94 protein-coding genes and 1 pseudogene are annotated in these 112,592 nt (G+C 60.4%); 45 read left to right on the forward strand and 50 right to left on the reverse strand.

Features of this window, described 5'->3' with window-relative positions:
• Positions 1 to 152: 152 nt before the first annotated feature.
• The 4 genes from FBX99_RS21060 to FBX99_RS21075 all read right to left on the reverse strand — a co-directional run bounded on the left by FBX99_RS21060 (position 153) and on the right by FBX99_RS21075 (position 3,319).
• Positions 153 to 686, reverse strand: coding sequence for a hypothetical protein (locus FBX99_RS21060; protein WP_144929048.1), 534 nt, complete (start codon positions 684 to 686; stop codon positions 153 to 155).
• Entirely contained in the window at positions 683 to 1,978 is a 1,296-nt protein-coding gene (locus FBX99_RS21065) for a PAAR domain-containing protein (RefSeq protein ID WP_145132769.1), read from the reverse strand. The genes FBX99_RS21060 and FBX99_RS21065 overlap by 4 nt, the downstream gene beginning before the upstream one ends.
• 27 nt (positions 1,979 to 2,005) lie before the next feature.
• Positions 2,006 to 2,440 (reverse strand): DcrB-related protein, encoded by a 435-nt coding sequence (locus FBX99_RS21070; RefSeq protein ID WP_144929044.1) that lies wholly within the window; start codon positions 2,438 to 2,440, stop codon positions 2,006 to 2,008.
• Positions 2,441 to 2,602: 162 nt separating this feature from the next.
• A complete protein-coding gene (locus FBX99_RS21075; protein ID WP_144929042.1) occupies positions 2,603 to 3,319 on the reverse strand; it encodes a class I SAM-dependent methyltransferase in 717 nt (238 codons plus the stop codon).
• 176 nt (positions 3,320 to 3,495) lie between these two features.
• Here FBX99_RS21075 and FBX99_RS21080 point away from each other — a divergent pair, with 176 nt between their 5' ends.
• Positions 3,496 to 3,858: a hypothetical protein gene (locus tag FBX99_RS21080; RefSeq protein WP_144929113.1), complete on the forward strand. Its 363-nt coding sequence runs from the start codon at positions 3,496 to 3,498 to the stop codon at positions 3,856 to 3,858.
• A gap of 123 nt (positions 3,859 to 3,981) precedes the next feature.
• Here FBX99_RS21080 and FBX99_RS21085 read toward each other — a convergent pair whose 3' ends face one another.
• The 3 genes from FBX99_RS21085 to FBX99_RS21095 form a co-directional block, all read right to left on the reverse strand.
• Positions 3,982 to 4,257, reverse strand: a complete 276-nt coding sequence (locus FBX99_RS21085; protein ID WP_144929040.1) for an HU family DNA-binding protein — start codon at positions 4,255 to 4,257, stop codon at positions 3,982 to 3,984.
• A 192-nt stretch (positions 4,258 to 4,449) separates the two neighbouring features.
• A complete protein-coding gene (locus tag FBX99_RS21090; RefSeq protein ID WP_145132771.1) occupies positions 4,450 to 5,598 on the reverse strand; it encodes an NAD(P)/FAD-dependent oxidoreductase in 1,149 nt (382 codons plus the stop codon).
• Between the two features lie 33 nt (positions 5,599 to 5,631).
• Positions 5,632 to 5,799, reverse strand: coding sequence for a rubredoxin (locus tag FBX99_RS21095; RefSeq protein ID WP_144929036.1), 168 nt, complete (start codon positions 5,797 to 5,799; stop codon positions 5,632 to 5,634).
• A 174-nt stretch (positions 5,800 to 5,973) separates the two neighbouring features.
• Here FBX99_RS21095 and FBX99_RS21100 point away from each other — a divergent pair, with 174 nt between their 5' ends.
• Together FBX99_RS21100 and ubiA are read left to right on the forward strand one after the other, a co-directional pair.
• On the forward strand, positions 5,974 to 6,537 hold the full coding sequence (locus FBX99_RS21100; RefSeq protein ID WP_144929034.1) for a chorismate lyase: 564 nt from the start codon (positions 5,974 to 5,976) through the stop codon (positions 6,535 to 6,537).
• Positions 6,537 to 7,427 carry a 4-hydroxybenzoate octaprenyltransferase gene (ubiA, locus tag FBX99_RS21105; RefSeq protein WP_144929032.1) on the forward strand — a complete coding sequence of 297 codons (891 nt, stop codon included), beginning with the start codon at positions 6,537 to 6,539 and terminating at the stop codon, positions 7,425 to 7,427. The genes FBX99_RS21100 and ubiA overlap by 1 nt, the downstream gene beginning before the upstream one ends.
• Before the next feature lie 70 nt (positions 7,428 to 7,497).
• On the opposite strand, the gene FBX99_RS21110 is transcribed toward ubiA, so the two are convergent.
• Positions 7,498 to 7,887: a hypothetical protein gene (locus FBX99_RS21110; RefSeq protein ID WP_144929030.1), complete on the reverse strand. Its 390-nt coding sequence runs from the start codon at positions 7,885 to 7,887 to the stop codon at positions 7,498 to 7,500.
• A gap of 152 nt (positions 7,888 to 8,039) precedes the next feature.
• Here FBX99_RS21110 and phoB point away from each other — a divergent pair, with 152 nt between their 5' ends.
• From phoB to FBX99_RS21125, 3 genes are all read left to right on the forward strand, one after another.
• On the forward strand, positions 8,040 to 8,729 hold the full coding sequence (gene phoB, locus FBX99_RS21115) for a phosphate regulon transcriptional regulator PhoB (protein WP_003177195.1): 690 nt from the start codon (positions 8,040 to 8,042) through the stop codon (positions 8,727 to 8,729).
• A gap of 112 nt (positions 8,730 to 8,841) precedes the next feature.
• Positions 8,842 to 10,164, forward strand: coding sequence for a phosphate regulon sensor histidine kinase PhoR (phoR, locus tag FBX99_RS21120; protein WP_145132773.1), 1,323 nt, complete (start codon positions 8,842 to 8,844; stop codon positions 10,162 to 10,164).
• A gap of 124 nt (positions 10,165 to 10,288) precedes the next feature.
• Positions 10,289 to 11,629, forward strand: coding sequence for a hemolysin family protein (locus FBX99_RS21125; protein WP_144929026.1), 1,341 nt, complete (start codon positions 10,289 to 10,291; stop codon positions 11,627 to 11,629).
• A gap of 141 nt (positions 11,630 to 11,770) precedes the next feature.
• Here the strand turns inward: FBX99_RS21125 and FBX99_RS21130 are convergent, their stop codons facing one another.
• The 8 genes from FBX99_RS21130 to FBX99_RS21170 all read right to left on the reverse strand — a co-directional run bounded on the left by FBX99_RS21130 (position 11,771) and on the right by FBX99_RS21170 (position 22,539).
• Entirely contained in the window at positions 11,771 to 12,667 is an 897-nt protein-coding gene (locus tag FBX99_RS21130) for a M23 family metallopeptidase (protein WP_145132775.1), read from the reverse strand.
• 226 nt (positions 12,668 to 12,893) lie between these two features.
• Positions 12,894 to 13,841: a response regulator gene (locus FBX99_RS21135; protein WP_144929022.1), complete on the reverse strand. Its 948-nt coding sequence runs from the start codon at positions 13,839 to 13,841 to the stop codon at positions 12,894 to 12,896.
• Between the two features lie 167 nt (positions 13,842 to 14,008).
• Positions 14,009 to 14,770 (reverse strand): phosphate signaling complex protein PhoU, encoded by a 762-nt coding sequence (gene phoU / locus FBX99_RS21140; RefSeq protein ID WP_144929020.1) that lies wholly within the window; start codon positions 14,768 to 14,770, stop codon positions 14,009 to 14,011.
• Positions 14,771 to 14,881: 111 nt separating this feature from the next.
• A complete protein-coding gene (gene pstB / locus FBX99_RS21145) occupies positions 14,882 to 15,715 on the reverse strand; it encodes a phosphate ABC transporter ATP-binding protein PstB (RefSeq protein WP_047703856.1) in 834 nt (277 codons plus the stop codon).
• Between the two features lie 93 nt (positions 15,716 to 15,808).
• Positions 15,809 to 17,479 (reverse strand): phosphate ABC transporter permease PstA, encoded by a 1,671-nt coding sequence (gene pstA, locus FBX99_RS21150; RefSeq protein ID WP_144929018.1) that lies wholly within the window; start codon positions 17,477 to 17,479, stop codon positions 15,809 to 15,811.
• A 15-nt stretch (positions 17,480 to 17,494) separates the two neighbouring features.
• Positions 17,495 to 19,528: an ABC transporter permease subunit gene (locus tag FBX99_RS21155; RefSeq protein WP_178112025.1), complete on the reverse strand. Its 2,034-nt coding sequence runs from the start codon at positions 19,526 to 19,528 to the stop codon at positions 17,495 to 17,497.
• 472 nt (positions 19,529 to 20,000) lie between these two features.
• Positions 20,001 to 20,999 (reverse strand): phosphate ABC transporter substrate-binding protein PstS, encoded by a 999-nt coding sequence (locus FBX99_RS21165; RefSeq protein ID WP_144929014.1) that lies wholly within the window; start codon positions 20,997 to 20,999, stop codon positions 20,001 to 20,003.
• A gap of 241 nt (positions 21,000 to 21,240) precedes the next feature.
• Entirely contained in the window at positions 21,241 to 22,539 is a 1,299-nt protein-coding gene (locus FBX99_RS21170; RefSeq protein ID WP_144929012.1) for an MFS transporter, read from the reverse strand.
• A gap of 384 nt (positions 22,540 to 22,923) precedes the next feature.
• Here FBX99_RS21170 and FBX99_RS21175 point away from each other — a divergent pair, with 384 nt between their 5' ends.
• Positions 22,924 to 23,328, forward strand: coding sequence for an acyl-CoA thioesterase (locus FBX99_RS21175; protein ID WP_024777863.1), 405 nt, complete (start codon positions 22,924 to 22,926; stop codon positions 23,326 to 23,328).
• 57 nt (positions 23,329 to 23,385) lie between these two features.
• The gene (locus tag FBX99_RS21180) at positions 23,386 to 24,285 is read left to right on the forward strand and encodes a D-hexose-6-phosphate mutarotase (protein WP_144929010.1); all 900 of its coding nucleotides are present in this window, start codon (positions 23,386 to 23,388) and stop codon (positions 24,283 to 24,285) included.
• Between the two features lie 134 nt (positions 24,286 to 24,419).
• On the opposite strand, the gene FBX99_RS21185 is transcribed toward FBX99_RS21180, so the two are convergent.
• The 5 genes from FBX99_RS21185 to FBX99_RS21205 form a co-directional block, all read right to left on the reverse strand.
• Positions 24,420 to 24,956, reverse strand: a complete 537-nt coding sequence (locus FBX99_RS21185) for a DUF3299 domain-containing protein (RefSeq protein WP_144929008.1) — start codon at positions 24,954 to 24,956, stop codon at positions 24,420 to 24,422.
• Between the two features lie 88 nt (positions 24,957 to 25,044).
• Positions 25,045 to 25,290 carry a GlsB/YeaQ/YmgE family stress response membrane protein gene (locus tag FBX99_RS21190; protein ID WP_003187057.1) on the reverse strand — a complete coding sequence of 82 codons (246 nt, stop codon included), beginning with the start codon at positions 25,288 to 25,290 and terminating at the stop codon, positions 25,045 to 25,047.
• A 100-nt stretch (positions 25,291 to 25,390) separates the two neighbouring features.
• Complete coding sequence (locus FBX99_RS21195; RefSeq protein ID WP_144929006.1) at positions 25,391 to 26,476, reverse strand: 5-(carboxyamino)imidazole ribonucleotide synthase; 1,086 nt, start codon at positions 26,474 to 26,476, stop codon at positions 25,391 to 25,393.
• Between the two features lie 12 nt (positions 26,477 to 26,488).
• A complete protein-coding gene (gene purE / locus FBX99_RS21200; protein ID WP_003196369.1) occupies positions 26,489 to 26,980 on the reverse strand; it encodes a 5-(carboxyamino)imidazole ribonucleotide mutase in 492 nt (163 codons plus the stop codon).
• 435 nt (positions 26,981 to 27,415) lie between these two features.
• A complete protein-coding gene (locus FBX99_RS21205; RefSeq protein WP_144929004.1) occupies positions 27,416 to 28,333 on the reverse strand; it encodes a LysR substrate-binding domain-containing protein in 918 nt (305 codons plus the stop codon).
• A gap of 181 nt (positions 28,334 to 28,514) precedes the next feature.
• Between FBX99_RS21205 and aspA the strand changes: the two genes are divergently transcribed.
• The 13 genes from aspA (at position 28,515) to FBX99_RS21270 (ending at position 47,763) form a co-directional block, all read left to right on the forward strand.
• Positions 28,515 to 29,939, forward strand: a complete 1,425-nt coding sequence (gene aspA, locus FBX99_RS21210; RefSeq protein WP_047704176.1) for an aspartate ammonia-lyase — start codon at positions 28,515 to 28,517, stop codon at positions 29,937 to 29,939.
• A gap of 447 nt (positions 29,940 to 30,386) precedes the next feature.
• Positions 30,387 to 31,835: a sodium:alanine symporter family protein gene (locus FBX99_RS21215; protein ID WP_144929002.1), complete on the forward strand. Its 1,449-nt coding sequence runs from the start codon at positions 30,387 to 30,389 to the stop codon at positions 31,833 to 31,835.
• A 131-nt stretch (positions 31,836 to 31,966) separates the two neighbouring features.
• Positions 31,967 to 32,971: an asparaginase gene (locus FBX99_RS21220; protein WP_145132778.1), complete on the forward strand. Its 1,005-nt coding sequence runs from the start codon at positions 31,967 to 31,969 to the stop codon at positions 32,969 to 32,971.
• A 123-nt stretch (positions 32,972 to 33,094) separates the two neighbouring features.
• On the forward strand, positions 33,095 to 34,087 hold the full coding sequence (locus FBX99_RS21225) for an AraC family transcriptional regulator (RefSeq protein WP_144928998.1): 993 nt from the start codon (positions 33,095 to 33,097) through the stop codon (positions 34,085 to 34,087).
• 228 nt (positions 34,088 to 34,315) lie between these two features.
• On the forward strand, positions 34,316 to 34,903 hold the full coding sequence (locus FBX99_RS21230) for a TetR/AcrR family transcriptional regulator (protein WP_144928996.1): 588 nt from the start codon (positions 34,316 to 34,318) through the stop codon (positions 34,901 to 34,903).
• A gap of 26 nt (positions 34,904 to 34,929) precedes the next feature.
• On the forward strand, positions 34,930 to 35,229 hold the full coding sequence (locus tag FBX99_RS21235) for a YciI family protein (RefSeq protein ID WP_144928994.1): 300 nt from the start codon (positions 34,930 to 34,932) through the stop codon (positions 35,227 to 35,229).
• A 4-nt stretch (positions 35,230 to 35,233) separates the two neighbouring features.
• Positions 35,234 to 35,839 (forward strand): DNA-3-methyladenine glycosylase I, encoded by a 606-nt coding sequence (locus FBX99_RS21240; protein WP_144928992.1) that lies wholly within the window; start codon positions 35,234 to 35,236, stop codon positions 35,837 to 35,839.
• Positions 35,840 to 36,293: 454 nt separating this feature from the next.
• Positions 36,294 to 36,656, forward strand: a complete 363-nt coding sequence (locus tag FBX99_RS21245; RefSeq protein ID WP_144928990.1) for a DUF6124 family protein — start codon at positions 36,294 to 36,296, stop codon at positions 36,654 to 36,656.
• A 242-nt stretch (positions 36,657 to 36,898) separates the two neighbouring features.
• Entirely contained in the window at positions 36,899 to 37,882 is a 984-nt protein-coding gene (locus FBX99_RS21250; protein ID WP_144928988.1) for an AAA family ATPase, read from the forward strand.
• A gap of 188 nt (positions 37,883 to 38,070) precedes the next feature.
• Positions 38,071 to 40,398 (forward strand): S8 family peptidase, encoded by a 2,328-nt coding sequence (locus tag FBX99_RS21255; protein WP_144928986.1) that lies wholly within the window; start codon positions 38,071 to 38,073, stop codon positions 40,396 to 40,398.
• A gap of 351 nt (positions 40,399 to 40,749) precedes the next feature.
• Entirely contained in the window at positions 40,750 to 41,781 is a 1,032-nt protein-coding gene (locus FBX99_RS21260; protein ID WP_144928984.1) for a histone deacetylase family protein, read from the forward strand.
• 10 nt (positions 41,782 to 41,791) lie between these two features.
• Positions 41,792 to 42,892, forward strand: a complete 1,101-nt coding sequence (locus FBX99_RS21265) for a polyamine ABC transporter substrate-binding protein (RefSeq protein ID WP_145132780.1) — start codon at positions 41,792 to 41,794, stop codon at positions 42,890 to 42,892.
• Positions 42,893 to 43,152: 260 nt separating this feature from the next.
• Complete coding sequence (locus tag FBX99_RS21270) at positions 43,153 to 47,763, forward strand: dermonecrotic toxin domain-containing protein (protein WP_145132781.1); 4,611 nt, start codon at positions 43,153 to 43,155, stop codon at positions 47,761 to 47,763.
• 40 nt (positions 47,764 to 47,803) lie between these two features.
• On the opposite strand, the gene FBX99_RS21275 is transcribed toward FBX99_RS21270, so the two are convergent.
• Entirely contained in the window at positions 47,804 to 49,429 is a 1,626-nt protein-coding gene (locus FBX99_RS21275; protein ID WP_145132783.1) for a PLP-dependent aminotransferase family protein, read from the reverse strand.
• 100 nt (positions 49,430 to 49,529) lie between these two features.
• On the opposite strand from FBX99_RS21275, the gene FBX99_RS21280 reads away from it, so the two are divergent.
• Genes FBX99_RS21280 through FBX99_RS21290 form a run of 3 tightly spaced genes read left to right on the forward strand, consistent with a single transcriptional unit; the run spans position 49,530 to position 51,305 of the window.
• Positions 49,530 to 50,171 (forward strand): FMN-binding negative transcriptional regulator, encoded by a 642-nt coding sequence (locus FBX99_RS21280; protein ID WP_145132785.1) that lies wholly within the window; start codon positions 49,530 to 49,532, stop codon positions 50,169 to 50,171.
• A 2-nt stretch (positions 50,172 to 50,173) separates the two neighbouring features.
• The gene (locus tag FBX99_RS21285; RefSeq protein WP_145132787.1) at positions 50,174 to 50,620 is read left to right on the forward strand and encodes a GNAT family N-acetyltransferase; all 447 of its coding nucleotides are present in this window, start codon (positions 50,174 to 50,176) and stop codon (positions 50,618 to 50,620) included.
• A 10-nt stretch (positions 50,621 to 50,630) separates the two neighbouring features.
• Positions 50,631 to 51,305, forward strand: a complete 675-nt coding sequence (locus tag FBX99_RS21290) for a GNAT family N-acetyltransferase (RefSeq protein WP_145132789.1) — start codon at positions 50,631 to 50,633, stop codon at positions 51,303 to 51,305.
• 61 nt (positions 51,306 to 51,366) lie between these two features.
• Here the strand turns inward: FBX99_RS21290 and FBX99_RS29275 are convergent, their stop codons facing one another.
• Positions 51,367 to 56,319, reverse strand: coding sequence for an OTU domain-containing protein (locus FBX99_RS29275; RefSeq protein ID WP_256664107.1), 4,953 nt, complete (start codon positions 56,317 to 56,319; stop codon positions 51,367 to 51,369).
• Between the two features lie 233 nt (positions 56,320 to 56,552).
• Positions 56,553 to 57,452 (reverse strand): homocysteine S-methyltransferase family protein, encoded by a 900-nt coding sequence (locus FBX99_RS21300; RefSeq protein ID WP_145132791.1) that lies wholly within the window; start codon positions 57,450 to 57,452, stop codon positions 56,553 to 56,555.
• Positions 57,453 to 57,565: 113 nt separating this feature from the next.
• On the opposite strand from FBX99_RS21300, the gene FBX99_RS21305 reads away from it, so the two are divergent.
• The 3 genes from FBX99_RS21305 (at position 57,566) to FBX99_RS21315 (ending at position 61,600) form a co-directional block, all read left to right on the forward strand.
• The gene (locus tag FBX99_RS21305; protein WP_145132793.1) at positions 57,566 to 58,387 is read left to right on the forward strand and encodes an ABC transporter substrate-binding protein; all 822 of its coding nucleotides are present in this window, start codon (positions 57,566 to 57,568) and stop codon (positions 58,385 to 58,387) included.
• Positions 58,384 to 59,220 (forward strand): amino acid ABC transporter permease, encoded by an 837-nt coding sequence (locus FBX99_RS21310; protein ID WP_145132795.1) that lies wholly within the window; start codon positions 58,384 to 58,386, stop codon positions 59,218 to 59,220. The genes FBX99_RS21305 and FBX99_RS21310 overlap by 4 nt, the downstream gene beginning before the upstream one ends.
• A 208-nt stretch (positions 59,221 to 59,428) precedes the next feature.
• A complete protein-coding gene (locus tag FBX99_RS21315; protein WP_145132797.1) occupies positions 59,429 to 61,600 on the forward strand; it encodes an autotransporter domain-containing protein in 2,172 nt (723 codons plus the stop codon).
• A 191-nt stretch (positions 61,601 to 61,791) separates the two neighbouring features.
• On the opposite strand, the gene oadA is transcribed toward FBX99_RS21315, so the two are convergent.
• The gene (gene oadA / locus FBX99_RS21320; protein ID WP_144928961.1) at positions 61,792 to 63,600 is read right to left on the reverse strand and encodes a sodium-extruding oxaloacetate decarboxylase subunit alpha; all 1,809 of its coding nucleotides are present in this window, start codon (positions 63,598 to 63,600) and stop codon (positions 61,792 to 61,794) included.
• A 100-nt stretch (positions 63,601 to 63,700) separates the two neighbouring features.
• On the reverse strand, positions 63,701 to 65,116 hold the full coding sequence (locus tag FBX99_RS21325; protein WP_024777837.1) for an acetyl-CoA carboxylase biotin carboxylase subunit: 1,416 nt from the start codon (positions 65,114 to 65,116) through the stop codon (positions 63,701 to 63,703).
• Between the two features lie 187 nt (positions 65,117 to 65,303).
• Here FBX99_RS21325 and FBX99_RS21330 point away from each other — a divergent pair, with 187 nt between their 5' ends.
• Entirely contained in the window at positions 65,304 to 66,266 is a 963-nt protein-coding gene (locus FBX99_RS21330) for a LysR family transcriptional regulator (RefSeq protein WP_144928959.1), read from the forward strand.
• Here FBX99_RS21330 and FBX99_RS21335 read toward each other — a convergent pair.
• The 3 genes from FBX99_RS21335 to FBX99_RS21345 all read right to left on the reverse strand — a co-directional run bounded on the left by FBX99_RS21335 (position 66,208) and on the right by FBX99_RS21345 (position 70,438).
• Positions 66,208 to 66,417 (reverse strand): PA3496 family putative envelope integrity protein, encoded by a 210-nt coding sequence (locus FBX99_RS21335; RefSeq protein WP_145132799.1) that lies wholly within the window; start codon positions 66,415 to 66,417, stop codon positions 66,208 to 66,210. The two genes, FBX99_RS21330 and FBX99_RS21335, sit on opposite strands and share 59 nt — an antisense overlap.
• A 140-nt stretch (positions 66,418 to 66,557) precedes the next feature.
• Positions 66,558 to 67,424: a transcriptional regulator HexR gene (hexR, locus tag FBX99_RS21340; RefSeq protein WP_003187110.1), complete on the reverse strand. Its 867-nt coding sequence runs from the start codon at positions 67,422 to 67,424 to the stop codon at positions 66,558 to 66,560.
• Between the two features lie 140 nt (positions 67,425 to 67,564).
• Positions 67,565 to 70,438: a bifunctional diguanylate cyclase/phosphodiesterase gene (locus tag FBX99_RS21345; RefSeq protein WP_144928957.1), complete on the reverse strand. Its 2,874-nt coding sequence runs from the start codon at positions 70,436 to 70,438 to the stop codon at positions 67,565 to 67,567.
• A 254-nt stretch (positions 70,439 to 70,692) separates the two neighbouring features.
• Here FBX99_RS21345 and uvrD point away from each other — a divergent pair, with 254 nt between their 5' ends.
• From uvrD to FBX99_RS21360, 3 genes are all read left to right on the forward strand, one after another.
• On the forward strand, positions 70,693 to 72,876 hold the full coding sequence (uvrD, locus tag FBX99_RS21350) for a DNA helicase II (RefSeq protein ID WP_144928955.1): 2,184 nt from the start codon (positions 70,693 to 70,695) through the stop codon (positions 72,874 to 72,876).
• Between the two features lie 307 nt (positions 72,877 to 73,183).
• The gene (locus FBX99_RS21355; RefSeq protein WP_144928953.1) at positions 73,184 to 74,059 is read left to right on the forward strand and encodes a Tim44 domain-containing protein; all 876 of its coding nucleotides are present in this window, start codon (positions 73,184 to 73,186) and stop codon (positions 74,057 to 74,059) included.
• A gap of 140 nt (positions 74,060 to 74,199) precedes the next feature.
• Positions 74,200 to 74,607: an SMI1/KNR4 family protein gene (locus FBX99_RS21360; RefSeq protein WP_047703885.1), complete on the forward strand. Its 408-nt coding sequence runs from the start codon at positions 74,200 to 74,202 to the stop codon at positions 74,605 to 74,607.
• A gap of 13 nt (positions 74,608 to 74,620) precedes the next feature.
• Here the strand turns inward: FBX99_RS21360 and FBX99_RS21365 are convergent, their stop codons facing one another.
• On the reverse strand, positions 74,621 to 76,384 hold the full coding sequence (locus FBX99_RS21365) for a cation:proton antiporter (RefSeq protein ID WP_145132801.1): 1,764 nt from the start codon (positions 76,382 to 76,384) through the stop codon (positions 74,621 to 74,623).
• Between the two features lie 278 nt (positions 76,385 to 76,662).
• Between FBX99_RS21365 and FBX99_RS21370 the strand changes: the two genes are divergently transcribed.
• Complete coding sequence (locus tag FBX99_RS21370) at positions 76,663 to 77,148, forward strand: acyl-CoA thioesterase (RefSeq protein ID WP_144930962.1); 486 nt, start codon at positions 76,663 to 76,665, stop codon at positions 77,146 to 77,148.
• A 130-nt stretch (positions 77,149 to 77,278) separates the two neighbouring features.
• Here FBX99_RS21370 and pdxY read toward each other — a convergent pair whose 3' ends face one another.
• On the reverse strand, positions 77,279 to 78,151 hold the full coding sequence (gene pdxY, locus FBX99_RS21375; RefSeq protein WP_144930963.1) for a pyridoxal kinase PdxY: 873 nt from the start codon (positions 78,149 to 78,151) through the stop codon (positions 77,279 to 77,281).
• 119 nt (positions 78,152 to 78,270) lie between these two features.
• Here pdxY and FBX99_RS21380 point away from each other — a divergent pair, with 119 nt between their 5' ends.
• The gene (locus tag FBX99_RS21380; protein ID WP_144930965.1) at positions 78,271 to 78,693 is read left to right on the forward strand and encodes a DUF3301 domain-containing protein; all 423 of its coding nucleotides are present in this window, start codon (positions 78,271 to 78,273) and stop codon (positions 78,691 to 78,693) included.
• A gap of 12 nt (positions 78,694 to 78,705) precedes the next feature.
• Here FBX99_RS21380 and FBX99_RS21385 read toward each other — a convergent pair whose 3' ends face one another.
• Positions 78,706 to 79,671 carry a GTP-binding protein gene (locus FBX99_RS21385; protein ID WP_145132803.1) on the reverse strand — a complete coding sequence of 322 codons (966 nt, stop codon included), beginning with the start codon at positions 79,669 to 79,671 and terminating at the stop codon, positions 78,706 to 78,708.
• Positions 79,672 to 79,699: 28 nt separating this feature from the next.
• On the opposite strand from FBX99_RS21385, the gene FBX99_RS21390 reads away from it, so the two are divergent.
• Positions 79,700 to 80,053 carry an NADH:ubiquinone oxidoreductase gene (locus FBX99_RS21390; protein WP_145132805.1) on the forward strand — a complete coding sequence of 118 codons (354 nt, stop codon included), beginning with the start codon at positions 79,700 to 79,702 and terminating at the stop codon, positions 80,051 to 80,053.
• Positions 80,054 to 80,055: 2 nt separating this feature from the next.
• Here the strand turns inward: FBX99_RS21390 and FBX99_RS21395 are convergent, their stop codons facing one another.
• Both FBX99_RS21395 and zigA read right to left on the reverse strand, forming a co-directional pair.
• Positions 80,056 to 80,706 (reverse strand): DUF1826 domain-containing protein, encoded by a 651-nt coding sequence (locus FBX99_RS21395; RefSeq protein WP_145132833.1) that lies wholly within the window; start codon positions 80,704 to 80,706, stop codon positions 80,056 to 80,058.
• Positions 80,706 to 81,914 (reverse strand): zinc metallochaperone GTPase ZigA, encoded by a 1,209-nt coding sequence (gene zigA / locus FBX99_RS21400; protein ID WP_144930971.1) that lies wholly within the window; start codon positions 81,912 to 81,914, stop codon positions 80,706 to 80,708. Before zigA ends, FBX99_RS21395 begins: the two co-directional genes overlap by 1 nt.
• A gap of 149 nt (positions 81,915 to 82,063) precedes the next feature.
• Between zigA and FBX99_RS21405 the strand changes: the two genes are divergently transcribed.
• From FBX99_RS21405 to FBX99_RS21425, 5 genes are all read left to right on the forward strand, one after another.
• The gene (locus tag FBX99_RS21405) at positions 82,064 to 82,453 is read left to right on the forward strand and encodes a glutamine synthetase (RefSeq protein ID WP_144930972.1); all 390 of its coding nucleotides are present in this window, start codon (positions 82,064 to 82,066) and stop codon (positions 82,451 to 82,453) included.
• A 115-nt stretch (positions 82,454 to 82,568) separates the two neighbouring features.
• Positions 82,569 to 83,465, forward strand: a complete 897-nt coding sequence (gene folE2 / locus FBX99_RS21410) for a GTP cyclohydrolase FolE2 (RefSeq protein ID WP_144930974.1) — start codon at positions 82,569 to 82,571, stop codon at positions 83,463 to 83,465.
• Entirely contained in the window at positions 83,462 to 84,130 is a 669-nt protein-coding gene (locus FBX99_RS21415) for a metal ABC transporter ATP-binding protein (RefSeq protein ID WP_145132806.1), read from the forward strand. The genes folE2 and FBX99_RS21415 overlap by 4 nt, the downstream gene beginning before the upstream one ends.
• On the forward strand, positions 84,130 to 84,996 hold the full coding sequence (locus FBX99_RS21420) for a metal ABC transporter permease (RefSeq protein WP_145132808.1): 867 nt from the start codon (positions 84,130 to 84,132) through the stop codon (positions 84,994 to 84,996). Before FBX99_RS21415 ends, FBX99_RS21420 begins: the two co-directional genes overlap by 1 nt.
• An 11-nt stretch (positions 84,997 to 85,007) precedes the next feature.
• On the forward strand, positions 85,008 to 85,883 hold the full coding sequence (locus FBX99_RS21425; protein ID WP_144930980.1) for a metal ABC transporter substrate-binding protein: 876 nt from the start codon (positions 85,008 to 85,010) through the stop codon (positions 85,881 to 85,883).
• 24 nt (positions 85,884 to 85,907) lie between these two features.
• Here FBX99_RS21425 and FBX99_RS21430 read toward each other — a convergent pair whose 3' ends face one another.
• A complete protein-coding gene (locus tag FBX99_RS21430) occupies positions 85,908 to 86,429 on the reverse strand; it encodes a DUF3617 domain-containing protein (RefSeq protein ID WP_145132810.1) in 522 nt (173 codons plus the stop codon).
• Between the two features lie 140 nt (positions 86,430 to 86,569).
• On the opposite strand from FBX99_RS21430, the gene cls reads away from it, so the two are divergent.
• Positions 86,570 to 88,009 carry a cardiolipin synthase gene (cls, locus tag FBX99_RS21435; protein WP_144930984.1) on the forward strand — a complete coding sequence of 480 codons (1,440 nt, stop codon included), beginning with the start codon at positions 86,570 to 86,572 and terminating at the stop codon, positions 88,007 to 88,009.
• Here the strand turns inward: cls and cfaB are convergent.
• The 9 genes from cfaB to FBX99_RS21480 form a co-directional block, all read right to left on the reverse strand.
• The gene (cfaB, locus tag FBX99_RS21440; protein WP_145132812.1) at positions 88,006 to 89,193 is read right to left on the reverse strand and encodes a C17 cyclopropane fatty acid synthase CfaB; all 1,188 of its coding nucleotides are present in this window, start codon (positions 89,191 to 89,193) and stop codon (positions 88,006 to 88,008) included. The genes cls and cfaB overlap by 4 nt on opposite strands.
• A gap of 173 nt (positions 89,194 to 89,366) precedes the next feature.
• On the reverse strand, positions 89,367 to 91,274 hold the full coding sequence (locus tag FBX99_RS21445) for a heavy metal translocating P-type ATPase (RefSeq protein WP_145132814.1): 1,908 nt from the start codon (positions 91,272 to 91,274) through the stop codon (positions 89,367 to 89,369).
• On the reverse strand, positions 91,271 to 92,323 hold the full coding sequence (hflK, locus tag FBX99_RS21450) for a protease modulator HflK (RefSeq protein ID WP_145132816.1): 1,053 nt from the start codon (positions 92,321 to 92,323) through the stop codon (positions 91,271 to 91,273). The genes FBX99_RS21445 and hflK overlap by 4 nt, the downstream gene beginning before the upstream one ends.
• Positions 92,320 to 93,360 (reverse strand): protease modulator HflC, encoded by a 1,041-nt coding sequence (hflC, locus tag FBX99_RS21455; RefSeq protein ID WP_145132818.1) that lies wholly within the window; start codon positions 93,358 to 93,360, stop codon positions 92,320 to 92,322. The genes hflK and hflC overlap by 4 nt, the downstream gene beginning before the upstream one ends.
• Positions 93,357 to 95,318, reverse strand: coding sequence for a protease modulator HflK (locus tag FBX99_RS21460; RefSeq protein WP_145132820.1), 1,962 nt, complete (start codon positions 95,316 to 95,318; stop codon positions 93,357 to 93,359). The genes hflC and FBX99_RS21460 overlap by 4 nt, the downstream gene beginning before the upstream one ends.
• A 202-nt stretch (positions 95,319 to 95,520) precedes the next feature.
• On the reverse strand, positions 95,521 to 97,683 hold the full coding sequence (locus FBX99_RS21465) for a hypothetical protein (protein WP_145132822.1): 2,163 nt from the start codon (positions 97,681 to 97,683) through the stop codon (positions 95,521 to 95,523).
• Positions 97,670 to 98,863, reverse strand: coding sequence for a DUF3142 domain-containing protein (locus FBX99_RS21470; RefSeq protein ID WP_145132823.1), 1,194 nt, complete (start codon positions 98,861 to 98,863; stop codon positions 97,670 to 97,672). Before FBX99_RS21470 ends, FBX99_RS21465 begins: the two co-directional genes overlap by 14 nt.
• Positions 98,864 to 99,015: 152 nt before the next feature.
• Positions 99,016 to 99,642: a glutathione S-transferase family protein gene (locus tag FBX99_RS21475; protein ID WP_145132825.1), complete on the reverse strand. Its 627-nt coding sequence runs from the start codon at positions 99,640 to 99,642 to the stop codon at positions 99,016 to 99,018.
• A 125-nt stretch (positions 99,643 to 99,767) separates the two neighbouring features.
• Positions 99,768 to 100,670 (reverse strand): LysR family transcriptional regulator, encoded by a 903-nt coding sequence (locus FBX99_RS21480; RefSeq protein ID WP_144931001.1) that lies wholly within the window; start codon positions 100,668 to 100,670, stop codon positions 99,768 to 99,770.
• A gap of 224 nt (positions 100,671 to 100,894) precedes the next feature.
• Here FBX99_RS21480 and FBX99_RS21485 point away from each other — a divergent pair, with 224 nt between their 5' ends.
• Positions 100,895 to 103,117: an LTA synthase family protein gene (locus FBX99_RS21485; protein WP_178112019.1), complete on the forward strand. Its 2,223-nt coding sequence runs from the start codon at positions 100,895 to 100,897 to the stop codon at positions 103,115 to 103,117.
• A 102-nt stretch (positions 103,118 to 103,219) separates the two neighbouring features.
• Here the strand turns inward: FBX99_RS21485 and FBX99_RS21490 are convergent, their stop codons facing one another.
• From FBX99_RS21490 to FBX99_RS21510, 5 genes are all read right to left on the reverse strand, one after another.
• A complete protein-coding gene (locus FBX99_RS21490) occupies positions 103,220 to 103,963 on the reverse strand; it encodes a hypothetical protein (RefSeq protein ID WP_144931003.1) in 744 nt (247 codons plus the stop codon).
• A 154-nt stretch (positions 103,964 to 104,117) separates the two neighbouring features.
• Positions 104,118 to 104,714 (reverse strand): GDP-mannose pyrophosphatase NudK, encoded by a 597-nt coding sequence (nudK, locus tag FBX99_RS21495; protein ID WP_144931005.1) that lies wholly within the window; start codon positions 104,712 to 104,714, stop codon positions 104,118 to 104,120.
• Between the two features lie 64 nt (positions 104,715 to 104,778).
• Positions 104,779 to 105,612, reverse strand: coding sequence for an ammonia-dependent NAD(+) synthetase (gene nadE, locus FBX99_RS21500; protein WP_144931007.1), 834 nt, complete (start codon positions 105,610 to 105,612; stop codon positions 104,779 to 104,781).
• Between the two features lies 1 nt (position 105,613).
• Positions 105,614 to 106,843: a nicotinate phosphoribosyltransferase gene (pncB, locus tag FBX99_RS21505; protein WP_145132827.1), complete on the reverse strand. Its 1,230-nt coding sequence runs from the start codon at positions 106,841 to 106,843 to the stop codon at positions 105,614 to 105,616.
• A gap of 9 nt (positions 106,844 to 106,852) precedes the next feature.
• The gene (locus tag FBX99_RS21510; RefSeq protein WP_144931011.1) at positions 106,853 to 107,500 is read right to left on the reverse strand and encodes a nicotinamidase; all 648 of its coding nucleotides are present in this window, start codon (positions 107,498 to 107,500) and stop codon (positions 106,853 to 106,855) included.
• 183 nt (positions 107,501 to 107,683) lie between these two features.
• Between FBX99_RS21510 and FBX99_RS21515 the strand changes: the two genes are divergently transcribed.
• The 4 genes and pseudogenes from FBX99_RS21515 (at position 107,684) to FBX99_RS29660 (ending at position 110,999) form a co-directional block, all read left to right on the forward strand.
• On the forward strand, positions 107,684 to 108,241 hold the full coding sequence (locus tag FBX99_RS21515) for an adenylyltransferase/cytidyltransferase family protein (RefSeq protein ID WP_144931013.1): 558 nt from the start codon (positions 107,684 to 107,686) through the stop codon (positions 108,239 to 108,241).
• Positions 108,231 to 108,938: an NUDIX hydrolase gene (locus tag FBX99_RS21520; protein WP_145132829.1), complete on the forward strand. Its 708-nt coding sequence runs from the start codon at positions 108,231 to 108,233 to the stop codon at positions 108,936 to 108,938. Before FBX99_RS21515 ends, FBX99_RS21520 begins: the two co-directional genes overlap by 11 nt.
• A 183-nt stretch (positions 108,939 to 109,121) precedes the next feature.
• A pseudogene (locus tag FBX99_RS29655) lies at positions 109,122 to 110,141 on the forward strand (cache domain-containing protein); the annotation flags it as partial.
• Positions 110,115 to 110,999: a methyl-accepting chemotaxis protein gene (locus FBX99_RS29660; RefSeq protein WP_371921437.1), complete on the forward strand. Its 885-nt coding sequence runs from the start codon at positions 110,115 to 110,117 to the stop codon at positions 110,997 to 110,999. The pseudogene FBX99_RS29655 and the gene FBX99_RS29660, both read left to right, overlap by 27 nt.
• Before the next feature lie 821 nt (positions 111,000 to 111,820).
• Here the strand turns inward: FBX99_RS29660 and FBX99_RS21530 are convergent.
• Positions 111,821 to 112,592: hypothetical protein (locus FBX99_RS21530; RefSeq protein WP_218570872.1), on the reverse strand; the 772-nt coding region annotated here is incomplete at its 5' end.

Raw genomic sequence — 112,592 nt, forward strand, 5'->3', positions numbered from 1 at the left:
CGGGTGTAGGTCTTTCGCTCTTGCATGGATCCTCCTGATGGGGCGAATCATATCGCCCTTAAGAGGTGTCCGGGATCATTAAGCCAGTTCAGCTTCGCTCCCATAGGTTTTTGCACCGTTTCCCTCACCGACTGGCATCAGGACCAGCCCCGTCAGATGTTGGCCGGCACGAAATCCGGGCCGCCCAGTTTGTCGCGCACCGTCACCGCCGAGCGCATCAACGGCGTCCACATGCCGTCCGGGCTGTTCCACGCCGCGCCCGCCCAGCGGGTATCGGCCACCAGCTCGGCCTTGTACCGTTCCAGCAGGCGCTTGAGAGCAACGGCGACGCTCCCCATGTCCACGTCAAACAGATCGCCATAGGGGCCTTGCGGCTGCTTGCGCTGTTTATCCTGGCAGAAACGGTAATACCAGACCCAGTCATGGGCGATGTAGATCGCCCGCGTGCGGTCCGGGTACGTCGCCAGCATCGTCAGCAGTGCCGAGACGAAGCGCATGGGAAAGCTGGCATCGTGGGTCTGGCGCCAGTACGGCATGATCAACTGATCGAACGCCGCCACCACGTTCTGCGGCTCGTCGTTATCGCTCTTGGCTTCGAGAAAGTAGAACGGCTCGCCCACCAGGAACTTGTCCAGATCGTTATTGGCCAACGCCAGCAACAGCACGTTGTCGTGTGGATTACTCATTGGATTCTCACTACGTCTCGGGTGGTCATCAACGTGTTGATGTCGTTGCCGTGGGCGATGGGCACGTTGTCCAGCACCGCTTCGCGCATGCCGCCCGGATGGGTCAGGCCGCCCGGCCGCCACAGCGAGTTCACCCCGCCTTCGTTACCGGTGGGCATCAGTACCTTGGGGTTGTCCAGGTTCATCATGTAGATGTCCTTGCCGACCAGCGATCCCGGATCGTAACCCAAGGCCGACTCCAGTACCGACACGTCGCCGGTTTTCTTGTATTCGGCGACCACGGCATTCAGGTCGGATTTTGCCATGACGAACTTGTTCGGGTTGAACGAGCCGTATTTGGGGTTGGCGATATCGTCCGCGGTGAACAGGAAACTCCCGCCCTCTTCCTCGAATGTCTTGAGGTGCTTATCGACATAGGGCCCTTCCAGATAATCCCGCGGCGGCGGTCGGCTGCCCTTGGGAATCGCCATGATATCGGCTTCGGTCACGCCCGCCTTGTAGGCCGCTGCGCGCGGTGTCGGGGCCGCGCCGAGGCGGGCCATTTTCGGCCCCAGGCCCAGCAGCGCCATGCCGGCAATGCCTTGGAGCAAATCGCGATAACCGGGGCCGAGGCGGTCGCCCAACTGACCCAACAACGCCATGCCCCCCATCATCGCGCCACCGATCACCACGAACCCGGCGAAGGCCGCCGCACCAGCCATCGCCGCCAGTACCGCAGCGGCGCCCATGGCGACCATGCCCAAGGCTTCCAGCCCTGTGTGCAGCCAGCCTTCGATATCGAGGACAAAGGCGACCGCAACCGTCGGCCCACCAATAAACGTGTTGGGGCTGCCGCTCTTGATGTGCGCACCGCAAACCATCTTGCTCTGCAACCGCGCCGCCGGCCTGCCGTTGATGAAAACCGTTGCGCTGCCTTCGGCGATCAGCACCGGGAATGGCCAGATCGGGTGATTCATCGGCAAACCCGAACACGAGGACGACACGTCTGCCCCCGCACGCATCGCGTTGCGGTTGTTGATCTGGACGTTGAGGCTGCCCATGATCAACACCCCCGTGGTCGGCTCGGGCAGGTTGAAGAGGGTGTTCAGGCCCTTGAGGATCTGGAACATCGACAGACCGCCCGCCGCAATCGAACCGGCCATGATCGCCAGCGCCACGCCGCCGGTCGCCACGGTGGCCGCGACCACCGCCGCACCGATCAACGCGCCGGCAACGGCCCCAGCCACCATCGCGGCGACACCAAAACCGTGGGCAATTTCATCGCCAAGGCGCGCAGCGGCCAGCATGTCCATTGGAGTTATCGTCTTCGCGCGGGGTAATCAGGCAGTCTGTGGACGCAGCTTGAGCGAGTGCATGGCCATCTTCCACGCCGGCTCGTGGTGCACGAGATCGTTCGGGGTGGTGGTCAGCGTCGTGATCAACCCCACGGGCTGGCGGTCGATGAACACCTGGCGCAGCATCAGTTCCCGACCTTCACGTTGCCAGCTGTAATCGAGCAACACCGCCCCATGGCCATGGAGCGCGAAATCCCAGCGCTTGATCAGGTTGAAGCCAGGTAGCTGCTGCTCGGCGCTTGCCAGTTGCGCGGCCACGTAGTCGCTGAACGGCGTATCGCCCCGGCCCGGGTCGCGGCTGATGACGAAACTGGCTTCCCTGGCCGTTCCGACGGCGGGCAGCTTGAAGATATTGATGCTCTGGTCCTGCCAACGGTCGGGAATGTCGAGGTCGGCTTCTTGGAGGCGATAGAGCGGCATGATTCGGGTTGTTTCCAGGCAAGGGAGTGGCGGAGTCAGCGGCAGATCTTCAAGCAATAGATTGTAACAATCAAGGCATCGGGAGGAGCCGTTTACGGGGCCATGACACCCGTCTCATTTCTCCCTCCCACAGCCTCCCTGGTCACCCATCTACCTGGCTTTTCAAGCCGTCTTGCACGTCAACCAGGCGCTCCAGAAAAGACTGCTGAAGAAGCGGGTAGCATCGCCGAATCCGGACTCCTGCAACAACGTCATGACAGCTGCCTCGGAATGCGGAGGGTCGGCACCTTCAAGGATCTTGCCGAGCTTGACCTTCACTTCATCCGGACTTGCGCCGTGCTGCCGCCAGCGTTGTCCCCAGGCCGCCAGCAGCAACGGCTGGCTGGCATAAGCGTATTGGTTCCCCGCCACGACCAGCGGAGCCCCCGGCTTCAAATGGGCCCGGATGGAGCGAAAGATCTGCCGCTTGGCCTCATCGCCATCGAGGTGATGGAACACGCCGATCAGGGTGGCGGCATCGTAGGACTCGTCCGCTGCCAGGTCCTGGACCTGACCAAGATGCAGGCATGTTCTTTCGAGCAAGCCGTTCGCCTCCAGCTGTTGCCTGGCGGCCTCCAGCATCGGCGCGGACGGGTCGACGGCAGTGAAGCGCCAACCTGGCTCCAACGCTGCCATTGCAATGATCTCCTGAGCCGTGCCGCCAGCGCCCACGACCAGGATGTTCGCCGAACCTGTCTGATCGAGGCTTGCCGCCAGCATGCAGGCGGCCAAGTCCTGGCAGGCGTCATACCCGGCCAACGCGATACGGCTTTGTCGGCCGTATTCATTGGCTCGGCAGGCATCGAATTTTGTAGCTGAGGGAAGTGAGGATGATTTCAAGGCGGTTCTCCTATGTCCTTGAACCAAGCTACGTCACCGGTTGAGATAATAAAAATTCATTAATTTCATGCGCCGCATTCCCATCAGGAATGGCGAACTCAATTCGAATTGAGTTGGGCGTCAGGGTAAGCTTCCCTCCAGCCCCCACGAGTTGCACAACCATGACCAACCAGGCGATGCGCCGTGCGCTATTGGCTTTGATTTTCCCGATGATGTGCGCGCCCGTGCACGCGGCAACGTGGCAGATCTGCCGCCTGGAGCTGCGCATCATCGAGGTGGTGAGGCAACCGTATCCACAGCTCCAGGCCCAGGTCCTGGAAGTAAGCCGTAAATCACCTGCGACCGAATGTCCGGAGGAAGGCTCGAGCCTCACGTTCACGCCGGAAACGCCCGATTACCAAGCCACACTACCCCGCAAGCAATGGCCTGGGAGGGGGCAGTCAGTGCGTGTCGACTACCGGTACCTGGATGGCATTTGCAAGGGCGATGGCAATAATTACCCGTGCCGCATCAGGCACTACCCGGTGGTGGGTCGCTAGACCGCTATCGCGAGCAGGCTCTGCACCACCGAAAAAAACCATAAAAAAAGGGCACCCGACTCCCTCGTCATGCCCTTTTTTCGTTGTCGCTTCATCCCCTCTGCCCGAGGGGGCCCACAGCAATTATTGGTTAACGCTGTCCTTCAACATCTTGCCCGGCTTGAAAGCGACCGTGTTGCTGGCCTTGATTTTCACCGGCTCACCGGTTTGTGGGTTCTTGCCGGTGCGGGCGCCACGGTGGCGTTGCAGGAAAGTGCCGAAGCCAACCAGGGTGACGCTGTCCTTGCGGTGCAGGGCGCCGGTGATTTCTTCCAGGACGGCGTTGAGGACGCGGTTGGCTTGTTCTTTGGTGAGGTCCGCTTTTTCCGCGATGGCGGCAGCGAGTTCTGGTTTACGCATGAATGAAGCCCCTTTGACGGTTTTTTTGTTGTTATGTCTGGACTGTTCTCTTGGGAAACAGCCTCTAAGGCACCGCAGGCTCTACACTGCGGCAGACGGGAGTGAGGATGGCACGGGCCCGGACACGACGCCAGTGTCCGCGCGACCTTTGTGGCATCAAAAGCATGGCTTTTGCGACAGAACCCCCAGTATTTACGCCAGCAAGGGCGGAAGTTCCTTGTTCAGGGCCAGTTTCTCCATCACCGCTGTGCCTGTCAGGGCATAGCCCAGCAAGTTGCCTTCGGCGTCGCGGCACAACGCCTTGATGTCGGAGCCCTGCCCCTCGACGCTCCAGGCACCTTCACGGCCCCGTGGCGGCGGCGATACGACCAACGGGCATACCGGTGTCTTTACGGTAATCGGCATCGGACCGTAGCCGACAGCGGTCGGATTGCCCGCCAGGGTCTGGGCCAGGGCGCGGGCGCAGCTCATCAGCGGCATCACGTACAACAGGTTCAAGCCATCGACCTCGGCGCAGTCGCCCAGGGCATAGATGTTGGCGTGGGATGTTTTCAACTGGCGGTCGACCACCACGCCCCGATTGACCATCAGGCCGGCGGCGGCCGCCAGGTCGATACGCGGACGCAGGCCGATGGCCGAGACCACCAGGTCGCAGGCGATCACCTGGCCGTCGGACAGGTGCGCCTCCAATCCATCGGCCGCCCGCTGCAGGCGGTTGAGTACCGGTCCCAGGTGGAAGCGCGCACCCAGGCTTTCCAGTCCAGCCTGCACCGCAACGGCGGCGGCCGGGTGCAGCAGCGTCGGCATGACCTGCTCGCAGGGCGCCACCAGTTGCACCTCGTAACCGCCGAGGATCAGGTCGTTGGCGAATTCACAACCGATCAGCCCGGCACCCAGCAACAGCACCCGGCGCTTGCCGGCAGCCGCGGCGCGAAAGCGCGCGTAGTCTTCCAGGTCGTTGATGGGGAAGATCAGGTCTGCCGCGTCACCCTGCACCGGTACGCGTACGGTTTCGGCGCCCCAGGCCAGGACCAGGTCGCGATAGTTCAGCGCTTCTTCGCCGATCCACAAGCGCTTGTGTCCCGGATCGATGCCGCTGATGCGGGTATGGGTGCGCACTTCGGCCTTCAACTGCTCGGCCATGGCCCCGGGCTCGGCCATGCTCAGGCCGTCGGCGTCCTTGTTCTTGCCAAAGCCGGTGGACAGCATCGGCTTGGAGTAGGAGCGGCCGTCGTCCGCGGTAATCAGCAGCAGCGGGGTTTCGCTATCAAGCTTGCGAAACTCCCGGGCCAGGTTGTAGCCGGCCAGGCCGGTACCGACGATGACGACAGGTGCGCTCATGTTGCTCTCCATGTAAAAAACAGTGGGAAACGATCAGCTGATATCGATCATTTCGAAATCCATTTTGCCGACACCGCAATCCGGGCATAGCCAATCGTCTGGAACGTCCTCCCAGCGGGTGCCAGGCGCGATGCCATCGTCAGGCCAGCCGTCAGCTTCGTTGTAGATCAGGCCACAGACGATACATTGCCACTTCTTCATTCCAATACTTCCTCAAGATGTCAGGCCTTGCCGGGATTTTCCGGCTCAGGGCCGTTTTGTACTGATCGCTTGCGGCAGATGCAAGCATGATCGGCCGGCTGCAGGCCGGGCCAGTCAAAACCCGCGTCCGACATGGTAAGCTCGCGGCCTCATTTGCTGCCATTCAAGACCTCTGTGCCGCATACAAATTCGATATTTCCTACACTTCAATGGTTGCCCCAGCACCTGCTGTCGCCCCGTCCCGATGCTGGTGTACTCGACTGGCTGTTCGACGAAGGTTCCCTGACCCGGCGCCTCACGCACCTGTCGGACGGACATTTCAGCGTGGCACCGTTGTTCGAGGGCTGGCAGCCATTGCGCGATGACGAGTGTGCCGCGCTGGACCTGGCCCCAGGCAGCGAAGGCTGGGTGCGCGAGGTGTATCTGCATGGCCATGGCGAGCCTTGGGTGTTCGCCCGCAGCGTGGCGGCCCGCAGTGCATTGCAGGGCGATGGGTTGCAGATGGACGGGCTGGGCAGCCGTTCCTTGGGGGAGCTGTTGTTCTGCGACCAGGCCTTCCAGCGCGGCCCCATCGAGGTATGCCATTATCCCGAGCAGTGGCTGCCGCGCGACGCGCGCGCCGCTGAGTTGTGGGGCCGGCGCTCGCGTTTCGATCGCGGGGCGTTGAGTGTGCTGGTCGCGGAAATCTTCCTGCCGCGCCTGTGGAGCGTCGCCCGTGCCTATTCGGAGACTTACTGATGTACCTGCAACTGCTCAAGTCCTTGAACCGCCTCAACCCACGAGCCTGGGACTTCGTGCAATTGACCCGCATGGACAAGCCCATCGGCATTTATCTGTTGCTGTGGCCGACCCTGTGGGCACTGTGGATCGCCGGTAACGGCTCGCCGTCGCTGGCCAACATCGTGATTTTCGTCCTCGGCGTGACCCTGACCCGCGCCGGTGGCTGCGTGATCAACGATTGGGCCGACCGCAAGGTGGACGGCCACGTCAAGCGCACCGCACAGCGCCCGCTGGCCAGCGGCAAGATCAGTTCGAAGGAAGCCCTGGTGTTCTTCGCCGTGCTGATGGCCGTGAGTTTCCTGCTGGTACTGTGCACCAATACGCCGACAATCCTACTGTCCTTCGGCGGGCTGGCGCTGGCCCTCACCTACCCGTTCATGAAGCGCTACACCTACTACCCGCAAGTGGTCCTGGGCGCGGCGTTCTCCTGGGGCATGCCGATGGCGTTCACCGCCGAAACCGGCCATTTGCCGGCGGCCGCGTGGCTGCTGTACATCGCCAACCTGCTGTGGACAGTGGCCTACGACACCTACTACGCGATGACCGATCGGGATGATGATTTGCGGATCGGCGTGAAGTCCACGGCGATCCTGTTCGGCGATGCCGACCGGGTGATCAATCTGACGCTGCAGGGCCTGGCCCTGGGCTGCCTGCTGCTGGCCGGTTCGCAGTTCAAGCTGGGCGGCTGGTTCCACCTGGGGCTGGTGGTTGCGGCCGGATGTTTTGTCTGGGAGTTCTGGTACACCCGTGGCCGCGACCGGATGCGCTGCTTCCAGGCGTTCCTGCACAACCACTGGGCCGGGTTGGCGATTTTCGTGGGGATCGTGCTGGATTATGGGTTGCGCTGAGGTCAACTGTGGTGAGGGGATTTATCCCTTCGCCACAATTGAATTTTCATCAGCCCAAGCGGGTGGTTCGTCAGTCGGCCTTCGCGGCCTTCCAGGCGCCGTTCTTCAGACCGTCACCGGTCGCTTCTCCTGGCGCCTTGTCCTTGATGAAGGTGTATAGAGGCTTGCCATTGTAAGCCCACTGCATAGAGCCATCCTCTCGCTTGATCACCGTCCATTTGCCCATGGATTTGGCATTTTTGTCCGCCATGAGCGGTGGCCAGTTGGTTGCGCATTGGCCATTGCACGCCGATTTGCCATCCGCGTCCTCAGCAAACGTATACAACGTCATGCTCTTGTGGTCCGTCAGCATGCCATTCTCTTTATCGACCATCGCCGGCTCGGCCGCAAACGCCAACGCAGGCAGCGCCAGGGCAGCCATCATCGCCAGCGCCTTGGTGGTTTGGGTGAAGTAAGTCATGGAAACCTTCTTTTGTGGTTGTCAGGATTCGGACTGAAAAGCGTAGTCCAGAATCCTCCTTACCGTTGGACGCGGAAATAACTGTCACACGACTGCAATAATTCCGTTATCTAATGCGGCGCAAGACAGTTAAATGACAAGAGGATTACCCCATGGTTGGCAGGAGCATTCTGATCGTCGACGACGAGGCGCCCATCCGCGAGATGATTGCCGTTGCGTTGGAGATGGCCGGCTATGACTGCATGGAAGCAGAGAACTCCCAACAGGCCCACGCCATCATCGTCGACCGCAAGCCCGATCTGATCCTGCTGGACTGGATGCTGCCCGGCACGTCCGGCATCGAGCTGGCGCGCCGCCTCAAGCGCGATGAGCTGACCGGGGACATCCCGATCATCATGCTCACCGCCAAGGGCGAGGAAGACAACAAGATCCAGGGCCTGGAAGTGGGCGCGGATGACTACATCACCAAGCCGTTTTCCCCACGGGAGTTGGTGGCGCGCCTGAAAGCCGTGTTGCGTCGCGCCGGGCCAACCGATGGCGAAGCGCCGATTGAAGTCGGCGGCCTGCTGCTGGACCCCATCAGCCACCGCGTGACCATCGACGGCAAGCCCGCCGAGATGGGCCCGACCGAATATCGCCTGCTGCAATTCTTCATGACTCACCAGGAGCGCGCCTACACCCGCGGGCAACTGCTGGATCAGGTCTGGGGCGGCAACGTCTATGTCGAGGAACGCACCGTGGATGTGCACATCCGCCGCCTGCGCAAAGCCCTCGGTGACGCCTACGAGAATCTGGTACAAACCGTACGCGGCACCGGTTATCGTTTTTCTACCAAGGCATGAGAAAAGCGGCTGCGAGTTTCAAGCTACAAGCTGCAAGCAAAAGCCACTACCGACCCGCTTCAAACTTGCAGCTTGAAGCTTGCAGCTTTCAGCTGTTTCCAAAGGAAGCCCCGTGAATCAAAACTGGCATGGCACCCTGATTCGCCACATGTTGTTGCTGGTGACCGGCTGTTTGCTGATCGGCCTGATCAGCGGCTATTACGGCTGGAGCCTGGCCGCTGGGCTGGGGCTTTACCTGGCCTGGACCCTCAAGCAATTGCTGCGCCTGCATGAATGGCTACGCCTGCACAAACCCGACGAAGCGCCACCCGACGGCTATGGCCTGTGGGGCGAAGTGTTCGACAGCATCTATCACCTGCAACGGCGCGACCAGCGCGTGCGCGGCCGCCTGCAAGCGGTGATCGACCGGGTCCAGGAGTCCACAGCCGCGCTGAAAGACGCGGTGATCATGCTCGACAGCGATGGCAACCTGGAATGGTGGAACCGCGCCGCCGAGACTCTGCTGGGCCTCAAGACGCCCCAGGACAGCGGTCAGCCGGTGACCAACCTGGTACGTCATCCGCGCTTCAAGGAGTATTTCGAGCAGGACAACTACGCCGAGCCGCTGGAGATTCCCTCGCCCACCAACGACCGACTGCGCATCCAGTTGTACATCACCCGCTACGGCAACAACGAGCACTTGATGCTGGTGCGCGACGTCACCCGCATCCATCAGTTGGAACAGATGCGCAAGGACTTCATCGCCAACGTGTCCCACGAACTGCGCACACCGTTGACGGTGATCTGCGGTTACCTGGAGACCCTGCTCGACAACGTCGAAGAGGTGAACCCACGCTGGAGTCGAGCCTTGCAGCAAATGCAGCAACAGGGCGGACGCATGCAGACCCTGCTCAACGATTTGCTGTTGCTGGCAAAGCTGGAGGCCACCGATTACCCGTCGGACAACCAGCCGGTACCCGTCGACGACCTGCTGCAGATCATCAGCGAGGACGCCCAGGAGCTATCCGGTCCCAAGCAGCAGACCATTACCCAGGAAGTTGACCCTGCGGTGCAGCTCAAGGGCAGCGAGGCGGAACTGCGCAGCGCGTTTTCCAACCTGGTGTTCAACGCGGTCAAGTACACGCCGGAGCAAGGCCGCATCCACATCCGTTGGTGGGGCGATGTGCAAGGTGCGCATCTGAGTGTGCAGGATTCGGGTATCGGCATCGACAGCAAACACCTGCCCCGCCTGACCGAGCGCTTCTACCGCGTCGACTCCAGTCGCAACTCAAACACGGGAGGCACCGGGTTGGGCCTGGCCATCGTCAAGCACGTGCTGCTGCGTCATCGCGGGCGCATGGAAATCAGTAGCGTACCCGCCCACGGCAGCACATTTACCTGCCACTTCGCCCCGGCGCAGGTGGTCCACGCACGTCTCGCCAGCCGTGCCGATTGACACCGATCGGTACTTCCCTCTAGGCAATCGCCGAGTCAGCCGCTACATTGGCTGACTTCTGCCTGCTTTTTCAGGCCCTCATTTTTAACCTCTACAGCTACTACGGAACCTGCAAAACTCCATCATGGACCCTTCCCCTGGCTTGTCCCTCGTTACACTCTTCGCCGAATTCGGCATGATTCTTTTTGCTCTGGTCCTGGTTCTGCTCAACGGTTTTTTCGTTGCGGCCGAATTCGCCATGGTCAAGCTACGCTCGACCCGGGTCGAAGCCATTGCCGACCAGAACGGCTGGCGCGGGCACATCCTGCGCACCGTCCACAGTCAGCTCGACGCCTATCTGTCCGCCTGTCAGCTGGGTATCACCCTCGCCTCCCTGGGCCTGGGCTGGGTGGGCGAGCCGGCGTTCGCCCACATCCTCGAACCGTTGCTGGACCTGGTAGGCGTTCAGTCGCCAGAGTTGATCAAGGGTATTTCGTTTTTCACCGCGTTCTTCATTATTTCGTACCTGCACATCGTGGTCGGTGAGCTGGCGCCCAAATCCTGGGCGATCCGCAAACCCGAGCTGCTGTCGCTGTGGACCGCCGTGCCGCTGTACCTGTTCTACTGGCTCATGTACCCGGCGATCTATCTGCTCAATGCCAGCGCCAACGCCATCCTGCGCATCGCCGGCCAAGGCGAACCCGGCCCTCATCACGAGCACCATTACAGCCGTGAAGAGCTGAAGCTGATCCTGCACTCCAGCCGTGGCCAGGACCCGAGCGACCAGGGCATGCGCGTCCTCGCGTCGGCCGTGGAGATGGGCGAGCTGGAAGTGGTGGATTGGGCCAACTCCCGGGAAGACCTGGTGACGCTGGAATTCAATGCGCCACTCAAGGAAATCCTGGCGCTGTTCCGTCGTCACAAGTTCAGCCGCTACCCGGTGTACGACAGCGAGCGCCAGGAGTTCGTCGGCCTGTTGCACATCAAGGACCTGTTGCTGGAACTGGCAGCCCTGGACCACATCCCCGAGTCGTTCAACCTGGCCGAACTGACCCGTCCCCTGGAGCGCGTATCCCGGCACATGCCGTTGTCGCAATTGCTGGAGCAGTTCCGCAAGGGCGGCTCGCACTTCGCCGTGGTCGAGGAAGCCGACGGCAACATCATCGGCTACCTGACCATGGAAGACGTGCTGGAAGTGCTGGTGGGCGATATCCAGGACGAACACCGCAAGGCCGAGCGCGGCATTCTGGCCTACCAGCCGGGCAAGCTGCTGGTACGCGGCGACACGCCACTGTTCAAGGTCGAGCGCCTGCTGGGGATCGACCTGGACCATATCGAAGCCGAGACGCTTGCCGGGCTGGTCTACGAAACCCTCAAGCGAGTGCCGGAAGAGGAAGAAGTGCTGGAAGTCGAAGGCCTGCGGATCATCATCAAGAAGATGAAAGGGCCGAAGATCATTCTGGCGAAGGTGTTGATGCTCGATTGAGTCGTTGACTCAAGATCCGCGGCGCTGCCATCGCGAGCAGGCTCGCTCCCACATGGATCCCTGTTTGCCGAGAGTTTGTGTTCACAGCAGGTCCATTGTGGGAGCGAGCCTGCTCGCGATGGCGTCAGCCCTGACACCCCATCACTGCTTGCCCACCGCAAAGTTGGGCAACTCCCCCACCGGTTGATCGAACTGGTAGGGAATCGACACCAGCCCCAACCCGGTGTTGCGCTGCACCACGAAATGCAGGTGCGGTCCGGAGCTGTTGCCGGTGTTGCCCGATAACGCCAAGGGCGTGCCCACCGCCACCCGCTGCCCTTCCCGAACGCTCACCGAACCTTTCTGCAGATGCAGATAGACACCCATGGTGCCGTCGTCGTGCAACACCCGCACGAAGTTGCCCGAAGGGTCGTCGCCACGGCCGGTCTGTTCATTCTCGGTCTTGATCACCACGCCGCCCCGCGCCGCAATGATCGGCGTACCTACGGGCATGGCGATGTCCATGGCGTAGCGGTTCTTCGGACCGTAGTGGCTGTACTGACCGTTGGCGCCCTGGCTCAGCCGGAACGGTCCACCGCGCCATGGCAACGGGTAGCGATAGGCCTGTGCCGCGTCCGTCGGGTCACCCAGCGAATATTCGAACCTGGGGGTGTACATCAACGGCTTTGCGGGCTGGATGGCCGTGAGCAGCGCCAGGCGCAGGTTGCTGCGCGCCGGCAGGACCCGCCGAATCGGCCGGCTCGGTGCTCCGCTCACATTGTCCAGGCCGGCGAAACTCAACTCGATCTCAACCGGTGCGTACAGGTCATTGCGTACGAACACAGCGTCCGCACCCTTTTGCTTCTTGATATCGAGAAACACCTGACGCTCCAGGTGCTCGACCATGCGGTCGCGAAAGACGAACACCTGGGCGCCTCGGCTGGGGCGGTCGCTATAGGACACCACGCCGTTGGCATCGGTGGATTTGTAGATGGTCATGGCCATGGCCGACGTGGAGGCCAGTACAAGACTGCAGGCGAACAACAAGGGCGCGAGCATGGGCAAAGGTTCTGTCGAAAATGTAGGCTTGCACAGCAGCCTAGCAGTTGGGATGGACCCGCGTAATCGACGGATGTTTCAGAGTTGAATCAATGAGGTGATCGTTCCCACGCTCCGCGTGGGAAAGCAGCCTGGGACGCTCCGCGGCCCTCAAAACCGAACGCAGAGCGTCCGTGGAGGCATTCCCACGCAGAGCGTGGGAACGATCTCTGAAAGCGCCGCTGGATCAGGCGCCCGGTACGAAGTGCTTCTGCGCGGTACCGCGGGCGATCAGGCGGGAGATGTAGTCGAGTTTCTGCGGGTCTTTGTCGACGAAGCGGAAGGTCAGTTGCAGCCACTCGCTGTCCGGCGTCTGTTCGTGGGCAACGATAGCGTGCAGGTAGCCGTTCAGGCGCGCGGTTTCGGCGTTGTCGCCCTGCTCCATGTCCAGCACCGAGCTTTCGAGCACTTGCGGCAGAGTATCGGAGCGTTTGACCAGCAGCAGCGCTTCCTTGAGGCTCAGGGCCTTGATCACGCATTGCTGGGTGCCACTGGCCAGGCGCAGCTGGCCCTGGCCGCGGTTGGCGCCGACGGAAGCGGATGCTACAGGCGCCTTGACCGGCGGGCTGTTGAGCAGACCACGGGCCGGCGCAGCGGCAGGGGCGGCCGGTGCCGCAGCGGCTGGCCTGGTGGGCGCAGGCGCAGTAGCGGCGACGACCGGAGCCGCCTTGCCGCCCGTCAGGGCACTGAGGGAATCATTGCCGAACGCGGAGTTCATCTTGGTCGGCGCGCTGTTCATCAGGGTGTCGAGCTTGCCGACCTTGTGCAGGGCCTGCTTGACCTTGGTCAGCAACTGTTCGTTGGTGAAGGGCTTGCTGACATAACCGGAAACACCGGCCTGGATCGCCTGGACCACGTTTTCCTTGTCACCACGGCTGGTGACCATGACGAACGGCATGCCCTTGAGGTTGTCCTGCTGACGGCACCAGGTCAACAACTCAAGGCCGGACATTTCCGGCATTTCCCAATCGCACAGCACCAGGTCGAACGCCTCGCGGGCCAGCAGAGCCTGGGCTTTTCTGCCGTTCACTGCATCTTCGATACGGATGCCCGGGAAGTAATTGCGCAGGCACTTCTTCACCAGGTCACGAATGAACGACGCATCGTCCACGACCAACACACTGACCTTACTCATCCAGATACACCTCTAAAAAATCCCGGCAAGCATACCGCTTTTACTGATGGCACATCGCCAAAAACCGTCAGTCACGCCGGGACTTTTCGTTCACGGGGTGCTGCTGTCGATAAAAAAATGGCAAAAAAAAAGCCCGACCAGAAGGCCGGGCGCTTTTCCTGGCAATCCTACTTATCGTCAAATTCACCCGGAACATTAGGGGTTTCCGACGGGGTGCCCTCAACTTCTTCCTTCATGCGCTTGAGCCCCATGTGCCGTACGTCGGTACCGCGCACCAGGTAGATCACAAGTTCGGAGATGTTACGCGCATGATCACCGATACGCTCCAGGGAACGCAGCACCCAGATGATGCTCAACACCCGGGAGATCGAGCGCGGGTCTTCCATCATGTAGGTCGCCAGCTCACGCAGGGCGGTCTTGTATTCGCGGTCGATGATCTTGTCGTATTGGGCCACCGACAACGCCAGGTCGGCGTCGAAGCGAGCGAAGGCGTCCAGCGCATCGCGAACCATGTTGCGAACCTGGTCGCCGATGTGGCGAACCTCGACGTAGCCGCGCGGCGCCTCGCCTTCTTCGCACAACTGAATGGCACGACGGGCGATCTTGGTGGCTTCGTCGCCAATCCGCTCGAGATCGATCACCGATTTGGAAATGCTGATGATCAACCTCAGGTCGGAAGCGGCCGGCTGGCGGCGAGCCAGGATGCGCAAGCACTCTTCGTCGATGTTGCGTTCCATCTGGTTGATCTGGTCGTCGATCTCGCGCACCTGCTGGGCCAGGCCGGAGTCGGCCTCGATCAGCGCGGTCACCGCGTCATTGACCTGCTTTTCCACCAGGCCGCCCATGGCCAGCAGGTGACTGCGTACCTCCTCCAGCTCGGCGTTGAACTGGGCGGAAATGTGGTGAGTAAGGCCTTCCTTCGAAATCATGGGTTTGCTCCGCAAAAGCTGTGAGCTGCAAGCTACAAGCTGCAAGCTGATGTGTGTCGTGACTCGTACCGCTTTGACTTGCCGCTTGAAGCCCGCGGCTCGCAGCTGCCGCTAGCCATAGCGGCCCGTGATGTAGTCTTCGGTCTGCTTCTTGGCCGGATTGGTAAACAAGGTGTCGGTATCGCCGAATTCCACCAGCTTGCCCATGTACATGAAGGCCGTGTAGTCGGAAACCCGCGCCGCCTGCTGCATGTTGTGGGTCACGATGACGATGGTGAACTTGGACTTGAGCTCGTAGATCAACTCTTCGACCTTCAAGGTCGAGATCGGGTCCAGGGCCGAGCAGGGTTCGTCGAGCAGCAACACTTCCGGTTCCACGGCGATGGTGCGGGCAATCACCAGGCGTTGCTGCTGGCCACCGGACAGGCCCAGGGCCGAATCATGCAGGCGGTCCTTGACCTCATCCCACAGCGCCGCGCCCTTGAGGGCCCATTCCACGGCTTCGTCGAGAATGCGCTTCTTGTTGATGCCCTGGATGCGCAGGCCGTAGACCACGTTTTCGTAGATGGTCTTCGGGAACGGGTTGGGCTTCTGGAACACCATGCCCACGCGACGGCGCAGCTCCGCAACGTCTTCGCCCTTGCGGTAGATGTTGTTGCCGTAGAGGTTGATTTCACCTTCGACGCGGCAACCGTCCACCAGGTCGTTCATACGGTTGAAGGTACGCAGCAAGGTCGACTTGCCGCAGCCCGACGGACCGATGAACGCGGTCACGCGTTGTTTCGGGATGTTCAGGCTGACGTCGTACAGCGCTTGCTTCTGGCCATAGAACAGGCTCAGGCCAGGCACTTCGATGGCGACGGTTTCCTCGGCCAGGTTCAGGCTCTGCTTGTTGCGACCCAGGGCCGACATGTTGATGCCGTGTGTATGTGCTTCGTGTTGCATGGGCTCACTCCGTTCGTAGCTGCAAGCTTTGAGCTGCAAGCTGCAAGTTTGGGCAAAAGCGGCTTCTAGCTTGCCGCTTGTAGCTATTGGCTGTTAGCTATCCAACGCCTTGTACTTCTCGCGCAGGTGGTTACGGATCCACACGGCCGACAGGTTCAACGTGGCGATCACCACTACCAGCAGCAACGCCGTGGCATAGACCAGGGGGCGCGCCGCTTCGACGTTCGGGCTCTGGAAGCCTACGTCATAGATGTGGAAGCCCAAGTGCATGATCTTCTGGTCCAGGTGCACGTAGGGGTAGTTGCCATCCAGCGGCAGCGACGGCGCCAGTTTCACCACACCCACCAGCATCAGCGGCGCCACTTCACCGGCGGCGCGGGCCACCGCGAGGATCATGCCGGTCATCATCGCCGGGCTCGCCATCGGCAGGACGATCTTCCACAGGGTCTCGGCCTTGGTGGCACCGAGGGCCAGGGAACCTTCACGCACGGTTCGCGGGATTCGCGCCAGGCCTTCTTCGGTCGCCACGATCACCACCGGCACCGCCAGCAGGGCCAGGGTCAGGGAGGCCCAGAGCAGGCCCGGGGTGCCGAAGGTCGGCGCTGGCAGCGCTTCGGGGAAGAACAGACGGTCAACCGAGCCGCCCAGCACATAGACGAAGAAGCCCAGGCCGAACACGCCATAAACGATGGCCGGCACGCCCGCCAGGTTGTTCACCGCAATGCGGATCAGGCGGGTCATCGGGCCCTGGCGGGCGTATTCACGCAGGTAGACCGCCGCCAGCACGCCGAATGGTGTCACGATCATCGCCATGATCAGGGTCATCATCACCGTGCCGAAAATCGCCGGGAAGATCCCGCCTTCGGTGTTGGCTTCACGGGGGTCGTCGCTGAGGAACTCCCAGACCTTGCTGAAGTAGAAACCGAGCTTGGTGAAGGTGCCCATGCCGTTCGGCTGATAAGCGTGCACCACTTTGCCGATGCCAATTTCCACTTCCTTGCCGTTGGCATCGCGGGCGGTCAGGCTGTCGCGGTTGAACTGGGTGTGCAGGTCGGTCAGGCGCGCTTCAATTTCCTTGTAGCGCGCATCGAGCTCGGCACGTTCACTGGCCATGTCGGCTTGGGCGGCGGCGTCGAGCTTGCCCTCCAGCTCCAGCTTGCGACCGTGCAGGCGGATACGCTCCAGGCCGGCGTTGATGGCGCCGATGTCGGATTTTTCCAGGGTCTTGAGTTCCGCGGCGAGCTGATTGACCCGCGCAATGCGAGCCTGCAACTGCGGCCAGGCGGCCTCGCCCTCGGCAACGACCTTGCCTTCTTCCTTGACGTTGACCAGGTAGCCGTAGAAGTTGCCCCACTCACGGCGCTCGATGGCCATCAGCTCCGGCGGCGTGGTCTGGTCGCTCAGCCAGTCGCCGACGATCCAGGTGAAGTCGGTACCGTTCAGGTCCCGGTTGCCGACCTTGATCAGCTCGCGGGTCATGAACTCGGGGCCTTCGTCCGGCACCGGCAGGCCGGCGCTCTTCAGGCGCTCACGAGGCACTTCTTCCTTCTGCACCACTTCACCGACCACCAGGTGCGCGGGCATGCCCGGCACGTTGTAGTTGGCGTGGATCAGGTCCGCCGGCCAGAAATGGCCCAGGCCGCGCACGGCGATCACCGCCAGCAGGCCAATGGTCATGATGACAGCGATGGACACTGCGCCGCCGCTGATCCAGACGCCGGGGGCGCCGCTCTTGAACCATCCTTTCAGGGAGTTCTGTTTCACAGACTTCTACCTTTCTTAAAGCGACGAATATTTCTTGCGCAGACGCTGACGGATCAGCTCAGCGAGGGTGTTCATGACGAACGTGAACAACAGCAACACCAGCGCCGACAGGAACAGCACGCGGTAATGGCTGCCGCCGACCTCCGATTCAGGCATTTCCACCGCCACGTTGGCTGCCAGGGTCCGCAGGCCTTCGAACAGGTTCATCTCCATGACCGGCGTGTTACCGGTGGCCATCAAGACGATCATGGTTTCGCCCACCGCACGGCCCATGCCGATCATCAGCGCCGAGAAGATGCCCGGGCTGGCGGTTAGGATCACCACGCGGGTCATGGTCTGCCAAGGCGTGGCCCCCAGGGCCAGGGAGCCCAGGGTCAGGCCGCGCGGCACACTGAACACGGCGTCTTCGGCGATGGAGTAGATGTTCGGGATCACCGCGAAGCCCATCGCCAGGCCCACCACCAGGGCGTTGCGCTGGTCGTAGGTGATGCCCAGGTCATGGGAGATCCACATGCGCATGTCGCCGCCAAAGAACCAGGCTTCCATGTACGGGCTCATGTACAGCGAGAGCCAGCCCACGAACAGGATCACCGGAATCAGCAAGGCACTTTCCCAGCCGTCCGGCACCCTCAGGCGAACGGACTCCGGCAGGCGGCTGAAGACGAAACCGGCCACCAGGATGCCAATCGGCAACAGCATCAGCAGGCTGAAAATGCCTGGCAGGTGCCCTTCAACGTAAGGTGCCAGGAACAGGCCGGCGAAGAAGCCGAGGATCACCGTCGGCATGGCCTCCATCAATTCGATCACCGGCTTGACCTTGCGGCGCATGCCCGGAGCCATGAAGTACGCAGTGTAGATGGCGGCAGCCACCGCCAGGGGAGCCGCCAGCAACATGGCGTAGAACGCGGCTTTCAGCGTACCGAAGGTCAGCGGCGACAGGCTCAGCTTGGGTTCGAAGTCGGTGTTGGCGGCGGTCGATTGCCAGACGTATTTAGGCTCGTCGTAGTTCTCGTACCAGACCTTGCCCCACAACGCGCTCCAGGAGACTTCCGGGTGCGGGTTGTCCAGCGACAGCGGCTGGAGCTTGCCGCCCTGCTCCACGATCAGCCGGTTGGCCCGTGGCGACATGCCGAACACGCCCTGCCCATCGACTACCTGGTCCACCAGCAATGTGCGGTGGGCGGTGCTGTGGAACACACCCAGCTTACCGGCGGCGTCGAGGGCGACGAAGCCTTTGCGACGCTCTTCGGCGGTGATCTCGACGATGGGCGCGGTGCCCATCTGGAAGGTGCGGATCTCTTTCAGGCGTTGCTCGCCGTCAGGATCCCGGGCCATGAACCATTGGGACAAACCGCCCTTGGAGTCCCCGACGATCAACGAAATCCCACCCACCAGTTGGGTCGCGGTGGTCACCTGGGCGTCGGCGTTTTCCAGTAATTTGTAACGGCCATTGAGGCTCTTGTCCCGCAGGCTGAACACATCGGCCTGGGCCCGACCATTGACCACGTACAACCACTGCTGGCGCGGGTCGACGAAGATGTTCTTCACCGGCTCGGTCATCTGCGGCAGATCGATTCGCGTCTGCTCGCTGGTGACTTCACCGGTCATCATGTTTTCTTCGCTGGTAATCGACAGCACGTGCAACTGGGCGCCGCTGGAACCGGCGATCAGCAGGGCCGAATCGGTGGCATTGAGGCTGACATGCTCCAGCGCAGCGCCCTGCTCGTTCAAGACGATAGGCGTTTCGCCATAAGGGTATTCGACGGCCGGCGAGATGGTCTTCTTGCCGTCCGGGTAGCTGACCTTATACGTGTGACGGAACACCAGGGCCTGGCCATTGGACAGACCGATGGCCACCAGCGGGCTGCCGGGCTGGTCTTCGCCAATGGACGTCACGTTGGCGCCGGCTGGTACCGGCAGGTCGACACGACGCAGCTCGGCACCGCTGTCAATGTCATAGAACAACGCCTGCCCCTTGTCGGAAACCCGCATGGCGACCTGGTTCTGTTCTTCGATGGCGATCAGCAGTGGCTTACCGGCGTCCTGCATCCAGGCCGGCGTGATCGAGTCCTTGGCGGTCAGGTCCGCGCCCTGGAACAGGGGCAGCACTACATAGGCCAGGAAAAAGAAAATCAGGGTGATGGCCGCCAGGACGGCAAGCCCGCCGACCAGGACGTACCAGCGGGTCAGGCGGTCCTTGAGCGCACGGATACGGCGCTTGCGTTGCAACTCAGGCGTATTGAAATCAATGCGCTTGGGAGGGGAAGTCGTAGTCATTGTGGAATTGGCCAGATCATTCATGCGCACACCCTAGCGATCCTGTATGACAGAAAGATGACAATGCAGTGACGCAACAAATCCGCCGCCCGTGGAAACTGGCAGCGGAGAGGAAATTAGTGTCTGTGGGAGCGGGCTTGCTCGCGATGAGGACGTCACATTCAACAGCTGTGTCGACTGACCCACCGCTATCGCGAGCAAGCACGCTCCCACAAGAGGCCGGGCGTTGGCCCGGGCTCAAGTGTTACTGCTTGGCGACGTTGCCGCCTTCCGACAGCCCCAGATCAGCCAGTGCCTTGGCGGCTACTTTGGCTGGCAGCGGGATGTAGCCATCCTTGACCACGACTTCCTGGCCTTGCTTGGACAGGACCAGCTTCACGAACTCGGCTTCCAGCGGCGCCAGAGGCTTGTTCGGAGCCTTGTTGACGTACACGTAGAGGAAACGCGACAGCGGGTATTTGCCGTTCAGTGCGTTTTCTTCGGTGTCTTCAATGAACTCGGTGCTGCCTTTCTTGGCCAGGGCCACGGTTTTCACGCTGGCGGTCTTGTAGCCGATACCCGAATAACCCACGCCGTTCAGCGAGGAACTGATCGACTGAACGACCGAAGCCGAGCCAGGTTGTTCGTTGACGTTTGGCTTGTAGTCGCCTTTGCACAGGGCTTCTTCCTTGAAGTAGCCGTAGGTGCCGGATACCGAGTTGCGACCGAACAGTTGAACCGGCTTGTTGGCCAGGTCGCCGGTCACGCCCAGGTCGCCCCAGGTCTTGACGTCAGCCTTGGCGCCGCACAGGCGGGTGGACGAGAAGATCGCATCGACCTGTTCCATGGTCAGGTGCTGGATCGGGTTGTCCTTGTGCACGAATACAGCCAGGGCGTCCACGGCAACCGGGATAGCGGTTGGCTTGTAGCCATACTTCTGTTCGAAGGCCTGCAGTTCGTTGTCCTTCATCTTGCGGCTCATCGGGCCCAGGTTAGCGGTGCCTTCGGTGAGTGCGGGCGGCGCGGTGGAGGAACCGGCGGCCTGGATCTGGATGTTTACGTTCGGGTATTCCTTCTTGTAGTTCTCGGCCCACAAGGTCATCAGGTTTGCCAGGGTATCGGAGCCGACGCTGGAGAGGTTGCCCGACACACCAGTGGTCTTGGTGTAGCTCGGGATCGCAGGGTCAACAGCGGCAACCGCGTTGGCAGTCGCAACGCCAGCAGCGACAAAAGTCATTGCCGCCATCAAACGCTTCAGTTTCATGCCTTACTCCTAGCAGATAGGGTGTGTTAAGTCGGCCAAGTATCGGTAAGCCGTGTGAACACTCTATGGCTGAAATATGACAATTGGATGAAAGGCCAGCATTGAGTTTTACAGGATGATTCGTGATGGCCCCCAATCGCGAGCAGGCTCGCTCCCACAAGGGTTTGCGGTGTGCGCAGAACCATTGTGGGAGCGAACCTGCTCGCGATGAGGCCGGAAAAGCCGATGAAAGGCCCGGGGCCTAGCGCCCCTTCTTCCAGAGATAAGCCCCCACCACAATCCCCATCCCACACAGGACCGCCACGTAATACGCCGGCCCCATCGGGCTCTCCTTGAGCAGCAGGCTGACGATCATCGGCGTCAGGCCGCCGAAAATCGCGTAGGCCACGTTGTAAGAGAACGACAGGCCGCTGAAGCGCACCACCGGTGGGAAGGCCTTGACCATGACGTAGGGCACCGCACCAATGGTGCCCACCAGCAGGCCCGTGAGGGCATACATCGGAAACAGCCATTGCGGATGGTCGGCCAGGTTGTGGTAGAAGGTCCAGGCACTGGCCAGCAATGCGGCGCAGCCGAAGACGAAGACCCGCCCCGCACCGAAGCGGTCCGCCAGGGCACCGGCCAGGATGCAGCCGATGCTCAGCATCACGATCGCCACGCTGTTGGATTGCAAGGCAGTGGTCGGCGCGAAATGGTAGACCGTCTGCAAGACCGTCGGGGTCATCAGGATCAGCACCACAATGGCGGCGGACAACAGCCAGGTCAGCAGCATGGAAATAACAATGGCCCCGCGGTGGTCGCGCAGCACCGCGCGCAGCGGCACTTCTTCAGCCAGGGCCTTGCGCAGCTGCAGCTCGGCAAACACCGGGGTTTCGTGGAGCCACTGGCGCAGGTACACCGAAAAGAGGCCGAACACACCGCCCAACAGGAACGGGATGCGCCAGGCATAATCCGCCACTTCCACCGGCGTATAGAGTGTGTTGATCGCAGTGGCCACCAAGGAGCCCAGCAGGATCCCCGCCGTCAGGCCCGACGTGAGGGTGCCGCAGGCATAACCGATATGGCGCCCCGGAACGTGTTCGGAGACGAACACCCAGGCCCCCGGCACTTCACCGCCAATGGCCGCGCCCTGGATTACCCGCATCAGCAACAGCAGGATCGGCGCCCACATGCCGATCTGCGCGTAGGTCGGCAACAGGCCCATGATCAGGGTCGGCACAGCCATCATGAAGATGCTCAGGGTGAACATCTTCTTGCGGCCCAGCAGGTCACCGAAGTGCGCCATGACAATACCGCCCAGGGGCCGGGCCAGATAGCCGGCGGCAAAGATGCCGAATGTCTGCATCAGACGCAGCCACTCGGGCATGTCGGCGGGGAAGAACAATTTGCCGACCACGGTGGCGAAGAATACGAAAATGATGAAATCGTAGAACTCCAGGGCACCGCCCAGGGCAGACAGCGACAAGGTCTTGTAGTCGTTGCGGGTCAGCGGACGGGCGGGTTGCGCAGGGGCTGCCGTGCTCGAAGGCGCAGTGGTCATGGCGAAGGCTTCTCTTATAGTCGGTTCTGCAACCCGGAAATCGGGGTTGGAGCGGTTCGGCACGATAGCAAATTGTTGGAAAAAGCACAGGGAGGCGCGTCATTCTCGGTCGAAATCAGAACCGGGTGGTCGTCTCGACGGCTATCGCCCGATATACTCGCTAGCTTGCGACACTCTGTAAGGGGTTGCTGTGCGAAAACGTCGTTGGTGGTGCAGAGTTTGTAGGAGAAAGACACCAGGGCCAGCCGGTTTCGCAGAGTCTCCCTTTAGCGCGCCTTTCGAAAAACGTGACGAACGCAATGTGTTCGGGCTGAATCGTTTTTTACAAAGACGGCTATTCACCTGAAGTACAAGACAGAGTTACGGGTCAGAGGCACCCCCGGCATGATAGAGCTCGAACAAGAAGATCCAATCCCGCAAGGCGACCTTGCCCTGCAAATCACCGCGCTTCCCCGCGACACCAACGGCTTCGGCGATATCTTCGGCGGCTGGCTGGTGTCTCAGATGGACCTGGCCGGCACGGCGATGGCCAGCCGGGTAGCCGGCGGGCGCGTGGCGACCGTGGCGATCGATCGCATGGCGTTCCTGGTGCCGGTAGCCGTAGGTGCACAGCTGTCGTTCTATACCCAGACCCTGGAAATCGGCCGCAGCTCGATCCAGATGATGGTCGAGGTCTGGAGCGACGACCCGCTGTCCAGTGAATGGCGCAAGGTGACCGAGGCGGTGTTCGTGTTCGTCGCCATCGACGGCAGTGGTCGCACCCGTTCGGTTCCGCCGCGCGCCCGTTAAACGCGACGGCCGTTTTGTGGTCCATTGCGGTTCCTGTTCCTGAACGAGGTTTGCAGTATGCCCACGCCCAATGTCGAAGCCGTCAAACTGGATGAACTCAATGGCTGGCGTATCCGCCACGGTCAGGCCGAGTTGCTGGTGGCCCAGCAAGGCGCGCATATCCTCAGTTATCAAGTGGATGGCCAACCGCCGCTGATCTGGCTCAACGACCAGGCGACCTTCAAGGCTGGCAAAAGCATTCGCGCCGGCGTGCCGGTGTGCTGGCCATGGTTCGGTAACCTGACACGCAACCCCGACAGCGTCCAGGCCATGCGCGTGAGCAACGAGCCGGCCACGGCCCACGGCCTGGTGCGGGCGATGGATTGGGAATTGAAAGGCATCGAGGCCGAGGGCGAAGGCCTGAAAATCGAGTTCGTACTGCCCTACCCCGAAAACGGCCTGGCGGGCTGGCCTCATCAGGTCGACCTGACGCTGACCATCGTGATGGACGCGCAACTGCACATCAGCCTCACCAGCCATAACCGCGGCAGCGAAACCGTCAGCCTCAGCCAGGCGCTGCACAGCTATTTCGCCGTGAGCGACGTGCGCAACGTGCACGTCGAAGGCGTGGCCGGATTGAACTACATCGAAACCCTGGACGATTGGAACACCGCCACTCAGGCCGGCGACCTGCACTTTGCCGGCGAGACCGACCGTGTCTATCTCGATACCCCAGCGACGCTGAGCATTGTCGACCCGCATTGGGAACGACGGATCGAACTGACCAGCAGCGGCTCACGCTCGGCGGTGATCTGGAACCCCTGGACCGAACGCGCCAAGGCCTTCAGCGACATGGCCGACGATGGCTGGCAACGCATGCTGTGCATCGAGACGGCGAACGTGATGGATGATGTGGTGACGCTGCTGCCGCAAGCCAGCCATACCCTGGGTGTGAGTATCAGGAGCAAACCGCTCTAAGCCACACTACAAAACCATTGTGGGAGCGAGCCTGCTCGCGATAGCGATCTGTCAGCCACCATTACCTTGACTGATCCACCGCTATCGCGAGCAGGCTCGCTCCCACAGGGGATTTGCGTCGGACCAACCGACGGTTACAGATCCGCCTCCTGCACCACCCGCACCTTCTCCGCGTCCAGTGCATATGCCGCGCTCGCCAGGTCGTTGTCGACCTTTTCGATTTTCAGCGTGCCGGTCACCCACAGCGGCGTGTAGATGTCGTCCAGCTTCAGGCCCTTGGGATAGCGCACCAGCACCAGTTGGTTAGGCGGCGGTGGCGGGACGTGGATGCAGGCGCCGGGGTATGGCACCAGGAAGAACAACGTACTGCGACCCTTGGCGTCGGTTTCCAACGGCACCGGGTAACCGCCTATGCGGATGTGTTTGTCGTTCATCGACGCCACGGTCTTGGTCGAATACATCACCGCCGGCAAGCCTTTGCTCTGCTTCAGGCCACCCTTGTTGGTGAAGGTGCCATTGGCTTCGGGGGAATTGTGGTCGATCTCGGGCATGGCCTCGAGGGCTTTCTGGTCCGACTTGGGCATCAGCTCGAGCCAGTCGGTTTCCGGCAGCTCGGCAGCATGGGCCAGGCCACTGCCCAGCAGAAGAAGGGTCAACACTAGACGGCGCATGAAAGGGCTCGGCAATGAGTGATGGATGGAACGCCGGGCATTCTAGCCCCCTGCGCGCGCCATGCGCAGGGGGCTTTGTCGCATTGACTCAGTTTCTTTTGATCAGGCCGTAGATCACCAGCAGCACGATCGCGCCGACCAGGGCGCCAATGAAACCGGCGCCTTGCCCGGCCTGGTAGATACCCAGAGCCTGACCGCCATAGGTGGCTGCCAGCGAACCGCCGATACCGAGCAGGATGGTCATGATCCAGCCCATGCTGTCATCGCCCGGTTTCAGGAAGCGTGCCAGCAGGCCGACGATCAAGCCGATGAAGATGGTTCCGATGATTCCCATGGCAATTCCCCTTTTGAGTGAGATCGCCAAAGCCTAGTCAGACTTTGGCACCTTGCCATGAGAGAATCCGGCCGACGAATGGTTCCAATCGTGTTGCAGATTATTGCTCGGCGATCAGCGTCTCGACCTTGATGATCTGCTGGGCCAGCGTCGCCCGGTCAGCACAACGCAGGTTGGCGTGACCAACCTTGCGCCCGGCCTTGAACGCCTTGCCATAGTGATGCAGATGGCAGTCGGCAATCGCCAGGACCTTCTCGGTATCCGGTACCTTACCGATGAAGTTCAACATCGCGCTTTCACCAACCTTGGCAGTCGAACCCAGCGGCAGGCCGGCGACCGCCCGCAGGTGGTTTTCGAACTGGCTGCACTCGGCGCCTTCGCTGGTCCAGTGCCCGGAGTTGTGCACCCGCGGCGCGATTTCGTTGGCCTTGAGACCGCCGTCCACTTCGAAGAACTCGAACGCCATCACGCCGACGTAGTCCAGTTGCTTGAGCACGCGGCTGGAATAATCTTCGGCCAGGGCCTGCAGCGGATGGTCGGTGCTGGCGACGGAGAGCTTGAGAATGCCGTCCTTGTGGGTGTTGTGCACCAACGGGTAGAAACGGATTTCACCGTCGCGGGCACGCACGGCGATCAGCGAGACTTCACCAGTAAACGGCACGAAACCTTCCAAGAGGCAGCCCACGCTGCCCAGCTCGGCGAACGTACCGGCAACGTCTTCAGGGTTGCGCAGAACTTTCTGGCCCTTGCCGTCATAACCCAGGGTGCGGGTCTTGAGCACGGCCGGCAGGCCGATGGCTGCGACGGCGGCTTCCAGGTCGGCCTGGGATTGAATGTCGGCAAAGGCCGGGGTGGGAATGCCCAGGTCCTTGAACATGTTCTTCTCGAACCAACGGTCGCGAGCAATGCGCAAGGCTTCGGCACTCGGGTAGACCGGGACGAACTGGGACAGGAAGGCAACGGTCTCGGCCGGGACGCTCTCGAACTCGAAGGTCACCAGATCGACTTCATCGGCCAGTTGGCGCAGGTGATCCTGGTCGCCGTAGTCGGCCCGCAGGTGTTCACCCAGCGCGGCGGCACAGGCGTCCGGCGCCGGGTCCAGGAAAGCGAAGTTCATCCCCAGCGGCGTACCCGCCAGGGCCAACATGCGACCCAACTGGCCGCCACCGATTACACCGATCTTCATTCGTCAACAACCTCAGGCAATGCGTGGGTCTGGATTGTCCAGGACGCTGTCTGTCTGCTCAGCGCGGAATTTTTTCAGCACGGTATGGAACTGTGGATGCTTGGCGCCCAGGATGCTCGCCGACAACAGGGCGGCGTTGATCGCACCGGCCTTGCCGATGGCCAGGGTCGCGACCGGAATGCCGGCCGGCATCTGCACGATGGACAACAGCGAATCGACGCCCGAGAGCATCGACGACTGCACCGGCACGCCCAGCACCGGCAGGTGGGTCTTGGCCGCACACATGCCTGGCAGGTGAGCCGCGCCACCGGCACCGGCGATGATCACCTCGATGCCACGGGCCTCGGCTTCTTCGGCGTACTGGAACAGCAGGTCCGGGGTGCGGTGGGCAGAGACCACTTTCACCTCATAAGGGATGCCGAGCTTTTCCAGCATATCGGCGGTGTGGCTAAGGGTGGACCAATCGGACTTGGAGCCCATGATCACGCCAACCAATGCACTCATCAATGTGCCTCTTCTCTCTGGGCGCCCGCAGGCGCGTCAAAAAACAACAAGCCACGCGGGAAACCGGCGTGGCTTGTTGTACGAATAGTGGCCGATCCGAACCGGCCGAAGGCCGCGCAGTATACCGCAATGAAGCAGATAAACAGCCCCTGTCGCGACCATCTGTCATTTGTGCCTGGACGGCGGTTTTATTGACCTCAAGGTCAATACAAGAACACCTCGGCCCCCTCTGTGGGAGCGGGCTTGCCCGCGAAAGCAGAGTATCAGTGCAGAAGGTGGTGACTGGCACGCCGCTTTCGCGAGCAAGCCCGCTCCCACATCTGGTCGGTGTTGATTCCATATGTTGTGAACGACCCAAACCCCGTGGGAGATTCTATGTTGCCTGACCCACCGCTATCGCCAGCAGGCTCGCTCCCATAGGGGATTGTGGTGGGATCAGGAGGCTGTGGCGCCCTGTGCTGCGCCGCCTTCGAGCTTGCGCCACAACAACCGCACATTGGCCTTGCGCACCAGGGCGCAGCGGTACAGGCGGATCTCCAATGGGACGTGCCATTGCCCACCGCCGCAGATCACCAGTTCGCCCCGGGCCAGTTCGGCGCGCACGCTCAGTTGCGGCACCCAGGCGATGCCCAGGCCTTCCAGGGCCATGCTTTTCAAGCTGTCGGCCATGGCCGTTTCGTAGACCGTGGTGAAACGCAGCGCCCGCTGGCGCAGCAACTGGTTCACCGAGCGACCGAGAAACGCCCCGGCGCTGTAGGCCAGCAACGGCACACTGGCCTCGCCTTCGAGGTCGAACAGCGGTTTGCCGTTGGCGTCGGCGGCGCACACCGGCAGCATTTCGGTCTGGCCCAGGTGCAACGACGGGAAGATTTCCGGATCCATCTGCATCGCCGAATCCGGGTCGTAGAACGCCAGCATCAAGTCGCAGCCACCCTCACGCAATGCATGGACGGCATCGCCGACGTTGGTCGCCACCAGGCGCGTGGCGATGTTCATGCCTTCGTTGCGCAGCTGCGCGATCCAGCGTGGGAAGAAGCCCAGGGCCAGGGAGTGCGCGGCCGCCACCTGGATCACTTCGCCCTGCCCGCCTTCCAGGTGATGCAAGTGCCGCAACACCTCGCCCAACTGCTCCACGACGGTGCGCGCCGTCACCAGAAACAACTGCCCGGCCGCCGTCAGCTCGACCGGCGTGCGGGAGCGGTTGACCAAGGTCAGCCCCAGCGCCGCTTCCAGGCTACGGATCCGCCTGCTGAACGCCGGTTGCGTGACGAAACGCCGTTCGGCCGCCTGGGAGAAGCTGCGGGTAGCCGCCAAGGCACTGAAGTCCTCAAGCCATTTGCTTTCAAGATTCATCACGTTCTCCCGAAACATGCACCAAAACAGGTCACACGTCCGCCGTACTGCCGGCGTCACATCCGCATTATGCCGAATATGCATAGGGCAGTGTTTAACAGCATTGGCCCTTATGTTTACGAGAGCCTACGATCCACAGCGTTCCGGCACAGACCGGGTCCTTATCGAGATGATTTCCATCATGTCCTCCGCTGCATCATTCCGCACAGAAAAAGACCTGCTTGGCGTACTCGAAGTACCAGCACAAGCGTATTACGGCATCCAGACCCTGCGAGCGGTGAACAACTTCCGTCTCTCGGGCGTTCCGATCTCGCATTACCCCAAGCTGGTCATCGGTCTGGCAATGGTCAAACAGGCTGCCGCTGACGCCAACCGCGAGTTGGGTCAACTCAGCGAAGCCAAGCATGCAGCCATCAGCGAAGCCTGTGCCCGTCTGATCCGCGGCGACTTCCACGAAGAATTCGTGGTGGACATGATTCAGGGCGGCGCCGGCACGTCGACCAACATGAATGCAAACGAAGTCATCGCCAACATCGCCCTGGAGGCCATGGGCCACCAGAAAGGCGAATACCAATACCTGCACCCGAACAACGACGTGAACATGGCGCAGTCTACCAACGACGCCTATCCGACCGCGATCCGCCTGGGTCTGCTGCTGGGTCACGATGCGTTGCTGGCCAGCCTCGACAGCCTGATCCAGTCGTTCGCCGCCAAGGGTGAAGAATTCAGCCACGTCCTGAAGATGGGCCGTACCCAGCTGCAGGACGCCGTGCCGATGACCCTCGGCCAGGAATTCCGTGCCTTCGCCACCACCCTGAGCGAAGACCTGGCGCGCCTGAAAACCCTGGCGCCCGAACTGCTCACCGAAGTGAACCTGGGCGGCACCGCCATCGGCACCGGCATCAACGCCGACCCGCGCTACCAGGCCCTGGCCGTGCAGCGCCTGGCAACCATCAGCGGCCAACCGCTGGTACCGGCTGCCGACCTGATCGAAGCCACGTCGGACATGGGTGCCTTCGTGCTGTTCTCCGGCATGCTCAAGCGCACCGCGGTCAAGCTGTCGAAGATTTGCAACGACCTGCGCCTGCTGTCCAGCGGGCCACGTACCGGCATCAACGAAATCAACCTGCCGGCCCGCCAGCCAGGCAGCTCGATCATGCCCGGCAAGGTCAACCCGGTAATCCCGGAAGCGGTCAACCAGGTGGCGTTCCAGATCATCGGCAACGACCTGGCCCTGACCATGGCGGCCGAAGGCGGCCAACTGCAGCTGAACGTGATGGAACCGCTGATCGCCTTCAAGATCTTCGACTCGATCCGCCTGCTGCAACGGGCCATGGACATGCTGCGCGAGCACTGCATCGTCGGCATCACCGCCAACGAAGCGCGCTGCCGCGAACTGGTCGAGCACTCGATCGGCCTGGTCACCGCCCTGAACCCGTACATCGGCTATGAAAACGCCACCCGCATCGCCCGTGTCGCCCTGGAAAGCGGCCGCGGCGTGCTGGAACTGGTGCGCGAAGAAGGCTTGCTCGACGACGCCATGCTCGACGACATCCTGCGCCCGGAAAACATGATTGCTCCGCGTCTGGTCCCGCTGAAAGCGTGATTGATGCAACCACCGCTCACCAGGTCGAGGGACTAGACACCTCTCACCTTTTGAGGGCTTGGGGATTTTTCCCCAAGCCCTTTTTTTGCCACTGCCACGGAGGCCTTATGCCGAAAACGACAACACCGGAAGAAGATCGCAGCCTTCGGCAGCTCCTTAAAGGGGCTGTCGAAGGCTGCGATTTTCGTTAATTCCAGCACGTCGTTTCGTCGCTTGCACCACAACCGTGCAGACGGGCATCGCACTGATAGGTATAGTGCCGCCCCTCTTCGCCATGTGTGGTCGTCGGTAGCGAGACTTAAACATGCGAAACCCGAACTAATAACAACCCGCGAATTGGACCGGGACGAAACCTCGCCTCACCTGTCAAGCCGTGCGCCGACGGATGTTTCGTGATGTTTCCAAATGGCCAGCATTTGCTTAAACAAAAAACAGCGAGGAATACTCATGCTCGAAGTCATCAACGACTTCCTCTCAGGGAAAGTGCTGATCCTGCTCATTGTCGGGCTCGGCGGCTACTTCACGATCCGCTCGCGTTTCGTCCAGTTCCGTCATTTCTTCCACATGTTCTCGGTATTCCGTGACAGCCTCAAAAGCAGCACCGACCAGCTCAGTTCCTTCCAGGCCCTGATGCTCAGCCTCGCCGGCCGTGTTGGCGCGGGCAACATTGCCGGTGTGGGTATTGCCGTGACCCTCGGCGGCCCCGGTGCAGTGTTCTGGATGTGGGTAACCGCGCTGGTCGGCATGTCCAGCAGCTTCTTCGAGTGCTCCCTCGGCCAGCTCTACAAGCGCTGCGACTCCGAAGGCCAGTACCGTGGCGGCCCGTCCTATTACATCCAGCACGGCCTGCAGAAACGCTGGTTGGGCATGATCATGGCCTTCCTGCTGCTGGTCACTTTCGGCTTCGCCTTCAACGGCCTGCAAGCCCACGCCGTGACTCATTCGCTGAACAACGCCTTCGGCCTCGACACCACCTACACCGGCCTGGGCCTGGCTGTGCTGCTGGGCCTGGTGTTCATCGGCGGAATCAAGCGTATCGCCAAGGTGGCCGACCTGTTGGTACCGGTCAAGACATTGGCCTACATCGCCGTGACCATCTACGTGATCGTGCTGCAGTTCGACCACGTACCAGCCATGCTGGCAACCATCGTCAAGAGCGCCTTTGGCCTGGACCAGGCGTTCGGCGGCCTGATCGGCAGCGCCATCGTCATGGGTGTCAAGCGCGGCGTCTTCGCCAACGAAGCGGGCCTGGGCAGTGCGCCTAACGTGGCCGCCGTTGCATCGGTCGAACACCCGGTCGCCCAAGGCGTGGTCCAGGCGTTCAGCGTGTTCCTGGACACCTTCGTGATCTGCACCTGCACCGCGCTGCTGATCCTGCTGTCGGGCTTCTACACCCCTGGCTTCGAAGGCGACGGCATTGCCCTGACCCAGAACTCCCTGGCCGCCGTGGTCGGTGACTGGGGCCGGATGTTCATCTCCGTGGCCCTGGCGCTGTTCGTGTTCACCTCGATCCTCTACAACTACTACCTGGGCGAAAACAACCTGCGCTTCATGCTCGGTGAAAACCGCAAGGCACTGATCGGCTATCGCGCACTGGTACTGGTGCTGATTTTCTGGGGCGCCATCGAAAACCTCAGCACTGTGTTCGCTTTCGCCGACATCACCATGACCCTGCTGGCGTTCGTGAACCTGATCGCGCTGTTCCTGCTGTTCAAGGTCGGCATGCGCATCCTGCGTGACTACGACGCCCAACGTTCGGCCGGCATCAAGGTGCCAGTGTTCGACTCCAGCAAGTTCCCGGACCTGGACCTGGACCGCAAGGCCTGGCCAGCCACCCCATCCGCACCCGCTGCCCAACCTGATGCGGTGACCGGTGTGGCCGCAGCGCAACGCTGATCGGCAAGCCTGCTGCAAAAAACCGGGCGCATCCCCTGCGCCCGGCGTGACACAGCGTAAGGTCGGCGTCATGCTCGACCTTATGTTGGGCAGCTCGACGAAGCTGCCGTTTTCGTCTTCGGAGAACGACCATGAATTCCTCGACCTACCCTGCCGCCCAGCACGTCATGGTGCTCTACACCGGCGGTACCATCGGCATGCAAGCCAGCGCCAACGGCCTCGCCCCGGCCTCCGGCTTCGAAGCCCGCATGCGCGACTATCTGCACAGCCAACCTGAACTGGTCATCCCGCAATGGCGCTTCCGGGAAATGTCGCCGCTGATCGACAGCGCCAACATGACCCCGGCCTACTGGCAGCAACTGCGCGAAGCGGTGGTCGACGCCGTGGATGTGCAGGGTTGCGACAGCGTGTTGATCCTGCACGGCACCGATACCCTGGCCTACAGCGCCGCGGCGATGAGCTTCCAGCTGTTGGGCCTGCCTGCCCGTGTCTGCTTCACCGGCTCCATGCTGCCCGCCGGCGTGACCGACAGCGATGCCTGGGAAAACCTCAGCGGCGCGCTGGTCGCCCTCGGCCAGGGCCTGGCGCCGGGCGTGCACCTTTACTTCCACGGTGAACTGCTGGCGCCGACCCGTTGTGCGAAGGTGCGCAGCTTCGGTCGCCATCCATTCAAACGCCTGGAGCGCCAGGGCGGCGCTGCCAAAGCCACGTCGCTGCCAGCGCAGCTGAATTACAACCAGGCCAGGCAATTGGCGAACGTCGCGGCGCTGCCGCTGTTCCCGGGCATCAGCGCCGACATCCTCGACGGCCTGTTGGGCAGCGGGATCCAGGGCCTGGTGCTGGAATGCTACGGCAGCGGCACCGGCCCGAGCGACAACCCGGCCTTCCTCGCCAGCCTCGCCCGAGCGCGGGACAGCGGTGTGGTGGTAGTGGCAGTGACACAATGCCATGAAGGCGGCGTCGAGCTGGACGTGTACGAGGCTGGCAGCCGTTTGCGTGGCGTCGGCGTGGTGTCCGGCGGCGGTATGACCCGCGAGGCCGCGTTCGGCAAGTTGCAGGCATTGATTGGCGCAGGGTTGCCCGTGGAAGAGGTTCGGCGCTTGGTTGAGCTGGATCTGTGTGGTGAGCTTATCTGACACCCGGCAAACCCAGTGTGGGAGAGCTTGCTCGCTCCCACATTGGGTGTTGTGTTGAACTTCCGATTTTCATCCGGCATACAACTTGCTCTTATTTCCAGCCTCCCCAGGCTGGAAACGAACATGCTTCATTCCCACCTCACCACCCTCAACGCCGTCTCTCTGGTGCTCAACGCCTTCAAGAATGAAGGGTTGCCCAGTGACGCGTTGCTGGCCGGCAGCGGCATCAGCGCGGCGGACCTGAGCCGGGCCGACACACGTATCACCACCAACCAGGAAATGCAGGTCTGCGCCAACGCCGTGGCTCTCAAGCGCGACATTGGCCTGGAGTTGGGGTGCAGCATGCACGTTTCGTCCTACGGCATCCTCGGCTACGCCCTGCTCACCAGTGCCACCTTAGGTGACGCCTTGCAGCTGGCGCTGCGCTATCCGGCGCTATTGGGAACACTCTTCGAGCTGAACCTGGAGGAAGACGACGAGGCGGTCTGGCTCAGCGCCAGCGATTATCGGGAGAACCCGGCTCTGGCCGCGTTCAACGCCGAGTTCTGCATGGTCTCGCTAAAGGTCACCTGCAACGACCTGCTCGGCCACCCGCTGCCCTTGCGCGCGGCGCGCTTCGAACACCCGGCACCGGATTACCATGCCTGCTACGGAGCACATTTCGATTGTCCGGTGCGTTTCGATGCCGTCGACAACGCCTTTGCCTTCGACCGCCACTGGCTCGACCACCCGCTGCCCCTGGCCGACCCCATCACCCACCACACCATGGTCGAACGTTGCCGCAAGCAGAACATCGAATTCACCGGCCGCCAGGCCTGGCTGGGCCGCATCCGCCAACTGCTCGCCGCCCAACTCGACGCCGCTCCCGGCCTGGAAGGCCTGGCCGAACAAATGAACTGCTCCGCCCGCACGTTACGCCGCCACCTCAAAGATTCGGGTTGCAGCTACCAGGAACTGCTGGACGACCTGCGCTTCGAACGGGCCAAACAGATGCTCTGCGAGGATCAAATCCCCATCCACCGCATCGCCGAACTGCTGGGCTTCAGCGAAACCGCCAGCTTCCGCCACGCCTTCGTCCGCTGGAGCGGCGTGGCGCCAAGCCAGTTCAAGTCGTGAGCCCATACCTGGCTTTTATCTCCTGAAGGGATTTAGCGAAACGTCGCACCGCCCCGCTGGGCTGCGTAGCAGCCGCAACCAAGCCATCGCAACGCGCCAGTAAATGCATAATGGGCCAACGACTCTTGACCAATTAGGATGCTCGTCCTACTCTCAGTTCCATCGATTAGGTCAACCGTCCTAACCTCAACCAATGGAGGCTGGGCAAGGTAATAGGGATACAGTTGGATGGCTGAAATCACAACCCGTGAGCGTATCGTTGCAGAGGCAGACCGGCTGTTCTATGAGAACGGTTATGAACATACCTCTTTCGCAGACATCGCCAACGCCGTCGGCATCTCTCGTGGCAACTTTTATTACCACTTCAAAAGCAAGGACGAGATTCTGGATGCCGTTATCGCGGAACGCCTTCTGAGCACTTCACACATGCTTAAGGCTTGGGAGGCAGAAAGCGCCTCACCCTCCGAGCGCATCAAAAGCTTCATCTTCATCGTCGTCACGAACCAAGCCCAGATCATTCACCATGGTTGCCCGGTTGGCACCCTCTGCAGCGAGCTGGCCAAGCTTGGCCACCCGGCGCTGCCGCAGTCCAAACAACTCTTTGCCTTGTTCCGTACCTGGTTGCGCCAGCAGTTTCTTCTATTGGGGCACGGGCCAAACGCGGATTCGTTGGCAATGCACGTATTGGCGTTCAGCCAGGGCGTGGCGTTGCTTGCGCATTCGTTTCACGACGAGCATTTCGTCAAGCTAGAAGCCGAGCGCATGAGTGCATGGCTCGACAGCATCACCGGCGTGGCACGGGCTTCGATCCAATAACCCAGCAATCTTTGGAAGGACCACCAATGTTTGTCGTATTCCTACGATTTTCAGCCGGACGCGATCTGGCGGGTCAGTTGATGCAAGCCCATAAGGACTGGCTGCAATGCGGTTTTGACGCCGGAGTCTTTATCATGGCCGGAAGCCTTGAGCCACAAGCCGGAGGAATGATCCTGGCAAGCGGAATCACACTGGCCCAACTTGAAGATCGCATCAGCGGTGACCCCTTCGTGATGCAAGATGTCGTGCAGGCAGAAATTGTCGAGGTGAAGCCATCGAAGGCCGATCCGCGCTTGGCGTTTTTGCTGGCCAGTACAGGGAGCTGACGCCATGGAAGCGACGATCATTGGGCTTGATGGGCAACGCCGGTGCCGCTGGTGCGCAGCCGCGCCGGAATTTCTTCAATACCACGATACCGAGTGGGGGTTTCCCGTAGCTGACGATAGACGCCTGTTCGAAAAAATCAGTCTTGAGGGATTCCAGTCCGGCCTTAGCTGGCGCACGATCCTGGCCAAGCGGGATAACTTTCGTGCCGCCTTTGATGGCTTCGACTTCGTCCGGGTCGCTCAGTACAACGACAGCGATGTAGAGCGTCTGCTTCAGGACGCTGGCATCGTTCGCCATCGCGGCAAGATCGAAGCTGTCATCAACAATGCCCGTCGTGCCTGCGAGCTCGTCGAAACGGAAGGCTCGTTGGCTTCCTTTTTTTGGCGCTACGCCCCTCAGGTTGCGAACCCGATTGAACCTCAGACCGCCTCGACGTCTGTCGAGTCGGTCGCGCTATCGAAAGAGCTGAAAAAACGAGGCTGGAAGTTCGTTGGGCCTACGACCGTTTATGCGTTCATGCAGGCAATGGGATTGTTGAACGACCATGCAACTGAATGCGTTATCAGGACACGAGTCGAACATGCACGGCGGGGCATCGAACAACCTTAGGTATTCCTGAAACCAGGCAGCCTAGCTTCAATCGAATCGATGCCTACCTACTGGCAGACTCCATCAGTCAACCTGCGACGGGACAAGCTTGCTCGCCACACATTGCAACCATTTCCAGCCCGAGTCGCATGTCCGACCGCCAGCCTTTCGCCAGACTACCCAACCTTGCGCCTTTGCCTACAACTACGCCAGAATCCACCCGCTTGTGCGCCTTGTATCCAGGCCCTATCGTTTCCCTGCCACTGCCCATCAGTGGTCGGGTTTAGTAGCCCAGGAAGTCACTAACGGTTGCATGAGTCATCAGTCAGGCTGTGCCTGCACGTGATGGTGGCTGTGTGCATGGCGCCTTCGGGCGCGCCGGTTTGGTGACTTCACCGGTCTACTAACTTGCACACAGCTGCCGCCTTATTCGTTTAGTAGCGAGACGGTTGCGGCTCTACTAAAGGAAGTCCCAATGTTCAAAATAACTCCGAACCCTCCAGAAGCAGACCCCACCTCCCCCTACGCCGACGGCATCAACGCCCAAAAACTCGACGCCGCCGCCAAACGTGCCCTGGATTTCTACCTTTTACCGAAACCGGAAAAACCTGAAGCCACCACTCAACCGGGTCAGCTGTTCACCGTCGTAGAAGACGTCGACACCGAATGCCTGCTCGCCAACCTCAGCGAAACCCTGGCTTCGGCTGATGCGATGGTCAGTGATCTCGCATTCGAATTGGATGGCTCTCGCCGCCACGTTGCCCTTGGCATTCAGCAATTGATTGAGCTGAGTTCATTACTGGCGAACCGGGCGTTGGATAACGTTGAGCCGCGATAGCTACAAAATTTCTACAATAAAAGCCCGACGCGTTGCGTCGGGCTTGTTTTCATCTGTTTGGCACCAGGCAATAATCGGCCAGAAGCAGCCATCATCCATTGATGAGTTCCGGTCAATCTAGGCGGGTCGACAATGAAACGCTCAGCCCAACACGGACCGCTACCAAGCAGCGGAAAAATTGATCCGATCAGGGCTAATCGCCTCTAAGCGGTTACACTACCGGCACATCAGGATTGGATATTATGGCTAGCAGCGAACATCTAAAAGCGCTTCTGCGCTCACACATCAAGGGAGATGATGCCCACTTCCTGTCTGTCGCTATGCAGGTAGCGGCCCATGAAGCAAAGCAGGGGCATGGAAAGCTTGCGGAAGACCTGCGAGCTCTCATCGACTCGGCCAAGAAGAATCGCATGCCCTTGAGCTCTCCAGTTCCGATCGGTCAACCACGAGGCGAGCTGGGCAATCTGCTGTCTGCCGCTCTACCTCGCACTCGATTTGCGGAAATGATTTTGGATGAGGCCACGCACAATCGCTTAGCCCGAATCATCAATGAGCAGCGTAACTTCGAGAAGATCCGCGCTCACGGCTTATCGCCACGTCGCAAGCTCCTGCTTGTTGGCCCACCCGGTACCGGCAAGACCATGACCGCCTCCGCACTTGCTGGCGAATTAGGCATTCCTCTCTACGTTGTTCGACTAGACAGTCTCATTACCAAATTCATGGGGGAGACTGCTGCGAAGCTCCGACAGATCTTCGATGCCATACGCGATACTCGCGGCATCTATTTTTTTGACGAGTTCGACGCGATCGGTTCACAACGCGGTCTGGCTAATGACATAGGCGAGATTCGTCGCGTTCTGAACAGTTTCCTACAAATGATTGAGCAGGATCAGTCCAACAGCCTAATCATCGCGGCCACGAACCACCCAGAAATTCTCGACTACGCCTTGTTCCGCCGTTTCGATGATGTTATCGAATACGGGCTTCCTAATCAGCAACAAACCAAAGCAGTGCTAAAGAATCGACTTGTTAATTTTTCGAAGTCGATTCGTAGCTGGGACAAGCTCTGCAAGATTGCAGAGGGGCTCAGCTACGCAGAGCTGGGAAAGGCAGCAGACGATGCGATCAAGGACGCGATCATTCAGGACCGCCCACAGGTCGACATCAAGGATGTGGAAAAGCACCTTGAAGAGCGCAAGGCTTTCCACGGGAGACAACGTTCTTAAGGAAGTAAAGCCTCTAAATGACGGAACCAAAGGCAGGACAGCGACCACACTTTCATTTCCAGGGAACGGGACAGCCAGAACGGTTCCGTTCCACAGCATCCGCAAGCAGAGACCCACACTTCCCGCGTCAAGACCGAGACGCACACGGTGCGGCATTGCTTGGCTAGCTGCGATCCGTTGATGCGCAGATGACCGAGGCCATTAATCTTCAACGCCAATCCGGTAGAGATAGTGGGTTTGGCCTGCAGATCGAGTTCAGGAGCTTCCCGGGATTCGAATTGGCCTTCGAGGGACTTGCCCGTGGAGCGCAACGAATCGAGTTGCTCAATTTGCGCCGTGACCGAGAGAACCTTGTCGACATGGCGACAGTTTTTGTTCCTGATGGCCAGCTAAAGGCTTTTGAGAGCCTTATACGCCAGTACCTAGAGGCGAACACGACCAAGGGGCAGCCACGCAACGCACCGCTGCTCAACCCCATCCAGGAGATCCGGTTCGCCGCGTTTAATGCACTGTGGACCGATGATCTCTCGGTGCTCCCTGCGAACGATACTGATGCGATATGGTGGGAGTTCTGGTTGCCGGTCCGACAAGATCGCGAGGCCGTACTCAGCCGATTCCGCGCTATCGCAGAAGCCTCCGGCTTCAACACCTCGGACAAAACTCTTCACTTCCCTGAGCGCACGGTGCTGAACGTCTTCGCATCGAAAGCAGCAATTACCCAATCTATTCTGCTTCTCAATGAAGTCGCAGAAATTCGAAGGGCGAAGGAAACCGCAGAATTCTTCGACGCTCTGCCCGCAATAGAGCAACGCACATGGATCGATGAATTGCTTGTACGGACCGCGGCGGGCGACGAGAACAGCGTCCGCGTCTGTCTCCTCGACACTGGCGTGAACCCGGGGCACCCACTTTTGGCTCCGCATGTTGGTCTCAACGATTTGCACAGCGTCGATCCAGCATGGGGTATCCAGGACGACGTGGGGCACGGTACAGGTCTGGCTGGGCTCGCCCTTTATGGTGATCTAGTTGAGCCGTTGTCGTCACAAAGTCCCATCACGATCCAGCATCGGGTTGAGTCGGTGAAGCTTCTGCAGAGCGCCATGGGTAACCAGAAAGAGCCTTATGGTGCCCTCACCATGTCGGCAGTTGCCTTACCAGAAATCGCAAAACCGAATGTGGCTCGGGTGTTCAGTATGGCCATTACAAGCACCGACTCTCGTGACCGCGGCCGTCCGTCTGCTTGGTCCGCAGCAGTCGATGGATTAGCCTCCGATGTTCTCGGCGAACGGGCGAATCCACGGCTGATCGTAGTTTCGGCCGGTAATGCAGATCAGAATCAGGCGTTGCATTACCCAAACAGCAATGCTACTGACGGTATTCATGACCCTGGGCAATCCTGGAACGCGCTCTGCGTAGGGGCTTACACTCAAAAAGGCACAATTGACCCGCCTAATGCCACGTTGCAGCTGGTGGCGCCCACAGGAAGCCTGAGCCCTTACAGCACCACGTCGTTGACCTGGCAGCGCACCGCCTGGCCACTCAAGCCTGATGTGGTGTTCGAGGGCGGTAACTTGGTTAAGGACCAGTTGGCCGCTTACAACTATCCCTCCGTCTCCTTACTGACGACCTCCCACACTCCTGCTGTAAGGCTGTTCGACCTCACTAGAGCCACTAGCGCTGCTTCAGCATTGGCAGCTCGTATGGCCGCACAGATTTCGTCCAGGTACCCGGTCTTCTGGCCCGAAACTGTTCGGGCGCTAATGGTCCACTCTGCTGAGTGGACCGAACGCATGAAGCACGACTTCTTGGGTGCAGGGTCGAAAGCTGATTACGAGCGATTGGTGAAAACTTGCGGCTTTGGGGTGCCCGACGTGGGACGAGCACTGTGGAGCGCTGGCGACTCGCTTACCTTGATTGTTGAGGACGAGTTGCAACCGTTCATGAAGCCTATAAAGGGCAATCCCACAGCTCGCGACATGCATCTTCATGATCTGCCCTGGCCGACACAAGAATTACTCGATCTTGGCAACACCAGCGTAGAGATGCGAGTGACGCTTTCTTACTTCGTAGAGCCCAACCCAGGAGTCGTCGAGCGCGGTATCAAAGGACGTTACAGGTACGAGTCTCACGGTCTGCGGTTCGATGTAAGCCGTCCGACGGAAGAGAAGGCTCAGTTCCGGCAGCGTATAAACAAACGCGCACGCGACGAAGAAGACGGGATCTATCAGGGCGGTGGAACAGATCCGAACTGGATACTGGGACCCCAAACACGGCACAGGGGCTCACTACACTCTGATATCTGGCATGGTACCGCCGTTGAACTGGCCGACCGCAGTATGATCGGCATTTACCCGGCCCTCGGCTGGTGGAAAACCCTATTAAAGCAGGAGCGCTATAACGATCGTGTCCGGTACAGTCTCATTGTCTCAATCAAAACTGAGCAAGCCGACGTCGACCTCTATGCAGCTATCCAGAACGTGATTGCGGCTAGAACAGCGATTGTAACCCCTGTGTAAATCGCCCTGGATTAGCCCAGTCATGCTCAGCCAAGCTGACATGAATGGGCTTTGCCATATTAGGATGCATTCCCCGAGAGCGCTTCTGTCACCGCAGCAGAATACTTGACCTTCCCTCTTGTCGCCGTGATTACTCACGGCTTCGCTGCCAAGCGGGAGCAAGCCTCCTCGCCACAAGTCGGATCAGTCCGCAATCGCCCATATCCTGAACCCATGTCCCCACCAAAGAGCCATTTCCGGTCAAACCTTTTGGCCATTTCAATCCCCTTTTGGCCTCTCCCACCGTTCTCCTGAGTCCCACCCGCCGCAAGACTATCCTCAACCGATCAGTCCCCTTGCGGAGAACAACAAATGCTGACGATCTATTCAGACGATCACCACCTGCACCACGGCCGTTGCGAGCTCATGGACGGGCAGCTCATGCCCTGTTTCGAAATGCCCTCCCGCGCCGACCATGTGCTGGAGCGGGTCAAGGCTCGTGCACTGGGGCCGGTGGAGGCGCCACAGGACTTCGGCCTGGCGCCCATCCAGCGCATCCACACCCCCGCCTACCTGGAGTTCTTCAAAGGCGCCTGGGATCGCTGGGCCGAATACAACCGCGACGGTGACTTGCTGCCCTTCACCTGGCCGGCTCGCACCCTGCGCACGGTCATCCCGCAAAGCCTGCATGGTCAACTCGGTTATTACAGCTTCGACGGCGGCGCGCCGATCACCGCCGGGACTTGGCAAGCGGCCTATAGCGCGGCCCAGGTGGCCCTCACCGCCCAGGCTGAAATCCAGCGTGGCGCCCGCAGTGCCTTTGCCTTGTGCCGCCCGCCGGGGCATCACGCTGCCAGTGACTTGATGGGCGGTTATTGCTACCTGAACAACGCCGCCATCGCCGCCCAGGCATTCCTTGACCAAGGTCATAAAAAAGTCGCGATCCTCGATGTGGATTACCACCACGGCAACGGCACCCAATCGATTTTCTACGAGCGCAGCGACGTGTTGTTCGCCTCGATCCATGGCCATCCGGAGGCGGAGTTTCCGTTTTTCCTCGGTTATGCGGAGGAGCGCGGCGAAGGCGCCGGGGAAGGCTTCAACTTCAACTATCCATTGCCGGCCGGTTCAGGCTGGGACACCTGGAGCGCTGCGCTGGAGCAGGCTTGCACTGAAACCCAACGCTACGACGCCGATGTCATCGTCGTCTCGCTGGGCGTGGACACGTTCAAGGACGATCCGATCTCGCAATTCAAGCTCGACAGCCCGGATTACCTGGCGATGGGCAAGCGCATCGCGGCACTCGGCAAGCCGACGCTGTTCGTGATGGAAGGCGGTTATGCGGTGGCAGAAATCGGCATCAATGCCGTGAACGTTCTCGAAGGTTTTCAAAGCGCCCAATGAGGAAAAAAGCATGAAAAGACTCAAGCGTTTGATGGTTCCCGCCCTCTGCACCGCGCTGCTCTGTAGCGCCGCCCAGGCCCAAGAGCGGACTTTGCGTGTCTATAACTGGTTCGACTACATCACGCCCAAGGCCCTGGAAGATTTCAAGGCGCAGAACAGTCAGGTCAAGTTGGTCTACGACATCTTCGACACCAACGAAGCCTTGGAGGCCAAGTTGCTGACCGGTAATTCCGGCTATGACGTCGTGGTGCCTTCCAATGTGTTCCTTGCCAAGCAGATCGAGGCCGGCGTGTTCCAGCCGCAGGACCGCAGCAAGTTGCCGAACTGGAATCACCTCGATCCCAAGTTGATGAAGCTGATCGAGGCCAACGATCCGGGCAACAAGTTCGCCGTACCTTATATGTACGGCACCATTCTGATCGGCTTCAATCCGGACAAGGTCAAGGCGGCCCTGGGTGACAACGCGCCAGTGGACAGTTGGGATCTGATCTTCAAGGAAGAGAACATCAGCAAGCTCAAGCAGTGCGGCGTGGCGCTGCTGGACTCGCCTTCGGAAATCCTGCCCCTGGCCTTGCAGCATCTGGGGCTGGACCCCAATAGCAAGAAACCGGCGGACTATGCCAAGGCCGAGGCCTTGATGATGAAGATCCGGCCGCACATTACCTACTTTCACTCTTCCAAGTACATGGCGGATATCGCCAATGGCGATATTTGCGTGGCGGTGGGGTATTCCGGGAGTTTTTCCCAGGCGGCCAATCGGGCCAAGGATGCCAAGAACGGTGTGACGGTGGACATGCGCCTGCCCAAGGAAGGCGCGCCGATCTGGTTCGACATGCTCGCCATTCCAAAAGGGGCGAAGAACCCGGATGACGCGTACACCTTCATCAACTACTTGCTGCAGCCAGAGGTGATTGCGCCGGTCAGTGATTTCGTGGGTTATCCGAATCCGAACAAGGATGCTACCGAGAAGGTGGATCCGGCGATTCGTGGTAATCCCAACCTGTACCCGACGGAGGCGGCCATGGCGACGCTGTATACCTTGCAGCCATTGCCAAGGGATGCCGAACGGGCGCGGACGCGAGCCTGGACCCGGATCAAATCTGGGCAATGACCGAGGGGCGTGCTCGCGCTGGCGTTGGGTCAGTTACTGGCCATGTTGGATGTGCCGACGTCATCGCGAGCAGGCTCCCACAGGTTCTGCGCCGTGCATAAAGATCGAATATGCCGCTCCCACAGGGATCGGCATCGCCTGGCTCTTAACGACACGAGCAATACATAGTTACCACCTCCTCTGTTTCTCGCACCACTAGCATGGATATCCCGAAGCGCTCGACTTCGGGATTCCATTCATCGCGAGACAGGGAGACTCAGATGACAAGCACCTCTACCACCACGATCCCCAAGGCCGACGCCAACCCCAGGGACGCCATATTGAATCAGTTGCTCGCCGGGCCTACGTATCCGGAGGTCGCGTCCATACTTCTGCGCGATGGCCTCAAGAAACTTTACCCCACGCTGAACCTTGACCCGCACAACACCGTGGTCGGCGAGCCGGACTGGGACATTGTCGACGACGAAATCGTGCGACGTCCGACCCGCTATGAAACCCTTGCCGAGATGCTGGCCGGCCTGGTGAACGAAAAAAGCGATCCGATGCTGTTGATCGAAGGATTGCATTACCTGACCCAGCTGCCACTTGCCTCTCCCGAGGTGCATTTGCCGGTGCGCATCGACCAGATCGGGCGTCTGATCAATGAACTGGTGCCGGCCATGCTGACGGCCTGTCAGGAGCAACAGCTGGCGTACTGGAATGCTTCGCTAGGTGAGTCTGGCCCTCGCTGGCATGAGCTCTCCAGCGCGCTTCGCAAGGCGTGGAACGTCAGCCACGTCAAGGGCTGGACAACGACAGAATGCGACATGGCCAGGCAATTGTTCCATTACCCCGACCGCAAGGACCGCAAGGAGAACGACCCTTATGAATCCCATGCGTATCTGATTGACGTCGACAAGGTGGATGGTCAGGAGGTGAAACGGCTGGGCGACAACTCCATCGTGGTCCTGATCGGCACGATTGAAGGCAAGGAAGTCATCCTCAAGTACTCGATCGTCAACGGTTACGAGAAGTTCGCTTCGCAGGAGGCCCTGGGGCAATCCCTCCCGGCCCATTTTGGCGTGGCCACCTATCGCAAAATCCAATGGCGGTTGTACGAGCCCACCGGCAGTATTTTCGATCACAAGGCCTGCGGGATGATTGCCGAGCAGATCAAAGTCATCGGTACCTCCCCGCAGACATGGGCGACCTACGACCCCCCTGTCAACGGCGAAGAAGCCGATGAGGACGCGCTCGTGGCCTGGTTCCAGAGACAGATGCCTCATTGGTTGCTGGAGGCCACGCCGTCCGATCAGACGCTGTTTGCCCAGTACATGAAAAACCTGTCGATACTGAATCAATCCCATGCCGGCAAAACCTATCTGGATGGAATTCCTGCCATCAAGGACTACGCGTTAAGCGAGCTGAAAAAACAGATGGTTCTGGACCACCCCGATGCCTCGACGCTCGATCTGAATGAAATCGAATTCGAGGTGCGCAGCCCCGTTATCTGGGGAAGCTTCGTCGTACCCGGCAGGATCGACACCACCCGCTATACCCTGGTCGAGCTCGCCTTGCAGAACCTGATTGCGCTTCCCCTGGGCGACAAAGCCGTCCAGTCCCTGGGCGAGACCGAGTTGCCCGCGTGGATGACCGTGGCGTACATCGAAAACCTCATCACCCAAGTCGATATCGGTCGCACTTATCCTGAGCTGGTCAAGGGCAAGCTACTCGACGATGCCGCAGAATCGAGCCGTCGCGAAAAGTTGTACACCTCCCAACTGCGAATCCAGCTGCCGATGCTGGCGCTGGAATGCAAAATCCGTGGCGAAGGACACCTGGACGATAGGGGTTACCGCTACGTCGCCGCGCTGATGGAACCTGATGAAGCCAATCGCAAGGTGGATGGAAAAACCATTGTCGTGCGCCAACTGGCCTTCGTACCCGAACTGCAACTGGGTAACTCGGAAGACGTCGTGACCAATATGTTTGTCATCGGCCCCGAAGACTCGAGCGCCGGACCTTGCCTGCTGTATCGCCCCATGCTGGAGCCGCAGCTGAGCCAATATCCGTCATTCAGCAATCTGTTGTATGCGATCCGGCAAATCCCTTCGTTACGCCAATCGGTGCTGGCCTGGCTGCCCGATGGGGTGCGTAACGATTACGGCCGATTGGTTTTCCCGGACCTGCTGCCCTCCCCTTGGGGCATCGTGTCGTTCGTGACCGACCCTCTGACCTCCTTGGCCTATAGCGGCCCCGTCAGTCTGACCGACAAAACCCTGGGGACGGATTTCCTGTCGCAGTTATTCAAGGCCAATGCCAATGCCCTGGTCGAACTGGCCGATCGGGAATCGGTGTCCAACCAGGAAAATCGCTGGGAAACCTTCAAACGGGCAGGCTGGCTGATGTTCAACCTGACCTTGCCTTACCTGGGAACCGCTGTCGGTACCGCAGCCTGGCTCTGGCAAATCCTGGACGACGTCGACGCGTTGTCGCAAAACAAACCAGAAGCCGACCGACCGGCCAGATGGGAGGCGTTCACTGACCTGCTGCTGAACATCGCCCTGGCGATCATTACTCACGCCATCGACCGTGCCAGGGCTGCCAGAACTCCTCACCGCGCCCACGCCTCGCCAGCGGTGAACGAACTGGAAAGCCTGCCGAAAACACCCCATAAACTGGTGATAGAGCAACTCGGAGCACTTCAAAGTACGTCGCTGCCGACCGAGCACTACGAGGCCATCCGTTCCGTTGGCGCCTTGATGGGCAGATCGCGGGAAAGCGCACAGTTCATTGACACCTTCAGCATCGATGAACCCGCAGATCCGGGAGAGCTCCAAACCGAGGGCGTGCTCAAGGGGCTCTACGAGCAGACAGGGGACTGGTACGCCAAAATGGCGGACAAGTGGTTCAAAGTACGGGTCGAAGGCGACTTCGTCTCTATCATCGATGGGAAAAATCCCGCCCGCGAGGGCCCTCCCCTGATGGGGGATACCCACGGAAAATGGCACATCGATACACGCCTGCGAGTGCGCGGCAGTGGGTCCAAAGGTGTCAGGCAGAAAGTCATCGCCAACGCGCAGCGGCGTCGGATCGATCTGCTAGCTGCACTGAATCAATTTGAAGCAAAGAAGCCGGAGAACCAGAAAGCGCTGACGATGCAGGCAGAGGCAGTGGACGAAGCGTCGGGCGCGGCCAGGGAAATCAAGCGCGATGTGTATGTCGCCACGCTGAAAACCCAGCGAGAAAATTACGAGCAGGCGTTGAGAACGCTGATGGAATGGCCACTTTTCCAGTCAAGGCCCGACTACCCCCGCACCCGACTCGGCTACCTGAACGCCCAGATCAACTTCACGTTCGCCGAGTTGGAGGCTCTCCAGGAACGCTTCGTCCCGGCCTTGAACAAAGCCAAGGGCATGATCACGTCCGGAGTCAAAGTGTTGGAACAACAACACATTGACGCCGCCGAAAGCATGGTCAGCGTCGGCGACGACATGATCGAGCGCCTGGACTACATGGAGACGCGCTTCACCGAACTGAAGAACGTCGGCTATGAGGGCTTCGAGTTTATCCGGCGGCACCGTAAGAAGATGCCGCTCTATACAGCCGCCGACCTTCGCCTGATCAAGATCGATATGTATCGTCACCTGTGCCTGACACTGGAAAGTGTCGAGTCGATGCCCGAAGGCTGGGAAGCGCTCAACCAGGTTGTCGATAACGCCACAGTCGCGTACCAAAGCCTGCGCGACGCCATCGATGAGCGCAGCGTGATCCGGCTGGATGAGCGGATCGATGCATTCGGTAGCCTGGCCGAGCAGTTCGCCGCCATTGACGAACACCTTCATTACCTTAGCAACGAGTACAAGGGTAGCGTGCGTCAGCCCCAGCTCGCTCGACTGCGCACAGGGATCGCTACGCTTGAACAATGGACGTTGCGTCATCTGGCGGCCGCCCTCGATGAGAGAAGGGATCGGCGGAACGCTGGTTCTCCGTATGAGCAACGCCCCAGGCCGAGGAAGAAGTTCATTCGGGCGCGCTTCTGGGGCTTGGTCAGCGGCGAGCCGCGTTTATCCCGGTCGATGGAGGAAACCGACTGGCTCGACGTGAAGAATCCGTTCTCGGGAGACATCATCGTCACGTTCCATCGCAAGGAAACCGGCGAATGGATACCGCATATGAAACCCGACACCACGCCTTCTACCGTGCCGGCCTTGAATATCAGCGTCACGAAGGGCAACGATCTGATCAACGGCTTGACGGCGTTCAAGGCACAGATCGAGGAAACCGTGAATCAACCCGGCAAGACACCTGCCGGCATCGGGATGATCCTCAACGCCCACGCAGGCAGGATGGAGAAAGTCAGCGCGGCCATCAAGAAGGCCCTCGACCAGGCGCAAGGCGTGGCCTCAAACGAAACGTTCGAACTGCCGCAAGAGCAGCGACGCTCGGCCGAGACCCTGCGCACGCAGCTTGAGAAGGAAGCGAGCGCCCTTTATGTTCTGGGGTTCGAAACCGTCCTGAAAGTCATCAAACAACGCCCACCGACCATGAGCAGCATCATATGGCTTAAAAGCCGGAACCTGATTTCCATCACCAAGCAGAAGAGCCGGCAACGCATCAAGTATCCACCCTATGGCTTTCTCGACCGGTATGAGATCAAGGACCTGAAAACCGGCAAAACACTCTGGTTTGCGGACTTCCGTTACTCGACAAATTGGGTACCCGCCTACAGCTTCCTTTCAGCACGCTTGAAAACCGTTGCCCAAGCCAATCACAAAACCACCGTTGTCGCCGGCACCGAATCCCTCACCCAACGTCAACTGATCGACCACTACCGCGCTGAAATCGCCGTGGATCAGGCCAAGGACGTGTTCTTTAGAAAAACGCGATAAATGCAGGGCCGGGCATCTGCCGATGCCCGGCCCTCACGCCTCAGCTCTGCCAGGCTCTCGCCAGGCTCGCCAGCGCGGCAGCGATTGCCGCGGGTGGGACGGCAGCGAATCCCAGCACCAGCCCGCCACGGACCGGCGAGGTGGTGCTGGGCAACCAATAGTTGCTCAAGCCATTGACTTCGACCCCTGCCGCAGTCGCCTGGGCGATCAGTTCACGCTCACGTTCGATACTGTCCACCGGCACCGTGACATGCAACCCGGCCACGACGATCGGCATTGCGCCGATACCCGCGATGTTTTTTGGCCAGCCCGCCAGCAGCGCATCACGCCGTGTCAACGCGGCCCGGCGCATACGCCGGATGTGACGTTGGAAATGCCCCGCCGCCATGAACTCGGCCATCACCGCCTGGGTGCTGACTTCGGAGTGGCGCACATCCACGGCACGGCGACGGGCAAAGGCATCCACAAGGCCAGGAGGCAGCACCAGATAGCCCAGGCGCAAGGCCGGAAACGCCACCTTGCCGAACGTCCCGACGTAGAGCACGCGTTCTTGGCGGTCCAATGCCGCCAACGGCGCCAGCGGCGCGCCGCTGTAGCGGTACTCACCGTCATAGTCGTCCTCGACGATCCAGCCGTCGTTGCGCTCGGCCCAGGCCAGCAGCTCCAGCCGCCGTGCGAGGCTCATGACCACCCCGGTAGGGTATTGATGGGACGGGGTCACATAGGCCAGTCGACACGGGTTCAACGAGGCGAGCGCGCGACAATCCAGGCCCTCACCGTCCACCGGCACGCCTCTCACGTCGGCACCGGCCACGGCAAAGGCATGCCCGGCTGCGCGATAGCCCGGGTTTTCCACTGCCACGACGTCTCCAGGGTCTACCAGCAACTGTGCACAAAGGCTGATACCCTGCTGCGCGCCACTGGTGATCACAATTTGCTCAGCCGTGCAGTGCAAGCCACGAGAACTGCGCAAATACGCTGCGATCAAGCTACGCAAACGGGCATCTCCCTGGGAGTCGCCGTAACACAGCTGCTGCAAGTCCGGTTTGCGCCAGAAAGCCGCGTTCAGCTTGGCCCAGACGTCGAAAGGGAACAGATCGAAAGCCGGGACGCCCACCCGAAACGCCCGCGGTGGACCACTGGGAGGCGCTGGCAGATGGTGCTTTTCGACCCGCTCCAACGCACCACTGTGGATAACTTTACTGGATGAAATCACAGGCAAATCCAACCAATCTGTGGATAACCCAGTGGATAAGCCTGTTGAAAACCCTGTGGACACTTTTGTGGATATGTTTTTCTCTTCGGGTCTATTCGCGACCAAACTCGCTTCCCCGGCGGTCCCCATTCCAATGTGGGAGCGAGCCTGCTCGCGATGAGGCCGGCCCAGCAGGAGAGAAGACAGCTCTGCCACATAGGTGCCGTCCCCCACCCGCCCTTCAATGAAACCCTCGGCATAGAGCTGATCGTAGGCCCGGACCACGCTGTTGCGGGAAATCGACAGCGCCGCCGCCAGGTCACGGCTGGCCGGTAGCCGCGTGCCGCTGCCCAGACGTCCATCCAGCACCCGCGTGCGCAATGCCTGGTAAAGCTGGCGGCTGAGCCCTTGGCGACGGTCCAGCTCGATTCCGGCGGGGTTGAAGGACAATGGCGGCACGGCGTTGCTCATGACAACTCTCGCAAATGGACCTATTGAATTGGTCTTAAGTGGCTCTTACAACAGACCAATAGCCTGCCTAGGATGCTCGCATTCGCCAAGGAAAATCGTCATGTACAACCCCAAAGCCTTTGCCGTCGAAGACCTGTCCCAATTACACCGGATGATGCAAGCGTGTCGCCTGGCCTTGCTGGTCACCCATGGCGAGCATGGCTTGCAAGCCAGCCACCTACCGCTGTTGCTGGACACCCGACAAGGTCCCAACGGCAGCCTGTACGGGCACATGGCCCGGGCCAATCCACAATGGCGCGACCTGCAGGCCGGCGCCGAGGCGTTGGTGATTTTTGCCGGGGCCGATGCCTACGTCAGCCCGGCGTTCTACCCCGGCAAGGCCGAACACGGCAAAGTCGTACCGACGTGGAACTACCAGGCCGTGCACGCCTATGGCCGCGCCGAGGTGTTCAATGATGCCCATCGGTTGCGCAACCTGGTGAGTGCCCTCACCGACCGCCACGAAAGCGGCCGGGCCCAGCCGTGGCGCATCGACGAAGCGCCGGCCGAGTACATCGACAGCATGCTCAAGGCCATCGTCGGCTTCGCCCTGCCCATCCAGCGCCTTGAAGGCAAACGCAAACTCAGTCAGAACCGCGATCCCGCCGATGCTGCGGGCGTGCGCCAGGGATTGGCGGCCAGCCACGATGCGCAGGACCGCGCCGTCGCGCGCCTGATGTCCGAATTTTCGACCAAGGAATGAACATGAACCAGATCGAGATCCGCCCTGTTACCGCTGACGATCACGCCGCGTGGCTGCCGCTGTGGCAGGCCTACCTGAGGTTCTACAACACCGAACTGCCAGATGCGGTAAGCCAAAGCACCTGGCAGCGCTTGCTCGATGAGCGCGAGCCGACCCATGGAGCCCTGGCCTGGCGCGGCGACACGGCCATCGGCCTGGTGCACTTCATTTACCATCGGTCCAATTGGAGCATCGAGAACTCCTGTTACCTGCAGGACTTGCTGGTCACGGAGCCAAGCCGTGGCACTGGCGTCGGTCGTCAGCTCATCGAGTTCGTCTACGCCACCGCCAAGGCCGATGGTTGCTGCAAAGTGCATTGGCTGACCCATGAAACCAACGCCACGGCGATCCAGCTCTACGAGCGCATCGCCGAGCGCCCCGGCTTCATCCAATTTCGCAAAGCCTTGTAAGGAGCGCCCCATGTTGACTTCACTCGCCAATTGGAAAGGTGTTACGCCACCGTCCACCCAATTGATCGAAGGGCGCTTCATCCGCCTGGAAAAACTCGATCCGGCACAGCATGCCGACGGTCTGTGGCAAGCACTGGAAGGCCCCGATGCCGACCCGAAACTCTGGGACTACCTGCCCTACGGCCCCTTTTCCGAGCGCAAGGCATTCGATGCCTGGCTAGAGAATCATGCGGCGAACATAGATCCATATTTCTTCACGGTGATCGATCGCGCCAATGGCGAGGTGCAGGGCATTCTCAGCCTGATGTCCATCGTGCCGGCCCAAGGTCGTATCGAGATCGGCCATGTGACGTTCGGCGCTTCCATGCAGCGTTCGCCGAAAAGCACCGAGGCGGTCTATCTGCTGGCCAAAGAGGCCTTCGCCTTGGGTTATCGGCGCCTGGAGTGGAAATGCAACAACGCCAACGCCCGCTCGAAATATGCTGCCGAACGATTGGGGTTCACGTTTGAAGGCGTTTTCCGCCAGCACATGGTGGTCAAGGGGCAGAACCGCGACACCGCATGGTACTCGATGCTGGATTCGGAATGGCCAACCATCGGCGCGGCGTTCGAGCGATGGCTCAGTGAAGAGAATCAAAGCGAGGGCGGCCAGGTGCGTAGCCTGGCGGAGTGTCGCTCAGCGTGATGAGCGCTGGACGATCACCACCGCACATTCGTTCGCGTTGGTGATCGTCCAGCACGGCCTGTCAGGACTCGGGCGGTTTCCTCGTGGCTAGAAATGGCTTGATCACCTCGGGCGTCACTCCTATTCGGGCATACTGCCAGGCCCATTGCGGTATGACTCCATGGGCACTCACATAACTGGCGAAATTCAGTCGGTTGTGCCCCACGAGCCCCGCTGAAAAATCGAAATTATAGAGGAGGTACTGCGCTTGCCTGGCGCTCATGTTGTAAGCATCCAGGATCAGCCGATGCGCCCGGGCCTCGTCCTGGGTCAGGCTGTCGATCAAGGCGCTCGCGAAGGTTAACTCGCTGTCGAGCGAACCGGGTCGGCTTAGCACAAAACGGATGTTGTCGTTGCTGAATTGTGGCCCCATCAGATCCAGCCAAATGCTCCGGGCGCTTGCGCGCGTGATCCCACGCATGGCGAGAATGGACGACCACAGGTCCGGCCTGTTGAACAGGACAGCGATCCGGCTATTGGAAAACGGCTGGCCCGGCGTACTGAACAACCTGGCGACAGCCGACAAGTCGCTGTCCCTCACGTATCGGGCCTCCAGCATATAGCCGGAGAACTCCAGCAGGGCCTTGCGATGCGTGAACAGGTTTTGCAGATTCCAATCGTCGAACGGCTGCATCCAACGAATATCAACGCTACCGTACAGCTCCAACTCGTCATAACGGCCCGTGAGATATTGGGCAATGAGTTCAAGCCGCGCATCGGATAAGCCAGGGGTGCGTATCCATTGCGCAAGCAGGTTCAAGGGGAACAGCCCGCCCAGGTTGGAAGCGATCAAGGGGGACTTGAGCAGGATGGTCGCCCGCCTCGACAAGATAGGGAATCGTTGGAGGGCGACAGTCAGCAGGTCGACCAAGTCCTCGGCCCGATCGTATTGGATGAATTGGGCCAACAGATCTTCATCGTCGAACATGCTGCGGCCGGTTTCCTCCTTGAACCTTGTCCCGACCTTCTTCAAGTCCCCACTGTCCACCAGATAGGCACCGTTGAGCGTGTTTTCGAGTTGGTCTTCAGTGAGGTGGCCATGCACGGCCTGGTCGTAGCGGACGTACGCCATGCTGTTCTTGGGGTGGTGATCGGTCAGGTCCCGGGCCCTGACCCCGTATTCGAGCATGATATGGAGCACGTCCTGGGAGAACATGAGGAACTCATTGTTGAGCAGTTCGGCCAATTCCGCAGGCTCGACAGGCGCCAGCAGCGTGTCCTGGAAAAAGCTGCGTAGGGACTGATCGTTCTGGGTGTAGTAGGGAATGCTGCTCAGCACCGGTCGCCCCGGAGCCCGGGGAGACACGAAGCTGCCGATGTGGCGCAACATTTCCGGTGGCAAGGCGGCGTCCGATGCCTGGTTCAATACCCGGCGCGCCATGTCGTCTGCATGCAGGTGCAAGAGCCTCAACAGCGGCTGAAACAGGTTATGCGGGTTACGCACCCCGTAGACAATCTGACTCAGGTCGAATACCGCCCCTTCGCCCAACAGGTTCTCCAAGGAACGGGCATTATCAACGAGCGCCTGCTGCAACCCGGTGGGCTGCGTCACCAGGTAATTGTTGAGTTCCGGGTGCTGATCGATGTAGGCGGCGGCTTCATTGCGCAGTCCCTGCATCGAAAACCTCGGCTGCGCCTGCCCATCGTTCAAGCCCCGCGCGAGGGCGTTGAAGAAGCAATCGCCGTCGGCCGCGAACGTGACGTCCGTATCGTCAGCCAGCCTCAAGGTATAATGGTTTTCCCCCGTGCGTATCAGCACCACGTCCGTGCTTGACCTGAGCGGATGCGTGCCCGATGGGTAGCTGCTTTCGTACTGCCCTGGGGTGAAACGCACGGTCCAATCCCGGTGCCCATGGCGTCGATCGATGATCAGCAGGCTGCGATTTCGCGGCCAACTCGCAATACGGGTGATGAACGAAGGCACCAGTTCCATGATCTGGACGTCCCATACCCCTGGCGTACGGATCAGGTCGGAAACGGCGCGAAGCGATGGCGCCGATTGCTTGGGATCTGAAGGGCCCGGCTGGGGAGAGCCTTGCGACGGCCGCTTGCCTCCTCCGCCCAGGCCATACCCTACGGCGCGCCACTCGCCATCGGGCCCACGCGCCACTGTGCTCCTCATCACCCCACTGGAGCGGATGCTCAACCCTGTGACCGGGTTGACGATGGTGGCTTCGGTGGCCTTCAGCGACGTATGGTCGTGCACCCGGAACACCGTCCCATCGGGTTGCCGTACATACACCTGGCGCGTGACGCGGCCCGTGGCGCCATCGGTGATGGCGGGGCGATAAAAGCCCCGGGCATCCGCTGACAGACCACGGAGCAATGCGGTATCCGTCACGGCATAACGGCGATACAGCGCGTCCTCCAAGGGCAATCCGAGCAGCGCTTCAGTCGAGTTCTGCCGAGCCGCTGCCGGCAGGAAAGTCCCCTGGCCTCGCACCTTGAATGGCACGCCGCCTAAGCCTGGCGACCGTCGGGTGTTCGCCACCGCGTGCACGAACATCAGCGTGTCCAGGTGCGTGGGCACGGCACCGGTCTTGAGCACCAGCAAGCCCGTTTTGACCGCACGCGTCAGCATCTGGAAACCGGGGATGAGCAGCAGGCCTGCCAGGTCCATGACCAGCTCCACCACCATCATCGCCAGTCTCATGGCGGTCTGGTGACTGATATCCCGGTTGCTGTTGGAACGGTGATCGGCATGGGCGCTGTGGAAATTGACGTGGGCCCGGTGAAAGTTCTCGAGAAAATTGCCAGTGATCAAAAAGCCCCGGACCATGGGACGACCACGATGCTGCCCCAATGCGCGCTTGATCTCCTCCGAGTCTAGGGTGGACATCCGCGAACGGAAATATTTGCGCCATTCTTCTTGTTGCAGCAATCCCGTGACGCCATCGCTCAGGTCTGAAAACTCATGGAAATCATCGCCATGAGGACTGTCCGGAAAATAGACACCCACCGTTCCCTTGAGTTGTGGTCCCGGCTGGTCTGAAAGAATCAACACACCGTCGATACTGATGGCGTTGCCCATCGTGCCGTGCTGCAAACCGACGGTGCCGCCCAGGAGAAGACCATGGACGCACACGTTTCGCCCGCCGACCAATGGGCGCTGGATGGCAGTGTGCGAGTGCAGTACCGCCTCCAGCCAAGCCGTGACCCGTTTCTGCGACCTGGGTGGACGCGAGTCGGGGTTGGTCACGGTGGCCTTGAATACTTCGTCGCCCCTGATCTCAGCCACATAGCCTTTGAACTCCAGGCTGGCCAGGTACGCCGCCTGCCAGGCCGCCTTGTATTGCGGTGCGTTCATCTGTTCACGAAGCAGGATTTCATAGTTGCCACCGGCATCGATGCTCGACGCCATCCTGGCCAGTTCGCTGCCTGTCACCGTGATCAGGAAACCGCTTGCCGGGTGCCGGACACGTTGTCCATGCCGATCGACCAGATCAACGGCCAGCACTTCTCTCATCGCGTTCGGGTACTGCGGCGCACGCAGATTATCGAGCATCAACTGCGTCAAGCTGCTGGTCCTGGACTGCCTCGGGTTGGCCCGATCGCCGAAGAACAGCCTGACCATGGTCCGGTCCGGATCCGGCTCTATGCGCGGGTGAATGGTTTGCTGAAGGTATTGCCGGATCTTCTGGCGGGTGAACTGCACCAGCGTCGGAACACCGCTTCCCAACGCATAGACGGCCTGCAATACCCGATCTTCGAGATGGCGATAGCGAGCCTGTTCGGCAAGCGTCGCGGCTTTATAGAAAGCCGGACGACGATTGTCCACCAGGGTTTTCTGGCGGGCCGCCAATGGCCCGGCCACCGACAACAAGGGCAAGCCAAGGGCATCTTCGGTTTGCCGAGCAAAGTCACCCACCGCCACCGTTGCGTTTCCTGGCGCATCCAAGACCTTGTCCAACGCCGCACTTTGCATCTGCAACAGGTCCGCCGCCGCCACTTCAAAAACATGCCCGGACAGTTCGACGGAAATGTCCTGGATCCTGCATGCCTGGCCCTCAAAGGTGGGACGAACGTGTTTGACCAGGTCTTTGAAAGTGTTGAAGCGCTGAAGTCCATGCTCCAGGGAATAGAGGAACAGCGATGGCCGATCGGTAAATTTGATCACCATCGCGGCAGGCCATTTCTGCGGCTGCGCGGCGCCGCTATCGAGCCTGACCGCATAGACATGGGGAACCGGCGCTCGCAACAGGCGGCTTCTGTCCGCCTGGGAAGGACGGGTGGTGATGATGTCCAACAGACGGTCTTCATCGCCTAGCTGGATTCGCTCGTCCTGACTGAGTCGAGCGACAGGATCCCGATCGGCTTTGTAGAGGTCGAAAAGATGCAGGAAGCGCCGGGACAATAACTGCGCCAGGACGGCTTCGGTCGTGGTCGCCGCCGCCACGCCTGGCAACGCGTCCCAGTCCTTGCGTTGGTGAAAGAACGCCAATTCGTCACGGAACTGACGCTTCACCCGTTCATTCGTGGCTGGATGGATCACATAAAACACGGATTCCATGGCCCGCAACGTATGCTCGTCCAGCGGGCCGGCAAAGACGCTGTCGGCCTCATCCAGGGAATCCGGACGGGTGAAGAATCCGACGCTACCCTTCGGGAAGTCGGGCGCCGTGTCGCTGAGCAAACAGTTGCGCATGACGTGGGTAAAGCTGTCCGAGACGGTCAGGATCCGCCCACCGTCCGGGCCCGTGGTGAAGCGGCTCACATAGCATTGATCCGGTTCGATGTCCGGAAGCAGCGATGCACGAAATTTCTTGGCGGGAATCCTGGCCTTGAGCAGGCCTACCAGCAGCGCGCCCATCACCCTGTCAAAGGTGGGAACGGCTGCGAACAGATGGGTGAGCTGTACCTGGTGGGTATCCAGCAAGTCCAGTTGCCTGAGCTGTTCCTTCGCCTGGGCTTCGATCGTTTCTGATTGAGGTATAGGTGATGCAACACCCGGTTCATCCTTGGGGGAAATCGACATCTCAATGGTCCGGTTCTGATTGAAGAGTCCGGACCCTATCGCGCTGTTCGCCTTGAGATGACGTACATATGTATAGCGGGCTGTGGAACTGGGAGGGAAACGTAAGCTGATATTTATGGATAGCTGAAATCCGCTATCACGAGCAGGCTCGCTCCCATAGGGGAGTGCATTCCAAATGTGGGAGCGAGCCTGCTCGCGATGACAATCGATCAGCCGACGGATTCGTTACCGGCTCACGCCAACTTCTGCGCCAGCACCGCAATGTGCTCCGGCCCAATCCCGCAGCAACCGCCCAGGTGACTGGCCCCACGTGTCTGCCAGTCCGCCGCCCATTGAAGGTAGCCCGGTGGATCGAGGTCTTCACGCAGCGGGTCCAGCCCGTCGTTGGCGGTCGCCTCTTTGGGTTGCGGCGGGAAGGCATTGGCGTAGGCGCCGATGTAGATCTTCACCCCCAGACGCTCGAAGGTTTGCCGTGCAGCATCGATCGCAGCACCGATCACTTCCGGCTGGCTGCAGTTGAACAGCAGCGCCTCGACACCCAGTTCGGCGGCAACGGCCGCGGCGTCCGCCACCGGCTCACCGGAACGCAGGCGCGGCACTTCGTCGGTGTCTTCGTCCTTGAGGGTGAACGACAGCCAGAACGGCTTGCCATCCTGGGGCAATCCGGCGTGAATCGCCTTCGCTTCTACCGTCGAACTTTGAGTCTCGGCCAGCCACAGGTCGACATGGGGCGCCAAGCCGGTTACCAGGGGCGCCAACAGCTCACTGGCACGGGAAGCATCGAACAGATCAGGCCGATAGGAGCCGAACAGCGGCGGCAACGAGCCGGCAACCCGCACGGCTTTGCCGGACGCCTGCACCGCCCGCCGCGCCAGTTCGCCGGCCAGCGCTGCCAGTGCCTGGCCTTCGGCGGCGAAGCGCGCTTCGCCAATGTGAAACGGCACGACTGCATAGCTGTTACTGGTAATGACATTGGCGCCGCTGGCAATGTAGGCCGCGTGCACGGCCTCTACGGCTTGAGGGGCTTCGCTCAGGGCCAACGCCGACCATTCGGGTTGCCTGAACGGTGCGCCCCGGCGTTGCAGTTCGCGGCCCATGCCGCCGTCGAGAATGACTGTCGTTGCTGAGCCCATATACGATTCACTCATAAGCTTATGAAAATAACTCACTACCGGAGTTGTGCTTATAACTATTTAATACGCACTCTTCGATTAACCACAACCTGTATTTTCAGCCAGGGTCCTACATGAAATTTCAACCATTGATGGCCCTGGGCCTGACTTTGCTGGCCGCCTCTTCGCAGGCGTTCGCCGGCACCACGCTGGACCGTATCGAGCAGAAAAAAGAACTGGTCGGCGTATTGATGGAAAGCTACCCGCCCTTCTCGTTTCTCAACGATCAGAACCAGCTCGACGGGTTCGATGTGGACGTGGCCAAAGCGGTGGCGCAGAAGCTGGGCGTGAAGCTGCGCCTGGAAACGCCGTCCTGGGACGTGATCGCCGCCGGACACTGGAGCGGGCGCTATGACATCTGCATCTGCTCGATGACGCCGAGCAAGGCTCGCGCCGAAGTCTTCGATTTCCCGGTGCAGTATTACGCCTCGCCGGCGGTGATCGTGGTTAACGCCAAGGACGACCGGATCCACGGCGCCAAGGACCTGAGCGACAAGAAAGTCGGCCTCACCAGTGCCTCCAGCTACGAGAGCTATCTGAACAAGAACCTGGTGATCGAAGGCGCCGAGGATACCCGGCTGAGCTATCCGTTCGACAACGTGCAGATCGCCCCATATGACACCGACAACGTAGCCTTCCAGGACTTGGGCTTGGGCGCAGGGGTGCGACTGGACGCGGTGTTGACCAACCTGGTGACCGCGCAGCCGCGCCTGACCGAAGACAAACGCTTCAAACTGGCCGGCGAGCCGCTGTACTCCGAACCGAACTCGGTGGCCATCGAAAAAGGCGACGCCCAGTGGGACAGCAAGGTGCGTGAAGTCTTCACCCAGTTGAAACAGGATGGCACCTTGAGCAGACTCTCGCAGAAATGGATCGGTGCCGACATCACTCAATGACCTCTTTCCAACCTCCTTCTCAGCCACCGCAACCGGTGGCTGAGTCGCGCCTGAAGAAAATCTTCGGTTTTCGCACCCGGTTGTACCTGACCTGGGCAGTCATGCTGGCGCTGTTCGCGAGTTTTTTCCTGGGTTTCGACCTGAAGTTCTCGATCATCCTGGACAAGTTGCCCAACCTGATCGGCCTGCACCTGGCACCCAACGGCTTTCTGCAGGGTGCGGTGCTGACGCTGTTCCTGTGCCTGTGCTCGATCGTCGCGTCGTCATTGCTGGGTTTCATCACCGCCCTGGCGCGACTGTCCAGCAGCGCGGTGGCGTTCGGCATTGCCAGTTTCTACGCGTCGTTCTTCCGTGGCACGCCACTGCTGATCCAGATCCTGCTGATCTACCTGGGCTTGCCGCAACTGGGCGTGGTCCCGGGTGCCGTCACCGCCGGGATCATTGCCCTGTCGCTGAACTACGGCGCTTACCTGAGCGAAATTTTCCGCGCCGGCATCGTCGGCGTCCCCCACGGCCAACGCGAAGCCTCGCTGGCGCTGGGCTTGAGCGAAACCGTGATCTTCTGGCGCGTCACCCTGCCCCAGGCCATGCGCACCATCATCCCGCCGACCACCAACCAGTTCATCTCCATGCTCAAGGATTCCTCCCTGATCTCGGTGATGGGCGTCTGGGAAGTGATGTTCCTGGCGCAGTCCTACGGCCGCTCCAGCTATCGCTACATCGAAATGCTCACCACGGCGGCGATCATCTATTGGCTGATGTCCATCGCACTGGAGCTGATCCAGGCGCGGATGGAGCGGCATTATGGGAAGGCGTATCTCAAGCGCAGTTGACAACCCCGTCGCTGTCAAACGGACCGTTCCGAGAGTGGTGTAGGGCAACGCCACGTACCGTGAACGCTGACGCGACGAGGCCTTGTTCAACGCACGACCGGCCTACAGGCTTCGTCGTGATCTCTCGCCAGAGGCACAGCGATGGCCGGCATCGCGCTCCAGAGTGAATTTTTAAAGTGCGGACTCTGTTCACGAGAGGCCGCATTCAATGCCAATCCAACACGTATTCCCACCCCAATACCTCGCCTTGGCAATTGCCCTGGTGCTCGGTTGCGCCGACGTTTCGATGGCTCAATCCATTGTCGATGACGCCCTGCCCTCGCCCCCTGAAACAACCCTCCAGGTGCAGGCTCGCCTCAAGGCGTTCGCCAACGCACCCCAGACAATACCCACCAAGGTCACCAAGACCCTAAACGGCCCCAAGGGGCTCGCGCTGGAAAAGGGCGGCGACGACGATCTGGTGACCGTGAGCGGACGCGGCAAGCTCATCGGGCTGGTCGACGGCGGAGGCGGAATCAATGTCCTGCAACTGGACACCGTGGCCGGCGGTAAGCTGGATGAAATACGCAACTTCCAGGACCTGCATGCCAAGCGAGGGGAATGGTCGAACACCCTGGGCTTCGATGGCCGAAGCCTGATCGAGCCGAAGGCAAAGTTGATCAACACCGGGCATCTCGGTGGCGACGTGCACGTTCTCGGCGGCTTCGATAACCAGGGCACTGCCGCCAGAAGCATATTCGTGGCGCCCAACGCCTACATGACGAACTCGGGCACCGCCGGGGCCGTTGTAGTGGCAGAAACAGCCCGGTTCAGCGGCAGCGGAACGGTGGAGAGTCTCGACGTGGCGGGACTGTTGGAGGTCGGCCCGGCCATAGGGGCGCCTTCCATTGCAAAGGACTTCAAGCTATCGCAGGGCGCGACGCTCATCTACGGCGTCGATGCCCAGGGAGGCAGCGCCACGATCACGGTCGGGGGAACCGCGATCTTGAACAATGCGACGCTGAGGATCAGCACCGCATCGGGCGAGTATGTCGGCACCAGTGAACACACTGTGATCAATGCATCCAAGGTCGAAGGCGAATTCGGGCAGATCATCAGCGAACTGGCATTCATGACGGCGACGCCCCACTACCTGGGGACGCAGGTCGGTCTGACCTATGCCCGAAACGATGTTCCGCTTGAGGCCGTAGCGACTTCCGATAACGGGCGTGAATTCGCAGCCAGCATCGAAGAGCCACAGCCGGTTCAAGCAGCGACGCTACCCGGTGTGCAAGCGCCTGCCGTTACCTCACCCCCCAAACCTGCCGAGCCCGCAAAAACCACTCCCGTTGCGCAAATACCCGCCGCTCCGTTGCCAGTCGCCCAACCCGCCGCAAAACCCAACACCGCCATCAGCGCCTTGCTCGGCACCAACGCATTCATGGCCGCCGACGCTATCGACCAGCTCACGGGCCATGACACCGCAAACCTCGCCAACGCCACCTTGAGCAGCAACGCTCCGATCAGTCACGGGATGCTTTCAGCCATGGGCTGGAAGAATCCGGAAAGCGCGCCTATAGATGGTCAGATCTGGGTCCAGGCCATCGGCACCAGCGGCAGTATCGGTAGACAATCGAACAATGCTGCCCTCAAGCATTCGACAACGGGACTGATGCTGGGGACCGATTGGGCGGTTAGTCCTGAATGGCGCCTGGGCGTCATCGGCAGCAAGACGCAGACGCGGCTGGATGGCCACCGCTTCGACGGCGGACTCGACAGCTGGTACCTGGGCGCATACGCCCTGCGCCAGGATGGCCCGCTGGCGTTGCGCCTGGGTGCCGTTTATGGCGACCATGACGGCAGTACCAAACGTCACGTGGCCTTCAACGGTTTCAGTGATCGCCTCAGGGGTCGCTACGACGCCAATACGCAGCAGGTCTTTGGGCAGATGGGCTACCGCTTCGATCTCGCTCATGTCGAGGTCGAACCCTATGTCCATCTGGGTTACCAACGTTATCAACGTGACCGCTATCAGGAAAACGGCGGGGACGCTGCGTTGAAAGTCCATGGCCAGACCCAGGACGCGTACAGCAGCAACTTGGGCCTGCGCCTCGCCCGACCTTTTGTCCTGGATCGCGGTATGCAATGGACGCCCCGCCTGAATGTCGGCTGGAAACACCTCTACGGCAACGTCACCGGCCGTTCTCGCCAGGACCTGGTGAGCGGCGGCAATACCTATCGGGTGGAAGGCACCGAGCTGGACCGCGACAGCCTGCTCGTCGAAGCGGGATTGGACCTGGCTGTTTCGCCCTGGCACACGCTGGGCCTGGGCTATAGCGGTGAAACCGGCAATGACAACCGTAGCCAGGCGTTGATGGGACACTGGCGGATGATGTTCTGAGATCTTGGGGTAACGCCGCCTCTGTGGGAGCGGGCTTGCTCGCGAAAGCGATGTAACAGGCAACATGAAGGTTGGATGTGCTGACGTCTTCGCGAGCAAGCCCCACAAAGGCGACATCAGGCTAGCAGTGCACAAAAAAAAGGGGAGCACATGCCCCCCCGAGGTTAAAGCGTTGTATCGAGGCAGTCAGCTCAGCCTTCGATCTCGATCAGGATCTCGCCCGGATTGACCCGGTCGCCCTTGGCCACATGAATGGCGGTGACCTTGCCGGCGATGGCCGCCTGTACTTCGGTCTCCATCTTCATGGCTTCGGTGATCAGCACGGCCTGGCCGGCCTTCACCACGTCGCCTTCCTTGACCAGCACATCGACGATGTTGCCCGGCATGGTGGTGCTGACGTGGCCAGGTGCAGAGGCTTGCTTGCGCTTGCTGCTGCCGCCGCTGACGAATTCATTGAGCGGTTCGAACACCACTTCTTCCGGCATACCATCGATGGACAGGTAGAAGTGACGCTTGCCTTCGGCCTTGACGCCGACGCCGGTGATGTCGACGCGGTAGGTTTCGCCGTGAACGTCGATAACGAACTCGGTCGGTACACCTTCGCCGCCCGCCGAACTCACGCTGCCCGCCTCAGGGATCGGCAGCAGCACTTCCGGTGTCAGGGTGCCGGCTTCGCGCTCTTCCAGGAACTTGCGTCCGATGTCCGGGAACATGGCGTAAGTCAGCACGTCTTCTTCGGATTTGGCCAGTGCGCCGATCTCGCCGCGCAGCTTGGTCATTTCCGGCTTGAGCAGATCGGCCGGACGTACATCGATCACGTCTTCGCTGCCGATAGCCTGGCGACGCAGCTTCTCGTTCACTTCGCCCGGTGCCTTGCCGTAACCGCCTTGCAGGTAGAGCTTCACCTCATTGGTAATGGTCTTGTAGCGTTCGCCGGCCAGCACGTTGAAAAAGGCCTGGGTACCGACAATCTGCGAGGTCGGCGTGACCAACGGCGGGAAGCCGAGGTCTTCGCGCACCCGCGGGATTTCCGCCAGCACTTCGTTCATGCGGTTGAGTGCGCCTTGCTCTTTCAACTGGTTGGCGAGGTTGGAGATCATTCCGCCCGGCACCTGGTTGACCTGGACGCGGGTATCCACCGCCGTGAATTCGCTTTCGAACTGGTGGTACTTCTTGCGCACGGCGTAGAAATACAGGCCGATCTCCTGCAGCAGCTCCAGGTCCAGGCCGGTGTCGAACTCGCTGCCCTTGAGGGCCGCGACCATCGATTCGGTGCCAGGGTGGCTGGTGCCCCAGGCGAAGCTGGAAATGGCGGTGTCAATGTGGTCGGCGCCGTTCTCGACAGCCTTGAGCTGGCACATCGCGGCCAGGCCGGCGGTGTCATGGGAGTGGATGAACACCGGCAACGATTGCTCGGCCTTCAAGGCTTTCACCAGTTCGCCGGTGGCGTATGGGGTCAGCAAACCGGCCATGTCCTTGATCGCCACCGAGTCGCAACCCATGGCTTCCATTTGTTTGGCCTGGGCCACGAAAGCGTCGATGGTGTGCACCGGGCTGGTGGTGTAGGCGATGGTGCCCTGGGCATGCTTGCCTGCAGCCTTCACCGCCTCGATGGCCACGCGCAGGTTACGCACATCGTTCATCGCATCGAAAATACGGAACACATCGATGCCGTTGACCGCGGCCTTGGCCACGAATGCCTTGACCACGTCATCGCTGTAATGGCGATAGCCCAACAGGTTCTGGCCGCGCAGCAACATTTGCAGACGGGTGTTGGGCAGCGCGGCGCGCAGTTGGCGCAGGCGCTCCCACGGGTCTTCTTTCAGGAAACGCACGCAGGCGTCAAATGTCGCGCCGCCCCAGACTTCCAGCGACCAATAACCGACTTTGTCGAGCTTGTCGCAGATGGGCAGCATGTCTTCGGTGCGCATGCGGGTGGCGAGCAGCGATTGGTGGGCGTCGCGCAGGATTGTGTCGGTAACAAAGATCTTCTTGGACATATTCGGAACTCCTCATAGCTGCAAGCTTCGAGCCGCAAGCTACAAGTAAAAGCTGACCCGCTCTTACTTGAAGCTTGTAGCTCACAGCTCGCCGCTGTTGTTATAGGCCTGCGTGGGCGGCAATGGCGGCAGCGATGGCCAGGGCCAGCTCTTCGGGTTTGCGCTTGATCGAGTAGTTGGTCAGTTCAGGGTGGCTTTCGACGAAGCTGGTATTGAACTGGCCGCTCCGGAATTCCGGGTTGCGCAGGATTTCCTGGTAGTACGCGGCAGTGGTCTTGACCCCCTGCAGGCGCATGTCATCCAGGGCGCGCAGGCCTCGGTCCATGGCTTCTTCCCAGGTCAACGCCCAGACCACCAGTTTCAGGCACATCGAATCGTAGAACGGTGGAATGGTGTAGCCGGTGTAGATCGCCGTATCGGTGCGCACGCCGGGGCCACCCGGGGCGTAGTAGCGGGTGATCTTGCCGAAGCTGGGCAGGAAGTTGTTCTTCGGGTCCTCGGCGTTGATCCGGAACTGCAAGGCAAAGCCACGGTGCTGGATGTCTTCCTGCTTGACCGACAGCGGCAGGCCGGACGCGATACGGATCTGCTCGCGAACGATATCGATACCGGTGATTTCTTCGGTGATAGTGTGTTCCACCTGCACCCGGGTGTTCATTTCCATGAAGTACACCTCGCCCTCGGCGAGCAGGAACTCCACGGTGCCGGCATTCTCATAGCCCACGGCCTTCGCGGCGCGCACCGACAGATCGCCGATGTAGGCGCGCTGCTCGGGCGTCAGTTGCGGGCTGGGGGCGATTTCGATCAGCTTCTGGTTGCGCCGCTGAATCGAGCAATCCCGTTCGAACAGATGCACCACGTTGCCGAAACTGTCACCCAGGATCTGCGCTTCGATGTGCTTGGGATTGACGATGCACTTTTCCAGGAACACCTCCGCCGAACCGAACGCCTTGGTGGCCTCGGAGATGACCCGCGGGAAAGCCTGTTCCAGTTCTTCGCGGCTGTTGCAGCGGCGGATACCCCGACCACCGCCGCCGGATGTGGCCTTGAGCATCACCGGGTAACCGATCCGGTCGCCCTCGGCCAAGGCCTCTTCGATGCCCGACACGTTGCCTTCGGTACCCGGCGTGACCGGCACGCCGGCCTTGATCATGCTGCGCCGCGCTTCGGTCTTGTCGCCCATGCGGCGAATGACTTCTGCCGCCGGACCAATGAATTTGATACCGCGTTCGGCGCAGATGTCCGCCAGCTCGGCGTTTTCTGAAAGAAAGCCATAGCCGGGATGCAAGGCATCGCAGCCGGTTTCGACAGCCAGGTTCACCAATTTGCGCGGGTTGAGGTAGCCGGCCAGCGGGTCAGCGCCGATGCTGTGGGCCTCATCCGCGCGCTTGACATGCAGAGCATGGCGATCAGCGTCGGAATAGACCGCGACCGAGCGAATGCCCATCTCGGCGCAAGCACGCACGATGCGGACGGCAATCTCACCACGGTTGGCGATCAAGATCTTTTTTATCAATTGGAGGTTCCCTTGAGCCGGTGATACCACGGCCTGAGGTTCAGGCCGACGCGTGACCAGATGTAACAGTTGGTCGCAGCACCACACTAGTCCCGGGCGTTGATTAACAAAAATGAATATTTATTGGGTCAGGTATAAGCAAAGACTTATAGTTTCACCATCAAATTCGAACCAGGGTGCCTAAAGGATGCGTAAGTCATTGATGCGTATGACATTGCGCCAACTGCAGATTTTCAACGAAGTGTGCGACCTGAGGTCCTACAGCCGCGCAGCCGATGAAATGTCTCTCACGCAGCCGGCCGTCAGCCTACAGATTCGATCCCTGGAAGAGCTGATTGGCCAACCGCTGTTTGAATATGTTGGCAAGAAGCTCTACATGACCGAAGCCGCTGAAGCCCTGCAACGGGCCAGCCGCGACATTTTCGGGCGCCTGGAAAACCTCGACATGCAACTGTCGGACATGCAGGGTTCGCTGCAAGGTCAACTGAAGCTGGCGGTGGAGTCCAGCGCCAAATATTTCGTGCCGCACCTGTTCGCCGCGTTCAAGCGCCAGCACCCGGAGGTCAACCTGAGCCTCACGGTGGTCAATCGCGGGCAAGTGATCCGTCGCCTCTCGGACAACCGGGACGACCTGGTGATCATGTCCATGGTCCCTCAGGACATGGGGTTGGAGTTCCTGCCCTTCCTCAACAATCCAATCGTGGCCGTGGCGCCGCCGGATCATCCGTTGTGCCACATGGGCCCGCTGCGCTTGCAGGATCTGGAGCCGTATACGTTGCTGCTGCGCGAGCCGGGATCAGGCACGCGGCTGGCCTGCGAGGAGTACTTCAAGGAGAAACGGGTGCATTTCACCCAGACACTGGAAGTGGCGTCAGCGGAGGCCCAGCGCGAGTGCGTGGTGGCGGGGCTGGGCGTGGCGCTGTTGACGCGCCACGCCGTGAGCCGGGAATTGTCGTCCGGCGCACTCATCGAGTTGCCGGTCGAGGAGTTGCCGCTGTACCGCAGTTGGTGCCTGGTACAGGCCAGGGCGAAACGCTTGTCGCCGGTGGCCCACGCCTTCCTGGCGTTCGTGCGTGGCGAACGGGCTCAGATCAGTGGCCTGGTTGGGCGTTTCGACGGGAAGCCGCCGGCGTTGCCTGCCAATAGTTGAATTCTGTGATGTCGGGGTATTCGCTGATTTCCGCCAGGAGCTGGCGCTGCTCATAAAGGTCTTCGATCGCACGACGAAACGCCATGCGGCGCTGGTCTTCCTGTTGACGACGGGTTTTGACGGCGCTGCGCTCTTCGTAGGACTGGGTCATGTCGAGACTCCCAAGACGTATACGGGAGCTTTACGATGCAGGCGCGGGATGACGGTTTGGCAACGCGAGGGTTACAGAACGATGAATGTTGCTTTCAGCTGACAAGCCCTCTTGTAGCTTGCGACTCATGGCTTGCAGCTTCAGTCATCCAGCGCCTTCACCGACTTGGGCGACAGCCGCAGGCTGCGAAGGCTGCGCTTGACGCTCTTGAGGTGGTTGACCAGGCTCGGCCCGCGCGCCATGGCAACGCCCATCGCCAGCACATCGATCACCACCAGGTGAGCGATGCGCGAGGTCAGCGGCGTGTAGATCTCGGTGTCTTCGTGCACGTCGATGGCCAGGTTCACTGTCGAGAGTTCGGCCAACGGCGTCTGGCTCGGACACAGGGTAATCAGCGAGGCGCCGCTCTCGCGGACCAGGTTGGCGGTGATCAACAGATCCTTGGAGCGCCCCGACTGGGAAATGCAGATCGCGACATCGGTGGGCTTCAGGGTGACCGCCGACATGGCCTGCATGTGCGGATCGGAATAGGCGGCCGCGGTGAGCAACAGCCGGAAGAACTTGTGCTGTGCATCGGCCGCCACCGCGCCCGACGCGCCAAAGCCGTAGAACTCCACACGCTGGGCCTGGGACATGGCCGTGACCGCTTTTTGCAGCGCCACCGGATCGAGCTTCTCGCGAACCTCCATGAGGGTGTGCAGGGTGGTGTCGAAGATCTTCAGGCTGTAGTCGGCAACCGAATCGTCTTCATGGATCGCAAACTGGCCGAAGCTCGCGCCGGCCGCCAGGCTTTGCGCCAGCTTGAGTTTCAGGTCCTGGAAACCGGAGCAACCGATGGCGCGGCAGAAGCGCACGATGGTCGGTTCGCTGATGCCGACGCTGTGGGCAAGATCGGCCATGGAACTGTGCATCACGGCCGCAGGATCAAGCAGTACGTGATCGGCGACTTTCAGTTCCGATTTGCGCAGCAGGTGGCGTGATTGGGCGATGTGTTGCAACAGGTTCAAGGGGCTGGACTCTTGTTATTGGCGATGGCCGGGATGTAGCAAGTTTGTAGTTATACTACAGGAATTGCCTTTTTGCCCGCCCAATACGTAACTCGATGTCCAGATTTCATGCCGTATGCACGCCATGTAGCAGTCAGGCGCTATAAACCGTCTTCATTGGCCCGCAGCAAGGCTGCCAGATCCTCGGCCTCGACGGGACGGCTGATGAGATAGCCCTGGAGTTCGTCGCAACGTTCGGCTTTCAGGAATTCGAGCTGCCCCGGCCGCTCGACACCTTCGGCCACCACCTTGAGCGATAGCCCATGGGCCATGGCGATGATCGCCCGGGTGATGGCCGCGTCCTCGCCCCCCTCCTCCAGCCCACGGATGAACGCCTGGTCGATCTTCACGTAATCCACCGGGATGCGCTTGAGGTAACTCAGGGACGAATAGCCGGTACCAAAGTCGTCGATCGCCAGCTTGACCCCGAGGTCGCGCAACTGTTGGAAGGTGGCGATGATGTGCTCGACGCTGTCGAGCAATTGGCTCTCGGTGAGTTCCAGCTCCAGGTATTCGGGAGCCAGGCCGGTTTCTTCCAGCACTTGGCGCACGAGGCTGACGAGTTTGCCCTGGCGCAACTGATGCACCGACAGATTCACCGACACCCGGATCGGTGCAAGCCCCTGGCGCTGCCATTCGCACGCTTGCCAACAAGCCTGGCGCAGCACGAATTCGCCAATGGGCCCGATCAGCCCGGTCTCCTCGGCGAGGCCGATGAAATGTCCCGGCGGCACCCGGCCCATGGCCGGATGGTCCCAGCGCACCAGCGCTTCCGCCGCGTTCAGACGACCGCTCGCCAGGCACAGTTTGGGCTGGTAGAAAACCTTCAGCTGTTGTTCTTCCAGGGCCTTGCGCAGTTGGTTCTCCAGCTGCAGACGCTCCAGGGTACTGGCCTGGAGGCTGTCGGTGTAGAACTGGAAGTTGTTGCCACCCAGATGCTTGGCATGTTGCATGGCCATGTTCGCCTGGCTGACCAGCGTGGAAATATCCCGCGCATTGTCGGGCAACAGGCTGATGCCGATGGAGGCGCTGACCACCAGCTCGTGACCTTCGATGGTCTGTGGCAATCGCAACTTGGCGGACAAACGGGTTGCCATGCGCGCCAGGCTTGAGAGATTGCCATAGGCATCGAACAGCACCGCGAACTCATCGCCGGACAGCCGGGCGATGGTGTTGGCCTCCGGCAGGGCATTGATCAGGCGCCGGGCCATTTTCTGCAACAACTGGTCGGCAATGTCATGACCGAGGCTGTCATTGAGCAGTTTGAAGCGGTCCAGGTCGATGTGCAGCAAGGCCAGGCTGCGACGCCCTCCCTGACGCACCCGTTGTTGCGCTTCCTGAAGGCGTTCGCGGAACAACGAGCGATTCGCCAGTCCGGTCAACTCGTCGTAATGAGTGAGATAGCGCATCCGCTCCTCAGATTCGCGCCTGGCCGATAGATCGGCGAAAAAGCCTACGATGTGGCTGACGCTTCCCCGAGAATCCCGCACGATGCTCAGTTGCAGCCATTGCGGATACAACTCGCCATTGGCCCGCGCCTCCACCAGTTCACCCTGCCAGGTGCCGTCCTGCTTGAGTGCCTGGCGAATGACCGGATAGTGCCGGCGCGCATCGCGGCTGCACGGCAGGTCGACGACGTTGCGCCCCAGCATGTCCTCGACGTTGAAACCGGTAATCCGCGTGAATGCCTGGTTGGCGGCGAGCAGCGCGTAGTGGGGGTCAAAGATCACGATGCCTTCGCTGGCGGCCTCGAACACCGTGGCCGCCAGTTGCCGCTGCTGTTCCAGTTCCTTGCTGACGCTGATGTTTCTTCGGGTACCGACCATGCGCAATACACGGCCGCTGGCGCTGCGCTCCACGGCCCGGCCACGGTCTTCAATCCAGACCCAGTGGCCATCGCCGTGGCGGATGCGGTACTCGATCTGGTAGTCCTCACTGCGACCCTTGAGGTGTTCGACCAGGGCGCGCTTGAGCGCCGGCAGGTCTTGAGGGTGCAAGCGTGGCGTGAGGTGGCTGAGCATTGCCGTGATGTATTCCGGCTCCAGGCCCAGCAGTTCCTTGAGCTGGGTGTGATGGACTTCATCGGTCTGCAGGTTCCAGTCCCATAGCCCCAGCTCACTGGCCTTGAGCGCCAGAGCCAGGCGCGCCTCGCTCTTGCTCAAGGCTTGGCTGGCTGCCTGCAGTTCGAGGCTACGCTGGGCGACCCGTGCCTCGAGACTCACCTGGGCCGCACGCAGTTGTTCCTCGGCTAGACGACGCTGTTCGACTTCCCGTCCCAGGGCCCCGTTAAGCTGGGCACTGCGGATTTGCGTCTGTTGCAGGTGCTCGATCAGCGCCTGATTCTGAAAACGTCGCAGCATGCCGCTTTGCATCAGGCGATTGACCTGCCAGGCCACCACGCTCAGGGACACCAGCACCACCAGGCCGAGCCAACCCCATCCGCGCTGCTGTTCGTCACCACCCCAGAAAAGGAAGCCGATGGCCGGCAACAGGCAGGGCAAGGTAAAGGACAGAAAGGCTGGGAGGCTCACGGCATAGGCAACACTGGCCGACAGGGTGGCTGCGCCAATCAGGCCAAACACCCAGGCTTGTTGCTGGAAGCTGTCGGCTGGGACCAGGGCAATGCCGGCACCGGCCAGCGTCAGCCCAGTCATCGCCGAACCGAGCAGGAACATGCGCAACCAGATCGGGTGCGCCTGGCGGCTGGGTATCGCCGAATCGAAGGCGGCTACCTGTATCACCCGCAGGGCCACCAGCGACAACAGCCAGATCAGCCATACACTGACCAGGACATAGCGCGACGGCTCCCACAACAGGGCGGCACAGACCAGGCCGTTGACCAGCATGAACAATGTGGGCAGCAGCGAGCCCTGGTACAGCAACCGTGTACGCTCTACAGCCATCTCCGTGGCGTACTGCTTGCAGATGACCCGCGGCTCCACACAGGGGCCCGCCAGATCGGAATTGAGGGTCATAGGCAGTGTTCTTGTTCTTGGGGGCACGGAGAACCCGAAACGAGCACCGAGCATACACAAGCCAGGGGCCATCCCACACTGTTCCCGATCACAAAAATATCTAAAAATGTCGCTATTTCGTTGGACGCCGAGCGCTTCGAGCATGCTTCGTCGGTGCTTGCGCCCATGACTTACCAGTCATCCCAATCGGTCTTTTTATCGGCTGAGGCAAAGCTTGGTTTGCCCGGGGTGGCGCCGCACCCTAGAATGCGCCGATGCGCGATGATCTCTCCCTTCTGCTGAACTCCCTCAACGATGCCCAACGCCAGGCCGTAGCGGCCTCCGTGGGTCGACAGTTGGTCCTGGCCGGTGCCGGTTCCGGTAAAACCCGGGTGCTGGTGCACCGTATCGCCTGGTTGATCCAGGTCGAGAACGCCTCGCCCCATTCGATCCTGTCAGTGACCTTCACCAACAAGGCCGCTGCCGAGATGCGCCACCGCATCGAGCAATTGATGGGCATCAACCCGGCCGGCATGTGGGTCGGCACCTTCCACGGCCTGGCGCACCGCCTGTTGCGGGCCCATTGGCAGGAAGCCGGCCTGAGCCAGACCTTCCAGATCCTGGACAGCGACGACCAGCAGCGGCTGGTCAAGCGGGTGATCCGCGAGCTGGGGCTCGACGAACAGCGTTGGCCGGCCCGCCAGGCCCAATGGTTCATCAACGGCCAGAAGGACGAAGGTCTGCGTCCACAACACATCCAGGCCAGCGGCGACCTGTTCCTGGCGACCATGCGCAGCATCTACGAAGCCTACGAGGCCGCGTGCCAGCGCGCCGGGGTCATCGACTTTTCCGAACTGCTGCTGCGGGCATTGGACCTCTGGCGTGACCATCCAGGGCTGCTGGCGCACTATCAGAAGCGTTTCCGCCATGTGCTGGTGGACGAGTTCCAGGACACCAACGCCGTGCAATACGCCTGGTTGCGCCTGCTGGCCAAAGGCGGCGACAGCCTGATGGTGGTGGGCGACGACGATCAGTCGATCTACGGCTGGCGCGGTGCCAAGATCGAGAACATTCATCAATACTCGGCGGATTTTCCTGACGCCGAAGTGATCCGCCTGGAACAGAATTACCGCTCCACTGCCGGTATCCTCAAGGCCGCCAACGCCCTGATCGCCAACAACACCGGGCGCCTGGGCAAGGAGTTGTGGACCGACGGCAGTGAAGGCGAAGCCATCAACCTCTATGCCGCCTTCAACGAACACGATGAAGCCCGCTACGTGGTGGAAACCATCGAGAGCGCGCTGAAGACCGGCCTGGCCCGCAGCGACATCGCCATCCTGTATCGCTCCAACGCCCAGTCGCGGGTATTGGAAGAAGCATTGTTGCGCGAGCGGATCCCGTACCGCATCTATGGCGGCCAACGTTTCTTCGAGCGCGCCGAAATCAAGAACGCCATGGCCTACCTGCGCCTGCTGGAAGGCCGTGGCAACGACGCAGCCCTGGAACGGGTGATCAACGTACCAACCCGGGGCATCGGCGAGAAAACCGTCGAAGCGATCCGCGATCATGCACGCCACAGCCACGTATCCATGTGGGAAGCCATGCGCCAGCTGGTGACCAACAAGGGCGTGACCGGGCGTGCCGCCGGTGCTCTGAAGGCTTTCATGGACCTCATCGAGGACCTGGCCGCCAAATGCGCGGAGATGCCGCTGCACTTGATGACCCAGACGGTCATCGAGCAGTCCGGCCTGATTGCCTATCACGAAGCGGAAAAAGGCGAGAAAGGACAGGCCCGGGTAGAAAACCTCGAGGAACTGGTCAGCGCCGCCCGCAACTTTGAGAACACCGAAGAAGACGCGGACCTGTCGCCCTTGTCGGCCTTCCTCGGCCACGCCTCCCTGGAGGCCGGCGACACCCAGGCCGAGGAACACGAAGACAGCATCCAGTTGATGACCCTGCACAGCGCCAAGGGCCTGGAATTCCCCTATGTGTTCCTGGTGGGCATGGAAGAGGGCCTGTTCCCCCACAAGATGAGCCTGGAAGAACCGGGGCGCCTGGAAGAGGAACGCCGCCTGGCCTATGTCGGCATTACCCGTGCGATGCAGAACCTGGTGTTGACCTACGCCGAAACCCGACGTTTGTATGGCAGCGAGACCTACAACAAGGTGTCGCGCTTCGTACGTGAAGTGCCGAAAGGCCTGATCCAGGAAGTGCGCCTGTCCAACAGTGTCAGCCGTCCGTTCGGTGGCAGCCAGCAGCACGGCACCAGCAGCCTGTTCGGCGGCAGCGACATCCCGGAGACCGGCTTCAGCCTCGGCCAGGCCGTGCGCCACTCGGTGTTCGGCGATGGCGTGATCCTCAATTTCGAAGGCGCCGGCGCCCAGGCCCGGGTGCAGGTGAATTTCAGCGAAGGCAGCAAATGGCTGATGCTGGGGTACGCCAAGCTCGAGGCGATCTAGAAGGGTTTCCCGAGACTTCATGTGTGAGCGAGCCTGCTCGCGATAGCGTAATGTCAGCCAACATCAATGTTGCCTGATTCACCGCCATCGCGAGCAGGCTCGCTCCCACAATGACCTTTCAGCACCTGGCTGCTTTCCGATAGAACTTGTCCCCCTTTCCTACAGCCCAAAGCGAACAGGCCCTCTTGCGCCTCTGAAGCTGAACCTAAGCTGTCACGCAAAAGCCCGAAACACTCTGACGCTAGCCAGCAACAGTTCACCTGTGCAACATGGCGCGCGTGCTACTCACAAATGGGAATGCCTTTATATGAAACGTTTTCTGAGCATCGCCATGGCGTTGTGCATCGGCCTGACGATGGCCATCGACGCCAATGCCGCCAAGCGCTTTGGCGGTGGTAAAAGTGCGGGTGCAGCCCCGACTCACCAGACCAGCCAGATGGCACCGTCTTCGGCAGCCGGTCCGACTGCCGCCACCGCAGGCGCAGCCGGTGCCGCTGGCGCTGCCACCAAGGCCGGCGGTGCTTCGCGCTGGCTCGGCCCCCTGGCCGGCATCGCCGCCGGCGGCCTGCTGGCCTCCATGTTCATGGGTGGCGGCTTCCAGGGCATGCAGATCTTCGACATCCTGATCCTGGGAGTCATTGCCTTCCTGGTGTTCCGCTTCATTGCCGCCCGTCGTCGCAAACAGCAGGAGCAGTACGCTCCGGCCGGTCATGCGCCGATGCAGCGTGAAACCTTCAACCAGCAACCTGCCGGTGGCTCGATCTTCGGCGGTTCGGCAGCTCCAGTGGCCGCCCGTCCGGTGATCAATGCCCCCGCCTGGTTCAACGAAAAGAACTTCGTCGAGGCCGCGCGCACCCACTTCCACTCCCTGCAGCAACATTGGGACGCGAACGAGATGGACAAGATCGCCGAGTTCGTGACCCCGCAAATGCTGGAGTTCCTCAAGCGCGAACGTGCTGACCTGGGTGATGGCTACCAGTCCACCTACATCGACAACCTTCAGGTGCAGTTGGACGGTGTCGATGATCGCGCCGACAAGACCATCGCCACTCTGACCTTCAGCGGTGTCTCGAAGGACTCTCGCTTCGACCAGGGCGAAGCGTTCAGCGAAAGCTGGAACATGGAGCGTGCCCAGGGCGAAAACCAGCCTTGGTTGGTGGCAGGTATTCGCCAGAACGGTTGAACCTTTGCGCGTTTCACCTGTTGAAATAAGAGAACCCCGGCTCAAGCCGGGGTTTTCTATTTCGCGGTTGCATCTACGGCGCGCTACTGTATAAACCGCCTCATGTAAAACCGCGCCATCGAGAAAGAGGACACCCGGACGTGGAAGAAATCATCGAACAATTGCGTGAAGCCAACGAACCGGTACCGGTTCCACTGGAGTTGCCCGACGAAGACTTGCTGGTAGAGATCGAAGAGCAGTTGTTCATCGATATCCCGTTCGTCTTCAGGGAATTTCTGCTGACTGTCAGCGATGTCATCTATGGCAGCCTGGAACCGGTCACCGTTACCGATCCCAATTCCCATACCTACCTGCCGGAAGTGGCCGCCACTGCTTGGGACGCGGGTGTCGACCGCAGCCTGATCCCGATCTGCCAGGACGGCGACGATTACTACTGCGTCGAAGAAGACGGCACCGTGGTGCTCTGGCAAGCCGAAGAAGAACTGGTTGCCGAAGAAACCTGGGAGTCCGTCTGGCACTGGGCGCGGGACGTCTGGCTGGAAAGCTGATCAGCCTCAGGGATCAATGCCCGGACGACTCCTCGTGGTTGTCCAGGGTTTCCATCAAGGCCACCTGCATCCTGGTGTGCAAGCGGACAAACCAGCGCCAGAGCAATGCCGCCACGGCAGTTGCCACCACGGCGATCAACACCAGCAGCTTGTTGGTTGGCAGGATGCTTGCCGACAAGGCAGTCAATAGCAGGAAAATCACCAGCAGCGAGAGGATCGGGATCACTTCGGCGATCACCCGCCGCACCCGCTGAGTGTGACGACCGGCCATCTCGGCCTTCACGCCCATCTCCGCCAGCAGCATCGACAGCGCCTTGAGCTTGCGATAGGCAGCGATCAGGAAGGGCAGCGACAACAGCAATGCCCCGCCCCAGATCAACGCTTTCTGCCAGCTCGGGTCGCTGATCCAGTCTTGCATGTAGACCGACATCCGCTCGGCGAAATACCCGCCCGACACAAAAATCGCGATGACCAGTGCCAGGTTGATGCCCACCTGCAGCAAGATCCGCCTGATCATCGACGCGACCAACGCCCCTTCGCCCTGGGGTTGGATACTGCGCAGCCATTCACCGTACATACCCAACACCCGCGTCAGCCTTTGCGGCATGACTGCTGCCAACTTGAGGGACAACGGGTCAGCGGCGCGGATCAAGTAAGGCGTCAACAGTGTGGTCAGCACCGAGACGGCGACCGCTACCGGATAGAGGAAGTCACTGGTGACCTGCAGTGTCATCCCCAGTGAGGCGATGATGAAGGAGAACTCGCCAATCTGCGAAAGCCCCATCCCGACCCGCAGTGAGGTGCGCCCATCGTTGCCGGCGATAAAGGCGCCGAGGCCGCAGGACAACATCTTGCCCAGCACCACGGCCGCCGTGATCACGGCAATCGGCCAGGCGTACTGCAACAATATGGCCGGGTCGAGCATCAGGCCTATGGCCACGAAAAAAATCGCGCTGAACAGATCTCGCACCGGCTCTACCAGTCGCTCGATTTTCAGCAACTGCCGGGACTCGGCCATGATCGCCCCGATCAGGAACGCGCCGAGCACCATGCTGTATTCCAGTTTCACCACCAGCAGGCAGAAGCCGAAACACAACCCCAATACGGTGATCAGCAACATCTCGTTGCTGTCGAACTTCGCCACGTAGGCCAGCAGCCTCGGCACCAGCAGGATGCCGACGACCAGCGCGACGATCATGAACAAGGACAGCTTGCCGACGGTTGAGAATACCTCGCCGGAGCTTACCGTTCCGCTGACAGCGATGCTCGATAACAAGGCGATGATGCCGATGCCCAGGATGTCTTCGACGATCAGCACGCCAAAGATCAACTGCGCGAAGCGTTCGTTCTTCATCTTCAGGTCGTTGAGCGCCTTGACGATGATCGTGGTCGAGGAAATGGCCAGGATCGCGCCCAGGAACAGCGAGTCCATGGTACTCCAATCGAACCAGCGACCGATCTCATAGCCGATCCAGATCATCAGTACGATTTCGAGGAACGCCGCGATAAATGCCGTGGCGCCGACCTTGAACAGCTTGCGCAGGCTGAACTCCAGGCCCAGGCAGAACATGAGGAAGATCACACCGAGCTCGGCAAGGGTCTTGATGGTGTCTTCGTCATGGATGAAGCCGAACGGCGGCGTATGGGGGCCGATGAGAAAACCGGCAACGATATAGCCCAGCACCACCGGTTGTTTGAAACGATGAAAGAGCACGGTCACCAACCCGGCTGCCATCATGATGATTGCCAGGTCTTGAATGAAATTGATGGCATGCATCGGTCGGGCTCCCTGATCAAAATGACTCACCGCCAAATTGGATAAGTCCACTTCCCTTGTAGGAAATGCCCTTGCGATGGGCTTTTGCAGGTTAACACCGCGACTTCCGACAAAAAGACGGTGCAATATATGGAAACAGATCCATCGACGCGTGACGGCAACCACAGGCCCAACGTCCCGATAACGGTGGTTTTGAAAAACCTGATGGCCTATGGGCCAACGACCAGCGCCCGCAGAGGTGCACTCCCTGAATTGCTGCCTTGAACCGTGAGTACGTTATGGAACCCGGAAACGCCCAACTGTCGATGACGGTGTTGATGACCCCCGATATGGCCAACTTCTCTGGCAATGTCCATGGCGGCACCCTGCTCAAATACCTCGACGAAGTCGCCTACGCTTGTGCCAGCCGCTATGCGGGACGCTACGTGGTGACCTTGTCGGTGGATCAGGTGATCTTTCGCGAACCCATTCATGTCGGCGAATTGGTGACGTTCCTGGCGTCGGTGAACTACACCGGCAACACCTCGATGGAAGTCGGCATCAAGGTCGTGACCGAAAACATTCGCGAACGCTCGGTACGCCACACCAACAGCTGCTTCTTCACCATGGTTGCGGTGGATGACCAGCGTAAACCCGCGGCTGTCCCGCCCTTGCAACCGCAGAACAGCGAAGCAAAACGCCGCTACGAACAAGCGAAGCAGCGCCGGCAGATCCGTCAGGAACTGGAGAGGCGCTATCAGGAGATCAAAGCGGACGGGCCTTAACAGGCAGACAAAATGTGGGAGCGGGCTTGCTCGCGAATGCGTCGTCAAATCCAACATCGAAGTTGACTGCTATACCGTATTCGCGAGCAAGCCCGCCCCCACAAGGATTACCGTTGGCGCTTCAACCCCATCAAAAACTGATTGGCACCGCCTCGAACCTCACCCGCGGATGAGCGATCCGGTCCTGGGCCCGAACCAGCTCCAGCTCATAGCTGGCGCAAGCCTGGGTTTCCAACAGTACCTCGTGCACCGCCGCCGCGGTGAACTCGAAGGCCGCCACCAAGCTGTCTCCCAACAGGACCCGCGCCAGGAACAGCCCTGACGTCAGGTCACCCACGCCCACTGGCTGACGAGGGAACGCCAGCAGGGGACGGCTCAGGTGCCAACTGCCATCGGCGGTCACCAACAGCATCTCGAAGCGATCCTCGGGCTTGCCGGGGTAGGCCAGGTGCTTGACCAGAACAGCCTTCGGTCCGCGCGCCAGGAGTGCGCGGGCCATGGCGAGGCAGTCGAGCAGCGACTGCGCCTTGCGCCCCGAGAAGCTATCCAGTTCCAGTTGATTAGGGCACATGAGGTCAGCCACCGCCGCTGCCTCATCCAACAGGAACTCACTGACCTCGGGCGCCACGATACACCCCTTCTCCGGGTGCCCCATGACCGGATCGCACAGATACAGCGCTCTGGGATTGGCGGCCTTGATCCGAGCCACGCCCGTCAGAATCGCTCGCCCCTGGGCGGCACTGCCCAGATAGCCGGACAGCACCCCGTCGCAGTTACCCAGTTCACCAATCGCTGCGATGCCTTCGACCAATGCCGGTATCTGCTGCGACGCGAGCACTTCGCCGGCCCATTGGCCGTACTGGGTGTGATTGGAGAATTGCACGGTATTGAGCGGCCAGACATTCACGCCGACACGCTGCATGGGAAATACCGCAGCGCTGTTGCCTGCGTGGCCGAATACCACATGGGACTGGATGGCAAGCAGATGAGGCGTCCGTTTCATGGGAGGTTTTTCCGTAAAACGATTGAAATTCAAGCCGCGCAGTATGCGACTAAACGCAGCCTGTACGACAGACCGGCGACACAGTTAAGCTGACAGCAACTTGTGGGAGCACTTCGTTCATGCTGACTCTTGGAAACATTTTCGTGCTAATGCTGCTGGCTACCGGCGGCGCCTGGTTGTGGCACAACCATGGCTTGCGCGAACGGGCCCTGGCGAGGGTCGTGCAGCATTGCGCCAATCTCAAGATCGAGCTGCTGGACGGCAACGTAGCGCTGAAGAAAATCGGTTTCGTGAAGGATGGCAGCGGGCGGCGAAGGCTGGCCCGTGTCTACAATTTCGAGTTCACCGTCACCGGTGAATCCCGTCATGCGGGCACCATTACCCAGTTTGGCGCCCACAGTGCGCAGATCGAACTCGCGCCATATCCGATGCCCTTCGAAGAAACAGCTGAAACACCGATTGAACCGATCCAGACCCGGCCTCGGGCCGAGGTCATCGAGTTGAGCCAATGGCGCCAGGAACATAACAAGTGGAAGCCTTGAAACAGCTCTGATTCAGGGAAGCCGGCAGTTCGCCAGGCCGGCTTGCAGCGCCACAACGTCCTGCGGCTTGGAGAAAATCAGTTCGAGCCGCGAATCCTGGCGCCATTCGCTGGCTTGCCAAGTCAGCGCTTCCTCATCCAGCGCATTGGCCGACACCCAGCCATCAACGCTGTGGATAACCAGCTTCGCCCGTCTCCAGTTCCCGTCCTGCAACCATTCCGTCAGAGCCGCCGTATCGAAGCACTGGCTCGGGTGCCAACGCCAGCCGATGCTCCAACCTTCTTCCCGTTGCTGATGCAGGCAGATCGGCAACGTCGGATCGGTCCAGATCGCCGGCATCTGGCCCACACCCTTGGAGAGATTGAAGTTATCCACAGCGCCACTGCCCCGCACAGCAAATCCCGGCAGCCTGTCGAGGGGCAATACAGCCTGCTGCGTCCAGTGCTGTGCAAGAGGCGGTAGTTGGGCGGTAACGCGGGCACGGTCGGTTTCATTGAGGCTTTCGGACTTGTTCAGCACCAGCACTCCGGCATGGGCCAGCGCTTGCTGCTGCGCCTCGGGCAAGGGCCTGCCTTGGGCCAGCGCCCCGGCATCCAGGATCATCACACAGGGCTGGACCGCCAGCACGCCGAGCCACGGCGGCTGCTGGAGTTGCCGCAGCAGTTGCGCAGGATGCCCCAGGCCGGACGGCTCGATAAACAGCCGGTCCGGTCGCGCCTTGCGCAGCAGGCGGCCGAGACCGATCTGAAACGGCGCACCGTTGACACAGCACAAGCAACCCCCAGCCACCTCTCCCAGTGCGATACCATCGGCCGCCTGAGTCAGCAAGGCAGCATCCAGGCCGATCTGGCCGAACTCGTTGATCAGTACCGCCCAGCGCTCATCGGCCGGGCGCTGGGCCAGCAGTTGCCTGATCAGGCTGGTCTTGCCGGCCCCCAAGGAACCGGCAATGACATGGGTGGGGATGTTCTGCAACATACTCGGCGACTTTTGGTGGAGGTGAACGATGCGGATAATCGGTTGGTGTTTGTTGGCGCTGATCTCGGACCAGGCACTGGCCCAGGCTTGCGTGGTTCACAGTCAGGCGGAGCGGCTCGATGTTCAAGTCTGCCAGCAGAATCGCAACATCCCGCCCAAGCTGTTCGCCGACGGCTTCTGCCAACCGGACCTTGCCGGGCAGAAAGTCGAGGTGCAATACGTCGATCAGTGTCCCGGCGGTGCCTTTGGCATCCGCAGCAACGCCCAAGTCGCCAATATGCCTTACCGCCAGGATATTCACTATTACGACGTCGCCACCGACGCCGCTTATCTCAAGCCGTTTTGTGAAGGGAAAAGCCAGGGTACCTGGGTCAAGCCTTAGTTTCAGGCCAACCAGTCCAGCGTGAGAATCAACCGACGCTCCCCCGGGGCCGGCTCCGGCGAGCGATGAATCAGGCCGAAGCCTTCGTTACCCAGCCATTTCTCACCCTTGAGCAGCGCCACCGCGCCGCTGCACAGTTGCTGGATCATCTGCCGATCACGAGGCTCGGCGTCAGGTTGAGCCAGCCGTCGACGATCCATGACGCCTTCCTCGAGCCATTCGCTGCCAGCACCGGCATACGTTGTGATCAGCCGTACCGGTACATGGTCGACGTGAAAACGTGGGCACATGGCCTTGTCCAGCGTCCGCAGGCGCAGGCCGACCCGCTTGGCACCCAGCAGGCAGGCGAAAGCGCTGACCAGCCAGGCGACATCGGCAACGAAGCCTTCATAGCCGTGCAGGTCGCTGAAGCCGGCGGCAAGTCCCTTCAGCTCAGGGTGAGTGTCCTCCTCAGGCATATCGAGTACCCGCGACTCGGCCAGCGGTTGATCCATTGAAAGCACCAATGCCGCAAAATCACTGATGTGCGCCGGAAGTTGACGCTGCCAGACCGCCAGGTTGGTGCCGTCCTCCAGAATCTGCGCCAGGATCCGCGGCGTATCGCCCCGGACCTGTCGAACCCGGGGTGCTCGTTTCAGGCTCGGCGCCAGCATCATGCCGCGACCTCGTCATGCCAGGAGCCAAACGGATCCGGCAAAAAGCGCCACCCCTCGATGCCCAGGGCCATTTCCTCCTCTGTGAGCAGGCACCCGTCCAGTTCCTCAGTGAGCTGCTCGAAGTCGATGTTCTGGCCGATGAATACCAACTCCTGGCGGCAATCCCCGGTGTCGGGCAGCCAGTTTTTCATGATCGCGGCGGTGCTTTCCGCATCCTGGGGCCAATGGTTCCTGGGCACGAACCGCCACCATCGTCCGGCAAAGCCATGCCGCATCAACCCGCCGGCCTGGGACCAACTGCCCGCCTCCTCGGGTTTACTGGCGAGCCAGAAGAAGCCTTTGGAGCGCAGCAGCTTGCCGTTGATCCAGGGACGCTCTATCAGATCGAAGAAGCGCTGGGGATGGAAAGGCCGGCGCGCCCGGTAGACTGTCGAAGCGATGCCGTATTCCTCGGTTTCAGGCACGTGCTCGCCACGCAACGCCTGCAGCCAGCCGGGGGCTTGAGCCGCGCGTTCGAAATCAAAGCGACCGGTGTCGAGAATTTCTCCCAGCTGCACCTGCCCCATGACCATGGGCATAATCTTCGCGTGAGCATTGAGACGCTTGAGGATAGCCATCAGCTCTTCCCGTTCGTGGCGGCTGATCAGATCGATCTTGCTGACCAGAATTACGTCGGCGAACTCGATCTGCTCGATCAGCAGATCCGTGATCGAACGCTCATCTTCCTCTCCCAGGGTTTCGCCCCGTGATGCCAGGTTCTCGGCTGCATGGAAATCCGGCAGGAAATTTATCCCATCGACCACAGTGACCATGGTGTCGAGCCGTGCGACATCGGCCAGGCTTCGACCTTCTTCATCGCGGAAGGTGAAAGTCTCAGCCACCGGCAAGGGTTCGGAAATACCAGTGGACTCAATCAGCAGGTAATCGAAGCGTCCTTCCCTGGCGAGATGCCCCACCTCTTCGAGCAGATCCTCGCGCAGCGTGCAGCAAATGCACCCGTTGCTCATCTCCACCAGCTTTTCTTCGGCGCGGTTCAGGCTGACATCACGCTGAACTTCGCTGCCATCGATGTTGATTTCGCTCATATCGTTGACGATCACCGCCACGCGCAGGTTGTCACGATTTCGCAAGACATGATTAAGCAGCGTGCTTTTGCCGGCACCGAGAAACCCGGAGAGCACGGTTACGGGGAGGCGATTGGGCATCAGGTATATCCTCATCGGACGGCCGTGTTGGAAGGTGTGTTTGCGGTGCATGTAGGTCAGGCTGCCGCTCGGTCAAAGCGGTTTAGTTTATGTTATAGTATAACTATAAATTCTCGCTAGCCCGAGATCCAGCTGATTGAGAACCGTTAATGCGCATTCTTTTGAAATTCGTATTCGCAGGCCCGCTGCTGTCATGCGCCATGGCGGTCTCTGCTCAGACCCCGTTATTGGCGAACTGCACTCGCAGCGCGAATTTGCTCGCCTGTTCTGACGAGCAAGGGAATGCCTATAGCGTCATGACGGCCGGGAATACGGTTTATTTGCGCGGTTTCGAGAGGGTAGGAAAGCGTCATTGGGCGCAAACGACCAATCGTTATGGGCAGTTGACCTTCTTCACAGGCTTAGCCTCCGACGGTGAAGCCTGGGTCGGCTATAGCCGCCGTGTCGGTTGGACAACACTGAATCGTTTTTCCAGCTCGGGTGGGACGGCTGGTAAATTCATCTGCGGGCGCGTGAACGGCTGCCAGGAGTCGCGCTGATGTTTCACGTGGAACGAACGTGAAGAGCAGCATTAAACTCTATTCATGAAAAAGATCTGGTTGATTTTATTGTTACACTATAACATTAAATTCGCCCCCACGACGGATCTTGATCATGAACGCGTTTACGCTTCCAGACATTGCTGCCCAAGCTTCGCGCCAAGCCTTGCCTCTCGATTGGGTGGGCATGTGCGGTGTTGCCTTGCCTGTGTTGATCGATGGTCAACAATTGAGCGCCACCGCCGACGTTGGCGTCAGTCTCGACGATGAAGAAGCTCGCGGTATTCATATGTCCCGCCTGTACCTGGCGCTGGAGATGCTGGAGAATTCGCCGTTGTCTCCTCCGCTGTTGCACCGTACTTTGCAACAATTCCTGGACAGCCATGAGGGCCTGTCCCAAGCCGCATCCCTGACCATTCATACCGAACTGATGCTCAAGCGTCCCGCCCTCGTCAGCCCGCTCTCAGGTTGGAAGCGCTATCCAATCAGTATCGAAGCTCACCTGAAACACGCAGTGTTCCACGTGGAACTGAACATCCAGCTTCCATATTCATCCACCTGTCCATGTTCGGCGGCCCTCGCCAGACAACTGATACAGCAGCAATTCGTGGGGGATTTCGCCAATAAAGCCGTGGAACACGAAGAGGTTCTGGCCTGGCTGGGTTCTACGGAAGGCATCGTGGCCACTCCCCACAGTCAACGCAGCTTCGCATCCTTGAAGGTTCGGTTGAACCCGGGCATCAACCATCTACCGCTGTCGGCATTCATCAACCAAGCCGAAGCAGCCTTGGGCACCGCGGTACAAACCGCAGTCAAACGCGCCGACGAACAAGCATTCGCCCTCGCCAATGGCCAGAACCTGATGTTCTGCGAGGACGCTGCACGACGATTGAGCCTTGCCTTGAGACAGTCTCCCGAAGTCATGGCCTTGAATGTGCGCGTCGTTCACGCAGAAAGTCTGCATGCCCATGACGCCGTGGCGCAGAGCCGCTGGGCTCGGGAGGCAGCATGATCCATTGTCAGGCTTTGCGCTGGGGCCCTCCGGGTCGCCCTCTCACTCCCGAGCTGCACCTGGAGCGCCCTGCCGGCAGCCTGACGGCGGTTATCGGCGCCAACGGTTCGGGCAAGAGCAGCCTGCTGAAAATCCTTGCCGGGCTGCAAAAGCCTCTGTCCGGAAAGATCACGCTGACAGTTCCACGGCGGGGCGGCGTGTCGTTCCTGCCGCAACAGCAACACCTGGATCGACAATTTCCTATCAGCCTTCAAGAGTTGGTGGCGGCAGGGGCTTGGGGCAGTCGGCAGACACCGGCCGAGCGGAGCCGGCGACTCGGAACGGTGCTGGAGAACTGGGCTCTGACTGGCCTGGAAAATCGTCCGCTCATGGCATTGTCCGGAGGCGAATTACAACGTGCCCTGCTCGCTCGCCTGAGCCTGGCCGAAGCGCCATTGCTGTTGCTCGATGAACCCCATGCGGCACTCGACGAAGAAGGCCAGGCGTTGATGTGGAAACATATCCACGGCTGGCATGCCGAGGGCCGTACCCTGGTGATGGTGTGCCATGACCTTGCCGCTGTACGCCAGCATATTCCCCACACGTTATTGGTCAGCCAGGCGGGCTGCACGTTAGGTCGCAGTGTCGATGTGATCACCCAACAGCCTCATATGAAGGTGGCTTGATGCTCGCGGCCACCCACCTCTGGCAGCCCTTCCAAGAATTCATCTTCATGCGCCGGGCTTTGCTAGGCGGCTTGGTATTGGCCTGCAGCACAGCACCGTTGGGAGTATTTCTGATCCTGCGTCGCATGAGCCTGATCGGCGACGCCGTCGCCCACGGTATTCTGCCCGGCGCTGCACTGGGCTTCTGGTTCGCCGGTCTAAGCCTGCCGGCCTTGACGCTGGGAGGCCTCGGCGCAGGCCTGGGCATGGCCGGTCTCGCGGCTTGGGTGACACGCCGGACCGGCCTACGGGAAGATGCCAGTCTCGCAGCGATTTATCCCATCTCCCTGGCGGCCGGCGTGTTGATTCTCGGCATGGCCGGCAAACGTCTGGATCTACTACACCTGCTGTTCGGTTCTGCCTTGGCAGTGGACGGCCCGACACTGACCGGCATGCTTTGGGTATCGGCGGCCAGCCTGATTGCCATGGCGCTGATCTACCGCCCCCTGTTGCTCGACACTCTGGATCCGCTGTTTCTACAAACCGTCAGCCGTCTCGGCCCGTTGGCCCACGGTGTATTCCTGACCCTGGTGGTGCTGAACCTGGTGATCGGCTTCCAAGCCATTGGCGCTCTCATGGTGGTCGGCCTGATGATGTTGCCGGCCGCTTCCTCGCGGTTCTGGAGCCGTCGCTTGCCGGCCCTGATGACCATCGCGGCGCTGCTCGGTTGCCTCTCGGTCTGGTTCGGCCTGTTGCTGTCCTTCTATTTCTCTCTACCCAGCGGCCCGGCCATCGTGCTGGTTGCAGGGGCGTTGTATCTGTTGTCCCTGATATTCGGTCCGGTGCACGGTCTGCTGCGCCGCCCGCCCTTACTCACATCCCCATGAGGTGTTTCCCGATGCGCGCCCTGCTCGTGCTGTTCAGTCTGATGCTGTCGATGTCCTTGTCCGCCGCCGAGAAACTTCAGGTGGTCACCAGCTTCAGCATTCTCGCCGACATGACCCGACAGGTCGGTGGCGAGCATATCCAGATCACCAACATGGTCGGACCGGATGCCGATGCGCACACGTACGAACCGACGCCGGACGATGCCAAGGCGCTGCTCGGCGCAAAATTGATCATCAAGAATGGATTGGGCTTCGAGCCGTGGCTGGATCGCCTGGTCACCAGCACGGAAACCCGTGCCCCGGTCATCAGCGCCAGTCGCGGCGTGATCCCACGGTCGCTGGATGAAGACGGTGAAACCATCCCCGACCCGCACGCGTGGCACAACCTGGCGAATGCCGAGCTATATGTGCACAACATCACCAAGGCGCTGGAAGCCGCCGACCCAGCTAACAAAGCCGATTATGAACGCAACAGCCAAGCGTACCTGAAGAAAATCTACACGCTGCTCGCGGATGCCAAGGCCAAGCTCGGTTCCCTACCGCCAGGAAATCGCAAGATCGTGACGTCCCACGATGCATTCGGTTACCTGGGTCAGGCCTATGGCATCGACTTCATGGCACCCCAGGGATTGTCCACCGAGCGAGAACCGTCAGCTGCCGAAGTCGCAGCACTGATTACCCAGATTCGTCAGGCACACGTCAAAGCGGTGTTCATGGAAAACATCAAGGACGCCCGCCTGCTCAAGCAGATCGCCGATGAAAGCGGCGCGCACATCGGTGGCACGCTGTATTCCGATGCCCTTGCCGCCAACGGGCCGGCCAGTACCTTCACCGGCCTGTTCGAATACAACCTCAAGACGCTGTACGACGCCTTGTCCAAACCATAGCCATCTGTTTCACCTGCGCAGCGGTCAAGCTCTCGGCTTGACCGTTCCGCAATCCTGCCCCAACCACACGGCACGGGTATCGAGGCTGCCATTCTGCTGAATGCCGGTGGCATTGAAGGTGCCATTGACCTTGGTAGTAAATTCACGATCGCTCTGGAATGTGGCGACACCATTGCCTTGGGCTTTCGGGCAACTGAAGCGAAACTTCCACTGGTTGCCGTTGCGCTCGGTGATCTGCTGTTTGCACCCCGACTGCGGATCTTGCAGCGGGATGTCATTGGTCTGAACTTGCGCCGGCGTCAGGCAGACCCGAATCCCCTTCCCGCCCATGGTAATGCCCTGCTTTTCCAGCATCGCCCGTTGCTCCGGGGTGATCTGGTTCTGCAACTGGCCGAGGATCAGTTGCAGGTCTGGCAGGTTCTGGTTATCGACCTTCATATTACTTGTAGTCAACTCCCACAAGCCTGGCTGAAGCATCTGCGCCTGAGCCGCCACAGGAACCGATAAGCCAACCGCCAAGGCCAAACCCAGCAGACGAACATTCATTGCAAGAACTCCAGAGGACAAGTGGCCGTTAGACGCCGCTCACAGGCTTCGGTTCAGGCTCGGCGACAGTGAATTAAATAGCGACATTCGTCATGGAACATGGTCTGTTAAGCATTGAAACTTCAGGAGCAAGGCTGCCCATGGATTATTTTGGACCGCATGTTTTCGGTTACCTGATTGCGTTGCTTCATACCCTGGGCTCCATCGCCGCGGTGCATGCGGTCCTGACGGTACGCACCGCCCAAGGCTCGATTGCCTGGGCGCTGTCCCTGGTATTTATTCCCTACCTGACGTTGATTCCTTATCTGGTGTTCGGCCGCAGTACCTTCGACGGCTACATCAAGGCACGCCGCCAAGCCAACGAAGAAATGCGCAAAGCCGTGTCCGAGCTGAACTGGCGCCCATGGGTCGAAGAGGCCCTGACTGCCCGTGCCTCCCAGGCCTACGCCTCGCTACGGGCCATGCCCAAACTGGGGCGGACGCCCTGCCTGGCGAACAACGAGGTACGTCTGCTCGTCAACGGTCACGACACCTTCGAAGCCATTTTCCAGGCTATCGATAACGCCCGGGAAGCTGTACTGATCCAGTTCTTCATCATTCATGACGACCGGCTGGGTCGGCGCCTGCAAGCGTTACTTCTGAAGAAAGCCGCCGAAGGCGTGGCGGTTTATCTGTTGTATGACCGGATCGGCAGCCACTCCCTGCCCCATCGCTATGTCCAGGCGTTGCGCGACGGAGGTATCCACGTCAAGGCATTCGCGACCCGCAGTGGCTGGCTCAACCGCTTCCAGGTCAATTTTCGCAACCACCGCAAGATCGTTGCGGTGGACGGCGTATTGGGGTTCATCGGTGGGCACAATGTGGGCGACGAATACCTGGGAGAAATGCCGCCATTGTCGCCGTGGCGCGACACCCACGTCGAAGTGCGTGGCCCCGTAGTGGCGAGCATGCAGGAATCATTTGCCGAAGACTGGTTCTGGGCTGCCCGGTCGCTACCGCCGCTGATCTTGCCGGACACCTACCCCGATGACGGCGTGCTCTGTCAGTTGCTGGCCAGCGGACCGGCGGATGCTCAGGAAACCTGTTCGCTTTTTTTCGTCGAAGCCATTCATGCGGCCAGCGAACGGGTCTGGATCACCACGCCCTACTTCATTCCCGACGAGTCGGTATTCGCTGCGTTACGCCTGGCGGTGCTGCGCGGGGTGGATGTGCGCATCCTCTTGCCTTCACGACCGGACCATAAGATCGTCTACGCCGCTTCCAGCCTGTATGCATTCGAAGCGGTGCGCGCCGGTGTGCGCGTCTTGCGCTACGAGCCAGGTTTCCTGCATCAGAAAGTAGTACTGATCGACCGGGAAATCAGCGCTATCGGCAGCGCTAACCTGGACAATCGTTCGTTCCGGTTGAATTTCGAAGTGATGCTGCTGACGGTGGATATTCCGTTCGCCACCGAGGTCGAGCAGATGCTTGAAAAAGACTTCGCTCAAGCCCGCGAAATCGCCAAAGAAGAAAGCCGGGAAACCCACCGCCTGCAGAAAGTCGGCATGCGGATCGCCCGGCTTATTTCGCCGATACTTTAAGGCGTGTAGATATCGTCACGGGTCCAGGGCAAATCATGGCTGCCATCGGCGTATGCTTTTACAGCCAGGATCTGATGCAGATTGATCCAGCCCTTGGCGAACGCATAGGCGCATCCGGCCAGGTACAGGCGCCAAATCCGCAGCGCCTGCTCCGGCACCTCTTTCGACGCGGCCTCCAGATTGTCTTCGAGCCGCTCGCTCCAGTGATCCAGCGTGCGGGCGTAGTGCAGGCGCAAGCTCTCCACGTCGACGATCTCCAACCCTGCCTCGCTGATCTGCGCTGAAATCATCGACAGGTGCGGCAGCTCGCCATTGGGAAAAACGTACTTCTCGATAAAGTCCCCGGCACCACGGCCGACCGGACGGCCATCGGTATGTTTGGCCGTGATGCCATGGTTCATCACCAGCCCACCCTCGCGGACCGCGCCAAACAGCGTTTTGCAGTACTGTTCCAGATTGGCGTGCCCCACGTGCTCGAACATGCCGACGCTGACCACCTTGTCGAAGCGGCCGTCCTGCGGGAGGTCCCGGTAATCCAGCAACTGCAACTCCACCTGATCCTCCAGGCCCTCCGCTTTGACCCGCTCCCGGGCGAGGGCAAGTTGCGCTTTGCTCAAAGTGATACCGAACACCTTGACGCCGAATTCCCGCGCCGCATAACGCGCCAAACCGCCCCAGCCACAGCCGACATCCAGCAGGTACTCACCGGGCTGGAGGCGCAGTTTCCGGCACAGGTGGCGGAACTTGGCTTGTTGGGCCTGCTCGATGGTTTCGCTGCCCGTCTCGAAATAGGCGCAGGAATAGGCCATGTCGCTGTCGAGCCACAGTTGATAAAACGCGTTGGAAAGATCGTAGTGGTAGGAAATCGCCTTGGCGTCGGTTTCCTTATCGTGGACTGAACGTACCGGCAGGCTATCGTCTTCTTCGTTCACCAGAGCCTGGCTCCATTCATCACAGACCCGGATCACTTCGCTGATCGAGCCTTCGAGCTCAAGCTTGCCTTCGACAAACGCCGCCCCTAGCGCGTCCAGGCTGGGATGGGTCAGTTGCGCGACCATCTGTGGGTCCTTGACCACGATCGTGACGCTGGGATCGGCACCCAGCGTGAATTCATGGCCGTCCCAGAGTCGCAGCCGAAGCGATAGTTGGAGATTTTGTAAAGCCGGTGGAAGTTGCGCGAGCATGAAATATCCCCCTTGTTTCAGACGTCTGAAATGAGGGTAGACCATCGTAGAAAAATAGCAGGCTATCGAATTTATAGCCTTTTTCTATCGTCGCCCGAATTCACTCCATGAGCCGGTACTGCCAACTGTATGCACCCTCTTCCACCATGGACTACAAGTTCCAAGCACAAGTTCTAACCCCCGTCCTGGACTTTCAGCAACGGCTCCTGAAAGCGTAGCAGCCTTCCGGCGTTTCCCAATACCAGCAAAGTGCTCAGGTTATGCAGCAGCGCCGCGATCATCGCCCCCGCGGCGCCAAGCCAGCCGAACGCAGCAAAAGCGACAATCGCCAGCGTCCAGCCCAGGCCAATGATCACGTTGACCTGAAGCGTCTGCCGACATTGACGACTGAGCCGCACGCAGGTACCGAGCCGCCTCAGGTCGCTACCGATCAGGACGATGTCCGCAGACGCCAGGGCAATGTCCGCACCACCTGCACCCATGGCGATTCCCACCACCCCGGCCTTGAGCGCCAGCGAATCATTGATGCCGTCCCCGACGACCATGGGACGGAAGCCGTTGTCGATTTCCGTCATGACTCGCTTGAGCTTATCTTCCGGCAGCGCCTGAGCTTGTACATCAGCGATTCCTACTTCCCGGGCGAGTGTGCTGGCCACACTTTGGCGGTCCCCAGTCAGCAACAGTTGCCGCCCCAGGCCCAGCGTCCGCAGCTCAGCCATGGCGACCCGGGCTTCCGGCTTGATGCTATCGGCTAGCAGCAACCAAGCGAGGAACTGTCCATCCAGGGCCAGCCCAGCAATCGGGCCATCATGATTGGGTACCAACGAGGTTTCGATACCCAGCTGAGCAAACAACTCAGGACGGCCAAGGGCCGCTTCGCCCTGGCTGGTCATTGCCACCACACCCAGACCCTGGCGTTCATGAATGTCCGTCAGCGGCAGATATTTTTCCGGCTCCACCAGCCCAGCCAACGCTCGGCTGACCGGATGGCTGCTGGCGGATCCAAGGCTCGCCGCCAAGGGCAACAGAGACAATTGATCGCCGCTCGTGCTCTCGATAGATTGCAGACGCAAAGTGCCGTAGGTCAAGGTACCGGTCTTGTCGACCACCAACGATGTCAGGTCCGCCAGCTCTTCCAGGAACGCCGAGCTACGAATCAGGATGCCATGGCGTGCCGCCACCGCGATTCCCGCGATGGCGGTCGCCGGCGCCGACAACACCAACGCACAAGGACAGGCCGCCACCAGCACCGCCAGCATCGCCTGGGCATCGTTGGTAACGAACCAGGTCACCGCCGCCAGCAGCAAAACCAACACCAGATAGCTGCCGGCATAACGCTCCAACAACCGGGTGATGGGCGGCTTTGAACGTTCGGCGTTTTGCATCAGGGCGATGACCTTGCCCAGTGTCGATTCCTGCCCCGTGCGGGTCACTTCCAGGCGCAACAATCCATCGAGATTGATCGCCCCCCCGAACACTTCGGTGCCCACTTCGGCTTCCAGCGGCACCGACTCACCGGTAATGGGCGCAGTGTCGAGACTGGCCTGGCCGGACAACACCCGGCCATCGGCCGGTACGCGATCACCGGCCCGCACCTCGACCGTATCGCCGGGTCGCAGCGTGGCGTTGTCCACTTCCATGATCGAACCATCGGCCAACACCTTGCGGCCCAGACTGCGCGTCAATTGACCCAGGGCGTGGATGGCTTCCTGGGAGCCGATGACGCTGCGCTCTTCCAGCACATGGCCGAAGATCATGATGATCGGCAGCAGCGCCGCCGTCAGCAGATCCCCCGTAGCCCAGGCCCCCAGCATTGCCAAGGCGATCAGCTGATCGGTGATTCCATGCAAGCTCGGATACCGCAGGCTGTACCACGCCGAACGCATCACCGGCACCGCAACCAACAGCGAAGCGACACCCAGCAACAACTGGCTGACCCCGGTCTGCTCCGGCGACCAGGCGCGCCATACCAGCCCCAGCGCGAGCAGCCCGAGGGCGAGCATCGCCAAGGTCAACTGGCGAGCGGCTGTACGTTGTTCGGCGCTAGACAACATTGGAACGGCGGCGGTTTGCGCGCTCATTGCTCAGCTCCCTGAATAATCAGGCGGGAATCGTCTTTCGGGTCGACTGTGGTCACTGACCCGGCCTGGCGGAGAATGCCGGGCATGCGCTCGCGATACAGGCGAAGCAGCAGCTGCGGATCAGCGTCTTTGGTCTTCGCCAAACCGAGCACCGTGGCGGTGTCGGCCGAGGCCTTGGCGAGCCGTTCGCTGGCCTGGGCATGCGCCACTTGCAGGACGCGGTCGGAATCCTGATGAGCTGTCTGGGTCAACTTCTCGGCTTCGGTGCGGGCATTGGCAACGGCTTTATCGGCCTGCTGGCTGGCCGTGAGCACCGCGTTGAACGCGCCCACCGCCGGGCCCGGCAAACTTGATTGGACGTCGACCCGTACCACCTCGATCCCCAGCCCCTGCCCCGTTGCGGCAAGATCGGCCAGCCGTCGGTTGATGCCCTGCACGAGATCACCGCGCAGGCGCTCGCGGCGTTCGGCGGCCTGGTTGTCGCTGCCGATCAGTTCGGGGCGGGCGACCAGAATCGTGTCCAGGTCCCGAGCCGCTGCGAGGGTTACCGCGCTGCGAGTGACCAGGCGATCCAGTGCCGGCAAGACATGCTCACCCTGCAAGACGAATGCATAGGGTTCGGTGACTTTGTAGAACACCCGCACATCCAGTTGCACCACCCCAGCGTCACCGGTCAATAAATAACCAGAGCCAGCCAAGGCATCGCTGACCGGAGAGGCGAAGCTGGCGACACGATCTGCCTGCAAGGCCGCATCGGAGCGCAGCAGATTTTCCACACGACGCTCCAGGACTCGATCCGCGGCTGGCAGCAGAATGACTTGTTCCACGGGACGCGGCCACGCCAACAACAAGCCGGCATTTTGGATGCGATCCAGAGCGCCGAAATGCAGCACCACGGCACGGTTCTGTGGATCGATCTGCCGAACGTTGGAAAAGACCCAAGCCAATGCGGCGAGAATGGTGACGGCATAAAGCGCCAAGAAGGCCACGCGTGCCGCCTGAATCCAAGGACTGGATAACTCATTTGTTCCACGTGGAACCAAACTCATGGTTGTGTTCCACCTTTGAGTTCCACGGAAGCGGGTCCGTCAACCAACACCCGGAACGGTGCCGCATCGGTGCGCAAGATCAGTTTGGTGCCGGGGCTGACAATCGTGCCCAAGGTATCCAGCGAGCGCAGCAGGTTATACAGCTGAGGCGAACCGGCGTAGGCCCTGCCATAGATTTCAGCGGCCTCGACCCGGGACTGAGCTTCGATATCGGCGGCTTTCACCGTGGCATCCGCCTGCACGATCCGCGCATCCCGCTCAGCAGCGGAACGTATTTGCGCCGCTTCGCGTTTACCGATGGCGGTGCGTTCGGTGGCGATGGTTTCGCGCTCGGCACGCATGCGATCCACCGTCGCGGTCAACGTTACCGAAGGCAGGGTCAGCCGCTCGATACCAACCTGCAATACCCGCACGCCGTAGGTGGTGAGCAACTGCTGTTCGATCTGCTGGCGCAACTGCGCTTCGAAATCGCCAATACGTACCTGGCTGGCGTCGGTGTTGACCAGATTCGCCAGGTCAAAACTGGCGGCCGTGGTTTCCAGGGCCGATCCCACGAATGTGCGAATCTGCCGTGCAGCCTCGTCCGGTTGGTTCTGCACTGCACGCATGAAGCGCTGGACGTTGTCCGGATCGCCTTGCACCTGCCACGCCACGTAGGCTTGAACGATGATGCGCAGTCCGTCACGGGTACCAACGTCCTGCAGACCGCTGGATGTCGTGCGCAACCGCAAGTCCACCGGAATCGCCGCCTCGAACGGCGCCGGCCAACGCCAGCCCAGGCCAGGCTGCAACAATACCCTCGCCGGATTACCAAAGCGGGTGATGACGGTCGCCTCCCCCGAGCGCACCTGGACCAGGCTCGCGGCGGCAACGGCGAAGGCTACCAACAGCGCCGCCCAGCCCATGCGCCGCCAGGGAAACGGGCCTGCTTCCTGTGGGTCGCCGTGATGATGGTGGTGGTGCCCATGATGATGACCGACATGGCCGTGGCCATGACCGGAGTGATCGTGATGATCGTGGGAAGAAGACTGGCTCAATGGGCAGCTCCTGGCTGGACAAGGTTACGCGGCGATGCGGGATCTGCCGGAAGCGTGAAAGTGCGCAGGTCGATGGTCGGCGCGTTGCCACTGCCGCCCAGACGATGATCGAGAATCAGCAATTTGGCATTGGCAAGGCCCCGGCTCAGTTGACTGAGATACTGTTCCAGCACAAAGGCGTGGCCGGCCGTGGCGTAGGCCTTGCGTTCAGCGCTAAAGCGCAAGTCGGAAGCCTGGGCGGTCGCATTGATTTCCCGTGCGGTAGCCTGAGCCTGGTCGTGGGCAATGCTGGCTTGCAGTTGTGCCTGGTTGGTCTGCTCCGCCGCCGCGCCGCGTTCCCGGGCAATCAATGCCTGGGCACCGATTTGCGCCGCTTGCACACCGTGGTAGGCATTGGCCGCCCCCGCCGGCGGGTGGATCGCTTCAACGACGGTTGCCAGGATTTCCACGCCGCTGTCGAGCGCCTGCAAATCGGTCTGGACAGCCCGACCAATTTCATCGGCCAGGCTGACGCGATCCGCCCCCAACAAACCGTCCAGCGTGCGCGAGGCGAACTCATGCACCAGGACGCGACTGGCGGTGCTACGAATCAGTGTGGGAATGTCGGCGCTGTTATAGGTCGCTGCCAGCGCGGCCGCGTCGGTAAGGCCAATGCGATAGACGAAGCGCACATCCATGTTGACGATCTGGAAACTCTGCTGATCGGCACGTCGGCTGGCAATCACTTGGGATTTATCGTTCACATGGCTGGCGTCCCACAAACGATTGGCAATCGCCGGAGCCGGACCTTCCGCGGTATCGGCCTCCGTGCTCACCCGACTCTCCCCCACGCTGGTGGCCAGTTCATGGACGATGCCATTTTCAACGTTCAGCACCCGGCCCAACGGCCAGGGGAGGCCGAACTGCAACCCAGGACCGAACACCTCCACCGGCTTGCCAAAGCGCTCGTAAATGCCGCGCCCTTGCAGCGGCACTTCGTGCACGCCTGTGAGCAGCCAGCCCACCAGCGCCACCAGCACCAGCACTGGAAACAAGGCGCGGCGCATGTAGCTGAATGCCCAGATCTGGCGCAGGTCGATACCGAAACGGTTGTGTAATTCGTGCTGCAACGCCAGCAAAGGCTGCGGCGGCCAGCGCAGCAGGTCGGCGATGACGCTACGGCCCAGCACGGTCGGTTCCAGGGAATCCCGGCGTGGGCTGAACAATGACAGCAGTGCCCGCAGCAACAGCTCCACCGCTGCAAGCCCCGGCAATAGCCCCATCAGCACTGCCAGGCGCACCGGCCAAATGGCTGACTCACTCGCGAACAACAGGCACAGCGCGCCGAGCACCAGCACGATAATTGTCAGGCGGGTCAGTTGCGCCAGCGACGCTGCTTCCGGCCATTCAAGGGTAGGTTGCTGCGCCAGTTGGCGTTCAAATACCAACAAGGCGAACGCCAACAACAATGAAAGCACGGCTCCCACACTGGCCGATATGCCAAGGGTCGCCGCCGGCAGCGCCAGACTCCAGGCTTGCTCCAGGCTCAGCAGCGCCAACCCTGCCCAACCGGCCAGCCACAAGGTCGGCGCGCCAATCTGATTCAGCAGGCCGATCCAGCGCGCACTGATGCGCTCCAGCAATCGTTCATACCAACCGGATAGCTCAACCGGTTCCTGCTCAGAGGTTGGGATAACCGCCGCCGGCAGCAATGCCCTGCTGCGCCACTGCGTCACCCACCAGGCGGATTGCAGGCCGGCCACCAACACCAGCAATGCCGCACTTTGACTCGCCAACAAGGCCGGCCACATCGACTGGGGCGAAAACAGCCCGACAAAGAAGCCGGACACCAAGCCCAGGCCCGCCAGAACGGCCAAGGCAAAAGCGACCCGCCGAAGGCGTCGTCCCTGGGAGTGTGCCTGTTGAAAGCGTGGCCGCTCGGCCACCTGTGCCCCTTCGATATCAAGATCGACTTGCATACCACCCCAGCATTTGGCGATCAAAACCGGGCATGCGGACAGACTCCACAGCCTTTTCGTTATATGGCGTTACCTTATAACCATAGCTGTGAAATTTCTGTTTTTAATTCTTCATGTTGGATGGCAAAACCGGTGAAATGAACAGGCCTTGGTGGCGAGGGGATTAAATCCCCTCGCCACCAGGGTCTAAAATGGATCGAAGTCAGCCAACCGACATCCGCGCCTTGCGCCGACGCCGACTGATCAACCCCAGTGCGACCGCGACCACCAGCACCACACCACCGATCTGCAACCAGCGCTTGTAGGGACGCAACGCCGAACGAATCGGGTCGAGGGCCTGGGTGACATAGCGCTTATCGGCCGCGCGGAAATCCGGCTCCTGGCACTGATGGCCGAAGTCCCCTGCCCAAGTCACATAAGGCCCCTCTTTCACATAACGCTGATACAACGCGCTTTGCTCCTCGAGACTCGAGTTGTACGCCACGGCCCTGCACAACACCGCCGCAAACGCCTGACTGGTATGGGGCACATTGTCCACCGCCTTGCTCGCCAGGGCAGTGGCGACAAAACGGTAGTGGTATCGCTCGTTCGGTTGCGCGGCGCTGGCCTGCTGGCGCTGCACCTCCCCTTCGGCCACCAACGGCCCGACCTTCAGCTCAACCGGCTCGAGGCTGTAACCACCCCCCATGACGGCGTAGTCCGGCGCCATCTCGTAGCCGAGCATCTCCATGCCCCAATCGCGCGCCATCCTGGACGCATAGAAGTACGCCTCAGCGCGCCGGGTAGGCCACCATTTGGACTCTGCTTCCTGGCGCAGTTGCCCGTAGGCCCGGGCCTTGTTCTGCAGGTCGGCGTTATCGAAGTAAGCCGGAGCCTCGTCATAGCGCCCTTCCCGCAATAAGCGGCGGCCCAGCAGGTTACGTAACTGCGCGGCTACCGGCAGTGGCACGTAGTTGTCGCGATCCTGCTGGCTCAAGGGGGGTGGCGCCGGAACCTGGGCGTCGACGTACTGTTTCAATTCTTCGGCGGTCAGTACCCGTTCAGCGACTGCAGCAGCGTCGTACCAATAATTGCTCTGGCTACGGTAAAGCTGATCGAACGCTTGCAGGTAATCGCCCCGTTGCAGGGCCAGGATCGCGCTCTCGCCTTCGACCCGGCACTTGGGTTCAACCACCTCGAAATCCCAATCCGGTGTACGTCGACCGCCCCAGGATTCATCCTTCGGAAAAGCCTGGGCCGCCTTGGCATAGGCCGCGGCCGCCGCCGTCTTGTCACCATCACGCACGGCCAGTTTGGCCCGCAGCCACCAGGCCAACCCCGTGTCGCCGGCTTTTTCCACAAAGGCTTTGGCGCTGGCGTAGTCGCCATGCTGATAGCTCACCGCCGCCAGCCGATCGGCATCATCCAGGTTGCCATGACTGCTGGCCTGCAACAGCTTGACCAGTCTTTTCTCGCCGGATGGCTCCTCCCCGTCCCACCAGCCGACGCGGCTGAGCAAGTAACTCGTCAGCAACCGCTGCACGGCATTGGTTTTGAGCAATTCGCTCAGGCGATCGTCCGGCTGCCCACTGAGGTCCGCCGCCAGGTACAACAACGAGCTGTAGCCAACCTGCGAGCCGTGCAGGGACTGGGTCGCATACAGTCCGATGGCACTGTCCCAATCGTCAGCGGTGTAAGCCACCCTGGCTTCTTCGCCGAGACTGGCGATACCCAGTTCCAGCGGATCGCTGAAACCGCCAACGCTCAGTTCACGGGCCTGACGAAACGCCGCTCGGGCCTGGTCCCGCGACGCCGCCGGATCTTCGTTGCCCGCCTCGGTACTCATGGCAAACAATGCACGCCCCAGGGAATAGGCAGCCCAGGTACTGCGCAACGAGCGCTGGTCCGCGGGCAACGCCAGCAGCTCCTGGAACGCCTGCGCAGCCCTCTGGTTTTCACCCGCACGAAAGGCAGCCGCGCCGATGGCATACAACCGCAATTCGGCAGGCAGGTTCGCCGCTTGCACAGCGACCTCGTCGATATCATTCAACGCCCTCAGCCGCTCCACCAAGGCTTGCTGTGGCGGAGTCAGGCCAATCCGCTCAGCCTCGTTGCGCTGTGCCACGTAGGCAGACGAATCGTCGTAGTTGTAATCCGGGTTGCGCGTCGCCTCGCTGGCCGGCTTCAGTCCGGCAATGGCATGGCCAAGACGCTTGATCTCGAAGCGAAAGCTGCCTTCGGGTAACTCGGCCAACGATTGGGCGCGGTTGTCCAGCAAGCGCATCGGGAACTCTGGACCACAAGCCAGTGCCTGGCCCAACGGCAAGCCGAGGCTTATACAGAACACCGGGCAGAGCAACCGACGAGGCCACTTACGGGTAGACATTGAAAGCTCCTTGTTCAATTTTTGTACAACGCGCCCATCCCATGGCCCGTTGGGCACCAGCGGCGAGGCGGCCTTCCTGAATGCGGGTGAAGGTAAGCAGTCCGGGGGTTTGTTGCAACGTATAACCAGCCAAGGCATCGACCCCATCACATGCGCCGACGGCAAGCGTCATCCGTCGGGGCCAGGGGCTGTCGAGATTGCCTCGATTGACTAGCCGGATATCGTACAAAGCGTTCTTTTCCTCCAACGTCAGGACCAGGCGGCTGTCCAGTTTGTCTCCCCGAGCCACTGCGCCGAGCGTGGTCAGGCTCCAGGCACGTCGGTCACCTGCCAACGGCAGCCGAAACCAGATCAATCCAGCCAGGTGTTCTGGCGGTTCGGCACGCAGATCCGCGGTCAGCCCGGCCACTTGCTGCGGATCTGCCAATAACTCCCGCCGCTCGCCTGTCCTATCGATCGGCACTTCGCTTTCAACCACCGGCACGCCGCTCTCCTGGGTCAACAGCGCCACACCATAAGCCGGCAGGGCCAGGTAGAACGGTCGCGTGGTGACCTTGCTCCAGCGTTCGGCCCAGCGCCGGGCCTGTTGCGGATCGAACAGCCCCTGCCGCGGGTCGCTCACCGCATGGACCTGCAAGACGCTGCTGTCCACGGCTTCCAGCAACCCAGGCAGCGCGGGGCTGTCGAGCCAGGCCGGCAACGCCGTGATACTCAGACGCAACGTGCCCGGCAAGGTCTGGCGCAACCGGTTCAGGAATGTCCCATAGGCCGCCAACCGGGCGTTACCGGCGTCATGGTCGATCTCCACACCCACCGGTATCAGGCCTTGGGCTTGCCAGTCATTCAATACTTGCTGGATCTGGGCAATAACCTCGTCCTGATCCAGCGTTCCGAGCTGACCATCCAGGCGGACCACCGCGATCAGCGGTCGGCCATCGGCCTTGAGCAATGCCGGATCGATCCGCGCGCGGCTCCAGCCCGCACCGGGAAAAGCCTGCAAGGCCAGCACCCGCAAACTCGAGAAGTCCTGACGGCTCTGGCGCAGCGCCGATGCGTGGGCCGGGGTCCACTGACGTTGCCAGATATAGAGTTGTTGATCGAGAGGCGCGGCGGGGGGATGCTCGCAGCCCTGCAACAGCAGCGCAACGAATGCCAGCGATGTCCGGAAAAGAAAAGTCATGAACCTTCGTCACCCGCTGAAACCCGGCAGATTACCGTGTCTTGCGTTGGACGGGCATAGGGCAAGGACATTGCATCGAAGTTTTCATATGTCACGGCAGGACCAGGGCCGCCATAGGGTCGGACGGCCCTTTCCAGTGTGACCGGCTACGCTCAGACGGCTTTCTGCAAGCCGACAGCCGTACGCGGCATGCCAACGAAACCGGGCAAGGCCTCGATACGCGCCAGCCACTCACGGACATGGACGTAGTCGTCCAGCGACACGTTGCCCTCCGGTGCATGGGCGATGTAAGAGTAGCCGGCGACATCGGCGATGGTAGGCGCATCACCCGCCAGCCAGGTGCTGCTGCTCAAATGTTGATCGATGACCTTCAACAAACTGTGGGATCGGGCGATCACATCCTCGGCGTTATAAGGTGCATTGAACACCGTGATCAGGCGCGCCGTGGCGGGTCCCGCATGGATTGGCCCGGCTGCTACCGACAACCAACGCTGCACCCGGGCGGCACCCAGCGGATCGCTCGGAAGCCAACGGCCCTTGCCATATTTCTGCGCCAGATACACAAGGATCGCGTTGGAGTCGGCCAGTATCACTCCGTCGTCGTCAATCACCGGTACCTGGCCAAATGGGTTGATGGCCAGAAAATCCGCCTGTTTGTGCGCGCCCTTGGCCAGATCGACGAAAGCCACCTCGACCGGCAGTTCGAGCAGCGAAAGCATCAGTTGAACACGGTGGGCATGTCCGGAAAGCGGGAAGTGATAAAGCTTGATAGGGTTCATGGTCGACTCCGCTGGAAATGACGCCGTCAGCAGAACGGCATCGATGGCGTCATCTTCCCTCTCGTTTGAAAACTAGAGAATCACCCGTAAACACAATCCATTATTTCTCTCAGCGAAACAATGCATCAGCCCCTCAAGGCCGGGTGTTTGCGCAGGGCGTTGACCGTGAAATCGACAAAACTGCGGACCCGCGCCGGGGCGTTACGCCCACCCTGGTACAGCACATGAATGGGCAGGGGCGGCAGTTCGAAATCGGCCAGGACGATTTCCAGCTCCCCATTGGCGATCGCGCCCGCCACTTGATAAGACAGGACTCGCGTCATGCCCAACCCTTGGCTGGCGGCGGTAATGGCAGCCTGGTTGGCTGTGACCACCAGCCGGGGCACCGGTCGAACCGCCAATGATAATCCGGCGTCGACAAAGGTCCAGTTTCTGATCTGGCCGATGGCCGAAGAGGCCACCACCAGCGAACGCTCCAGCTCTTGCGGATGCCGGGGCCGACCATGCTGAGCGAAGAACGCGGGAGAGCCGCAGACGACCTGCCGCACTTCGCCGACACGGACGGCATGCTGGCTGCTGTCAGGCAGCTCGCCAATGCGCACGGCAATGTCTACGCCTTCCTCAACCATGCTGACATTCCGGTCCAACAGCAAGGCATTGACGCTGACCTCGGGATACTGTTGAAGGTACTGCACCAGCAACGGCGTGACGAACAACTGACCGAACAGCACCGGCGCGGTAATCGTCAGTTGCCCCCTGGGCTGGGCATGGCTGCCGGCCGCCGAATCCTCGGCTTCCTGCAGATCGCCCAGGATCCGCCGACAGTCCTCCAGAAAGCGCTGGCCGGCTTCGCTCAGGTACACGTTGCGAGTGGTGCGAACCAGCAGCGGTGTGCCGATGCGTTGCTCCAACGCCGCCACCGCACGGGTCACGCTGGCCGCCGACAGGCCCAGGCGCCGCGACGCCGCCGAAAAACCCGATTCCTGGGCAACAGCGATAAACACCTGCATCTCCTGAAACCTGTCCATCCATCCCCCGATGAGAAATCCTGATACAAGTTTTTCAAACACCGCAATGCCATGCAGCACGGCCATTGTAGGCCCTGAGCAAACGAACCGTAGCGTGGCGCCCCGGTTGCAATTGATCAGGCTTGTTACCATCGCCCATCATTACCGTTTTATGACTAATAAACAGCACAGACTCGCTCCCACAGGAATTTGTGCCGTTGCAGACTCAGTACAAGGCCATTTTCGTGAACCTTTTATTCCATGGACTGACCCGTCCCCTCGCGCCTTTGATCACCTTGGCCGGCCTGGTCCTGATCGTTCCCCTTGCACTGCGTCTCGCACTGGGTTGGTCCGATCCGTTGGGCTACCTGTCCGACCTGGGCATTGGCGGGTTGCTGCTCGTGCTGCTTTACCGCCGCCCCCTCTGGCTGACCTTGCCGGTGTTGCTGGCCTGGATCGCACTGACGTTGACCAACATCGAGCTGATCAGCGCCGTCGGACGCATGCCCAACCCCTCGGACCTGCACTACCTGACCGATCCGCAATTCGTCGAAAACTCCAGCAGCGGCGGCTTCTCCCATCCCTGGTTGGCCGCACTGCAACTGACAGCACTGGCCCTCTGGCTGATGGTCCAGTGGCCAGGCCGCTCACGCCATGCATCGCCCTTGCCGCGCCACGCCTGGGCGTTGCCGGCGCTGCTCCTGCTGGTTCACAGCACCGTACAATCCTGGCGTCCCACCGAGGCGGACCAGTGGAATGTGTTCAATCTACCCCATCAACTCGCCACGGCGGCGGTCGCAGCCGGGCAGGACCGAATCCAGCACTGGCTTGAAGGCGATGCGGGCGTCCAGGTGCCGCCAATGGAAGGCCTTACACGGCTGGACCTTGATGGAGAGAAGCTACTGGCCGCACCAGGCCAGGCGCGCAACGTGCTGGTCATCACCCTGGAAGGCATCCCTGGCGCCTATATCAGTGCCAACCGTCAGGCCCTGAAAGCCGGCTACCCGGAAAACCCCATGCCGCGCCTCAGCGCCTGGGCCGAGCGCGGCATGAACACACCCGACTACGTCCTGCACAGCCACCAGACCATCCGCGGCCTGTACTCGATGTTGTGCGGCGACTACGACAAGCTCGACGACGGCACGCCCAAGGGCGTCGAAATGCTCAACCAGACCCAGCGCAACCTGGCCTGCCTGCCGGCCCAATTGCGTGAACATGGCTTTGCCACGCATTTCCTCCAGGGTGCGGGCCTGCGGTTCATGGCCAAGGACCGGATCATGCCCCATATCGGTTTCGACAAGACCCTGGGCATGGAGTGGTTCACCCAACCCGCTTACCTGGAATTTCCCTGGGGCAAGGACGACAAGACCTTCTTCGAAGGCGCGCTGGACTACGTCGGGCAACTGCAACAAATGGACAAGCCCTGGATGCTCACGCTGTTGACTGTAGGCACCCACCAGCCCTACTCCGCCCCGGATGACTACCTGCAGCGCCATGACACAGCCAAACAGGCCGCCGTGGCTTATCTCGACGATGCGCTGGATAACTTCCTCATCGGCCTGGAACGCCAGGGCATCCTGAAAGACACCTTGGTGGTGATCACCTCGGACGAGTCCCATGGCATCGATGATGTACGCCTGGCGTCATCCTGGGGGTTCAACCTGACGCTGGCGCCGGAACCCTTGCCGCGCATAAAGCGGGGGACCTATGGTCACGTGGACCTGAGCGCCTCGATCCTCGACTATTTCGGTTTCCCGGTGCCTGCGTCGCTGTCCGGCCGCTCGATGTTCAGAGACTACACGACGGGCCGGGAAATCATGTCATTCACCAATGGCATGCTGCGCTACCACGACGGCAAGGGCACGTTCACTGAATGCGATTTCCTGCAGCGTTGTCGCTATTACGCCAGCGAAGGTTTCATCACTGACCGGGTGACCTATGGCGGACACTACAGCGGCCAGCGGGCCAGGCTCGTCAGCGCACGGGCAACGGCCCTGGACCAGACCCTGCTGCGTACATCGCTGAACCAGCATTATCAGTTCGGCAGCACCGAGAAGATTCCACTCCCAGCCCAGGTGTCCAACGACTGGACCGACAACCTGATCGGTGCCCAATACCTGGAAATGCCCAAGGGCTCACGGACCCGCGTCAGCCTGAGCATCCGAGCCATCGAGGCGGACCATACGGCCTACATTTCCCTCAAGGCCAAGGAGTTCGAGCGGGATGTGCCCATGGAACTGCCGACTGATGTGGCGGTGACGCCCGAACAACCACTGGTAATGAATATCCATTTCGATAACCCGCAAACGCGCAAGGCGTTCTCCTTCCATTTGCTGGGCCATGGGACAGGCGCCATCGAGATCAGCGACTTCAGCGTCGTGACCGAGCTGTCGGACCAGATGGACCAGACGGACCAACCCGAATACCTGGACGATATACAGGACGCCAGCCAGGCCCAGTCCAGTTGAACAAAAAACGCGCAGTCGTTGCAGACGGCTGCGCGTTTGTTCGGGTCTGGCCTGACCACTCACGGCGCGGAATACCCGGAGTTGATCGCTGCGCTTCACCACTTATCCACAGGGCATCGCTTCGCCAGCCGGAGCCCCTTGCCAACTGGTACTGAGGATAATGCGCGTGGCGTTTCGTTGAATCGGCACCAGATGGTGGAGCGTGGTACCGGACTTGAGGAAATACACATCACCCTTGAGGTGCGGACAGGCCTTGCCAGGATTGTCCAGGCTATATTCCCATACGTGCAAGTCATCCTTGTTGCCGTTGCTGTAGGGCACGCATTGCAGGACGTCGCCGCCCTCCGGGTCTTCAGGCGCCTCGATGATCCAGACCAGGGTGTAGGGATAATCGCCCCAATGCCAGCCATAAGTATCGTCGGGATGATTCAGCCTGCTGATCAGGTACTGACCGTGATCCTGGCAGGACACCAGCTCTTCCCCTGCAATATTGCCGAGGAAGCGGCGTAGCGACTCGGAATGATAAAGCGCAGGAACCACGGCTCCGCCCTCGGCGATCTGCGCTTGCGCGATCACATGGATCTTGCGCTGGGGATCGTGGATAAACAGCACCGTCGCTTCGTGCCCCACTGAATATTCATTGAGCAGCCCATGCACTTCGGTATGAAGCTCTTCCCACATCTCGCCAGGTAGAAATGAAAAATCCTTGAAGTGGAAATAGCCATCCCGATGAAACGCGTTACGAACCTGCTTCATCCGGATTTCATTATTCAGGAAATCCTGGAAGTGCCTGGAAAGTTGCTGCGCCACATCGACCAAGAGCGGATCTGCTTTTCGATTACTCATTCGTTGCTCCATCCATGGTCCGATTGTAGGACCATAGAGCGGTTCGCTACAGTGCAGCAGACGACAACAAACGGTAGTTTTACGCCAAATGCCATTGCCCTTTCGCCAAAGGCCTCGCTGTAACAGGAACGCCTGACCGGGCCGGGAGCTGAAACTAATCCAGCAACCGATGCAACTTGGCGTACTGCAACAGCATGATGGTCTTGCCGTCGCAGATTTCCCCGCTCTCGATCATGCCCAGGGCCTGGTCGAGCGGCAGCTCCAACACTTCGATTTCCTCGCCTTCATCTTCCAACCCGCCGCCTGCATGTCGTTTGTCTTCGTCGAAATACTCGCCGACGAAAAAATGCAGCCGTTCCGTCACCGAGCCCGGGCTCATGAACGCTTCGAAAACTTTGCGCACGTCCTGGATGACGTAGCCGGTTTCTTCCTGGGTTTCCTTGCGGATGCAGGTGTGTGGATCGTCGTTGTCCAGCAGGCCGGCGCAGGTTTCGATCAGCAGGTCATCGTGCCCGTTGACGAAGGCCGGGAAGCGGAATTGCCGGGTCAGCACCACGGTCTGCTTGGCCTTGCTGTACAGCAGGATCGTAGCGCCGTTGCCGCGGTCATAGGTCTCTCGGGTCAACTCCTGCCACTGGCCATTGCGGCCGAGATAGTCATAGGTGGTCTTGCGTAGCACGTACCAATTGTCCGAGAGCACTTCGACGTTCTTGATGCGTACGCGTTCGTTGATACCGGTTATCTGGGTCATTCATCCCACTCCATTCGAGACCAGGGTTCCATCTGGAAGTCTGCCCACGCTTGCCTGATGTCGTTCAACATACTGCCGGAACGCGAGGCAATGCTCGTTTGTGAGCCGTCTTGCTGTAGGCGCGCTCGATAATCTGTCGCGCTTGAGGCGACACTTCTTCGCCCATGAGATACGCATCGATCTCCTTGTAACTGCAACCATACGCCACTTCATCCAACCGCCCAGGTGCCAGGTCTTCCAGATCGGCGGTCGGCGCCTTGCACACCAGGTACGCAGGTGCGCCCATGGCGTCAGCCAATAACCGCACCTGGGTCTTCGTCAGCCCGGACAGCGGCGCCAAGTCGCATGCGCCGTCACCGAACTTGGTGAAAAAACCCATCACCGCTTCCGCGCCATGGTCGGTACCGACCACCAGGCCATTGCTCATATTGGCGATGGCATATTGGGCCAGCATCCGTGCTCGTGCCTTGACGTTGCCTTTGGCAAAGTCGGTAAGCTCGGCCGAAGGCTGCAAGCCGTCGATCGTGATAGTCGCCATCAGTCCATCCACACACGCGGCAATGTTGCTCGTGGTGATCAAGTCTGGCCGGATGAAGTCCAAGGATGCCTGGGCGTCCTGCTCATCTGCCTGGGCCTTGTAAGGCAGTCGCACGGCAATGAAACGCGCCTCGTAATCTTCACCTCGCAGTTGTTCCACCGCCAACTGGCACAGGCGCCCGGCTGTGAGCGAGTCGACGCCGCCGCTGATACCGAGCACCAGGGACATGCAACCCGACTCACGTAGAACCTGCTTGATAAACCCAACACGACGGGCAATCTCGATGCGCTCACCGCCCTGTTGGAGTTGGCGATCGATGCCCAGTTCCCGCGCTATGCGCTCTTGCTGAAGTGAAGTCATATCAGGCTCCCAGCTGTGGATTGATCAGGGCGACGTTGAACACTTGGGCGGCATAGCGAAGGAACGAAGCATCTTCACAGACGTTCTTGATCGGGTCATCGGAAAACTTCACCACCGGCTCGCCGTGGACACGCACCAGTTTCATGACAATGCTCAGCGGTTCGACACCCTCGACATCGCAGGCCAGACTGGTGCCCATGCCAAAACCGAACTTGGCCTTGCCACGGACATGACGCAGGATCGGTAAGCATTTTTCGAAGTTGAGGCCGTCGGAGAACATCAGGTCCTTGGTCCGTGGGTCGACACCCAATTCGTGGTAACGCCCCAGCACCTTGTCAGCCCAGACAATAGGGTCACCTGAATCCTGGCGCAGCCCGTCGTAGAGCTTGGCGAAGTACAGATCGAAATCCTTGAGGAAAAAATCGGTGCTGATGCAGTCCGTCAGCGCAATACCGAGCCGGCCACGGTACTCGCGCACCCAGTTCTCCAGGGCCGCGTTCTGACTCTCGCGCAAGCGCCCGAGTTGCTGGTGGACCATCAGCCACTGGTGAGCCATCGTGCCGATCAGCGGGAGATCGAATTCGTAAGCCAAGTGCGCGTTACTGGTGCCGACAAACACGCCGGGAAAATCACTGCGCATGATGTTCACCACTTCACGTTGCGCCCGGAAGGACAGCCGACGGCGGGTGGAAAAGTCGGAAACGCGGAACTCGGCGAGTTCTTCACGACTGGCGTTTTTCTCCAGCCACTCGAATTTCTGGTACAGCTTGCGGGTAACATCGGCCAGCTCGACTTCGGGATACTTCTCGCGGTTGCGCAGTTCGCTGACCATCGCCAGTACCGGCTGCTCGAACATGATGCAGTGCAGCATCGGACCGCGAACGCGGATGTGCAGTTGGCCGTCGACCTCCGACACGTGGATATAGCGCAGATTGAAGCGAAACAGACCGAGGAACTGTTCGAAGTCCGGTGTCAGGTACTCGCGGAAACGCTTGTTGAACAGAAACCGTTGCTCGCCCTCGCGCAACTGCAATCCGGCAAGCTTTTCGAGTTCCACACGAATGTCCGGGATCAGGTGGCCGAGCCGCTCTTTGGAACGCACGATGAACTGATACTCCACCTCAACGTTCGGGTGCTGGTGCAGGACAGCCTGCATCATGGTGAAGGTGTAGTAGTCAGTATCCAGAAGGCTCTGGATGACGCCGCTGCTTGAATCGAATGCACTGTCCATGTTTGCTCCTTACTCGCCTGCCAGGCGGATGGTTTCTTCGCGGATCCTGGCCACCCGGATCCCTGCTTGTTGCAGGTCCTGAATGGCTTGCGTGGCGCCCTCCTCGCTGATGGCCCGACAGGCCGGCAGGTGAACGATCACGTTGAAGCCGGCGGCAGCCAATTGCAGAGCGGTGGTCTTGACGCAGAAATCCAGCGCCAGCCCGCCGACAAGGACCTGCTCCACAGCCCGACCTTTCAGGTACTCGATCACCCCGGTGGACAGCTTGCCGTGCAAGTCGTGGTAACAGGCGCCGTACGGGTGCAAATCCGGCTCGACACCCTTCCAGACGAAATAGTCGTAGTCGTAGGGCGTCGGCAATTCGTCCAGCAAGGTGAAACCTTCGGTGCCGGGAACACAGTGGCTGACCCAAGTGATGTCGGCGTGCTCGAGCCCGGTCGGTGCGAGCATCTGTGAGTGCTCGGCGACCACCCATGGCGCTTGAGGCGAGTGGGCATCCTTGCTGCCGACGCGCAGGCTGGCCAGGGAGGCGATGAAATTCAGTTCACCGCCAATCTGCTCGCCACCAGGTACTGGCAGCTCATCAGGGCAAAGCGGTGTAAAGCTCTTTTGCGCATCGACATCGAAGGAAGCCGTCTTACGGTTCAGGCTGTTCATGCTGGTTTCTCCTGTTCACGGTGACGAAGGTACATAACGTGTACTTTAATGACAAGTCACTGTGAAAAAGAATTCCGCTTTAGGCTCTATTAATGCCAAATGCTAAGCAAAAATACATAAGAAATTTAGCCAAACACGATTTGAATGATATGGTACATGTCGTGTACCCAAAGAGAATAAGCCATGTTCGAACTGGCCTTGTATGGCGGCGCCTTCAATCCCCCTCATGCCGGTCACGCCCAGGTGATGATCCAGGCGTCATTCCAGGCCAGGCGCGTGTTGGTCGCCCCAAGCTTCCGGCATCCCTACGGCAAGCGGATGGTTGATTATGAAGTTCGCCTGAAATGGCTAGAGGCGATCGTCGAGCGCGTTCAGCCGCTGTGCGACGCGCAAGTTCACGCAAGCCGGGTTGAGCAGGTCGTGGCGCGTGACGTTGAAGGCCCCATCTACAGCTACACCCTGCTTGCCCACCTCGCCGACAGCCTGGCCCTGGACGGCAAGCGGATAGCGTTAGCAGTGGGTCAGGACGTCGCGGATCTGTTACCGACCTTCTACCGCGGCGAGGAATTACTGGAGCGCTTTTCCATCCTCTGTATGGAAGAAACAATTCATGTACGCAGCACGCTGGTACGCGAACGGCTGGCCTTGGGCAAGCCGCTTCCCAGCGACTGGATGGCTCCCGGCCTGAACCCGTTAAACTATGATCTTTACGCTACCCACGGAAATCGACATGCCAACTAGCACCACCCCCGTGCGCGATTATCTGCACACCATCGACCTCTGTGTGTTGCGCTTCAACCGGGAGGCCCAGGCCATTGAAATCCTCCTGAACCGCAGGGAAGCCGAGCCGTTCGCCGGCCATTGGGCGCTGCCCGGGATCGTGGTGAATGGAGGGGTTGAAGATCTCACGCTGAACGACGCCGTGGAGCGCCTGCGCAACTCGAATAAAGTCGGCATGCCGCTGGCCTGGATCGAACAGGTCGGCACCGTCGGCGACGCGTTCCGCGATCCACGCTGCTGGTCATCGTCGACGTTCTACCTGGCCATTGTCAGCGATACACCCCCGCTCGCCGAACACCAGGGATTCTTTTCGCTCAAGGACGTCGCGGACGCCACGATAAAACTCCCTTTCGACCACAACAGCCTGGTGGCTGCCGTGCAGGAACGGCTGTTTTCCAAAGCGCTCTACAGCAGCCTGCCGCTGATGTTCCTGGGCTCCGAGTTCAGCGCGCCGGAAGCCGTGGGCATTTTTTCCCTGGTACTCGAGCGTCCGGTGCTCAAGACCAGCATGCGCCAGCGCCTGTTGAAGATGACCGAAGCGGGCTACCTGCAGGAAACCGGCCGCAAGAAAAGCGGCGACGGCGGCCGCCCGCAACGCACGGTGGAAAACCTCAAGCCAGGCAGCGTTTACCTGTTTGACCGGTGTTTTCTGGAGTAATGCTTAGTCCGGGATCCGGTCTCGGCAAGCGCGTATCCGCGTCACTTGATGCGATAAAAATTCCTACGACTGCCCATCATCTTTTCTAGTTCGACAAAACCCGCCCACTCGTCAAATCTTCGCCCAACCCTGGCGGGGACTCATAAAAACAAGACCTGACGAGCGTGCTTCATGGGCATCAGTATGAAATTCGGCCACAAGATCCTTCTCGGTGCCTGTGTCATCTCGGTAGCAGTATTCCTATCGTTCTCACTGCTCAATGACCATCGACAACAAACAAGTACCCGCGAAGCGCTGCACAGCAGCTTGCAAACCACTGGCAAGTTGCTTGGCGCCAACCTCGACAATTGGCTGGCCGGACGGCTCCTGCTGATCAAGGGCGCCGCCGAAACCATTGCCGCCGACCCCACCCCGGCTACCGTCAGCAGGATGCTCGCCCAAGACAGCATCACCAAGACCTTTATCGCCAGCTATGTCGGCTTCCAAGACAGCCGTTTCTTCATTTATCCCGAGCGGGTGATGCCCGATGGCTACGATGTCCGTCAGCGCCAGTGGTACAAGGAGGCGGCTGCCTCCCTCAGCCCTGTGCTGACCGAACCCTACATCGGCGCCGGCATCGATTATCTGATCATGACCGAGGCGGTACCGATCAAGATCAACGGCAAGGCAGCCGGGGTATTCGGCGCGAGCCTGAGCCTGGAAAAACTCGCCAGCATCGTCAACTCCGTCGATCTCAACGGCATCGGCTATGCCTTCCTGGTCAGTGACGACGGCAAGATCCTGGTGCATCCGGACAGCGCCTTGGTCACCAAGACGCTGGCCCAAGCGTTCCCCGAAGGCGCTCCGGGTATCAACGACAACCTGAATGAAGTGCGGGAAAATGGCAGTACCCGGATCGTCACATTTACGCCAATCAACGGCCTGCCGTCGTTGCACTGGTCCATCGGCTTGTCGGTGGACAAGGACAAGGCCTACGCCGCACTCCACGAGTTTCGCACCTCGGCCCTGATCGCCACGCTGATTGCGGTGCTGATCACCATTGTCTTGCTCGGTCTGTTGATCAACGCCCTGATGCGGCCTTTACGCCAAATGGGCCTGGCCATGCAATCGATTGCCGATGGCGAAGGCGATCTGACCCAACGCCTGCAGAGCCTGTCCCAGGACGAGTTTGGCGTAATGGCCGGCGGGTTCAACCGCTTCGTCGAACGCATTCAGCACTCGATACGCGAAGTGCTGACGTCCAGCAGCCAACTCACCCAATTGGCCGCGCAGGTCAGCCAGGCATCGCACTCGTCGCTGAAAAGCTCCGACACCCAGGCGGCATTGACCCACAACATCGCCACAGCCATCAACGAGCTGGGCGCCGCCGCCCAGGAGATCGCCCGAAGCGCCGCCCATGCGTCAAACCGCGCCTCGGATACCAAGAACCAGACCCAGGAAGGCCAGCAGGTGGTAGAGCGCAGCATCAGCGCCATGACCCAGCTCTCATCACAAGTGATCAATACCCGCCAGGACATCGAAAGCCTGAATGAGAAGACGCTGAAAATCGGCCGGATCCTGGACGTGATCAAGGGCATTTCCGACCAGACCAACCTGCTGGCCCTGAATGCCGCTATCGAGGCCGCCCGTGCCGGAGACGCCGGACGTGGCTTTGCGGTGGTCTCGGACGAAGTGCGCACCCTCGCCCATCGCACCCAACAATCGGCGCAGGAAATTCACAACATGATCGAGGAGTTGCAAGCCGGTGCCGGCAGCGCCGTCAACGCCATGCTGGAAAGCCAGCGCCACAGCGACACCAACGTCAGTACCGCCAGGCTTGCCGGTGAAAGGCTCAATCAGGTGCTGCAGGGCATTGGCGAGATCGACGAGATCAACCTATCCATGGCCACCGCCACTGAAGAACAAACCTGCGTAGTGGACAATCTGGATCGCGACATCAGTCACATCAATGACCTGAACCAGAAAACCGTCGGCAATCTGCAATCCACTTTGCAGGCGTGCAATGAACTGGAAAAACAGTCGATCCGCCTGCAGCAGTTGGTCAACACCTTCAAGATCTGAAGGTGTTCAGGTCTGATCCTACGAAATAAAGTCTGTCGGATCGAGCCCAGCAAATACATGGGGTAGCAGGGGGACGAATCAGAAATAAAGTCTGTCGCCCCCCCCCCATTTTCAACGCTTTGCCGTGCGACCTACTGAATAAAGTCTGTCGGAAACCAGGCCGAGGCCACCCAGGACACCAACGGCCGTGCTATCCAAAGCGCTGAATTGTCGATTTAGACGCCTCGCGGCGGATATCACCGAAAGTTCAAATGCGCTGCGACAGACTTTATCTTGCAGTATCTGCCCACAATGACCCCACCAAATAAAAACTGTCGCATCGATTCCAACAATACGGCAGATAGCCGGTGGGCACACAGAAATAAAAACTGTCGCAATACCGACTTCCGAGGGTTTTGCGACATGGTCCACTAAATAAAAACTGTCGCTAACCTATAACTTATTAATATACAAAGCTTTGATATATAAAATAATGGCCGACGGGGCCTGCGTAATCACCATAGTGCTTCAGTGGTCGGAAGTCCCTCAAACCGTAGGGCGCCCAACTCAGAAAACTGACCGACCAGGCTGCAAGTTTACTACTCCCGCAAGCACACGCGCGTTCCATTGCTAAAGCCATCACGATCCGATGGGATTCGAGTCGGTCATCTCTACTCAGGGGCCTTCTCTTAAAGCATCGCATTCGAGAGTCGAACCGGCCACATCGCAGCCCCCCTGTCGGGACTGGATTGCTCAATTATTTGATGTATGCCAAAGGCTGGCTGGAATCTACAGCCATGCCTCGGCGTCAATTCCTACGACCTAAAGAATACACAACCTCCCTACTTCTTCCGTCCGCGCGGCTTACCTAACATTCCGTCAGGGCGCAGCCGCTGGCCATCAATAATGCCGTAAGCATCCTCTAGAGCACGCATTGCTGTCATAAGACTCCCGCGTAACGCCTCTTTACGCTCAGCAGCCTCAGATGCTTCCTGAGCCCTTTGCGAGGAAGCTTTCCGTTTAGCAACGTTGGCAAAGCAGCCCACCACCATAGGTGCAAGTTCAACGTCAATCAGCCATGGCGAGCGCGTACGAAACGGAAGAGGCGCATTCCGTCGCCGATTAAGGAGAATCCTGAGCTCATCAATTGAAATGTCCGAGGTTACATCAACATTTGATTGAAGCCCTTGTCTCAACACAGCCCATCCAAATCCATTGAAATTTCGAAGCGCAGACTCTCTACCTAGCATCACCACAAATGCGCTGTATGCCGTCATAACCAATCCCGTGGGATCGATACTCCGTGCAAGATCTACGAATTCAAATGAACCTGGTTCTATCAAGCTAATTAGAAACCCCTTCTCTAGAGGACTGCAAGCGCTGTCGGCGGAACTCGTAAGTACATCCATTATTAGATCATATCTTTTCTCGCGACTGCTGATGGCTTTTAATTCACGAGTTATCTGAGGAATTGAGCTTTTGAGGAGATCACGTTGGCCCCAGTCTTTCTGAGACTCTAGCTGTCGGCGCTGATTGAAAACTGACCCACCGGGGATGCGGCGGAAATCTTGGACTACCTGGAGGTAGTTCATGTATTCATACGAAGACCGTATC

This window comes from Pseudomonas sp. SJZ074 (genome assembly GCF_007828215.1).
In the GTDB taxonomy this organism is placed as follows: Bacteria; Pseudomonadota; Gammaproteobacteria; order Pseudomonadales; family Pseudomonadaceae; genus Aquipseudomonas.

Coding starts and splice junctions, on each gene's coding strand:
- FBX99_RS21060 (WP_144929048.1), bottom strand. CDS start 686: ATGAGTAATCCACACGACAACGTGCTGTTGCTGGCGTTGGCCAATAAC.
- FBX99_RS21065 (WP_145132769.1), bottom strand. CDS start 1,978: ATGGACATGCTGGCCGCTGCGCGCCTTGGCGATGAAATTGCCCACGGT.
- FBX99_RS21070 (WP_144929044.1), bottom strand. CDS start 2,440: ATGCCGCTCTATCGCCTCCAAGAAGCCGACCTCGACATTCCCGACCGT.
- FBX99_RS21080 (WP_144929113.1), top strand. CDS start 3,496: ATGCGCCGTGCGCTATTGGCTTTGATTTTCCCGATGATGTGCGCGCCC.
- FBX99_RS21085 (WP_144929040.1), bottom strand. CDS start 4,257: ATGCGTAAACCAGAACTCGCTGCCGCCATCGCGGAAAAAGCGGACCTC.
- FBX99_RS21090 (WP_145132771.1), bottom strand. CDS start 5,598: ATGAGCGCACCTGTCGTCATCGTCGGTACCGGCCTGGCCGGCTACAAC.
- FBX99_RS21095 (WP_144929036.1), bottom strand. CDS start 5,799: ATGAAGAAGTGGCAATGTATCGTCTGTGGCCTGATCTACAACGAAGCT.
- ubiA (WP_144929032.1), top strand. CDS start 6,537: ATGTACCTGCAACTGCTCAAGTCCTTGAACCGCCTCAACCCACGAGCC.
- FBX99_RS21110 (WP_144929030.1), bottom strand. CDS start 7,887: ATGACTTACTTCACCCAAACCACCAAGGCGCTGGCGATGATGGCTGCC.
- phoB (WP_003177195.1), top strand. CDS start 8,040: ATGGTTGGCAGGAGCATTCTGATCGTCGACGACGAGGCGCCCATCCGC.
- FBX99_RS21125 (WP_144929026.1), top strand. CDS start 10,289: ATGGACCCTTCCCCTGGCTTGTCCCTCGTTACACTCTTCGCCGAATTC.
- FBX99_RS21130 (WP_145132775.1), bottom strand. CDS start 12,667: ATGCTCGCGCCCTTGTTGTTCGCCTGCAGTCTTGTACTGGCCTCCACG.
- FBX99_RS21135 (WP_144929022.1), bottom strand. CDS start 13,841: ATGAGTAAGGTCAGTGTGTTGGTCGTGGACGATGCGTCGTTCATTCGT.
- phoU (WP_144929020.1), bottom strand. CDS start 14,770: ATGATTTCGAAGGAAGGCCTTACTCACCACATTTCCGCCCAGTTCAAC.
- pstB (WP_047703856.1), bottom strand. CDS start 15,715: ATGCAACACGAAGCACATACACACGGCATCAACATGTCGGCCCTGGGT.
- FBX99_RS21155 (WP_178112025.1), bottom strand. CDS start 19,528: ATGCAGGACGCCGGTAAGCCACTGCTGATCGCCATCGAAGAACAGAAC.
- FBX99_RS21165 (WP_144929014.1), bottom strand. CDS start 20,999: ATGAAACTGAAGCGTTTGATGGCGGCAATGACTTTTGTCGCTGCTGGC.
- FBX99_RS21170 (WP_144929012.1), bottom strand. CDS start 22,539: ATGACCACTGCGCCTTCGAGCACGGCAGCCCCTGCGCAACCCGCCCGT.
- FBX99_RS21175 (WP_024777863.1), top strand. CDS start 22,924: ATGATAGAGCTCGAACAAGAAGATCCAATCCCGCAAGGCGACCTTGCC.
- FBX99_RS21180 (WP_144929010.1), top strand. CDS start 23,386: ATGCCCACGCCCAATGTCGAAGCCGTCAAACTGGATGAACTCAATGGC.
- FBX99_RS21185 (WP_144929008.1), bottom strand. CDS start 24,956: ATGCGCCGTCTAGTGTTGACCCTTCTTCTGCTGGGCAGTGGCCTGGCC.
- FBX99_RS21190 (WP_003187057.1), bottom strand. CDS start 25,290: ATGGGAATCATCGGAACCATCTTCATCGGCTTGATCGTCGGCCTGCTG.
- FBX99_RS21195 (WP_144929006.1), bottom strand. CDS start 26,476: ATGAAGATCGGTGTAATCGGTGGCGGCCAGTTGGGTCGCATGTTGGCC.
- purE (WP_003196369.1), bottom strand. CDS start 26,980: ATGAGTGCATTGGTTGGCGTGATCATGGGCTCCAAGTCCGATTGGTCC.
- FBX99_RS21205 (WP_144929004.1), bottom strand. CDS start 28,333: ATGAATCTTGAAAGCAAATGGCTTGAGGACTTCAGTGCCTTGGCGGCT.
- aspA (WP_047704176.1), top strand. CDS start 28,515: ATGTCCTCCGCTGCATCATTCCGCACAGAAAAAGACCTGCTTGGCGTA.
- FBX99_RS21215 (WP_144929002.1), top strand. CDS start 30,387: ATGCTCGAAGTCATCAACGACTTCCTCTCAGGGAAAGTGCTGATCCTG.
- FBX99_RS21220 (WP_145132778.1), top strand. CDS start 31,967: ATGAATTCCTCGACCTACCCTGCCGCCCAGCACGTCATGGTGCTCTAC.
- FBX99_RS21225 (WP_144928998.1), top strand. CDS start 33,095: ATGCTTCATTCCCACCTCACCACCCTCAACGCCGTCTCTCTGGTGCTC.
- FBX99_RS21230 (WP_144928996.1), top strand. CDS start 34,316: ATGGCTGAAATCACAACCCGTGAGCGTATCGTTGCAGAGGCAGACCGG.
- FBX99_RS21235 (WP_144928994.1), top strand. CDS start 34,930: ATGTTTGTCGTATTCCTACGATTTTCAGCCGGACGCGATCTGGCGGGT.
- FBX99_RS21240 (WP_144928992.1), top strand. CDS start 35,234: ATGGAAGCGACGATCATTGGGCTTGATGGGCAACGCCGGTGCCGCTGG.
- FBX99_RS21245 (WP_144928990.1), top strand. CDS start 36,294: ATGTTCAAAATAACTCCGAACCCTCCAGAAGCAGACCCCACCTCCCCC.
- FBX99_RS21250 (WP_144928988.1), top strand. CDS start 36,899: ATGGCTAGCAGCGAACATCTAAAAGCGCTTCTGCGCTCACACATCAAG.
- FBX99_RS21255 (WP_144928986.1), top strand. CDS start 38,071: ATGACCGAGGCCATTAATCTTCAACGCCAATCCGGTAGAGATAGTGGG.
- FBX99_RS21260 (WP_144928984.1), top strand. CDS start 40,750: ATGCTGACGATCTATTCAGACGATCACCACCTGCACCACGGCCGTTGC.
- FBX99_RS21265 (WP_145132780.1), top strand. CDS start 41,792: ATGAAAAGACTCAAGCGTTTGATGGTTCCCGCCCTCTGCACCGCGCTG.
- FBX99_RS21270 (WP_145132781.1), top strand. CDS start 43,153: ATGACAAGCACCTCTACCACCACGATCCCCAAGGCCGACGCCAACCCC.
- FBX99_RS21275 (WP_145132783.1), bottom strand. CDS start 49,429: ATGAGCAACGCCGTGCCGCCATTGTCCTTCAACCCCGCCGGAATCGAG.
- FBX99_RS21280 (WP_145132785.1), top strand. CDS start 49,530: ATGTACAACCCCAAAGCCTTTGCCGTCGAAGACCTGTCCCAATTACAC.
- FBX99_RS21285 (WP_145132787.1), top strand. CDS start 50,174: ATGAACCAGATCGAGATCCGCCCTGTTACCGCTGACGATCACGCCGCG.
- FBX99_RS21290 (WP_145132789.1), top strand. CDS start 50,631: ATGTTGACTTCACTCGCCAATTGGAAAGGTGTTACGCCACCGTCCACC.
- FBX99_RS29275 (WP_256664107.1), bottom strand. CDS start 56,319: ATGTCGATTTCCCCCAAGGATGAACCGGGTGTTGCATCACCTATACCT.
- FBX99_RS21300 (WP_145132791.1), bottom strand. CDS start 57,452: ATGGGCTCAGCAACGACAGTCATTCTCGACGGCGGCATGGGCCGCGAA.
- FBX99_RS21305 (WP_145132793.1), top strand. CDS start 57,566: ATGAAATTTCAACCATTGATGGCCCTGGGCCTGACTTTGCTGGCCGCC.
- FBX99_RS21310 (WP_145132795.1), top strand. CDS start 58,384: ATGACCTCTTTCCAACCTCCTTCTCAGCCACCGCAACCGGTGGCTGAG.
- FBX99_RS21315 (WP_145132797.1), top strand. CDS start 59,429: ATGCCAATCCAACACGTATTCCCACCCCAATACCTCGCCTTGGCAATT.
- oadA (WP_144928961.1), bottom strand. CDS start 63,600: ATGTCCAAGAAGATCTTTGTTACCGACACAATCCTGCGCGACGCCCAC.
- FBX99_RS21330 (WP_144928959.1), top strand. CDS start 65,304: ATGCGTAAGTCATTGATGCGTATGACATTGCGCCAACTGCAGATTTTC.
- FBX99_RS21335 (WP_145132799.1), bottom strand. CDS start 66,417: ATGACCCAGTCCTACGAAGAGCGCAGCGCCGTCAAAACCCGTCGTCAA.
- FBX99_RS21345 (WP_144928957.1), bottom strand. CDS start 70,438: ATGACCCTCAATTCCGATCTGGCGGGCCCCTGTGTGGAGCCGCGGGTC.
- uvrD (WP_144928955.1), top strand. CDS start 70,693: ATGCGCGATGATCTCTCCCTTCTGCTGAACTCCCTCAACGATGCCCAA.
- FBX99_RS21355 (WP_144928953.1), top strand. CDS start 73,184: ATGAAACGTTTTCTGAGCATCGCCATGGCGTTGTGCATCGGCCTGACG.
- FBX99_RS21365 (WP_145132801.1), bottom strand. CDS start 76,384: ATGCATGCCATCAATTTCATTCAAGACCTGGCAATCATCATGATGGCA.
- FBX99_RS21370 (WP_144930962.1), top strand. CDS start 76,663: ATGGAACCCGGAAACGCCCAACTGTCGATGACGGTGTTGATGACCCCC.
- pdxY (WP_144930963.1), bottom strand. CDS start 78,151: ATGAAACGGACGCCTCATCTGCTTGCCATCCAGTCCCATGTGGTATTC.
- FBX99_RS21380 (WP_144930965.1), top strand. CDS start 78,271: ATGCTGACTCTTGGAAACATTTTCGTGCTAATGCTGCTGGCTACCGGC.
- FBX99_RS21385 (WP_145132803.1), bottom strand. CDS start 79,671: ATGTTGCAGAACATCCCCACCCATGTCATTGCCGGTTCCTTGGGGGCC.
- FBX99_RS21390 (WP_145132805.1), top strand. CDS start 79,700: ATGCGGATAATCGGTTGGTGTTTGTTGGCGCTGATCTCGGACCAGGCA.
- FBX99_RS21395 (WP_145132833.1), bottom strand. CDS start 80,706: ATGCTGGCGCCGAGCCTGAAACGAGCACCCCGGGTTCGACAGGTCCGG.
- zigA (WP_144930971.1), bottom strand. CDS start 81,914: ATGCCCAATCGCCTCCCCGTAACCGTGCTCTCCGGGTTTCTCGGTGCC.
- FBX99_RS21405 (WP_144930972.1), top strand. CDS start 82,064: ATGCGCATTCTTTTGAAATTCGTATTCGCAGGCCCGCTGCTGTCATGC.
- folE2 (WP_144930974.1), top strand. CDS start 82,569: ATGAACGCGTTTACGCTTCCAGACATTGCTGCCCAAGCTTCGCGCCAA.
- FBX99_RS21415 (WP_145132806.1), top strand. CDS start 83,462: ATGATCCATTGTCAGGCTTTGCGCTGGGGCCCTCCGGGTCGCCCTCTC.
- FBX99_RS21420 (WP_145132808.1), top strand. CDS start 84,130: ATGCTCGCGGCCACCCACCTCTGGCAGCCCTTCCAAGAATTCATCTTC.
- FBX99_RS21425 (WP_144930980.1), top strand. CDS start 85,008: ATGCGCGCCCTGCTCGTGCTGTTCAGTCTGATGCTGTCGATGTCCTTG.
- FBX99_RS21430 (WP_145132810.1), bottom strand. CDS start 86,429: ATGAATGTTCGTCTGCTGGGTTTGGCCTTGGCGGTTGGCTTATCGGTT.
- cls (WP_144930984.1), top strand. CDS start 86,570: ATGGATTATTTTGGACCGCATGTTTTCGGTTACCTGATTGCGTTGCTT.
- cfaB (WP_145132812.1), bottom strand. CDS start 89,193: ATGCTCGCGCAACTTCCACCGGCTTTACAAAATCTCCAACTATCGCTT.
- FBX99_RS21445 (WP_145132814.1), bottom strand. CDS start 91,274: ATGAGCGCGCAAACCGCCGCCGTTCCAATGTTGTCTAGCGCCGAACAA.
- hflK (WP_145132816.1), bottom strand. CDS start 92,323: ATGAGTTTGGTTCCACGTGGAACAAATGAGTTATCCAGTCCTTGGATT.
- FBX99_RS21460 (WP_145132820.1), bottom strand. CDS start 95,318: ATGCAAGTCGATCTTGATATCGAAGGGGCACAGGTGGCCGAGCGGCCA.
- FBX99_RS21465 (WP_145132822.1), bottom strand. CDS start 97,683: ATGTCTACCCGTAAGTGGCCTCGTCGGTTGCTCTGCCCGGTGTTCTGT.
- FBX99_RS21470 (WP_145132823.1), bottom strand. CDS start 98,863: ATGACTTTTCTTTTCCGGACATCGCTGGCATTCGTTGCGCTGCTGTTG.
- FBX99_RS21475 (WP_145132825.1), bottom strand. CDS start 99,642: ATGAACCCTATCAAGCTTTATCACTTCCCGCTTTCCGGACATGCCCAC.
- FBX99_RS21480 (WP_144931001.1), bottom strand. CDS start 100,670: ATGGACAGGTTTCAGGAGATGCAGGTGTTTATCGCTGTTGCCCAGGAA.
- FBX99_RS21490 (WP_144931003.1), bottom strand. CDS start 103,963: ATGAGTAATCGAAAAGCAGATCCGCTCTTGGTCGATGTGGCGCAGCAA.
- nudK (WP_144931005.1), bottom strand. CDS start 104,714: ATGACCCAGATAACCGGTATCAACGAACGCGTACGCATCAAGAACGTC.
- nadE (WP_144931007.1), bottom strand. CDS start 105,612: ATGACTTCACTTCAGCAAGAGCGCATAGCGCGGGAACTGGGCATCGAT.
- pncB (WP_145132827.1), bottom strand. CDS start 106,843: ATGGACAGTGCATTCGATTCAAGCAGCGGCGTCATCCAGAGCCTTCTG.
- FBX99_RS21510 (WP_144931011.1), bottom strand. CDS start 107,500: ATGAACAGCCTGAACCGTAAGACGGCTTCCTTCGATGTCGATGCGCAA.
- FBX99_RS21515 (WP_144931013.1), top strand. CDS start 107,684: ATGTTCGAACTGGCCTTGTATGGCGGCGCCTTCAATCCCCCTCATGCC.
- FBX99_RS21520 (WP_145132829.1), top strand. CDS start 108,231: ATGCCAACTAGCACCACCCCCGTGCGCGATTATCTGCACACCATCGAC.
- FBX99_RS29660 (WP_371921437.1), top strand. CDS start 110,115: ATGGCCGGCGGGTTCAACCGCTTCGTCGAACGCATTCAGCACTCGATA.